Source organism: Mesorhizobium sp. M0145, assembly GCF_040322355.1.
Lineage (GTDB): Bacteria > Pseudomonadota > Alphaproteobacteria > Rhizobiales > Rhizobiaceae > Mesorhizobium.
This window is the reverse complement of the sequence record NZ_JAMYTK010000006.1, coordinates 171,241-255,743: the sequence shown is the minus strand read 5'-3', so window position 1 is coordinate 255,743 and position 84,503 is coordinate 171,241. Positions and strand designations below refer to the sequence as shown.

Annotated in this window: 74 protein-coding genes, 1 tRNA gene and 1 pseudogene (1 of these 76 running past the window's edge); 29 read left to right on the top strand and 47 right to left on the bottom strand. The window is 63.9% G+C overall.

Annotated elements, in window-relative coordinates; translation table 11 throughout:
* Positions 1 to 297: 297 nt before the first annotated feature.
* On the bottom strand, positions 298 to 2,577 hold the full coding sequence (locus NKJ28_RS13090; RefSeq protein WP_352448507.1) for an NADP-dependent malic enzyme: 2,280 nt from the start codon (positions 2,575 to 2,577) through the stop codon (positions 298 to 300).
* 203 nt (positions 2,578 to 2,780) lie between these two features.
* On the opposite strand from NKJ28_RS13090, the gene mutS reads away from it, so the two are divergent.
* A complete protein-coding gene (mutS, locus tag NKJ28_RS13085) occupies positions 2,781 to 5,432 on the top strand; it encodes a DNA mismatch repair protein MutS (protein ID WP_352635865.1) in 2,652 nt (883 codons plus the stop codon).
* 110 nt (positions 5,433 to 5,542) lie between these two features.
* Here the strand turns inward: mutS and NKJ28_RS13080 are convergent, their stop codons facing one another.
* The 3 genes from NKJ28_RS13080 to NKJ28_RS13070 all read right to left on the bottom strand — a co-directional run bounded on the left by NKJ28_RS13080 (position 5,543) and on the right by NKJ28_RS13070 (position 9,432).
* Positions 5,543 to 6,388, bottom strand: a complete 846-nt coding sequence (locus NKJ28_RS13080; protein WP_352635855.1) for an aldo/keto reductase — start codon at positions 6,386 to 6,388, stop codon at positions 5,543 to 5,545.
* Between the two features lie 109 nt (positions 6,389 to 6,497).
* The gene (gene copM / locus NKJ28_RS13075) at positions 6,498 to 6,884 is read right to left on the bottom strand and encodes a CopM family metallochaperone (RefSeq protein ID WP_352635853.1); all 387 of its coding nucleotides are present in this window, start codon (positions 6,882 to 6,884) and stop codon (positions 6,498 to 6,500) included.
* 43 nt (positions 6,885 to 6,927) lie between these two features.
* A complete protein-coding gene (locus NKJ28_RS13070; RefSeq protein ID WP_352635851.1) occupies positions 6,928 to 9,432 on the bottom strand; it encodes a heavy metal translocating P-type ATPase in 2,505 nt (834 codons plus the stop codon).
* A 227-nt stretch (positions 9,433 to 9,659) separates the two neighbouring features.
* On the opposite strand from NKJ28_RS13070, the gene NKJ28_RS13065 reads away from it, so the two are divergent.
* The gene (locus NKJ28_RS13065) at positions 9,660 to 12,458 is read left to right on the top strand and encodes a [protein-PII] uridylyltransferase (RefSeq protein ID WP_352591208.1); all 2,799 of its coding nucleotides are present in this window, start codon (positions 9,660 to 9,662) and stop codon (positions 12,456 to 12,458) included.
* 46 nt (positions 12,459 to 12,504) lie between these two features.
* A complete protein-coding gene (gene murJ, locus NKJ28_RS13060; RefSeq protein ID WP_352635849.1) occupies positions 12,505 to 14,103 on the top strand; it encodes a murein biosynthesis integral membrane protein MurJ in 1,599 nt (532 codons plus the stop codon).
* Here murJ and NKJ28_RS13055 read toward each other — a convergent pair.
* Both NKJ28_RS13055 and NKJ28_RS13050 read right to left on the bottom strand, forming a co-directional pair.
* Entirely contained in the window at positions 14,078 to 14,482 is a 405-nt protein-coding gene (locus tag NKJ28_RS13055; protein WP_352455043.1) for a type II toxin-antitoxin system VapC family toxin, read from the bottom strand. The two genes, murJ and NKJ28_RS13055, sit on opposite strands and share 26 nt — an antisense overlap.
* Positions 14,482 to 14,727, bottom strand: coding sequence for a type II toxin-antitoxin system VapB family antitoxin (locus tag NKJ28_RS13050; RefSeq protein ID WP_352635847.1), 246 nt, complete (start codon positions 14,725 to 14,727; stop codon positions 14,482 to 14,484). The genes NKJ28_RS13055 and NKJ28_RS13050 overlap by 1 nt, the downstream gene beginning before the upstream one ends.
* A 366-nt stretch (positions 14,728 to 15,093) precedes the next feature.
* On the opposite strand from NKJ28_RS13050, the gene trpS reads away from it, so the two are divergent.
* From trpS to NKJ28_RS13035, 3 genes are all read left to right on the top strand, one after another.
* Positions 15,094 to 16,176 (top strand): tryptophan--tRNA ligase, encoded by a 1,083-nt coding sequence (gene trpS / locus NKJ28_RS13045; RefSeq protein ID WP_352623212.1) that lies wholly within the window; start codon positions 15,094 to 15,096, stop codon positions 16,174 to 16,176.
* Between the two features lie 94 nt (positions 16,177 to 16,270).
* Entirely contained in the window at positions 16,271 to 16,762 is a 492-nt protein-coding gene (locus NKJ28_RS13040; RefSeq protein ID WP_023717912.1) for a universal stress protein, read from the top strand.
* 137 nt (positions 16,763 to 16,899) lie between these two features.
* Positions 16,900 to 17,469: a NifU family protein gene (locus NKJ28_RS13035; protein ID WP_023676386.1), complete on the top strand. Its 570-nt coding sequence runs from the start codon at positions 16,900 to 16,902 to the stop codon at positions 17,467 to 17,469.
* Positions 17,470 to 17,579: 110 nt separating this feature from the next.
* Here the strand turns inward: NKJ28_RS13035 and NKJ28_RS13030 are convergent, their stop codons facing one another.
* The 4 genes from NKJ28_RS13030 to NKJ28_RS13015 form a co-directional block, all read right to left on the bottom strand.
* Positions 17,580 to 18,197 (bottom strand): L,D-transpeptidase, encoded by a 618-nt coding sequence (locus NKJ28_RS13030; protein WP_352591300.1) that lies wholly within the window; start codon positions 18,195 to 18,197, stop codon positions 17,580 to 17,582.
* Between the two features lie 338 nt (positions 18,198 to 18,535).
* A complete protein-coding gene (locus tag NKJ28_RS13025) occupies positions 18,536 to 18,661 on the bottom strand; it encodes a hypothetical protein (protein WP_023676388.1) in 126 nt (41 codons plus the stop codon).
* The gene (locus NKJ28_RS13020) at positions 18,662 to 18,790 is read right to left on the bottom strand and encodes a hypothetical protein (RefSeq protein ID WP_023676389.1); all 129 of its coding nucleotides are present in this window, start codon (positions 18,788 to 18,790) and stop codon (positions 18,662 to 18,664) included.
* 159 nt (positions 18,791 to 18,949) lie between these two features.
* Positions 18,950 to 19,276, bottom strand: coding sequence for a GYD domain-containing protein (locus NKJ28_RS13015; protein ID WP_352476054.1), 327 nt, complete (start codon positions 19,274 to 19,276; stop codon positions 18,950 to 18,952).
* A 149-nt stretch (positions 19,277 to 19,425) separates the two neighbouring features.
* Between NKJ28_RS13015 and NKJ28_RS13010 the strand changes: the two genes are divergently transcribed.
* Positions 19,426 to 19,725 (top strand): DUF1330 domain-containing protein, encoded by a 300-nt coding sequence (locus NKJ28_RS13010; protein WP_352570234.1) that lies wholly within the window; start codon positions 19,426 to 19,428, stop codon positions 19,723 to 19,725.
* Between the two features lie 740 nt (positions 19,726 to 20,465).
* On the top strand, positions 20,466 to 20,966 hold the full coding sequence (locus NKJ28_RS13005) for an MmcB family DNA repair protein (RefSeq protein WP_023676393.1): 501 nt from the start codon (positions 20,466 to 20,468) through the stop codon (positions 20,964 to 20,966).
* A gap of 101 nt (positions 20,967 to 21,067) precedes the next feature.
* On the opposite strand, the gene NKJ28_RS13000 is transcribed toward NKJ28_RS13005, so the two are convergent.
* The 10 genes from NKJ28_RS13000 to NKJ28_RS12955 all read right to left on the bottom strand — a co-directional run bounded on the left by NKJ28_RS13000 (position 21,068) and on the right by NKJ28_RS12955 (position 31,403).
* Positions 21,068 to 21,256, bottom strand: coding sequence for a hypothetical protein (locus tag NKJ28_RS13000; protein ID WP_352570235.1), 189 nt, complete (start codon positions 21,254 to 21,256; stop codon positions 21,068 to 21,070).
* 135 nt (positions 21,257 to 21,391) lie between these two features.
* Positions 21,392 to 21,754 (bottom strand): nuclear transport factor 2 family protein, encoded by a 363-nt coding sequence (locus tag NKJ28_RS12995; RefSeq protein WP_023676394.1) that lies wholly within the window; start codon positions 21,752 to 21,754, stop codon positions 21,392 to 21,394.
* Between the two features lie 85 nt (positions 21,755 to 21,839).
* Positions 21,840 to 22,313 carry a carboxymuconolactone decarboxylase family protein gene (locus tag NKJ28_RS12990; RefSeq protein WP_352448517.1) on the bottom strand — a complete coding sequence of 158 codons (474 nt, stop codon included), beginning with the start codon at positions 22,311 to 22,313 and terminating at the stop codon, positions 21,840 to 21,842.
* A gap of 111 nt (positions 22,314 to 22,424) precedes the next feature.
* A complete protein-coding gene (locus NKJ28_RS12985) occupies positions 22,425 to 23,978 on the bottom strand; it encodes an alpha/beta fold hydrolase (RefSeq protein WP_352635844.1) in 1,554 nt (517 codons plus the stop codon).
* Positions 23,979 to 24,084: 106 nt separating this feature from the next.
* Complete coding sequence (locus NKJ28_RS12980) at positions 24,085 to 24,393, bottom strand: formate dehydrogenase subunit delta (protein WP_352570237.1); 309 nt, start codon at positions 24,391 to 24,393, stop codon at positions 24,085 to 24,087.
* The gene (gene fdhD / locus NKJ28_RS12975; protein ID WP_502902181.1) at positions 24,383 to 25,210 is read right to left on the bottom strand and encodes a formate dehydrogenase accessory sulfurtransferase FdhD; all 828 of its coding nucleotides are present in this window, start codon (positions 25,208 to 25,210) and stop codon (positions 24,383 to 24,385) included. Before fdhD ends, NKJ28_RS12980 begins: the two co-directional genes overlap by 11 nt.
* Before the next feature lie 202 nt (positions 25,211 to 25,412).
* Positions 25,413 to 28,325, bottom strand: a complete 2,913-nt coding sequence (gene fdhF, locus NKJ28_RS12970) for a formate dehydrogenase subunit alpha (RefSeq protein ID WP_023676803.1) — start codon at positions 28,323 to 28,325, stop codon at positions 25,413 to 25,415.
* Positions 28,326 to 28,337: 12 nt separating this feature from the next.
* Positions 28,338 to 29,894 carry a formate dehydrogenase beta subunit gene (locus NKJ28_RS12965; RefSeq protein WP_352635840.1) on the bottom strand — a complete coding sequence of 519 codons (1,557 nt, stop codon included), beginning with the start codon at positions 29,892 to 29,894 and terminating at the stop codon, positions 28,338 to 28,340.
* Entirely contained in the window at positions 29,891 to 30,370 is a 480-nt protein-coding gene (locus tag NKJ28_RS12960) for a formate dehydrogenase subunit gamma (RefSeq protein WP_352623217.1), read from the bottom strand. Before NKJ28_RS12960 ends, NKJ28_RS12965 begins: the two co-directional genes overlap by 4 nt.
* A 133-nt stretch (positions 30,371 to 30,503) precedes the next feature.
* Positions 30,504 to 31,403 carry a LysR family transcriptional regulator gene (locus tag NKJ28_RS12955; protein ID WP_352635838.1) on the bottom strand — a complete coding sequence of 300 codons (900 nt, stop codon included), beginning with the start codon at positions 31,401 to 31,403 and terminating at the stop codon, positions 30,504 to 30,506.
* 193 nt (positions 31,404 to 31,596) lie between these two features.
* Here NKJ28_RS12955 and NKJ28_RS12950 point away from each other — a divergent pair, with 193 nt between their 5' ends.
* Positions 31,597 to 32,238: a DUF47 domain-containing protein gene (locus NKJ28_RS12950; protein WP_023676807.1), complete on the top strand. Its 642-nt coding sequence runs from the start codon at positions 31,597 to 31,599 to the stop codon at positions 32,236 to 32,238.
* Positions 32,238 to 33,242, top strand: a complete 1,005-nt coding sequence (locus tag NKJ28_RS12945) for an inorganic phosphate transporter (RefSeq protein ID WP_352635836.1) — start codon at positions 32,238 to 32,240, stop codon at positions 33,240 to 33,242. The genes NKJ28_RS12950 and NKJ28_RS12945 overlap by 1 nt, the downstream gene beginning before the upstream one ends.
* Before the next feature lie 38 nt (positions 33,243 to 33,280).
* On the opposite strand, the gene NKJ28_RS12940 is transcribed toward NKJ28_RS12945, so the two are convergent.
* Positions 33,281 to 33,658 carry a VOC family protein gene (locus tag NKJ28_RS12940; protein ID WP_023676809.1) on the bottom strand — a complete coding sequence of 126 codons (378 nt, stop codon included), beginning with the start codon at positions 33,656 to 33,658 and terminating at the stop codon, positions 33,281 to 33,283.
* A gap of 194 nt (positions 33,659 to 33,852) precedes the next feature.
* On the opposite strand from NKJ28_RS12940, the gene NKJ28_RS12935 reads away from it, so the two are divergent.
* The 4 genes from NKJ28_RS12935 (at position 33,853) to chrA (ending at position 39,624) form a co-directional block, all read left to right on the top strand.
* On the top strand, positions 33,853 to 35,037 hold the full coding sequence (locus NKJ28_RS12935) for an Mrp/NBP35 family ATP-binding protein (protein ID WP_352577477.1): 1,185 nt from the start codon (positions 33,853 to 33,855) through the stop codon (positions 35,035 to 35,037).
* A gap of 238 nt (positions 35,038 to 35,275) precedes the next feature.
* Positions 35,276 to 37,081, top strand: a complete 1,806-nt coding sequence (locus NKJ28_RS12930) for an IlvD/Edd family dehydratase (protein ID WP_352614507.1) — start codon at positions 35,276 to 35,278, stop codon at positions 37,079 to 37,081.
* 318 nt (positions 37,082 to 37,399) lie between these two features.
* Positions 37,400 to 38,239 carry a chromate resistance protein ChrB domain-containing protein gene (locus NKJ28_RS12925; protein WP_352591232.1) on the top strand — a complete coding sequence of 280 codons (840 nt, stop codon included), beginning with the start codon at positions 37,400 to 37,402 and terminating at the stop codon, positions 38,237 to 38,239.
* Positions 38,236 to 39,624: a chromate efflux transporter gene (chrA, locus tag NKJ28_RS12920; protein WP_352635833.1), complete on the top strand. Its 1,389-nt coding sequence runs from the start codon at positions 38,236 to 38,238 to the stop codon at positions 39,622 to 39,624. Before NKJ28_RS12925 ends, chrA begins: the two co-directional genes overlap by 4 nt.
* Positions 39,625 to 39,627: 3 nt before the next feature.
* Here the strand turns inward: chrA and NKJ28_RS12915 are convergent, their stop codons facing one another.
* Positions 39,628 to 41,217, bottom strand: coding sequence for a trimethylamine methyltransferase family protein (locus NKJ28_RS12915; RefSeq protein ID WP_352455053.1), 1,590 nt, complete (start codon positions 41,215 to 41,217; stop codon positions 39,628 to 39,630).
* A gap of 194 nt (positions 41,218 to 41,411) precedes the next feature.
* Positions 41,412 to 42,905: a MocR-like pyridoxine biosynthesis transcription factor PdxR gene (gene pdxR, locus NKJ28_RS12910; protein ID WP_023676815.1), complete on the bottom strand. Its 1,494-nt coding sequence runs from the start codon at positions 42,903 to 42,905 to the stop codon at positions 41,412 to 41,414.
* Positions 42,906 to 43,160: 255 nt separating this feature from the next.
* Between pdxR and pgi the strand changes: the two genes are divergently transcribed.
* A complete protein-coding gene (gene pgi / locus NKJ28_RS12905; protein ID WP_352635831.1) occupies positions 43,161 to 44,804 on the top strand; it encodes a glucose-6-phosphate isomerase in 1,644 nt (547 codons plus the stop codon).
* A 5-nt stretch (positions 44,805 to 44,809) separates the two neighbouring features.
* Positions 44,810 to 45,532, top strand: a complete 723-nt coding sequence (locus NKJ28_RS12900; protein ID WP_352635830.1) for an HAD family hydrolase — start codon at positions 44,810 to 44,812, stop codon at positions 45,530 to 45,532.
* On the opposite strand, the gene NKJ28_RS12895 is transcribed toward NKJ28_RS12900, so the two are convergent.
* The 4 genes from NKJ28_RS12895 to NKJ28_RS12880 all read right to left on the bottom strand — a co-directional run bounded on the left by NKJ28_RS12895 (position 45,516) and on the right by NKJ28_RS12880 (position 48,679).
* Positions 45,516 to 46,172 carry a class I SAM-dependent methyltransferase gene (locus NKJ28_RS12895; RefSeq protein ID WP_352570250.1) on the bottom strand — a complete coding sequence of 219 codons (657 nt, stop codon included), beginning with the start codon at positions 46,170 to 46,172 and terminating at the stop codon, positions 45,516 to 45,518. The genes NKJ28_RS12900 and NKJ28_RS12895 overlap by 17 nt on opposite strands.
* 85 nt (positions 46,173 to 46,257) lie before the next feature.
* A complete protein-coding gene (locus NKJ28_RS12890) occupies positions 46,258 to 48,003 on the bottom strand; it encodes a long-chain fatty acid--CoA ligase (protein WP_352635827.1) in 1,746 nt (581 codons plus the stop codon).
* 61 nt (positions 48,004 to 48,064) lie between these two features.
* Complete coding sequence (locus NKJ28_RS12885) at positions 48,065 to 48,283, bottom strand: hypothetical protein (RefSeq protein ID WP_352635825.1); 219 nt, start codon at positions 48,281 to 48,283, stop codon at positions 48,065 to 48,067.
* A 126-nt stretch (positions 48,284 to 48,409) separates the two neighbouring features.
* A complete protein-coding gene (locus tag NKJ28_RS12880; RefSeq protein ID WP_352570256.1) occupies positions 48,410 to 48,679 on the bottom strand; it encodes a hypothetical protein in 270 nt (89 codons plus the stop codon).
* A gap of 13 nt (positions 48,680 to 48,692) precedes the next feature.
* On the opposite strand from NKJ28_RS12880, the gene NKJ28_RS12875 reads away from it, so the two are divergent.
* The 5 genes from NKJ28_RS12875 to NKJ28_RS12855 are packed head-to-tail and all read left to right on the top strand — an operon-like array spanning position 48,693 to position 53,977.
* Positions 48,693 to 50,285 (top strand): ABC transporter substrate-binding protein, encoded by a 1,593-nt coding sequence (locus NKJ28_RS12875; RefSeq protein ID WP_023676821.1) that lies wholly within the window; start codon positions 48,693 to 48,695, stop codon positions 50,283 to 50,285.
* 58 nt (positions 50,286 to 50,343) lie between these two features.
* On the top strand, positions 50,344 to 51,351 hold the full coding sequence (locus NKJ28_RS12870; RefSeq protein WP_023676822.1) for an ABC transporter permease subunit: 1,008 nt from the start codon (positions 50,344 to 50,346) through the stop codon (positions 51,349 to 51,351).
* Between the two features lies 1 nt (position 51,352).
* Positions 51,353 to 52,270 (top strand): ABC transporter permease subunit, encoded by a 918-nt coding sequence (locus NKJ28_RS12865; protein WP_023676823.1) that lies wholly within the window; start codon positions 51,353 to 51,355, stop codon positions 52,268 to 52,270.
* Between the two features lie 4 nt (positions 52,271 to 52,274).
* The gene (locus NKJ28_RS12860) at positions 52,275 to 53,150 is read left to right on the top strand and encodes an ABC transporter ATP-binding protein (protein WP_023676824.1); all 876 of its coding nucleotides are present in this window, start codon (positions 52,275 to 52,277) and stop codon (positions 53,148 to 53,150) included.
* Complete coding sequence (locus NKJ28_RS12855; RefSeq protein ID WP_023676825.1) at positions 53,147 to 53,977, top strand: dipeptide ABC transporter ATP-binding protein; 831 nt, start codon at positions 53,147 to 53,149, stop codon at positions 53,975 to 53,977. The genes NKJ28_RS12860 and NKJ28_RS12855 overlap by 4 nt, the downstream gene beginning before the upstream one ends.
* Positions 53,978 to 53,999: 22 nt before the next feature.
* Here NKJ28_RS12855 and NKJ28_RS12850 read toward each other — a convergent pair.
* Positions 54,000 to 54,918 (bottom strand): annotated as a pseudogene (locus NKJ28_RS12850) (LysR family transcriptional regulator).
* Positions 54,919 to 55,011: 93 nt separating this feature from the next.
* Between NKJ28_RS12850 and NKJ28_RS12845 the strand changes: the two are divergent.
* Entirely contained in the window at positions 55,012 to 55,884 is an 873-nt protein-coding gene (locus tag NKJ28_RS12845) for an NAD(P)H-dependent oxidoreductase (protein WP_352635823.1), read from the top strand.
* Here the strand turns inward: NKJ28_RS12845 and NKJ28_RS12840 are convergent.
* From NKJ28_RS12840 to NKJ28_RS12765, 16 genes are all read right to left on the bottom strand, one after another.
* Positions 55,815 to 57,107, bottom strand: a complete 1,293-nt coding sequence (locus NKJ28_RS12840) for a cysteine desulfurase-like protein (protein WP_352635821.1) — start codon at positions 57,105 to 57,107, stop codon at positions 55,815 to 55,817. The two genes, NKJ28_RS12845 and NKJ28_RS12840, sit on opposite strands and share 70 nt — an antisense overlap.
* Positions 57,108 to 57,137: 30 nt before the next feature.
* The gene (locus NKJ28_RS12835; protein WP_023676829.1) at positions 57,138 to 57,812 is read right to left on the bottom strand and encodes an amino acid ABC transporter permease; all 675 of its coding nucleotides are present in this window, start codon (positions 57,810 to 57,812) and stop codon (positions 57,138 to 57,140) included.
* Positions 57,813 to 57,921: 109 nt separating this feature from the next.
* Positions 57,922 to 58,713: an ABC transporter substrate-binding protein gene (locus NKJ28_RS12830; RefSeq protein WP_023676830.1), complete on the bottom strand. Its 792-nt coding sequence runs from the start codon at positions 58,711 to 58,713 to the stop codon at positions 57,922 to 57,924.
* A gap of 177 nt (positions 58,714 to 58,890) precedes the next feature.
* Positions 58,891 to 59,286, bottom strand: a complete 396-nt coding sequence (locus NKJ28_RS12825) for a RidA family protein (RefSeq protein ID WP_023676831.1) — start codon at positions 59,284 to 59,286, stop codon at positions 58,891 to 58,893.
* A 72-nt stretch (positions 59,287 to 59,358) separates the two neighbouring features.
* Positions 59,359 to 60,507 (bottom strand): acyl-CoA dehydrogenase family protein, encoded by a 1,149-nt coding sequence (locus NKJ28_RS12820; RefSeq protein ID WP_023676832.1) that lies wholly within the window; start codon positions 60,505 to 60,507, stop codon positions 59,359 to 59,361.
* Between the two features lie 224 nt (positions 60,508 to 60,731).
* Positions 60,732 to 61,544, bottom strand: coding sequence for an enoyl-CoA hydratase family protein (locus NKJ28_RS12815; RefSeq protein WP_023676833.1), 813 nt, complete (start codon positions 61,542 to 61,544; stop codon positions 60,732 to 60,734).
* Entirely contained in the window at positions 61,541 to 62,011 is a 471-nt protein-coding gene (locus tag NKJ28_RS12810; RefSeq protein ID WP_023676834.1) for a MarR family winged helix-turn-helix transcriptional regulator, read from the bottom strand. The genes NKJ28_RS12815 and NKJ28_RS12810 overlap by 4 nt, the downstream gene beginning before the upstream one ends.
* Positions 62,005 to 62,778, bottom strand: a complete 774-nt coding sequence (locus NKJ28_RS12805) for an SDR family NAD(P)-dependent oxidoreductase (protein ID WP_023676835.1) — start codon at positions 62,776 to 62,778, stop codon at positions 62,005 to 62,007. Before NKJ28_RS12805 ends, NKJ28_RS12810 begins: the two co-directional genes overlap by 7 nt.
* Complete coding sequence (locus tag NKJ28_RS12800) at positions 62,775 to 65,069, bottom strand: bifunctional salicylyl-CoA 5-hydroxylase/oxidoreductase (protein WP_023676836.1); 2,295 nt, start codon at positions 65,067 to 65,069, stop codon at positions 62,775 to 62,777. The genes NKJ28_RS12805 and NKJ28_RS12800 overlap by 4 nt, the downstream gene beginning before the upstream one ends.
* A 138-nt stretch (positions 65,070 to 65,207) precedes the next feature.
* Positions 65,208 to 65,807 (bottom strand): VOC family protein, encoded by a 600-nt coding sequence (locus NKJ28_RS12795; RefSeq protein ID WP_023676837.1) that lies wholly within the window; start codon positions 65,805 to 65,807, stop codon positions 65,208 to 65,210.
* Between the two features lie 80 nt (positions 65,808 to 65,887).
* Positions 65,888 to 66,718 carry an ATP-binding cassette domain-containing protein gene (locus NKJ28_RS12790; RefSeq protein ID WP_023676838.1) on the bottom strand — a complete coding sequence of 277 codons (831 nt, stop codon included), beginning with the start codon at positions 66,716 to 66,718 and terminating at the stop codon, positions 65,888 to 65,890.
* Positions 66,711 to 67,601, bottom strand: coding sequence for an ABC transporter ATP-binding protein (locus tag NKJ28_RS12785; RefSeq protein ID WP_031211797.1), 891 nt, complete (start codon positions 67,599 to 67,601; stop codon positions 66,711 to 66,713). Before NKJ28_RS12785 ends, NKJ28_RS12790 begins: the two co-directional genes overlap by 8 nt.
* Positions 67,598 to 68,446, bottom strand: a complete 849-nt coding sequence (locus tag NKJ28_RS12780; protein ID WP_023676840.1) for an ABC transporter permease — start codon at positions 68,444 to 68,446, stop codon at positions 67,598 to 67,600. Before NKJ28_RS12780 ends, NKJ28_RS12785 begins: the two co-directional genes overlap by 4 nt.
* Positions 68,439 to 69,446: an ABC transporter permease gene (locus tag NKJ28_RS12775; RefSeq protein ID WP_023676841.1), complete on the bottom strand. Its 1,008-nt coding sequence runs from the start codon at positions 69,444 to 69,446 to the stop codon at positions 68,439 to 68,441. Before NKJ28_RS12775 ends, NKJ28_RS12780 begins: the two co-directional genes overlap by 8 nt.
* A 64-nt stretch (positions 69,447 to 69,510) precedes the next feature.
* Positions 69,511 to 71,037: an ABC transporter substrate-binding protein gene (locus NKJ28_RS12770; RefSeq protein WP_023676842.1), complete on the bottom strand. Its 1,527-nt coding sequence runs from the start codon at positions 71,035 to 71,037 to the stop codon at positions 69,511 to 69,513.
* 107 nt (positions 71,038 to 71,144) lie between these two features.
* A complete protein-coding gene (locus tag NKJ28_RS12765; RefSeq protein WP_023676843.1) occupies positions 71,145 to 72,719 on the bottom strand; it encodes a phytoene desaturase family protein in 1,575 nt (524 codons plus the stop codon).
* A gap of 117 nt (positions 72,720 to 72,836) precedes the next feature.
* Between NKJ28_RS12765 and NKJ28_RS12760 the strand changes: the two genes are divergently transcribed.
* From NKJ28_RS12760 to NKJ28_RS12740, 5 genes are all read left to right on the top strand, one after another.
* Entirely contained in the window at positions 72,837 to 73,628 is a 792-nt protein-coding gene (locus tag NKJ28_RS12760; RefSeq protein WP_023676844.1) for a cyclase family protein, read from the top strand.
* Positions 73,629 to 73,777: 149 nt separating this feature from the next.
* Complete coding sequence (locus NKJ28_RS12755; RefSeq protein ID WP_352635815.1) at positions 73,778 to 75,349, top strand: phytoene desaturase family protein; 1,572 nt, start codon at positions 73,778 to 73,780, stop codon at positions 75,347 to 75,349.
* Entirely contained in the window at positions 75,349 to 75,828 is a 480-nt protein-coding gene (locus NKJ28_RS12750) for a MarR family winged helix-turn-helix transcriptional regulator (RefSeq protein WP_023676846.1), read from the top strand. The genes NKJ28_RS12755 and NKJ28_RS12750 overlap by 1 nt, the downstream gene beginning before the upstream one ends.
* Positions 75,829 to 75,870: 42 nt before the next feature.
* On the top strand, positions 75,871 to 78,024 hold the full coding sequence (locus NKJ28_RS12745) for a thiamine pyrophosphate-dependent enzyme (protein ID WP_352635813.1): 2,154 nt from the start codon (positions 75,871 to 75,873) through the stop codon (positions 78,022 to 78,024).
* Positions 78,017 to 79,612 (top strand): indolepyruvate oxidoreductase subunit beta family protein, encoded by a 1,596-nt coding sequence (locus tag NKJ28_RS12740; protein WP_352635811.1) that lies wholly within the window; start codon positions 78,017 to 78,019, stop codon positions 79,610 to 79,612. The genes NKJ28_RS12745 and NKJ28_RS12740 overlap by 8 nt, the downstream gene beginning before the upstream one ends.
* Before the next feature lie 36 nt (positions 79,613 to 79,648).
* On the opposite strand, the gene NKJ28_RS12735 is transcribed toward NKJ28_RS12740, so the two are convergent.
* Positions 79,649 to 79,724, bottom strand: a tRNA-Thr gene (locus NKJ28_RS12735).
* 354 nt (positions 79,725 to 80,078) lie between these two features.
* Here NKJ28_RS12735 and NKJ28_RS12730 point away from each other — a divergent pair.
* Entirely contained in the window at positions 80,079 to 81,242 is a 1,164-nt protein-coding gene (locus tag NKJ28_RS12730) for a hypothetical protein (protein ID WP_023676850.1), read from the top strand.
* A 102-nt stretch (positions 81,243 to 81,344) separates the two neighbouring features.
* Here NKJ28_RS12730 and NKJ28_RS12725 read toward each other — a convergent pair whose 3' ends face one another.
* Positions 81,345 to 82,946 carry a cisplatin damage response ATP-dependent DNA ligase gene (locus tag NKJ28_RS12725; RefSeq protein ID WP_352635863.1) on the bottom strand — a complete coding sequence of 534 codons (1,602 nt, stop codon included), beginning with the start codon at positions 82,944 to 82,946 and terminating at the stop codon, positions 81,345 to 81,347.
* Positions 82,947 to 83,184: 238 nt separating this feature from the next.
* Positions 83,185 to 84,195, bottom strand: a complete 1,011-nt coding sequence (locus tag NKJ28_RS12720) for a ligase-associated DNA damage response exonuclease (RefSeq protein WP_023676852.1) — start codon at positions 84,193 to 84,195, stop codon at positions 83,185 to 83,187.
* Positions 84,196 to 84,302: 107 nt separating this feature from the next.
* Here NKJ28_RS12720 and NKJ28_RS12715 point away from each other — a divergent pair, with 107 nt between their 5' ends.
* Positions 84,303 to 84,503: the start of a methyltransferase domain-containing protein gene (locus tag NKJ28_RS12715; RefSeq protein WP_352635808.1), read on the top strand. It continues 744 nt past the right edge of the window; the window shows 201 of its 945 coding nt (coding positions 1-201); it begins with the start codon at positions 84,303 to 84,305; the stop codon falls past the right edge of the window.

Here is an 84,503-nt window from a genome sequence, read left to right as displayed (position 1 = left end):
TCTGTCTAAAATCGGCGGATCGGCCGGTCATGCCGGTCGATGCCATACCAAGCCGTCGAAAACTGCTTTCCCGGCCTTCAAAAAAGCCCCATTAACTCACCAACCAGGATTTCGCTTCCCGTGCAAAGCCCTCCCTGTGGGAGAAGGTGGATCGGCGCGCAGCGCCAAGACGGTTGAGGGGTGCTGGACGGAGTGCCGTCCTTGCCAAGCTGGAGCACCCCTCATCCGACCGAGCTTCGCTCGGCCACCTTCTCCCACAGGGGGAGAAGGGAGAGGCGCTGCTGCTGCCCCCGCTCCTCAAGCCCCCGCGCTATACGCCGCGATCGCCGCCATATTCACGATGTCGCTGTCCTTGGCATTCAGCGAGACGATCTGAACCGGCTTGTTCAGGCCGACCAGCAGCGGGCCGATGACGGTCGAGCCGCCGAGCTCCTGCAGCATCTTGGTCGAGATGGAGGCCGAGTGGAAGGCCGGCATGATCAGCACATTGGCCGGGCCGGTCAGCCTGATGAACGGGTACTGCGCCATGGCGCGGGCGTTGAGCGCCACGTCGGCGGCCATCTCGCCGTCATACTCGAAATCGACGCGGCGCTTGTCGAGGATGCGCACCGCTTCCTGGACGCGCTCGGAGCGTTCGCCCTGCGGATGGCCGAAGGTCGAATAGGCGAGCATGGCGAGCCTCGGCTCGTAGCCCATGCGGCGGGCGAAGCCGGCGGCCTCCTCGGCGATGTCGGCGATCTCGACGGCATCAGGCATGTCGTGCACCGCGGTGTCGGCAACGAGGACGGTGCGACCGCGCGCGAGCACGATCGACACGCCGATGACGCAGTGGCCGGGCCTTGCGTCGATGACGCGGCGGATGTCGTCGAGCGCCGTCGAATAGTTACGGGTAACGCCGGTGACGATGCCGTCGGCATCGCCCAGCGCCACCATGCAGGCGGCGAAATGGTTGCGGTCGTTGTTGATCAGCCGCTGGCAGTCGCGGAACAGAAAGCCTTTGCGCTGCATGCGCTCGTAGAGATAGTCGGTGTAGACCGAGTTGCGCCGCGACAGCCGCGCATTGATGATCTCGATGCCTTGCTTGCCGAGATCGATGCCGGCATTCCTGGCGTTTTCCTTGATGATGTCGTCGCGGCCGAGCAGGATGGCGGTGCCGAGCCGCTGGTTCACATAGGAGACGGCGGCGCGCATCACCTGCTCCTCCTCGCCCTCGGCAAAGACGATGCGCTTGGGCTGGCGGCGGACGCGGTCGTAGATGCGCTGCAGCGTCGAGGCGATCGGGTCGCGGCGGGCGGAAAGCTCCTGCGCGTAGCGGTCGAGATCGAGGATCGGCTTGCGCGCGACGCCGGAGTCCATCGCCGCTTTGGCCACCGCGATCGGAATGGCCGAGATCAGGCGCGGGTCGAACGGCACCGGGATGATGTAGTTGGGGCCGAATTTCGGCCGCATGCCCTGATAGGCGGCGGCGACGTCGTCGGGCACGTCCTGGCGCGCCAGTTCGGCGAGCGCTTTGGCCGCGGCGATCTTCATGTCGTCATTGATGGTGGTCGCCCGCACATCGAGCGCGCCGCGGAAGATGTAGGGGAAGCCAAGCACGTTGTTGACCTGGTTGGGATAGTCGGACCGTCCCGTAGCCATGATGGCGTCGGTGCGGATCTCGGCGACCTCCTCAGGCGTGATCTCGGGGTCGGGATTGGCCATGGCGAAGATGATCGGGTTCTTGGCCATCGACTGCACCATTTTGGTGGTCAGCGTGCCTTTGGCCGAGAGGCCGAGGAACACGTCGGCGCCGTCCAGCGCCTCGGCCAGCGAGCGCGCGCCGGTTTTCACGGCATGCGCCGATTTCCACTGGTTCATGCCTTCGGTGCGGCCCTGGAAGACGACGCCCTTGGTGTCGCAAAGGATGATATTCTCAGGCGCAAAGCCCATCGCCTTCATCAATTCGATGCAGGCGATGCCGGCAGCACCGGCGCCGTTGCAGACCATTTTCGTGGTCTTCATGTCGCGGCCGGTGATTTCCAGCGCGTTGATCAGGCCGGCAGCCGAGATGATGGCGGTGCCGTGCTGGTCGTCATGGAAGACCGGTATGTCCATCAGCTCGCGCAGCCGCTGCTCGATGATGAAGCATTCCGGTGCCTTGATGTCCTCGAGGTTGATGCCGCCGAAGGAGGGTCCAAGGAAACGCACGCAGTTGATGAATTCGTCGGCATCCTCGGTGTCGACCTCGAGGTCGATGGAATCGACATCGGCGAAGCGCTTGAACAGCACCGCCTTGCCTTCCATCACCGGCTTCGATGCCAGCGCGCCGAGATTGCCGAGGCCGAGGATGGCGGTGCCGTTGGAGATGACGGCGACCATGTTGCCGCGAACCGTGTAGTCGAAGGCGCGGCTCGGGTCCTCGGCGATGGCGAGAACCGGAACCGCGACGCCCGGCGAATAGGCGAGGCTGAGATCGCGCTGCGTCGCCATCGGTTTTGTGGCGACGATCTCCAGCTTGCCCGGACGCCCCATGGCGTGGAATTCCAGCGCCTCCTGGGCGCTGACGGAGGGCCCGTTGCTCTCGGTTTTCTTGGCCATGGTACTTTTGGTTTCCTCGCCCGTACGGCACCGCTTGAGATGGGTGCGCATGCTTTCTTTTGTGGAAGGTTCGGGATTAAGGCTACACTTCGCCGCTGTAAACCGCCAAGCATGGCTTGGAAAATTTTGGAAGCAGCTTCTTGAACGACGAGACGCCCATTCGAAGCGACAACGCCACGCCGGCCTTCGCGCCGGCGACGCCGATGATGGAGCAGTATATCGAGATCAAGGCGGCGAACCCGGATTCGCTGCTGTTCTACCGCATGGGCGATTTCTACGAGCTGTTCTTCGACGATGCCGAAAAGGCAAGCCGGGCGCTCGGCATCGTGCTGACCAAGCGCGGCAAGCATCAGGGGCTCGACATCCCGATGTGCGGCGTGCCGGTGCATGCCGCCGACGATTATCTGCAGAAGCTGATCGGCCAGGGGTTCCGCGTCGCTGTCTGCGAGCAGATCGAGGATCCGGCGGAGGCCAGGAAGCGCGGCGGCAAATCGGTGGTGCGCCGCGACGTGGTTCGGCTGGTAACGCCCGGCACCATCACCGAGGACAAGTTGCTGGCGCCGTCGGAATCGAGTTTTCTGATGGCGCTGGGACGGGTCAAGGGCGGCAGCAGCGATCACGCTTTCGCCCTAGCCTGGATCGAGATCTCGACCGGTGTCTTCCGCGTCGCCGAGACAACCGCCGACCGGCTGCTCGCCGATGTCTTCCGCGTCGATCCGCGCGAGCTGATCGTCGCCGAGCCGGTGTTTTACGACCCGGAGCTGAAACCGGTGTTCGACGTGCTCGGCCGTGTCGCCAGCCCGCAGCCGCCGTCGCTGTTCGATTCGGCTTCGGCCGCCGGCCGCATCGCCCGCTTCTTCGAGGTGGCAACGCCGGATAGTTTCGGCACGTTTTCGCGCGCCGAGCTGTCGGCCATCTCAGGCGTCATCGCCTATGTCGAGAAGACGCAGAAGGCCGAACGGCCGCCGCTGTCGCGGCCGCAGCGCGAGGAGCAGGGTTCGACGCTGTTCATCGACCCGGCGACGCGCGCCAATCTGGAGCTGCTGCGCACGCTGTCCGGCAGCCGCGAGGGGTCGCTGTTCAAGGCGATCGACCGCACGGTGACGGGTGGCGGCGCAAGACTGCTCGCCGACCGGCTGATGGCGCCGCTGACCGACCCGGCGGCAATCGCTGCAAGGCTGGACTCGGTGTCGTTCTTCCGCTCCGAGACGCGTTTTTGCCAGGCGGTGCGGGCAAGCCTGAAGAGCGTTGCCGACATGCCGCGCGCGCTATCCAGGCTGGCGCTCAACCGCGGCGGCCCGCGCGACCTCGGCGCGTTGCGCGCCGGTTTCGAAGCGGCCGGCGCCATCGCCGAACTGTTCGGCCAAACCGCCTTGCCGGCCGAACTGACCGCGGCGTTGGGAGCTATCAAGGCACTGCCCAGTGATCTGGCGACGCATCTGGCACAGGCGCTCAGCGACGAGCTGCCGTTGCTCAGGCGCGACGGCGGCTTCGTCCGCGGCGGCTACCACGCCGAACTCGACGAGATGCGGGCACTGCGCGACGAGTCGCGAAAGGTGATCGCCGGGCTGGAGCGTTCGCTGATCGACGAGACCGGCATCCGCTCGCTGAAGATCAGGCACAACAATGTGCTGGGCTATTATATCGAAGTCACCGCTAACCACCATGCGCTGATGACCGGCAGCGACGGCGCCAAGGCGCGCTTCATCCATCGCCAGACCATGGCCAACGCCATGCGCTTCACCACCACGGAACTCGCCGAGCTGGAAACCAAGATCGCCAACGCCGCCGACCGGGCGCTGGCGATCGAGCTTGCCGCTTTCGAGGCGCTGACGGCGGAAGTGGTCGACCAGGCCGACACGATCCGTGCCGGCGCCGAAGCGCTCGCCGTGCTCGACGTTTCGGCCGCACTTGCCTTGCTTTCCGAGAGCGAGGCCTGGTGCCGGCCGCTGGTCGATGCGAGCCTTGCCTTCGAGATTTCGGGTGGACGTCATCCGGTGGTCGAACAGGCGCTGCGGCGTTCCGGCGAAGGCCCGTTCGTCGCCAATGATTGCGATCTGTCGCCGCAAGGCGATGCCAAGGCCGGCGCGATCTGGCTGCTGACCGGCCCCAATATGGGCGGCAAATCGACCTTCCTCAGGCAAAACGCGCTGATCGCCATCCTCGCCCAGACCGGCTCCTTCGTGCCGGCGGCATCAGCCCATATCGGCGTCGTCGACCGGCTGTTTTCGCGGGTCGGCGCCTCCGACGATCTGGCGCGCGGCCGCTCCACCTTCATGGTCGAGATGGTCGAGACGGCGGCGATCCTCAACCAGGCAGGCGAACGCGCACTGGTCATCCTCGACGAGATCGGCCGCGGCACCGCCACTTTCGACGGCCTGTCGATCGCATGGGCGGCGGTCGAATATTTGCACGAGAAGAACCGCTGCCGGGCGATCTTCGCCACGCATTTCCACGAAATGACGGCGCTGGCCGGAAAACTGCCGCGGCTCTCAAACGTCACCATGCGGGTCAAGGAATGGGAGGGCGACGTGGTCTTCCTGCACGAGGTCGGCAAGGGTGCGGCCGACCGTTCCTACGGCGTCCAGGTAGCGCGGCTGGCCGGCCTGCCAGAGGCCGTCGTCGGCCGGGCCAAGGAAGTGCTGCACCAGCTTGAAGCCGGCGAGGTCTCGGGCAAGGCCAACCGTCTGGTCGACGACCTGCCGCTGTTTTCGGTGGCGGCGCAGCGGGAAGCGTCGAAGCCGGCGAAGAGTGATGGGCTGGGTTTGGCGCTAGCGGAGATCAATCCCGACGAGATGACGCCAAGGGAGGCGCTGGAGGCGTTGTACCGGCTGAAGGGGCTGGCGGGGAAATAGTGCTCGTCCGATAGCGCTCTACGGCACCCCCCTCTGTCCTGCCGGACTGTCCGGCAGGACAGAGGGGGGTGTGACGGAACGCTGCTTTGGCTTGCCTTCCGCCCCACCCCTCAAATCATCGCCAGGCACGACTTCCGCCTCGGCGGTGGGAAGGCGCGGTCAATTTCGGCGAAATCTTCGCTCGTGAGCTCGATCTCCAACGCCGCGACATTCTGCCGGATATGCTCCGGGCGGCTGGCCTTCGGAATGGCAATCACGCCCTCCTGCGCCATCACCCGGGCAAGTGCGATCTGCGCCGGCGTCGCACCGTGGCGGGCGGCGATGGCATCTAACCTGGCGTTGCGCGCCAATACCCCCTGATCGACCGGCGAATAGGCCATCAGCGGCATGCCGCGTTGCCGGCTCCACGGGGCGAGGTCGAACTCGACGCCGCGCTGCGACAGATTGTAGAGCACCTGGTTGGTCTGGACGTTGCCGCCGGCCGGCAACCGAACCAGCTCTTCCATCTCATCGGTATCGAAATTGCTGACGCCCCAATGGCGGATCTTGCCGGCCGCCTTCAACGCTTCGAACGCCTCTACCGTTTCCATCAAAGGAACGCTGCCCGGCCAATGCAGCAGATAAAGATCGATGCGGTCGGTGGCGAGATGCCTCAGGCTGTTCTCGCATGCCCGTTTCACGCCGGCACGTGAGGCATTGGACGGCAGCACCTTGGAGACCAGGAAGACCTCGTCGCGGCGCCCGGCGATGGCCTCCGCCACCACCTCCTCGGCGCCGCCGCTGGCATACATTTCGGCGGTGTCGATCAGCGTCATGCCGAGATCCAGCCCGAGCTTCAGGGCATTGGCCTCGTCGCCACGGCGGCGGCCGTCTTCGCCCATCTTCCAGGTGCCCTGGCCGAGCACCGGCACGGCTTCGCCGCAGGGCAGGGAGGTCGTTCTTATCGTCGATGGCATGGCATGCTCCAGTCCGAGGCCCGGATAGCACCATAGCCGCCAAGGGAAATCCAGGCGAAGCAGAAATCCAGGTGAAGCCTCTCGCCTGGATTCCTCGATAGCGTGACGCCTACTTCGCCGGATGGGAGGCAAGCCAGTCCTGCATCTGCTTGATCTCGGCCTGCTGCGCGGCGATCACCGCTTCGGCCAGCTTGCGGATTTCCGGGTCCTTGCCATTGGCGAGCTCGATCTTGGCCATGTCGATGGCCGCCTGGTGATGCGGGATCATGCCGCGGGCGAAATCGACATCGGCATTGCCGGAATATTCGATTGCCATCATGTCGGTATGCATCTTGTCCATCGCCGCCTTGTAGCCCTCGGTCGAGGGGCTCTGCGCGCCCATTGCGCCCATGTCGTGCTTCATCTCCTCGGCTTGTGCCGGAACGCTTTCGAGGAAAACGGCAAGCAGCATTCCCGCCGCCATCATCAGCAGCACGATCTTCTTGGCCAAGGTCATTCATCGTCTCCTTTTTTGAACAGGGTCTATCTGGAAGTTTTACTCAGAGTTTCAACGTCCTGAGCCGCAATGCGTTGGCGATGACCGAAACCGAAGACAGGCTCATCGCCGCCGCCGCGATCATCGGCGACAGCAGCGTGCCGGTGAGCGGATAAAGCACGCCGGCAGCAACCGGCACGCCGAGCACATTGTAGAGGAAAGCGAAAAACAGGTTCTGGCGGATGTTGCGGATCGTCGCGCGGGCCAGCGTCCTCGCCCTGACGATGCCGTTGAGATCGCCCTTGACCAGCGTAATTCCCGCACTTTCGACCGCAACATCGGCGCCTGTGCCCATGGCGATGCCGACATCGGCGGCGGCAAGTGCGGGCGCATCGTTGACGCCGTCGCCGGCCATGGCGACGCCGGCACCGCCGGCACGCAATTCCTCGACCAGCGCGTTCTTCTGTTCGGGCAAGAGCCCGGCACGCACCGCGTCGATGCCGAGCTTGGCTGCGATGGCTTTCGCCGTGCGTTCGTTGTCGCCGGTCGCCATGACGATCTTCAGCCCGCTGTCATGCAGTGCCTTGATCGCCTCGGCGGTCGTCGCCTTGATCGGGTCGGCGACGGCGACGAGGCCGGCGAGCCGGGTGCCGACAGCAACGAACATCGCGGTCTTGCCGTCGGCCTGCAGCGCCCCGGCGCTGGCCAGGACCGACGCCGTGTCGATGCCGAGATCGGCCATCTTCGCGGCATTGCCGAGCGCCACCTTCTGTCCTGAGACCGTGCCGGAAACACCCTTGCCGGTGACGGCCTCGAAACCGCTCGCGTCGGGGACCTTCACGCCGCGTTCGCGGGCGCCGTCGACGATCGCCTCGGCCAGCGGATGCTCCGAGCCTTTTTCCAGCCCGGCGGCGAGCGCCAGCAGCTCGTCCTGTGCCATGCCCTCGACGGCGACGACGTCGGTCAGCCGCGGCCGGCCTTCGGTCAGCGTTCCCGTCTTGTCGACGATCAGCGTGTCGACCGAGGCAAAGCGCTCGAGCGCCGCCGCTTCCTTGATCAGCACGCCGGCATGCGCGCCGCGCCCGGTGGCGGTCATGATCGACATTGGCGTGGCAAGGCCGAGCGCACAGGGGCAGGCGATGATCAGCACCGAGACCGCCGAGACGATGGCAAACACCAGGCTGGGTTCCGGTCCGACGATCGCCCAGGCGACGAACGCTATGATGGCGACCAAAACCACGGCCGGGACGAAGTAGAACGAGACGCGGTCGGCCAGCCCCTGGATCGGCGCGCGTGAACGCTGCGCCTTGGCGACCAGCTCGACGATGCGCGCCAGCGTCGTCTCGGCGCCGATCTTTTCGGCGCGCATGATCAGCGAACCGTTCTTGTTCAGCGTGCCGCCGGTGAGGTTGTCGCCTTCGGTCTTCTCGACCGGCAGCGGCTCGCCTGTGATCATCGATTCATCGATGGAAGAGCGTCCTTCGAGCACAATGCCGTCGACCGGCACGGCGTCACCGGGGCGGATGCGCAGGCGGTCGCCGGCCTTGACCGTATCGAGCGGCACGTCGTTTTCGGAACCGTCCGCGCCGATCAGCCGCGCCGTCTTCGGCGCCAGGTCGAGCAGCGCACGGATCGCCGACCCGGTTTTCTCGCGGGCGCGCAATTCCAGCACCTGGCCGAGGAACACCAGCGCAACGATCACCGCCGCCGCCTCGAAATAGACCGGCACGGTGCCGTCATGGCCGCGGAACTGGTGCGGAAAGAGGCCTGGAAACAGCGTGGCGACGACGCTGTAGAGATAGGCCGCACCGACGCCGAGCGAAATCAGCGTCCACATATTGGGGCTGCGGTTGAGGACCGAGTTCCAGCCGCGATGGAAGAACGGGAATGCCGCCCACAGCACCACCGGGCTGGCCAGCGCCAGCTCCAGCCAGACCTTCGCGCGGTCGTCGATGAAGGCCTGAAACGTCAGGCCGAGCATCGGCGCCATGGCGATGAGCAGCAACGGCACGGACAGCACCGCGCTCACCCAAAAGCGCCTGGTGAAGTCGACCAGTTCGGGGTTAGGTCCCTCGTCGCCGGTCGGCACGCCCATCGGTTCGAGCGCCATGCCGCAGATCGGGCAGGAGCCGGGCTTGTCGCGGATGATTTCCGGATGCATCGGGCAGGTGTATTGCGTGCCCTTGGGCATCGGCTGCGGCGCCGGCCTGTCGCCGAGATATTTTGCCGGCCCGGCTTCGAACTTCGCCTTGCAGCCGGCCGAGCAGAAATAGAAGCCCCGGCCCTCGTGCCGCAAAAAGTGCTTGGCCGTGGCGCGATCGACGCTCATGCCGCAGACGGGATCGGTTGCGGTCAGGTATTTTTCCGGCTCGGCGACGAATTTCGCGCGGCAGCTCTCGCTGCAGAAATGATAGCGATGGCCGTCATGCTCGGCCGTTGGCTTGCCGGCAGCCGGATCGACGGTCATGCCGCAGACCGGATCGCGGACGACGGCGTCCGCAGCAGAGGAGACGCCTTTTGCCGAGCAGCAGCTGCCATGGGCGTGATGATGGTGATCGGAATGCGTCATGCCGAAAGCCCCTGTAGTTCGGTGTTGCGGCGGAGGTAGTGCTTCCAGTAACTGGAAGGTCAAGGGCTGATTTCGATTTTTCGTGGCCAGGCCCAAACTGCACCGGCCGCGGGCATGAGACGATCGTCCCGTTCCACGGCTGCGGAGAACGCGTCCGTCCGCCCCATACCCAGCGCCGCGAAAACGCGCTATAGACGCCGCCGAAACGGCGAGGCCGAACGGCATTTATGGCAAGAATATCCCTGAAGCTCGAGGAACTGATCGACGGCGAAGCCTTGCGCCGCGAGATGACCGAACTGACCGAGGCGACGGCAGGCGACGGCTCCGGCAAGGCCGCGCGCAGCGGCGTTCTCAAGCTTCTCAAAAGCCGGCTCGCCGACGGCCGCACGGTCGCCGAACGCATGCTGATGGACGATGGCAGCGGTACCGCCTGCGCCGCCCGGCTGTCGCATCTGATGGATGAGATCATCCGCGCGCTCTACGACTTCGCCGCCACCCATGTCTATCGCGTCAAAAACCCGTCATCGGCCGAGCGCATGGCGGTCGTGGCCGTCGGCGGCTATGGCCGTGGCACGCTGGCGCCCGGGTCTGACATCGACCTGCTGTTCCTGCTGCCCTACAAGCAGACGCCATGGGGCGAGCAGATCGTCGAATACATGCTCTACATGCTGTGGGACCTGGGGCTGAAGGTCGGCCACGCCACCCGCAACATCGACGAGTGCCTCAGGCTGTCGCGCACCGACATCACCATCCGCACCTCGATCCTGGAGGCGCGCTTCCTGTGGGGCGAGCAAAAACTCTACGACGAGCTTTTGCAGCGCTTCGACCACGAGGTGGTGCGCACCACCGGCCCCGAATATGTCCAGGCCAAGCTCGCCGAACGCGACGAGCGCCACGCCAAGGCCGGCGAGAGCCGTTACCTGGTCGAACCCAACGTCAAGGACGGCAAGGGCGGCCTGCGCGACCTGCAGACGCTGTTCTGGATCGCCAAATATTTCTACCGCGTGCGCACCGGCGAGGAACTGGTCGACAAGGGCGTCTTCACCGACGCCGAATACAGGGAATTCCAGAAGGCCGAGGATTTCCTATGGGCGGTGCGCTGCCACATGCATTTCCTCACCGGCAAGGCCGAGGAGCGGCTGCATTTCGACATCCAGCGCGACATTGCCGAGCGGCTGGGCTACACCACCCATCCCGGCCTGTCGGCGGTCGAACGCTTCATGAAGCACTACTTCCTCGTCGCCAAGGATGTCGGCGACCTAACCCGCATTTTCTGCGCCGCGCTCGAGGAGGAGCAAGCCAAGCATGTGCCGGGCTTCAACCGCATCTTCCTCACCTTCTCGCGGCGCAAGCGCAAGCTCGCCGGCACGGCCGATTTCATCGTCGACAACCACCGCATCAACATTGCCGACGACGAGGTGTTCGAGCGCGATCCGGTTAACCTGCTCAGGCTGTTCTGGTTTGCCGACAAGCATGGCCTGGAATTCCACCCCGATGCGCTGAAGCTTTTGACCCGTTCGCTCGGCCTCGTCGGCAAGGCGCTCAGGCGCGACGAGGAGGCCAACCGGCTGTTCCTCGATATCTTGACCTCGGACCGCAATGCCGAGCTCAATCTGCGGCGCATGAACGAGGCCGGACTGCTGGCAAAGCTGATCCCGGATTTCGGCAAGATCGTCGCCATGATGCAGTTCTCGATGTACCACCACTACACGGTGGACGAGCACCTCATCCGCTGCATCGGGGTGCTGGCCGAGATCGAGCGCGGCGACGGGGAAAAGATCCATCCACTCGCCCACTCGCTGATGCCGGGGCTGAAGAAGAGCCGCGAGGCGCTCTATGTCGCCGTGCTGCTGCACGACATCGCCAAGGGCAGGCCGGAGGACCATTCGCAAGCCGGCGCCAGGATCGCCCGGCGCATCTGCCCGCATATGGGGCTCTCGCCGGCCGACACCGAAACGGTCGCCTGGCTGGTCGAGAACCACCTCGTCATGTCGATGACGGCGCAGACCCGCGATCTCAACGACCGCAAGACGATCGAGGATTTTGCCGCCATCGTGCAGTCGGTCGAACGGCTGAAGATGCTGCTTGTGCTTACCGTCTGCGATATCCGCGGCGTCGGGCCTGGGGTCTGGAACGGCTGGAAGGGCCAGCTGCTGCGTACGCTCTATTACGAGACCGAGCTTTTGTTGACCGGCGGGTTTTCGGAGGTGTCGCGCGCCAAACGGACGGCGGCGGCGCGCGAACAACTGGCCGAGGCGCTTGCCGACTGGCCGGAAAAGGCCCGCAAGCGTTATGTCGGCCAGCACTACGAGAACTATCTGCTGGCGGTCGATCTTCCCGACCAGCTCCGCCATGCCGAATTCATCCGCGAGGCCGATCACGCCGGCAAGAAGCTCGCCACCATGGTGAAAACCCACCAGTTCGAGGCGGTGACCGAGATCACGGTGCTGGCGCAGGACCATCCGCGCCTGCTCTCGGTGATTGCCGGCGCCTGTGCCGCGGCCGGCGGCAACATCGTAGACGCGCAGATCTTCACCACCTCGGATGGTCGGGCGCTCGACACCATCCTGATCTCGAGGGAGTTCGACCTCGACGAGGACGAGCGCCGCCGTGCCGAGCGCGTCGGCCGGCTGATCGAGGACGTGCTGTCGGGCAAGAGCTGGCTGCCCGAAATGATCGAGAAGCGGACCAAGCCGCGGCGCGGCGCCAAGGTTTTCCGTATTCCGCCACGCGCCGAGATCCGCAACACGCTGTCGAACCGTTTCTCGGTGATCGAGGTCGAGGGGCTGGACAGGCCGGGCCTTCTGTCGGAGATCACCGGCATGTTGTCGGACCTGTCGCTCGACATCGCCTCGGCCCACATCACCACCTTCGGCGAAAAAGTCATCGACACGTTCTACGTCACCGATCTCACCGGCCAGAAGATCGACAGCCCGTCGCGTACGGCGACCATCCGCAACAGGCTGATCGCGGTGCTCGAGGGCACGGCGTCCGAGCGCGGCAAGACCAAAACGGCCGCCGAGTGACTGTTACCTTCCATTTGCCCCAATCGCACAGGCAGTCTTCAAGCGCATGAGCCTTGTCAAGAAATTCGCCACGGTCGCTTCCGGCACGCTGATGAGCCGCGCCCTCGGTTTCGGCCGCGAGATGCTGATGGCTGCCGCACTCGGCACCGGGCCGATCGCCGACGCCTTCAACGCCGCCTTCCAGTTTCCCAACACCTTTCGCCGGCTGTTCGCCGAAGGCGCCTTCAATGCCGCCTTCGTGCCGCTGTTCGCCAAGGAGATCGAGACACACGGCACCGACGGCGCCAAGCGCTTTTCCGAAGAGGTGTTCGGCGTCTTGTTCACGGCGCTTCTGGCGCTGACCATCGCCATGGAACTGGCGATGCCGCTGATCGTGCGCTACCTGGTGGCGCCGGGCTTTGCCGACACGCCGGGAAAATTCGAGACGACGGTGGCGCTGGCGACCGTCATGTTCCCCTACCTGATCTGCATGTCGCTCGGCGCCATGATGGCCGGGATGCTGAATTCGCTGCGCCGCTATTTCGCCGCTGCGGTGGCGCCGGTGTTCCTCAACGTCATCCTTATCGCCGTGCTTGCCTATGCCTGGTACAAGGGTTCGGACGCCGGCACCGTTGGTTTCGGCCTGGCCTGGGGCGTGCTGGCGGCCGGCCTGGTGCAGCTGGCGATCGTCTGGGCGGCGGTGCGCCATGCCGGCATTTCGATCGGCTTCCGGCGGCCGAAGATGACGCCGAACGTCAAGCGGCTGCTGATCCTGGCGCTGCCGGCGGCGATCACCGGCGGCATCACCCAGATCAACCAGCTGATCGGCACGGCGATCGCATCGGCGCAGGACAGCGCGGTGTCGTCGCTGGCCTATGCCGACCGCGTCTACCAGCTGCCGCTGGGCGTCGTCGGCGTCGCCGTCGCCATCGTGCTTTTGCCGGAACTGTCGCGGGCACTGAAATCAGGCAATCTGGTCGAGGCCGCCAATCTGCAGAACCGCTCGGTCGAGTTTACCCTTTTCATGACCTTGCCGGCGGCGGCCGCGCTGCTGGTTATGTCCGAGCCGATCGTGCGGCTGGTCTATGAGCGCGGCGCCTTTGCCGCCAACAATTCGACGCCGACGGTCGCGGCAATCCTGGCGATCTTCGGCCTCGGCCTGCCGGCCTTCGTGCTGATCAAGGCGTTCACCCCAGGCTATTTCGCCCGCGAGGACACGCGCACGCCAATGATTTTTGCCGCCATCTCGGTGGCGGTTAACATTACGACGGCGCTGACGCTGTTTCCGACGATGGGCGCGCCCGGCATTGCGGTTGCCTCGGCCGTCGCCGGCTGGGTCAATGCGGCGATGCTGCTCGCCGTGCTGATCCGGCGCGGCCATTGGGGCCGCGACGTGCCGCTCATGAAACGCATCCCGCGGCTGGTGCTGTCGGCGGCGGTGATGGCCGCGGCGCTCTATTTTGCCGAGCATTGGTTCGCCGCAAGGCTCGCCTCCGGCTCGCCGCTGGTGATCAAGGCGGTAACGCTGCTAGCGCTCGTCGCCGGCGGGGCGCTGCTCTACTTCATCACCGCCTTCGCCATCGGCGGCGCCGATTTCGGCATGATCCGCCGCAATATCGGGCGCAAGGGCTCCCAACCAGTCAAGCAACAGTCTCCAGATCCGTGAAACGGAATTCGTCCGCCGTCGAAAGCATCGGAACGGCGTAGTAGCGCGCGCAGGCGTAGTGGAAACAGTCGGCCATGTTGAGGCGGCCAGCGTTGTTGCGAAACCGCGACGCAGCCTCGACTGACAGAGATGCTGCGTCAGAGGGAGGCGGAAGTTCCCGCAAGGTGATTCCACGCTCTTCGAGAAAACGGCTGACTATCTTGAAGCTTGTGGCGACCGGTACGGCTAGCTTTTCCGATCGCGAAAGCGCCATCGCGGCTTCCCAAACCGCGATAGCCGACGTGAACGGAGCCGACGCCTTCATGACCGCCTGCGCGCAGCGCGGGGCTTCGGTCTCGTTGCTCAGTATTGCAACGATAGCGGCTGCATCGATGAACATCAGTCTTCGCCGGACAATTCGTCGTAGACCGCGCGCGGCAGCGGCTTGCGCGCCTGCTCGCTCAGCTCAATACCGAACTCGGCCCGGAGCCGTGCCGCCGTCTCCAGCGGCGTCTCGCGATTGCGCCGGCGCTCCAAGGCTTCGCGCATGGCGATCACGATTGCCTCGGTGATCCCGACACCCTCAAGCCTGGCAAAAGCCCGCGTCAGGCTGTCCGCTTCCTTGTTGTTGATGTTGATCGTCATTGTTTTGCTTCCGCTGTGTAGCAAATACTATGTAGCTATCTACATCAGTCCGTCAATGTGGCCCTAAGCCAAATCGAAGCGATTGCCGAGGCGAGCTATTTTGTTCTTGCTTTGTGCCGGCAGCTATGCTACTAATTTCCGTATGGTGCTGATTGGCGCCGAGGAACCCGCCGCAAGGCGGGTTTTTGTTTCTGGTCGGCGTCATCCCCTTCAAACAGCCTCCTGCGGCGTCTTGCTCGGCCGACGCCAAAGCCTGCGCGCCCAGTCAATACCCCTCTTGATCGCCTCCTCGCTCTCGTCCATAAGCGCGCCGTCGCAAGACTTTCGCCGCGCGCGAAACGGCCCTCCACAAGCCAGGGAAACACTATGACCGACCTCAACCAGCCCGCCCCCAAGCCGCTCGTCTTTTCCGGCGTCCAGCCGACCGGCAATCTGCATCTCGGCAATTATCTCGGCGCCATCAAGAAATTTGTCGCCCTGCAGGACACCTCCGACTGCATCTATTGCGTCGTCGACCTGCATTCGCTGACCGCGCAGCTCGTCTATGAGGATCTTCAGGACCAGACGCGTTCGATCACCGCGGCGTTTCTCGCCTCCGGCATCGACCCGACCAAGCACATCGTCTTCAACCAGTCGCGGGTGATGCAGCACGCCGAGCTTGCCTGGATCTTCAACTGCGTGGCGCGCATCGGTTGGATGAACCGCATGACGCAGTTCAAGGACAAGGCCGGCAAGGACCGCGAGAACGCCTCGCTCGGCCTGCTTGCCTATCCCTCCCTGATGGCCGCCGACATCCTTGTCTACCGCGCCACCCACGTGCCGGTCGGCGACGACCAGAAGCAGCATCTGGAACTGACCCGCGACATCGCGCAGAAATTCAACAACGACTTTTCGGACCGCATCGCGGCGCTTGGCGTCGGCGTCGAGATGCAGGTCGGCGAGGAGACGGTGAACGGCTATTTCCCGCTGACCGAGCCGGTCATTGGCGGCCCAGCGGCGCGCATCATGTCGCTGCGCGACGGTTCGAAAAAGATGTCGAAGTCGGACCCGTCGGACCTGTCGCGCATCAACCTGACCGACGACGCCGATGCCATCTCGAAGAAGATCCGTAAGGCCAAGACCGACCCGGAGGCTTTGCCCGGCGAACTGGACGGCCTTGCCGGCCGGCCGGAAGCGGAAAACCTCGTCGGCATCTATGCCGGCCTCGCCGAAATCTCGAAAGAGGCCGTGCTGAAGGAATTCGGCGGCCAGCAGTTTTCGGTGTTCAAGCCGGCGCTGGCCGATCTTGCCGTGGAAAAGCTGGCGCCGATCGCCGGCGAGATGCGCCGCATCTCCGGCGACCGCGCCTATATCGACGCGGTGCTGCGGGATGGCGGCGAGCGCGCCGGCACATTGGCCGAAGCGACCATGAAGACCGTGCGCGACATTATCGGCCTGCTGCAAGGCTGACCTTAGAGCGGCGCCTATCGCCACAGCCGCCGGTCGCTTGCGGGCGGGCTGTGGCGGTGGCAGATTGCGACCGAAACCATCGAACAGGGTGAATATGGTCTCCAAACGCCTCAGCCGCGAAGCCGGTCATCGTCGCAAGTTCCTGGCGATCATCGACGATACGCCCGAATGCGAGCGCGCCGTCGCCTACGCCTCGAAGCGGGCGCAAAGCACGGGCGGCGTACTGGTGCTGCTCTATGTCATCGAGCCGGATGATTTTCAGCACTGGCTGGGCGTCGAGAAGATCATGCGCGAGGAGGCGACCGCCACGGCGCGTGCCGCACTCGACAGCTACGCCAACAAGGTGCGCCAGAAGCTCGGCATCGAGCCGGAACTGGTGGTGCGCGAAGGCAAGCCGACCGAAGAGATCCACAAGCTGATCGAGGAAGACCAGGACATCGCCATCCTGGTGCTGGCGGCAGGCGCCGGCAAGGAAGGCCCAGGGCCGCTGGTCGGCGCGGTCGCCGGCAAGGGCGCCGCCTTTCCCATCCCGGTCACGGTGGTGCCGCAGAACCTGTCCGACGAGGAGATCGACAGCCTCGCCTGAGCGCGCCTCGCTCAAGGCAGGGGTAAAACATTCCGCCTGCCGCTACCGCCGGCGATGCCTTTCGCTTGAATGTCGGGCGGATAAAGCCTAATTAGAATTATTCCAAACTAGCTGCCCCAACGGGCACGGAGACGGCCATGTTCATCCAGACCGAGTCGACGCCAAACCCGGCGACGCTGAAATTTCTGCCCGGCAAGGAAGTGCTGCAAGAAGGCACCGCCGATTTCCGCGATGCCGATAGCGCCGCGACGGCTTCGCCGCTCGCCGGCCGGCTGTTCGAAATCCCCGGTGTCACCGGCGTCTTCTTCGGCTATGATTTCATCACCGTGACCAAGGACGGCCCCGACTGGCAGCATCTGAAGCCGGCTATCCTCGGCGCCATCATGGAGCATTTCATGTCCGGCGCGCCGGTGATGGCCAAGGCCGGCCCCGCCGCCGAGACCAGCCAGACCGGCGAATTCTACGACAAGGCCGACGAGGAGCTGGTCGTCACCATCAAGGAGCTGCTCGACACGCGGGTGCGCCCGGCGGTGGCCCAGGACGGCGGCGACATCACCTTCCGCGGCTTCGAGAACGGCACCGTGTTCCTGCACATGAAGGGCGCCTGCGCCGGCTGCCCGTCGTCGACGGCGACGCTGAAGCACGGCATCCAGAACCTGCTCCGGCACTTTGTGCCGGAAGTGCAGCACGTCGAACAGGTCTCCTGACGCACCGTTCCATCGTCAACATCGATAGACAACAAAAAACCGGGCCAAAGTGCCCGGTTTTCTGTTTGCGACGTCTGTGTTGTTGCCTAGACGGTCCGCGTATAAGGGTCTTATATCACGATGACCTTGGCGCCGACCGAGGTGCGGTCGTAGAGGTCGATAATGTCCTGGTTCATCAGCCGGATGCAGCCCGACGACATCGCCTTGCCGATCGAATTCCATTCCGGGCTGCCATGCAGGCGATAACCCATGTCGCCGCCCTTGTTGAACAGGTACATGGCGCGCGCGCCGAGCGGGTTCTTCAACCCCGGGTCCATGCCACCGGCAAACTTGGCCAACTCCGGCTGGCGCTTGATCATCTGCGAAGGCGGTGTCCAGGTCGGCCATTCGCGCTTCAGCGCGATATGGGCGGTGCCGTGCCATTCGAAACCCTCACGGCCGACGCCGATGCCGTAGCGCATCGCTTCGCCGTCGCCCATGACGAAATAGAGGAACTTGTTCTGCGTATCGACGATAATGGTGCCCGGCTTTTCCTTGGTGTCGTAGTCGACGATCTGCCGGCGGTATTTGAACGGCACCTTTTCGATCGGAACGCGCGGCAGGTGATAGCCGGCGTCGGTCACCGCGCCATAGTTGTTGGTGAAGATCTGCGAGCCGATGGTGCTGCAACCGGCGACAGCCGTCGACAGCGCCAGGGCCGCGACGATTGCAAGTGACTTCATGCGCATGAAAAGGTCCGATGCCTGCCCAAACAACAGCGGCTCGAGTCGGCCGCTTTTTTCATCTTCATTCATGCTGGCATTTGCTTTGCTTGCCAAGCGGGCGATGCCTATATCCTTGGACTTGTGTGCTGGTAAACCTGCGACTATGGCATTTCGGCAACAGCCCCCGCAGGATTATGTTGCAAAATCAATGGGCCAAGAACAAGAACCAGGAGACGAAGAAATCACCCATGAATGTCGGTGACGCTGCCCGGCGCTCTGGCCTGCGGCCAAGACCATCCGTTGCTGCGAGGAGATCGGACTGAGACGCGGCCGCTGCAGGAGAAAGTCCAGACGGGCCGGGTTTAATAAAGGACGCCGCGAAGCACGGTCCAAGCCAGAAGCCCGAACGTGCCGATCACCACCAATGCACCCAGGACCGTGCCGATCGTTTCAGGCAGTCCATCGGGGCGACCAGGACCGTCGGCCATTCAACTATCGATCATGACGTAGGCCGCACCAAACACGGCAACGATAATTGCCCCAAGCACCGCCCATCCTCTGATGGCCGGGCGGATTTCCTCCGGCGTCGCTGATTTCCGGTCGTCATCTTCCGTCATCTAATGCTCCTCGTAAAACACCGTAGCCGACATTGAAAGCGCAAGCTGCCGGCGCTGCCAAGAGCCGCAGTGGACTCTTTTGCGCAAAAGTTTAGGAACGTGCGCAGTTCGCGAGCAAGCGTTACCAGCCTTCGACACTCCGCAAAGCGCGGGCGGCGGTCACGATCCCGGTGGGCGATACCGGATCGACTTGGCTTTCCCAAGGGCTTCCATCGTCTCTTCGACACTTAGCAGCACGGTGGTCTCGTAAGAGCTGAGCGCGCCTCCCGCACCGATGGCGAGCATGACGGATGCCATCGACACGTTGTCCGGCGCCTCCCATAGGTTCCAGCCATCGTACTCTCCGAAGGCATACCAGAACCCGTGCAGCTTTCCGCCGACCGACTCGATGTAGGAACGGGCAGCCTCGCGTCTATCCTCGGGATTATCCATCAAGCGCGCCCAGGTTTCGGGCCTGTAGCTGAATCGCGTGAGATACATCGGCATGGTTCGTCTCTCCCAGAGCTGCCCCCACCAAGACAGTTAAGCGCCCCAATCCGGGAGAACGCGAGTCGTTTCCGAGGCGTAGTACCGCTGGCTTAGTTGCGGGGCCGCTAATAGACCTGTTTCAATGTTTTTTTCAGGGAGTAAGGTCAATGGCCGCATATCTCATTGCTGATGTAGACATAACCGACGCCGCCGTTTTCGAGGAATACCGCCGGGATGTGCCGGCAACCGAAGCCCGCTATGGGGGGAGGTACATCGCTCGCGGCGGAGCCACCAAAGTTCTGGAGGGCGATTGGGAACCTCATCGCCTCGTCATTGTCGAATTCCCGGACATGGCGTCCCTCCTGGCATGGTACGACTCTCCAGAATACAGCCGCCTCAAAGCCATCCGCGAACGCTGCGCAAAGACGAGAATTATTGCCCTGGAAGGGATGATGCCGATTAGCTGAGGGCCGGGTCGATGACAATGGCAAATCTGAGTTGCCATATCTGGTGCGGCCCGGCGACGGGACAGGAGCATTCTGATATGAATCAGCAAGCTTTAAACTTGCGGGCGGGAAATGACGGCCAATGATGGGAGGATGACGCCGGAAGCACTCATTGACGGGACCTACAAATCAATATGACCCAACACCAGATCGGCAGGCGGTGTTGCAGCGTGACCTAGGGTTGTGTCATGGCATTGAAAATGCCGGCGCCAACTATCGCACATAAGGCTGCGGCCCCAAGCCCTCCCACAATGATGCACCACCAGGCGCGGCCATTTCCCCGAAGCACGGGATTCATTTTTATCATCCGTCGCGCCAGAAGCCCCTGGTAGAGTGCATAAGAAGACCCGAAACCGGCGAGCCAAATGACGGAAAATACGACGCCCCGCGTGAGCATCCTATTGAGCCTAGTCTGCTCGACCGTCAAACTTGCATTCTCAGTAACCATGCTTCGCCACCTTTTTGATTATGCTGCGACCACTATCGGGCCTGCAGCGGTGAATATTAGATCAACCGCGACGCCTCGCGAAAACATAGCTCCCCTCACCAGTAGGAAACGCATTCATAACGCGAGCGGCCCGCCTTGTGGAAGGGCGGGCCTTGTAGCGCCCGCTCCACAGTATTTTGCAGATTAGGTTTGTCAGCCAGATAATCGCCGCGACCGGGTTCAAACCGTGAACAAAATCTGGCATGGTGCGGTAATGCCGATCATCTCACCTCTACCCCTCAATCCGCTCATCGACGGCCGCCAGTCGGAGCGCGCCATGCTGGTCAGGCGCGGCGTGCAGCGGCTGCTCAGGCAGATGGGCGCGCATGTCTTGCCCGAACTGTCGCTGGCCACCGGCCGGCGGGCCGACCTGGTTGCGCTGACCCGCCAGGGCGACATCTGGATCATCGAGATCAAATCCTCGATCGAGGATTTCAGGGTCGACCGCAAATGGCCGGACTACCGGCTGCATTCCGACCGGTTCTTCTTCGCCACCCATCCCGGCGTACCCCAGGAAATTTTTCCGCAGGAGTGCGGCTTCATTCTCTCCGACGGTTACGGCGCCGAGATTTTGCGCGATGCGCCCGAGCACCGCATGGCGGCGGCAACGCGCAAGGCGCTGATGCTGAGGATCGCACGCGCCGGTGCGTCGCGGCTGCTGGCGGCGGAGCTTGCCGGCGTGTCGGTGCCCGCGCTGGACGGCGAGAGCGAATAGAGGTTTGCGCTCTCCGTAATTATAGACGTCGCGCTGCCCCTCATCCGGCTGCCGCCACCTTCTCCCCGTAAGTGACGGGGAGAAGGGAGTAAGCCGGACTGCTATTCCACGATGCGGTAGATGTTCCACAGGCTGGTGCCCGACACGACATAGGGCTCCATCTCCTTGCCCCATTTGGCGTGCGCGTCGATCTTGGCGATCCTGGCGAAGAACGCCTCCAATTGGGCGAGGCTTTCGACCTGGTGATGTGACCCGACCGTCGCTTCCCGCGCGCCGTTCGATTCGGTCATGATCTGGAACTTGAGGTCGTCGAGGCCGACCTGCGAGCCGATCTCGCGTTCTCATTCTTTAATAGTTCGAGCACGGTCTGCTTGTGGCCGAACTTGGCGTCGATCTGCCACCTGGCACTGAACATCGCCGCCGCCTCACTCGTCCCATGCCTGCACGACGGTCTGCCGCACGATCAGGCCGTTCTTCAGCTCCAGCATCGCCGCGCAGAACACCTTGGTCCCGTCCGGATAGGCGCAGGCCTGGGTGAAGGCGAGATTGTTGCCGTCGGCGATGGTGGTGTCGACCTTGTGGGTCATCGCCCGGCTGCAGATGTCGTCCCAGAACGTGGTGATCGCAGCGCGCCCGCGGATTTCGCGCGGCTTGCTCGGCGGGTTGTTGCGGTCGATCACCCGCACCAATGCGTCGTCGGCATAGAAGCTCGCCAGCAATTTTCCATCACGGCCCTCAATCGCCTTCTTGATCGCAGCGCCGTCTATCGTCTGTGTCTTGGTCGGCAATTTTTCCTCCATAGGCCCGTCTTCTCGGATCGGGTGGTTGCTTGATCAGGCACTGCCCGGCGCTCGCCGCCGGGCAGTGGCTTCTTCACTGCGACTTCGCCTTGACGGCCGCGAACACCTCGTCGGACTGCTTCTTGAAAGTGGCGAGATCGACCTGGCTGCCGTTGAGCATCGTCGACCAGTGGCGCACGATCGCCGCCATCGCCACCGCCTCCTTGATCTCCTCGTCGCTGGCGCCATTGAGCTTGGCCGCCTGCGTGTGGAAATAGATGCAGTACTGGCAGGGGATCTGCGAGGCGACGGCGAGGCCCATCAATTCCTTGGTCTTGCCGTCGAGCGCGGTGTTTGGGTTGAGCTGCACGCCCTTGATCTCGGCCCAGGCGCCGGCAACGGCGACGTCCGGCAGCGTCTTGAACATGTCCGGTACCGAGCCGAGCGTTGCCTGGATGTCCTTGTAGGCAGCCGTCGCCGAGGCGTCTTCGGCCTTGGCAGGAACGATCGCCAACAGCGCGCCAACGCCTGCCGCCAGCACCAGTGATTTGAGTGTCGACTTCAGCATTTTATTCCTCCCTTCGCAGCGCCTTTCCCGGCGATATCCGCCTGGCCTGCATGGGACGAAGTGATAGCGCTTACGCATGCCCGGCCGCTTCGCCCGAAAGCGCCATGGCTCCTATGGCCCGTGCGGGCCAGCGTGCCGGGCCGAGAACGCCGCCGCCGCCGCCCGCGACGGCAGGTCCAGCTTGAGCAGAATATTGGCTACGTGGCGCTTGACGGTGTGTTCGCTCAGCCCGAGTTCGGCGGCGATCGCGGCATTGCTCTTGCCATCGGCGATGAGGTTCACCACCTCGCTTTCGCGTGCCGTCAGTGCGGCCGGCTCGGCAGCCTTGGCCTTCGGCCGGCAGGCCGGCTCCAGATGCTGTTCCGAGGTCGCCTGCACCAGCGCCAGCGGCTCATCCAGCTCGTCAAGCGCGATGCGCCCGGCGTCATTGAAATGAAGGCCTGAACCGGCGGCGAGGTCGGCGACCAGCCGCGAAGCGAGGATGTCGCCGCGCCCGGCATGCGCGGCAAGCTGCATCGTCACGCGCGCCGTCAACCCCGTCGGCGGCCCACGCAACTCGACCTCGCCGACATGCACGCCCTGCGCGCTGGCGACGCCGATCTCCTGCGCCGCATCGCGCAGCGCCGCCGCACAGCGTACGGCCCGCGCCGGGCCGTCGAAGCGCGCCATCATCAGCTCGCCATTCGTGCCGGCCGGGCGGCCGCCATGGCGCCCGACCAGCAGCCGCCATGTTTCCTGAAAACGCTGGCTGCGCTCGCTCCACATGCGGTCGCCAAGCCGCGCCGTGTCGTAGATCCGGGTGACCAGCAGTGCAGCCAGCACGCGCTCGGCCTCGGCAACGGCGCGCGCTCCGGTCAGGAACTCCTCGATCAGATCGGCCACCCGGTCGACATCGCCGGTCCAGATCGGGTGATCGCGCCCGGGCACCTCGACCAGCCGCGAATTCGGGATCTTCCTTGCCAGGAAGCGGCTGGCCTCCGGGTCGACGCGCGCATCGTTGCGGCGATGGACCAGCAGCGTCGGTGCGCTGATCGCCGCCAGCACGCCGCGCACGTCGATAGCTGCATTCATGCGGGCCAGGGCGATTGCCGCGGTCGGGCTCGCCGACAGCCGCTCGAAGCGCGCCCACCATGTGGCGAAACGCGGATCGTCGACGCGGCCGGGTGCGAAATGCGGCAGGGTGGCGCCGGTGCCCCATGCGGTCTCCGCCGTCGCGATGAACGCCTCCAGGCGTTCCGGCGGCATCACCCATTTGTGGAAATGCGAATAGCCGCCATAAAGCGCCAGCGCCCGCGTCCGCTCCGGGTAGGTGGCGGCGAACAGCATTGCCATCGGCGCGCCTTCCGAAGCGCCGAGCAAGGCGGCGCGGCCGCTGCCGGTCGCATCCATCACCGCGCGCACATCGTCCATGCGGGTTTCGAGGCTGGGCAGATGGTGGGCATCGACGCGATCGGACAGACCGGTGCCGCGCTTGTCGAACAGGATCAGCCGTGAGAACGCGGAAAGCCGCTTCAACAGCCGGGTGTAGCCCTCGTCTTCCCAGTGCAGGTCGAGATTGGAAATGAAACCCGGCACGAAGACGAGATCGAGCGATCCCTGGCCGACCACCTGATAGGCGATCCGCACGTCGCCACTGAGCGCGTATCGAGTTTCGATCGGCCTCACTAGGTTTGTCCGCCCGACCCGACGAATTCTTGTCGCCGATCATAGCAGAGGCGCGCAGCTTGCGGCAGATGAAACTTTAGAGAGCGTGAATGTGGGCCCGCGGCGCCTACTTCTGTGACGCGGCGGTCGTCTCGGTGTTCGCTCCGCCAGCGCTGAAACCTGCGCCCTCCGGCGCGCCAGGCCGCTTGATGTGTGGCGCGGCCGCGACGACAAGCTCGTTGAACCCTTCGCCGCCGCTGTCCAGCATCTCGAACAATTGCCGGCGCATCCTCGGCTCCCAGAACTTGTTGATGTGCTCGGCGACGCCGGCAATGCCTTGCTCGCGCGGCTTTGAGTGGAAAAAGGCGGCGATCTGGTTGGCCATGCGAACCAGCTTTTCGCTGGTGCTCATGAGGTGGCCCTCGTCATGCGACATGCTTGGCAACTCCGGAAACCACTCGGTCAGGATGGGTAAAAATATCGAAATCGTCGCCGCGCACCAGCGCCACCAGCGTCATGCCGGCATCGTCCGCGGTGCGGATGGCAAGTGCGGTCGGCGCCGAGACGGCAATGATGACGGCCGAGCCGATCGCCGCGGTCTTCTGCACCATCTCGACCGAAACGCGCGACGTGACGACGACGGCCCCCGACCTGCCGTCGATACCGGCTTTGGCCAGCGCGCCAGCCAGCTTGTCCAGCGCGTTGTGGCGGCCGACATCCTCACGCGCCATGACGATGCCCTTGCCGGGGAGGTAAAAACCGGCGGCGTGGACGGCACCGGTCTCGCCGTGCAGCGGCTGCAGCTTCGACAAAAGCTTGACCGAGCGGACGATGTCATTGGCCTGAAGTGTAAGTTGCGACGCACCGACCGGGTTTACCGAGCGCATCGCCTCCTCGATCGATTCGATGCCGCACAGCCCGCAGCCGACCGGCCCAGCCAGCCTGCGCCGCCGCGCTTCGAAGCGGGTGTTGGCCTGGTCCTTCAGCCGGATCTGCATGTCGATGCCGGCACCGTGATCCTCGACCTCGATCGCTTCGATTTCGTCCGGCGAGGCAATGATGCCTTCGGTCAGCGAGAAGCCGAGCGCGAAATCCTCGAAATCAGCCGGGCTTGCCATCATCACCGCATGCGTGGTGCCGGCAAAGGAGAACGCCACCGGCGTCTCTTCCGGCACCATGCGGTTGGCGGCCGCAGTGCCGCCGGCGCGGCGCGCGAGGCGCGAGATCTGTGTGACAGCACGACGTTTGGGCATCACGCGGCACCCCCCTCTGGCCTGCCCTCTTTGTCATCATTTGGCATCTCCCCCTCAAGGGGGGAGATCGGCAGTTCAGGCGTCGCGGCGCACCTTTCGACATTGGTGATTGGCGAAAGTCGAGATGACATCCAATCTCCCCCCCTGAGGGGGAGATGGCCGGCAGGCCAGAGGGGGGTACTCCGGCACGAAACCAAAACCGCTACTCCGCTGCTTGCAGCGGGGCGATGCGGCGGCTTTGCTTTGCCTGCTCGTCATAGTCGCGCTGCCATTCCGACGGGCCGTTGGATGCACCCACCTGCACCGCGGTCACCTTGTATTCCGGGCAGTTGGTCGCCCAGTCGGAGAAGTCGGTGGTGATGACGTTAGCCTGGGTGTCGGGATGGTGGAAGGTCGTATAGACGACGCCCGGCGACACCCGCTCGGTGATCAGCGCGCGCAGCGTCGTCTCGCCGGAGCGGCTGGTCAGCCGCACCCAGTCGCCGTCGCGCAGGCCGCGATTTTCGGCATCGTGCGGATGGATCTCCAGCCGGTCCTCGCTATGCCAGACCACATTGTCGGTGCGCCGGGTCTGCGCGCCGACATTGTATTGCGACAGGATGCGGCCGGTGGTCAGCAGCAGCGGGAAGCGCGGTCCGGTCCTTTCGTCGGTCGCGACGTATTCGGTGCGGATGAACTTGCCCTTGCCGCGCACGAAGCCGCCGATATGCATGATCGGCGTGCCTTCCGGCGACTTCTCGTTGCAGGGCCACTGCACCGAGCCCACCCGGTCGAGAAGGTCGAAGGAAACGCCGGCGAAACTTGGTGTTGTCTTGGCGATCTCGTCCATGATCTGGGACGGATGCGTGTAGTTCCAGCCGAGGCCGAGCGCCTTGGCGAGCTCCTGCGTCGTTTCCCAGTCGGCATAGCCGCATTTCGGCTCCATCACCTTGCGCACCATGTTGATGCGGCGCTCGGCATTGGTGAAGGTGCCGTCCTTCTCGAGGAACGTCGAGCCGGGCAGGAACACATGCGCGTAGTTGGCCGTCTCGTTGAGGAAGAGGTCGTGCACGACGACGCATTCCATCGCGGCGAGACCGGCGGCGACATGCTTGGTGTCGGGGTCCGACTGCAGGATGTCCTCGCCCTGCACATAGAGCCCCTTGAACGAGCCGTCGACGGCCGCATCCAGCATATTGGGGATGCGCAGGCCGGGCTCGTCGTCGAGCTTGACGCCCCACAGGCTCTCATAGATGGCGCGCACCGCGTCGCCTGAAATGTGGCGATAGCCGGGAAGCTCGTGCGGGAACGAGCCCATGTCGCAGGAGCCCTGCACATTGTTCTGGCCGCGCAGCGGGTTCACGCCGACGCCCGGCCGGCCGATATTGCCGGTCGCCATGGCGAGGTTGGCAATGGCGATGACGGTGGTCGAGCCCTGGCTGTGCTCGGTCACGCCGAGGCCGTAATAGATCGCGCCGTTACCGCCGCGGGCGTAGAGCCGCGCCGCGCCGCGTATGTCGTCGGGATCGACATTTGCAAGCTGGCCGACCACTTCCGGGCTATTTTCCGGCAGCGCCACGAACGATGCCCAGTCCTGGAACTCGTCCCAGTCGCAGCGCTCGCGGATGAACGCCTCGTCGAACAGGCCCTCGGTGACGATGACATGGGCAAGTGCGGTCAGCATGGCGACGTTGGTGCCCGGCTTCAGCGGCAGATGGAACTGCGCCTCGACGTGGGCCGAGCGCACGATGTCGGTGCGGCGCGGATCGAGCACGATCAGCTTGGCGCCCTCGCGCATGCGCTTTTTCATGCGCGAGGCGAACACCGGATGCGCATCGGTCGGATTGGCGCCGATCAGCAGGATCACGTCCGTCTGCTCGATCGAATCGAAGTCCTGCGTGCCGGCGGAGGTGCCGAAGGTCTGGCCGAGACCATAGCCGGTCGGCGAATGGCAGACGCGGGCGCAGGTATCGACATTGTTGTTGCGGAAGCCCTGCCGGACAAGCTTCTGGACGAGGTAGGTCTCCTCGTTGGTGCAGCGCGAGGAGGTGATGCCGCCGATCGAGGTGCGGCCGTACTGGTACTGGATGCGGCGGAATTCATTCGCCGTATGGGTGAGCGCCTCTTCCCACGACACTTCGCGCCACGGATCGCTGACCTTCTCGCGGATCATTGGTTTCAGGATACGGTCCTTGTGCGTCGCGTAGCCATAGGCGAAGCGGCCCTTGACGCAGGAGTGGCCGTGGTTGGCCTTGCCTGCCTTGTAGGGCATCATGCGGATGACCTCGTCGCCCTTGACCTCGGCCTTGAACGAACAGCCGACGCCGCAATAGGCGCAGGTGGTGACGGTCGAGCGCTCGGGCAGGCCTTTCGCCAGCACGGTCTTTTCCCTCAGCGCATCGGTCGGGCAGGCCTGCACGCAGGCCCCGCACGACACGCATTCGGAATCGACGAACGCCTCGTGCATGCCGGCCGAGACCCTAGATTCGAAGCCGCGGCCCTCGATGGTCAGCGCGAACGTGCCCTGCACCTCCTCACAGGCGCGCACGCAGCGCGAGCAGACGATGCACTGCGTCGGATCGTAGGTGAAATAGGGGTTCGATTCATCGCGGGCGATGTAATCGATGGTCAGCGAGCCATGGCCGGGCGCCACGCCGTTTTCCTGCTTGACGTGGTTGCGGCCGTCCACGCCATAGCGGTTCTCGGTCAGGCCGACCGTCCTGACGACCTTGTCGAACTCGCTGGCGCCAGTGCCGGCCTTCTCGCCCCACGCCGCCGGATGGTCGGAGACGTAGAGTTCCATCACGCCGCGGCGAATGGCGTCTAGCCGGTCGCTCTGCGTATGCACGACCATGCCTTCGCCGACCGGCGTCGTGCACGAGGCCGGCGTGCCGCCGCGCCCGTCGATCTCGACGAGGCAGACCCGGCAGGAGCCGAACGAGTCCAGCATGTCGGTGGCGCACAGTTTCGGGATTTCGACGCCGGCTTCCATCGAAGCGCGCATGATCGAGGTCCCCGCCGGCACCGTCACCGACTTGCCGTCGACCGTCAGCGTTACCTTTTGTTCCGCTTCAGAGGCGGGTGTGCCGTAGTCGATTTCCTGGACCAGCGATTTGATGTCGAATGCCGCGTTCATGCCTGTCCGCTCCTATTCCGCTGCTTCGGCGACCGGCGTCGGCCGAAAGTCGTCCGGGAAATGGTTGAGTGCACTCATCACTGGATATGGGGTGAAGCCGCCGAGAGCGCAAAGCGAGCCGAACTTCATCGTGTTGCAAAGGTCGGTGACCAGCGCGATCTGCTTTTCCGGTTCGACGTTCTGGGCGAGCCGGTCCAGCACCTCGACACCGCGCGTCGAGCCGATGCGGCACGGCGTGCATTTGCCGCAGCTCTCGATGGCGCAGAATTCCATGGCAAAGCGTGCCTGCTTCAGCATGTCGGCGCTGTCGTCGAAAACGACGATGCCGGCATGGCCGATCAGCCCGTCCTTGGCGGCAAACGCTTCGTAGTCGAACGGCGTGTCGAACAGGGCGCGCGGGAAATAGGCGCCGAGCGGGCCACCCACCTGCACCGCTTTGACCGGGCGTCCCGTCGCCGTGCCGCCGCCGATATCGTCGACGATCTCGCCCAGCGTCATGCCGAACGCCGCCTCGTAGAGACCGGGATACTTGACGTTGCCGGCAATCTGGATCGGGATGGTGCCGCGTGAACGGCCCATGCCGAAATCCTTGTAGAAGGCGGCGCCCTTGTCCATGATCACCGGCACCGAGGCCAGCGAGATGACGTTGTTGATCACTGTCGGCTTGCCGAACAGGCCCTTGTGCGCCGGCAGCGGCGGCTTGGCCCGCACCTGTCCGCGCTTGCCTTCGAGGCTGTCGAGCAGGGCGGTTTCCTCGCCGCAAACATAGGCGCCGGCGCCGACGCGCACTTCCATGTCGAATGAATTGGCCGAGCCGAGCACATTGACGCCGAGCACGCCGGCCTTGCGGGCGATCTCGACGGCCTTCTGCATAACCGCCACCGCGTGCGGATATTCGGAGCGGATATAGATAAAGCCCTTGGTCGCGCCGGTGGCGATGCCGGCGATCGCCATGCCTTCGATCAGCACGAAGGGGTCGCCTTCCATGATCATGCGGTCGGCGAACGTGCCGGAATCGCCTTCATCGGCATTGCAGACGATGTATTTGCGGTCGGCCGACGTATCGAGCACAGTTTTCCATTTGATGCCGGTCGGGAAGCCGGCGCCGCCACGACCGCGCAGCCCGGACTCGGTCACCTGCTTGACGACCTCGGCCGGCGTCATCGCCACTGCATTCTGCAGGCCCTTCAGCCCGCCATGCGCCTTGTAGTGATCGAGCGACAGCGGATCGGTGACGCCGCAGCGCGCAAAGGTCAGCCGCGTCTGCCTGGCAAGGAACGGGATCTTGTCCGGTGCGCCCAGCCAGCGCTTGTGGTGGCCGCCGGTGAGGAAGCCGCAGTCGAACAGGCTTTTGACGTCGGAGGGCTTCACCGGCCCATAGGCGACGCGGCCATTAGCTGTTGCCACTTCGACCATCGGCTCGAGGAAATAGGCGCCGCGCGAGCCGTTGCGCACGATCTTGGCCTCAATGCCGCGCTCGGCCAGTTCCGCCCGAATCGCCTTGGCGACCTTTTCCGCGCCGAGCGCCAGCGCGCCGGAATCGCCGGGAATATAGATACGCGGGATCATGAGCGCACCTCGGCAACGATCTCGTTGAGCTTTTCGTCGTCGAGCCGACCGATCACCTCCCCGTCCAGCATCGCCGACGGTGAGCAGGCGCAAAGGCCGAGGCAATAGACCGGCTCCAGCGTCACCGAACCGTCACGGGTTGTCTCGTGGAAGCCGATGCCCAGCAATGATTTGAGCTTGGCGGCGATCGCATCCGAACCCATCGATTGGCAGGCTTCCGCCTGGCAGAGCTTCAGCACATGGCGGCCAGCCGGCTGGCTGCGATAATCGTGATAGAAGGTCACGACGCCGTGCACCTCGGCCCTGGAGATGTTCAGCGCCTCGGCGATGACCGGAAGCGCGTCCTGCGGCACATAACCGAACTCTTCCTGGATGCCGTGCAGGATCGGCAGCAGCGGGCCTTCGAGGCCTTCCAGCTCGTGGATGATCGCCGCGGTGCGCGATGCGATCTCGGTACTTGCAGGCTGCATCGTCATGCAGCGCCCTCCCTGGTCGTGGCGGTCTTCCGCTAAGTGCTTAGGAAATCAGAGGAAACCCGCTAAATCAATAAAGCCGATCCGTTGCTCGATAGAAATCTTCTATCGATCGCGTTCACCAGCATTGTCTATCCTAACGGCGGCCGTGGAAATCGTCCGCCAGCGCCATTGCCTCGTCCAACAGCGCCGAGACCAGCGGCGTGTGCGGTTCGCGCCGCGCCGCCACCAGCCCGACCGTGTGGCTTGCGTCGGGCTCGACGATCGGGATCGCCCGGATCGGCTCGGAAAAACCGAAGGTTTCCGAGAGGTTAAGCGGCATGATCGACGACCATTTGCCGGTGCGGATATGCGAAAACAGCACGATCATCGAGTTGGATTCCAATGTCGGCCGCACCTGCACGCCGGCTTCGGCCAGATGCTGGTCGATGATGCGGCGGTTCTGCATGTCGGGCGTCAGCAGGCAGAGCGGCAGCTGACTGAGTTCCGCCCATGTCACTTTGTCGCGGTCGAAATAGGGGTTCCCGACAGCGGTGATCAGTTGGTAGCGCTCGTCGTAGAGCGGCACGCTGGTGACGCGTCCGAGCGGTTCGTTGTCGAGATAGGTGATACCGGCGTCGATGTCGAAATTGCCGAGCAGCGACAGCACCTCGATCGAGGTGCGCGACAGCACCGAGAAGGTGACGCCGGGATGCTTTGCCCGAAACGGCGTCGTCAGTCGCGCCACCATGGCCAGCGCCGTCGGGATCGCGGCGATGCGGATGCGCCCTGACAGGCCGTGGCGTGCCGCCCGCATCTCCTCGCGCATGGTCCTGCTGTCGCCGACGATGCGGCGCGCCCACACCAACACCTGCTTGCCTTCCGGCGTCAATCCCTGGAAGCGCGAGCCGCGCAGCACCAGCATCACGCCGAGCTGGCCTTCCAGCTGCTTGATGCCGGCCGAAAGCGTCGGTTGGGTGACGCCGCACACCTCCGCCGCCCGGCCGAAATGTTCTTCCCTGGCAAGTGCTATGAAGAATTCCAGCTTATCGATCATGCCGTCGGGAGCCTGTCACGGACGCTGTGTCCGATTGTAGCGCGCAACGTCGTGGAAATCGCCTTCGGCCGCAAGCCGCCTGTCTAAATCGTCCGCATCCACATCTTTCAGCCGGCTTACTGTTTCCCGCGATGGAATGCGGCGCTATGTGAATGAGACGGGGTCGTGGACTGGACACGACGGGAGACCGAACATGCTGGGCTGGTTCCGCAAGCTTTTGCCGCGCGAAGATCGCTTCTTCGACCTGTTCGAGCGGCATTCCCGCACCGTGGTCGGTGGCGCCGAGGCACTGCAGCAGCTTTTGCAGGGCAACGACATCGACCGCTGGTGTCAGACGATCATCGATCTCGAGGACGAAGCCGATCAGATCACCGCGGAAGTGCTGCTGGCCGTGCGCCGCTCCTTCATCACGCCCTTCGACCGCGGCGACATCAAGGACCTGATCCAGTCGATGGATGATGCCATCGACATGATGCACAAGACCGTCAAGACGGTAAAGCTGTTCGAAAAGAAGGAATTCGACCCGCTGATGCAGGAAATGGGGGGCGTCATCGTCGAGGCCGCCAAGTTGGTGGCCGAGGCGATCCCGCTTCTCGGCAAGGTCGGGGCGCATACGGTGCGCCTCAACGCCATCGCCGAGGAAGTCATGCGCGCCGAAGGCCGGGCCGACGACCTGCACGAACAGGGCCTGAAGGACCTGTTCAAGCGGCACGGCCGCAGCGATCCTATGGCCTATCTGATCGGCAGCGAGATCTACGGCCAGCTGGAAAAGGTGGTCGACCGCTTCGAGGACGTCGCCAACGAAATCAGCGGCATCGTCATCGAGAACGTATAGTGGAAGCCGCGATAGCCTTTCCGGTGCTGGTCGGCCTTGTCGTCGTCGCGCTGTTCTTCGATTTCCTCAACGGCCTGCACGATGCCGCCAACTCTATCGCCACCATCGTCTCCACCCGGGTGCTGCGGCCGCATTATGCGGTGTTCTGGGCGGCCTTCTTCAATTTCATCGCCTTCATGTTCTTCGGTCTCCACGTAGCGGAGACGCTCGGAACCGGCATCATCGACGCCAGCATCGTCACGCCGGCAGTGGTCTTCGCAGCACTTGTCGGCGCCATCGTCTGGAATATCGTCACCTGGCTCGTCGGAATTCCGTCCAGCAGCTCGCACGCTCTGATCGGCGGTTTGGTCGGCGCCGGCGTTGCCAAGGCAGGCACCGGTGCCATCGTCTGGACCGGGTTGGGCAAAACGACGGCGGCCATCGTGCTATCGCCGGCGGCAGGCTTTCTGCTGGCGCTTGTCTTGATCCTCGCGGTCTCCTGGCTGTTGGTGCGGCAGACGCCGTTCGCCGTCGACAGCACCTTCCGCGTCATGCAGTTCTTTTCCGCCTCGCTCTATTCGCTCGGCCATGGCGGCAACGACGCGCAGAAGACTATGGGCATCATCGCCGTGCTGCTCTATTCGCAAGGCATGCTCGGCGCGAATTTTTACGTGCCGCTTTGGGTCGTCATCACCTGTCAGTCGGCGCTGGCGCTGGGCACGTTGCTCGGCGGCTGGCGCATCGTCCACACGATGGGCTCGAAGATCACCCGGCTGAACCCGATGCAGGGTTTCTGCGCCGAGACCGGCGGAGCGATCACCCTGTTCGCCGCCACCTGGCTCGGTATTCCTGTATCGACCACGCACACGATCACCGGCGCCATCATCGGCGTCGGCGCCGCCCGCCGCGTCTCCGCCGTTCGCTGGGGCATTGCCGGTAACATCGTGGTGGCATGGATCGTCACCCTGCCGGCAACCGCGGCGATCGCGGCTCTCACCTACCTCGCGGTCGGCCTGGCATGGTGACAGCACCGTAGCACTGCGCGGCAGGCGATGCGCCGTATCTACCTATCCACAAGGTTCAGGATGTTGCCGTCCGGATCCTTGAACCATGCGACCTTCATGCCCTGACCGACATGAACATCGCCCTCCAGCGTCAGGCCTGGCATGTCGTAATGCTCGAAGGTCACGCCCTTCGATTTCAATGCCTCAACGATCTTGCCGAGTTCGTCGCCGACCGTCCATGTCACAGCCGTCGCCTTGTTGGTCCCAGCGAAGTTCGAACGGTAGACGTTGATGCTGGTGTCGCCGCTTTTATAGACGATCAGTTCGCCACCTTCATTGTGCACCTCTTTCAGGCCAAGGACCCCTTCGTAGAATGCCTTGGCCTTGGCCAGGTCCTTCACGGCGAGATTGGCCGTCGCGTTGCTGTTTGCGAGCATGATTCGTCTCCTTCCCTGGCTGTCATTCCATGCTCATGAAATAGGCTGCGTTGACGATTTGGCGACGGCTGCTCCCACTGGAAATGCCGTCATATGCTCGCTGCCTCCCCGATACGCCGCTGCAATTGGTGGTCCATCGCTTGGTTCTGTTCCGGAACTGCATTATCTGGAGCGGAAAAGTAGAGGAAAAACTCATGCCCGCCGCCAATGAAAACGTGACCAAGGAAATCGTTATCGAGCGCCTGAAGACGGTCAATGGGCCGGATTTCACCGGCAATATCGTCGACCTCGGCCTGGTTTCCGAGATTTTCATTGCCGATGCCAAGGTGTTCTTTTCGATCACCGTTCCCGCTGCCCGTGCCCAGGAGATGGAACCGCTGCGTGCGGCGGCCGAACGTGTCGTCAAGGCGATCCCCGGTGTTGCCGGCGCCGTGGTCGCGCTGACGGCGGAAAAGAAGGGTGGCGGCATGGAGGCGCCGGTTCCGCAAAGACCGGCTCAGAGGCCCGCTCCGCCGGCCGCACCTGCGCGTCCCGCGCCGCAGGCGCCCGCCTCGCACAGCCAGGGCAAGCGCGGCGTACCCGGCATCGAAGCGATCATCGCCGTCGCTTCCGGCAAGGGCGGCGTCGGCAAGTCGACCACCGCCGTCAATATCGCCCTTGGGCTTGCCGCCAACGGGCTGCGGGTCGGGGTGCTCGATGCCGACATTTATGGCCCTTCCATGCCGCGTCTGCTCAACATTCGTGGCAGGCCTCAGACCGTCGACGGCAAGATCCTGAAGCCGATGCAGAATTATGGCCTCAAGGTCATGTCGATGGGCTTCCTCGTCGATGAGGAGACGCCGATGATCTGGCGCGGGCCGATGGTGATGTCGGCATTGACGCAGATGCTGCGCGAGGTCGAATGGGGACCGCTTGATGTGCTCGTCGTCGACATGCCGCCCGGCACCGGCGATGCCCAGCTGACCATGGCCCAACAGGTGCCGCTGGCCGGCGCCGTCATCGTCTCGACGCCACAGGACCTGGCCCTGATCGATGCGCGCAAAGGCCTCAACATGTTCAGAAAGGTCGACGTGCCGCTATTGGGTATCGTCGAAAACATGAGCTATTTTCTCGCCCCCGATACGGGAAAACGCTACGACATCTTCGGCCATGGCGGCGCCCGCCGCGAGGCCGAGCGTCTCGGCGTCACCTTCCTTGGCGAAGTGCCGCTCGAGATGGGCATCCGCGAAAGCTCCGATGCCGGCACGCCAGTGGTGGTCTCCAAGCCGGATGGCGCTGAGGCGAAAATCTATCGCGACATCGCCGCCAAGGTCTGGGACCGCGTCAATGAAGAGCGCGGCGCGGCCGAGGCTGCAGTGCCGAGCATCGTGTTCGAGTGATGCGGATGTCCCTCCCCAAGTGGGCCCCTTGAGGGGGAGGGTGGCCGGAAGGGTCAGGTAGGGTCCGCGGCGACGCGCTCCAACTTTTCCGGGATAGCGGGCTGACAAACCACGATCCCGTCTAGCGCGGAGGCAGATGTATGTCTTTCGTACCAAAGAGCGGATTCGGATGGCGCGTGCCCCTTGCCTGCTCCCGCGCGTTGTCATATCGATTTGTCATACAAATACGGAGACCACGATGGCAGGCGCCCCCACCCACAAGAAAAAATTTCGCTCGCAGGAGTGGTTCGACAATCCCGACAATCCGGGCATGACGGCACTCTATCTGGAGCGCTACCTGAATTACGGGCTGACGCGGGCCGAACTGATGTCCGGCAAGCCGCTGATCGGCATCGCCCAGACCGGCTCCGACCTGTCGCCCTGCAACCGCCATCACATCGAACTGGCCAAGCGCGTGCGCGAAGGCATCGTCTCGATGGGTGGCATCCCTTTCGAGTTCCCTTGCCACCCGATCCAGGAGACCGGCAAGCGGCCGACTGCTGCACTTGACCGCAACCTTGCCTATCTCAGCCTGGTAGAGGTGCTCTACGGCTATCCGCTCGACGGCGTGGTGCTCACCATCGGCTGCGACAAGACGACGCCGGCCATGCTGATGGCCGCGGCCACCGTCAACATTCCGGCTATCGCGCTTTCGGTCGGCCCGATGCTCAACGGCTGGCACAAGGGCAAGCGCACCGGCTCCGGCACCATCGTCTGGGAATCGCGCCAGCGCCTGTCGGCCGGCGAGATTGGCTATGACGAGTTCATGGATATCGTTGCCTCCTCGGCGCCGTCGACCGGCTATTGCAACACGATGGGTACCGCCACCACGATGAATTCGCTGGCCGAGGCGCTCGGCATGCAATTGCCGGGCTCGGCCGCTATCCCCGCCCCCTATCGCGAGCGCGGCCAGATCGCCTACGAGACCGGAAAGCGCATCGTCGACATGGTGCATGAGGATCTGAAGCCCTCCGACATCATGACCCGTAAGGCCTTCGAGAACGCCATCGTCGTCAACTCGGCGATCGGCGGCTCGACCAATGCGCCGATCCACCTCAACGCCATCGCCCGCCATCTCGGCGTTTCGCTCGACAATGACGATTGGCAGAAGGTCGGCCTCAACATACCGCTCATCGTCAATCTGCAGCCGACGGGCGAATATCTCGGCGAGGACTATCACCATGCCGGCGGCGTGCCGGCCGTGGTCGCCGAACTGATGAAGGGCGGCCTGCTGCCCTATCCGGAAGCCATGACAGCTAACGGCAAGACCATCGGCGACAATTGCAGCGGCGCCGTCAACGAGAACCTCGACGTCATCCGCACGGTTGCCGAGCCGCTGAAAGCCAATGCCGGCTTCATCAATCTCAAGGGCAATCTGTTCGATTCGGCGATCATGAAGACCAGCGGCATCTCGCCCGAATTCCGCGAGCGCTATCTGTCGAACCCGAAGGACCCCGAAGCCTTCGAGGGCAACGCCATGGTCTTCGACGGCCCCGAGGACTATCACGCCCGCATCGACGACCCGGCACAGGGAATTGACGAGCACACCATCCTGTTCATGCGCGGCGCCGGCCCGATCGGCTATCCCGGCGGCGCCGAAGTCGTCAACATGCAGCCGCCTGCCTATCTGATCAAAAAGGGCATCCACGCGCTGGCCTGTATCGGCGACGGTCGCCAGTCGGGCACGTCGGGCTCGCCGTCGATCCTCAACGCCTCGCCGGAAGCCGCCATCGGCGGCGGCCTGGCGCTGCTGAAGACCGGCGACCGCGTCCGCATCGACCTGCGCAAGGGCACCGCCGACATCCTCGTTAGCGACGACGAGATCACGCGCCGCCGCGCCGAGCTGCAAAACAATGGCGGCTATCAGTATCCGAAGCACCAGACGCCCTGGCAGGAAATCCAGCGCGGCATGGTCGACCAGTTTTCCGAAGGCATGGTGCTGAAGCCGGCGGTGAAATACCAGGATGTGGCTCATACAAGCGGCGTGCCGAGGGACAATCATTGACCAGGGTCCGTCGCACGAGCCAGCCGCCGGTGCAGGCAATTTGCCGAGGTCAGCGCCAGGAGGGGTAGGGGTGGGGGTACATCGTAGAGCGAAAGCCTCGGCTTTCCACTTGCGATAGCCTGCCGTTAATGGGCAGAAATGCCCGGCACAGGGTTGGACGCGGTCATTTGTCAACAGCGATTGCTCCCGCGAGAACGGCAATGCTTGACAAGCGGGCGTGACAAATCCACGATCATCGCAAGGGGTGCATCGCGACGACCCCGTGAGGCGTCAGCCCAACGTTCGCGTCCAAGCTTCTCTTTCAAGGAGGTGGACGCCATGCCGTCAACAACCGCTATCACTGTATCGCAACTGTCCCGTCTGATTGGGCTGCCGGGTGCACCCGCAATCATCGACGTCCGCATCGATGATGACTACAACGCCGATCCGCGCCTGCTGCCGGGGTCGGATCGTCGTGATTTCAGGAGTGTCTCGAACTGGGCTGCCGACTTCGCCGGCAGGCAAGTGACAGTTGTCTGCCAACAGGGAAAAAAGCTCTCGCAAGGCGTGGCCGCATGGCTACGGCAGGAGGGCGTTGCCGCCGAATCGCTCGATGGCGGGTTTGAAGCGTGGCGCGATGCCAAGGGCCTTCTCGTTCACGCCGACAAGATACCGCCCGCCGATGCCAAGGGCCGCACCGTTTGGGTGACGCGTACGCGCCCGAAGGTCGACCGCATCGCCTGCCCCTGGCTGATCCGGCGCTTCATCGATCCTCACGCGGTCTTTCTCTTCGTCGAGCCGGCCGAAGTGGCGGCCGTCGCCGATCGTTTTCAGGCCATCCCTTTCGACATCGAGAACGTGTTCTGGAGCCACCGCGGCGAACGCTGCACCTTCGACACCATGATCGAGGAGTTCGGGCTCAAATCCGAAGCGCTCGATCGCCTGGCCACGATCATACGCGCTGCCGATACTGCGAGCCTCGATCTTGTTCCACAGGCGGCCGGGTTCCTGGCCGCCTCGCTTGGCCTGTCACGGATGTTTCGCGACGATCTGGAGCAGCTCGAGGCCGGCATGCTCCTTTACGATGCGTTTTTCCGCTGGTGCCGCGATGCCACCGAGGAGACGCATAACTGGCCGGTCGCCGGCGCAGTCAGTCTCGGCGCAGGCAAACCATCGTGAGCGCCGTCCTTTCGAAAAAGCCGGCGGAGATCCAGGAGCCCGCTGTGCCGAGCTTCCGGCAGGCCGTGAAGGTCTGGGCGAAAATCGGCGTGCTCAGCTTTGGCGGCCCGGCCGGGCAGATCGCGCTCATGCACAAGGAACTGGTCGAGGAACGGCGCTGGATCGGCGAACAGCGCTTTCTGCATGCGTTGAACTACTGCATGCTGCTCCCTGGCCCCGAGGCCCAGCAACTCGCCATCTATATCGGCTGGTTGCTGCACAAAACGGCCGGCGGCCTTGTTGCTGGCATTCTCTTCGTCGTGCCGGGCGCGCTTGTCATGCTCGTCCTGAGCAGCCTCTATGCGCTCTATGGCGATGTACCGCTCGTCGCGGCGCTGTTTTTCGGGGTCAAGGCGACCGTGCTCGCCATTGTCATCGAGGCGGTGATCCGGATCGGCAGACGCGCGCTGAAAAACCCGGTCATGGTGTCGATCGCACTCGCCGCCTTCATCGCCATCTACGCGTTGAACGTGCCGTTTCCGCTGATCGTGCTGCTTGCCGGGCTGGCAGGCTGGATCGGCAACCGTAGTGCGCCGGCAGTTTTTTCCGGCGCCTCGCATGGCAAGGGCGATGTTCCCGACATAAAGGGCGTGGTCGATCTGATGTTCGAGCGCGGTGAACTGACCCACGTCAGGCCGACACGATGGCACGCGCCGCGCACTTTGGCGATCTGGCTGCCGATCTGGCTGGGGCCTGTTCTGCTGGTCTGGGCTTTCGCCGGCCCTGCCAGCGTTTGGACTCAAATCGGTGGCTTCTTCAGTGTCATGGCGGTCGTCACCTTCGGCGGCGCCTACGCAGCCCTTGCCTATGTCGCGCAGGCAGCGGTCGAGTACTTCGGCTGGCTGGCACCCGGTGAAATGGTCGACGGCCTCGGACTTGCCGAAACCACGCCGGGTCCGCTCATCCTGGTCTTGCAGTTCGTCGGCTTCGTTGCCGCGTTCCGCCAGCCGGGCTTGCTGGCGCCGCTACTTGCCGGACTGTTTGGCGGGCTGTTCACGCTGTGGGCGACCTTTACCCCATGTTTCCTATGGATATTCCTTGGGGCGCCTTACATCGAAGCGCTGCGCGGCAACAAGGCGCTGTCGGCGGCGCTCGGTGCGATCACCGCCGCCGTCGTCGGCGTCATCATGAATCTCGCTCTATGGTTCGGCTTGCACGTCATCTTCGGCGAAGTGCGCAATGTCGGGCTTGGAATGGACGTGCCGGTGCTTTCATCGATAGACTGGCGCGCGGCGCTGCTTTCCTGTGCCTCGATGATCGCCATTCTGAAGCTGAAGATCGGTATGCTGCCGACGCTTGCCGGATCGGCGCTGGCCGGTGTCTTGTTGCTGGCGGCGAGCGGGTAACGCTCAGCCGCCCATTCTGCCGCGCGGCAGCTTGATCATATCGCCGAAGCGGGCGCGCAATTTGTCGTCGACCGGCTTTGGCACATGGCGCGGGAAGCGTTCGGCAAGCACGCGTTTCTTCTCGATGATCGCCCGCTGCAGGATATCGGGCCTGCCTTTCTCATTCCATTCCTTCGGCGAAAAGCGGTCGCCGACGGCCGGATAGAAATATTCGGTCTGCATCAGCCGCAGCGTCTGCTCGTTGCCGAGATAATGGCCCGGGCCCTTCAGGCAGACATCGGCAATCGTGTCGATCGACAGCGACTCGTCCGTCACTTCGATGCCGCGCACGCAGCGCAGGCAGTGGCCGAGCATGTCGTTGTCGATGATCAGGCTCTCAAGGCAAAAGCCGAGCAGCGAGGCGTGCATGCCGGCCGATTCGTAAACCAGGTTGAGGCCGGCAAGACCGGCCATCACGTCGGTTATGCCCTTTTCGTAGCCGGACTGAATATCAGGCAGTTTCGAATCTGTCATGCCGGCGGCCGAACCGCCCGGCAGGTCGTAAAATTGCGCCATCTGCGCGCAGGCCGCGGTCAGCACCGCCTGCTCGGCCGAACCGCCCGACATGGCGCCGGTCCGGAGATCCGAGACAAACGGCCAGGTACCGAAAATCGCCGGATGGCCTGGCTTGATGGCGTTGACGTAGATGAGGCCGACGAGGACTTCGGCGACCGCCTGCACCACGGCGCCGGCAATCGCCGCCGGTGCCGTCGCACCCGCCTGTCCTGCCGACAGCAGCAGGATCGGAATGCCGCCCTCGACGCAGGCTTCGAGAACGCCACAGGCGTCCTCGGCAAACTTCATCGGCGGCACGACGAAGCAGTTCGAATTGGAGACGAAAGGCCGCGCGCGAAAATTCTCTTCGCCGCCCGCGATCGCATAGAGCATGTCGAGCGCCGGCTTGACGTTCTCACGCACGGTAAACGAGGTGCCGACATGCTTCGACGTGCCCATGACGCAGGCGTAGAGCGTGTTGAAATCCATATCGAGCGGGTCGGGAATGTCGCGCGGCACCATCGGCCGCTGGAAGAAATGGATGTTGTCGAGCCCTTCGACCAGGCGCGCGGCATCGTAAATGTCCTGCAGCAGCGACTCGCGATACTCACGCTTTTCGACATCGACAAGATGCACCGCAGCACCGGCCGTGCCGTAGTGCACACGCTTGCCCTGGATCACCATGTCGTGCTTCGGATCCTGGCCGTGGAGGGTGAAATGCCGCGCCGCGTTCTTGATGGTGTCGAGCACAAGGCCGCGAGGAAAGCGCAGGCGGCCGTCCTCACTGAAGGTCGCGCCGGCTTTGGTCAGCGCCTCGATGCAGGAGGGGATGGCGTTGGCGAAGCCGACCGTCTCCAGAAGGGTAAGCACGGCCTCGTGGATACGTTCGCAATCGCTGCCGCTGAGCGGGCTGTAGCTTCCGCCTTCGAGGCCGGCACGCACCGGCTTGACGTCGTCGGCAAGCGGTGCCGCCCGCATGGCGCGGCGCGCCTCGCGCCCGCCGGACCGCCGCGAACGCTGGTCTGCGGACACGTCCTGCTTCTCATGGGCCATTGGCATGAAGGCACTCCAACTTTAGCTGCGGAGCGGGCGCGGCGGTTGGTCCACCATCGGCCTGCTTCGTCCCCTCTATACAGCGACTATGCCGCCGGCATTGGCACAGCCTATGTGCCAGCCGGTCCCGTCGCATATGCCAAGGAGCTAAAGAACCGGAGCCGCACTACATGCGCCAGGCTCCGGTCGGGGAAGGGAGATCAGGCCGCTGCCGGCCTGCGTCCAGCTGCCGTCGCCAGTTCGCGGATGCCGGGTTCGATGTGCTGCAACGCGATCGAGGAAATGCCCAAGCGCATGAAACGCGATGGCTTTTCGGTGCGGTCGAAGAAGCGGTCGCCAGGCTCGATGATGACGCTCCGTGAGGCCGCGGCCTCCGCCAGCCCGCGCGAATCGGTGCCGCGCGGCCCCTCGAGCCAGAGCGACGTGCCGCCGGCCGAATCGGTCGAGCGCCACTCCGGCAGGAAGGCGGAAATCGCATGGACCAGACGCTTGCGCCTCTCGTCGAAGGCGCTCGACAGCCGCCGCACCAGCGCCTCGTGATGGCCGAGCGACAGGAACAATGCGACGGCGCGCTGGTTGTTCGCCGGCGGATGGCGCAGCATGAAGCGGCGTAGCGCCCGAAGCTCGGAGATCAGCCCGGCCGAGGCGACGATGTAGCCGAGCCTGAGGCCGGGAGCCAGCGTCTTCGACATCGAGCCGACATAGACGACGCGGCCGGAGCGATCGAGGCTCTTCAGCGCCTGCTGCGGCGCCTCGTCCAGGAGCTGGCTGTCATATCCGTCCTCGATGATGATCTGGTTGTGCCGGTTGGCGCGCGCCAAAAGCTCCTGCCGCCGCTCTGCCGACAGCGGCACCATGGTCGGGCAATGGTGGCTGGGCGTGACGAAGACGAAGCCGGAATCATTGGGAATGGCCGAGGTTACGATGCCGGAGTGGTCGACCGGAACCGGCTGGATCTCGGCGCCGGCCAGCCGGAAGATCGAACGTGCATCGGGATAGCCCGGGTCCTCCATCGCCACCTTTGAGCCCTTGGTCATCAACAGCGTCGCCAGCATGTAAAGCGCGTTCTGCGCGCCCAACGTCACGATGATCTCGTCCGGATTGGCGAAGATGCCGCGTCGCGGCAGCAGCCGTGCCTGGATCTGCTCGATCAGGAGCGGATCGTCGCGGTCGACCATGTCGGATGCCCAGTTGCGGATTTCGAGCACCGCCAACGCCATGCGGTTGCACTCGCGCCATTCGGCGGTCGGGAACAGCGCCGGGTCGAATTGGCCATAGACGAAGGGGTATGACGACTTGATCCAGTTGTCGTGCTTGGCCGGCGGCGGCATGTCGCTCGCCGCGATCTGCCGACGCGCCTTCCAGTCGATCTCGTTGGCCTGGTCGGGCGCCTTCTGATGCGGCTTGGCCGGCGTCGCCAGCACTTCGGGATTGACGAAATGGCCGCGGCGCTCGCGCGCCACCAGGAAGCCCTGATCGACCAGCTGCTGGAAGGCCAGCACCACGGTGCCGCGCGCCACGCCGAGTTTTTCGGCAAGAATCCGGCAGGACGGAAGCGGCATGGAAGCCGCGATCTGCCGGTCGAGGATGGCGGCGACGATCGCCTGGCGGATCTGCGCCTGCAGGGTCTGACCGGATTCCGCCGAAATCCGGAACAGGCCGGACCATATGGCCGTGTCGTTTCGCTGTGGCATGGGAGATGTTCCTCGATGGCCAGCTTTTTTCACTTGGCTGGACCAGTCGAATGTACCGGTGGCACAAGGTGTTGCGCCAATCAATTTTTCTGATCGCTGGGATTTATGCCAGTGATCCTTTGAGCCGGCCCACGCTGCGCTGCGGCATCGCTGCGCATTGAAACAGATGGAATTCGACCCGATAGTTTGCCGCGACGACACGTGCCGGAAACATCCGGCCTGATAAGATGCATCTCAAGAGACCGGAGCGAAGCAGTGGATCAATCGTCCTTTCAAAAGCAGCTCGACGCATTGCGCGATCATCGTGCGGCCAAATCGGGCTCGATGCGCGAGGTTTTCGCTGCCGATCCGCAGCGCTTCGAGAGATTCTCCGCCAGTGACGGCGACCTGCTGCTCGACTGGTCGAAATGCGCGGTCGATGCGCGGACTATGGAGTTGCTGGAGAAGCTGGCTGAGGCCGCTGACCTCGAAGGCCGGCGCGACGCGATGTTTGCCGGCAAGAAGATCAACGTCACTGAAGGCCGTGCCGTGCTGCACACGGCGCTGCGCAACCTGACCGGCAAGGGCATCGTGCTCGACGGCCAGGACGTGAAGGCGGAAGTCCTTGCCGTACTCGACGCGATGGGTGCCTTCGCCGACGCGGTGCGTTCCGGCAAGGCGGCCGGCGCGACCGGCAAGAAAATCACCGACATCGTCAACATCGGCATCGGCGGCTCCGATCTCGGCCCGGCCATGGCGACGCTGGCGCTGGCGCCCTATCATGACGGGCCGCGCGCGCATTACGTATCCAATATCGACGGTGCCCATATCCACGACACGCTGAAGGGTCTTTCCGCCGAAACCACCCTGTTCATCATCGCCTCCAAGACCTTCACCACGGTCGAGACGATGACCAATGCCGAAACCGCGCGCAGATGGGTCGAGAAAGCGCTCGGCAAGGAAGCGGTCGGCAAGCATTTCGCCGCCGTCTCGACGGCGCTCGACCTGGTCGCCAAATTCGGCATCGCGCCCGATCGCGTCTTCGGCTTCTGGGACTGGGTCGGCGGCCGCTATTCCGTCTGGGGTGCGATCGGTCTGCCGGTGATGATCGCCATCGGCCCGAAGGATTTTCGCGCCTTTCTCGACGGCGCCCATGAGATGGACGAGCAGTTCCGCACCGCGCCGCTGGCGGAGAACCTGCCGGCGCTGATGGGGCTGATTGGCTGGTGGCACCGCGTGATCTGCAAATACCCCGCTCGCGCCGTCATCCCCTACGATCAGCGTCTGTCCAGGCTGCCGGCCTATCTGCAGCAGCTCGACATGGAATCGAACGGCAAGAGCGTCACCCTGGACGGCGGCGCTGTAACGACGCCGACCGGCCCGCTGGTCTGGGGCGAGCCCGGCACCAATGGCCAGCATGCCTTCTTCCAGTTGCTGCATCAGGGCACCGATTTCATTCCGGTCGAATTCCTCGCCGCTGCCGTCGGCCACGAACCGGAGCTGAAGCATCACCACGACCTTCTGCTTGCCAATTGCCTGGCGCAGTCGGAAGCCTTCATGAAGGGCCGCACGCTTGAGGAAGCCCGCGCGCAGATGCTGGCGAAAGGCATGAAGCCCGCCGATGTCGACAGGATTGCTCCGCACCGCGTCTTCTCCGGCGACCGCCCCTCGGTGACAATTCTCTACAGAAAGCTCGACCCGCATACATTCGGACGGCTGATTGCGCTTTACGAACACCGCGTCTTTGTCGAAGGCACGCTGTTCAACATCAACTCCTTCGACCAATGGGGCGTCGAACTCGGCAAGGAACTGGCGACCGGGCTGCTGCCCGTCGTTGAAGGCAAGGAGAACGCCGCAAAGCGGGATGCCTCGACTGCCGGACTGGTGGAATACATTCACCGCTTGCGCGGCCTGGAGTGAAAAGCTTGGCGGACATCAAGGGAATATTGTTCGACAAGGACGGCACGCTCGTAGATTTCAACGCGACATGGCTGGGCATCGCCGACTTCATGGCGATGGATGCGGCCGAAGGCGATCGCTGGAGGGCAGACAGGCTGCTTGCGGCGGCGGGCTTCGACTTCGCTACCAAGCGCTTCAAGCCGGATTCAATTTTTGCCTCCGGCACCAACATGGACGTCGTCGAGCTGTGGTTTCCGCGACTGTCCGACGAGGACCAGATGCTTGCCGTCGCCCGTTTCAATGCCATCACTTCGGCGCAAGGATCGGCGATGGCCGTGGCGCTGCCGGGTGTGGTCGAGACGCTTGGGCTGCTTCACAGAAAATCCTACCGGCTTGGCGTCGCCACCAACGACTCGACCAGCGGCGCGGAAAAAACCTTGGTCACGCTGGGCGTCGCGCAGCTTTTCGAAGCCGCCTATGGTTACGACGCGGTGGCCAATCCAAAACCGGCGCCGGATACGATCCTTGCCTTTTCGGATCTGACAGGGCTCAGGCCGGCGACGATCGCAATGGTCGGCGACAATCGTCACGATCTGGAGATGGCGCGCGCCGGCGGCTGCGGCCTGGCGATTGGCGTACTGTCCGGCACCGGCACACGTGAATCGCTGTCCCAGATCGCCGACGTCATCCTGGATTCGGTGGCCGATCTGCCCGATTTTCTTGCGGCGCGGGTCAGCGAGACAGTCTAGACTCGCAGCTAGCTGGTCCGAACGAGAACACGCCGCTCGGTTTCATCGCCGCATTCCTGCCTTCGCCGACATCCGGCACCTCGTATTCGGCCAGCAGGCGAAGCCGCGAGCGGGGCAGATAGGCGCGGCCCGGATCGCCGATCAGCACGGCGATGCCGGCTGCAAGGCAGCGGTCGAGGAAAGAAAGGGCCCGGCCGGCAAGATCATGGGCGTAAAACAGGTCGCCGACCACCACGACATCCACCGGTGGCGGCGGACCGCTGGTGATGTCTTCGCCAATGATCATGATAGCGACGCCGTTCGCAGTCGCGTTGAGGCCGAGCGCAACCACACCATTGCGATCGATCTCGGCCGCGACGACCGCGCTTGCCCCGGCTTTTGCCGCTGCAATGCCGACGAGACCCGAACCGGCGCCGAGGTCGAGTACGCGACGGCCGGCCACGGTCTCCGGCCGGTCGAATATGTAGCGGGCGAGCACCGCGCCGCCGGCCCAGACATAGGCCCAGTACGGTGGCTCCGGTTCAGGTCCGTCTTTTTCGGTCGCATGTTGGTTCCATTCGAGAAGCCGCCTGAGCCCGCTTCCCGGATGGGCGGTGTAAAGCCGAATTTCGGGAAGCGCGGGCACGGGGGCGATCCGCATGTTCGCCCGGATGAACTCTGCCGGGTCTGGGCGCGAACCTATACTCACGGCGTTGGCGCCGGCGATGCAATCGCTCAAGCTGCGCCTAGCCCCGCAACGCCCGTCGCAGGATCTTGCCGACCGGTGTCTTCGGCAGCTCGGTGCGGAACTCAATATACCTGGGACGCTTGTAGCCGGTCAGGTTCTCGCGGCAATAAGCCGTCAGCATGTCGGCGGTCAGTGCCGGGTCCTTCTTGACGACGAACAGCTTCGGCACTTCACCCGAATGCTCGTCCGGCACGCCGATCGCCGCCACTTCGAGTACGCCTGGATGCTGCGCCACCACTTCCTCGAGTTCGTTCGGATAGACGTTGAAGCCGGAAACCAGGATCATGTCCTTCTTGCGGTCGACGATCTTGGTGTAGCCAAGCTCGTCCATGAAGCCCATGTCGCCCGATTTGAAGAAGCCGTCCTCGGTCATCACCTTGGCGGTCTCGTCCGGCCGGTTCCAGTAGCCGGCCATCACCTGCGGTCCGCGGATGCAGATTTCGCCGACTTCGCCGAGCGGCAAATTGTTGCCGTCGTCGTCGCGGATGGCGATCTCGGTCGAGGGCAGCGGCAGGCCGATCGTGCCGGTGTAAACGCCGTCGCTGAATTTGTTGATGGTTGCCCCCGGCGAGGTCTCGGTGAGCCCGTAGGCCTCGCTGATCGGGCAGCCGGTCAGCGCCTTCCAGCGTTCGGCGATGGCCCTCTGCACCGGCATGCCGCCACCCAGCGTCAGGATCAGCGGCTTGAAATCGAGCTTGCGAAAATCCTCATTATTGAGCAGCGCATTGAACAGCGTGTTGAGGCCCGGAAAGATGTGGATCGGGTATTTCTGCAGCTCCTTGACAAAGCCGGGAATGTCGCGCGGATTGGGGATGAGGACATTCTGCGCGCCTTGCTGCATGCCTACCAGCACGTTCGCCGTCAGCGCAAAAATGTGATAGAGCGGCAGCGCGCAGAGGAAGTTCAGATGCGCTGGCTTCGGCTTGACGGTAAAAGCGTCTTCGGCCCACAGCGCGTTCTGCGCGACGTTCGCCAAAATGTTGCTGTGCAAAAGCATCGCGCCCTTGGAGATGCCGGTCGTGCCGCCAGTGTATTGCAGGAAGGCGATGTCGTCGGCCGCGACCTTTGCGGGCCTGAAGGCCATGCCGGTGCCGGCCTTCAGCGCGGCGTTGAACTTGACATGGCCGGGCAGCGACCATGCCGGCACCATCTTCTTGACGCGGCGTACAACGAAGTTGACGATCGTTCCCTTGAGCCCGCCGAGCATGTCGCCCATCGAGGCGACCACGACATGCTTGACCGCGGTCCTGGCGATCACCGCCTGCAGGGTACAGGCAAAATTTTCGAGGATGACAATGGCTTGAGCGCCGGAATCCTTGAGCTGGTGCTCCAGCTCGCGCGGCGTGTAGAGCGGATTGATGTTGACCACGACATAGCCGGCGCGAAGCACTGCCATAATCGCCACCGGATATTGCAGCACATTCGGCATCATCAGGGCGACGCGCGCGCCCTTCTGCAGCCCCGTTGATTGCAGATAGGCGCCGAAGGCGGCCGACTGTCGCTCGAGGTCGGCATAGGTGATCGATTTGCCCATGCAGACGAAGGCCGGCCGATTCGCAAACTGCTTGCACACGGCGACGAGAAAGTCGCCGATCGAGCTGGAGGGCAGGTCGCCAATCTCGGCCGGCACGATCTTTGGGTAACTCTGGAGCCACGGTTTTTCAGGCAGGCCAGCGGCCAGTGCGGTGATCGCCCTCGGTAATCTCTTGGCCGGACCTGCCGGCGGTCGTGGCGCTGTCGGCACTGCCTTCGCCGCCGGCTTGGCGGCAGAGTTTGCAGCAGGCGCAGTCTTGCCGGTTGCCGGTTTAGCAGCCGTTCCAGCCGTGGTCTTCGCCGCCGGCTTCGCGCTTGCCTTCGCGGTAGCCGTCGGCTTGGCGGCGGCCGCTTTTGACTTGACCGCTTTCGATGTTGCCTCGGCCTTTGCTTTCGCCGCGTTGGGTGTCTTTGCCGGTTTTGCCACCTGTCGCTCCCTCAATCGTTCTTATTGTTTCGGCATGCTTGCGCGCCACCACCACCCTGATCAACAAAGATATCCCACGCTTGCCGCAATGTCCGGAACCTGGGAAAATCCGGCACGCTGCCCATCTATCTATGTATTGCCACAAGCGGCCGTGCAAGCCTCGCTACCTGGAGTGCGGTAAGACTTGCCGTCAAACCTCTTGGCCGGGACCGGTTTTCGGACGCGCATCGCTTGAACCGGACGGCTCGATTCCCCGATTGGCGGCATTGCCGATCAACAAAAAATTGAAGTCGCTAATAATGTCGTGATCTGCGGATTCGGCTGGTTTTTTCCACAATTCGCCGCATGCCGGAATTTTTTTCTGCTTCCCGTGGGTTAGGCAAACAAGCAGTTCCAAAGCTAGAAAAACGGTGCTTATATGCGGCCTTCGCGAGCCTGACAGAGGGGCTTGGAAGAACATCAGGGAGTGCTCAATGAAAAAGAAACTGACTTTTGCAGCCGCGTTGCTGGCTGCAAGCGTCCTCGGCGGCGTGGCCAATGCAAAACAACTGGTCTATTGCTCGGAGGCATCGCCGGCCGGCTTCGACCCGTCGCCATGGAGCGGCGGCAACGACTTCGATGCCTCGTCGCGCACCATCTATTCGCGCCTGGTCGAGTTCGAGCATGGCAAGACCACCATCTCGCCCGGCCTGGCCGAGAGCTGGACGGTTTCCGATGACGGTCTCGAATACACCTTCAAGCTTCGCCCGGGTGTGAAATTCCAGACGACCGATTATTTCACGCCGACGCGCGACCTCAACGCCGACGACGTGATCTTTTCCTTCGAACGCCAGTGGAAGAAAGAAAGCCCGTGGTACAGCTATCTGGAAGGCACCGGCTGGGAATATTTCACCGGCATGGGCTTCCCCGATCTCCTGAAGGAAATCGTCAAGGTCGACGACCTGACGGTGAAATTCGTGCTGAACAAGCCTGAAGTCGCCTTCCTGCCGGACCTCGGCATGGATTTCGCCTCGATCGTTTCCAAGGAATATGCCGACCAGCTCGACAAGGCCGGCACCAGGCAGCAGTTCACCCAGAAGCCGGTCGGCACTGGTCCGTTCCAGTTCGTCGACTATCAGGTCGATGCGGTCGTGCGCTATGCAGCATGGGACGGCTACTATGGCGGCCGCCAGAAGATCGATGATCTGATCTTCGCCATCACGCCCGACCCCGCCGTGCGCGCACAGAAGCTGAAGGCGGGCGAATGCGATATCATGTCATACCCGGCGCCGGCCGACATTGCCGGACTGCAGGCCGACGCGAACCTCAAGGTCGACGAGCAGGAAGGCCTGAACATCGGCTACATGGCTTACAACACGACGCAGCCGCCCTTCGACAAGGTCGAGGTCCGCAAGGCCCTCAACATGGCGGTAAACAAGAAGGCGATCATCGACGCGGTCTATCAGGGCGCCGGTGCGCCGGCCATCAACCCGATCCCGCCGACCATGTGGTCCTATAACAAGGACATCAAGGACGATCCCTATGATCCGGAGGCGGCCAAGAAGATGCTGGCCGATGCAGGCGTCAAGGATCTGTCGATGAAGATCTGGGCTATGCCGGTCAGCCGCCCCTACAACCCGAACGCCCAGCGCGTCGCCGAGTTGATCCAGGCCGACTATGCCGCCGTCGGGGTCAAGGCGGAGATCGTCAGTTACGAATGGACCGAGTATCGCCAGCGCGGCAAGGCTAAGGATCGCGATGGCGCCTTCCAACTGGGGTGGACCGGTGACAATGGCGATCCGGACAACTTCTTTTTCCTGCTCGGTTGCGATGCCATCGGCCAGTCCAATTATGCGATCTGGTGCAACCAGGAATTCGAAGCCCTGCTGAAAAAAGGCAAGGCGACGACGGACGTCGCTGAGCGCACCAAGATCTACGAGGAAGCTCAGGTGGTGTTCAAGCGTGAGGCTCCGTGGCTGACCATCGCCCACTCCAAGGTCTTCATGCCGATGAACAAGAAGGTGTCGGGCTTCGTTATGGACCCGCTCGGCATTCATCGGTTTGACGGCGTCGACGTCACCGAATAAGTCCTGAGAAATTGAACGGCGGCGCTGGACTTCCCGCGCCGCCGTTCTATGAAGCAAGATGCTCCGTTATCTCCTCCACAAGCTCGCTTTGATCATCCCGACCGTGTTCGGCATATCGCTGGCGGCGTTCGCTTTCGTCCGGCTTCTGCCCGGCGATCCTATCCTGGCCCTGGCGGGCGAGCGCGGCGTCAGCCCCGAGCGCTACGCCCAGCTCATCGAGCAGTTTGGCTACAACCGGCCCTATGTCATCCAATACCTGGAATATATCGGCAGGGTTCTGACCGGCGATTTCGGCATATCCATTGCCACTAAGCGGCCAGTGCTCGGCGAATTCCAGGCGCTGTTTCCGGCCACGCTGGAACTGGCGACGGTGGCGTTGATCATCGCCGTCCTGCTTGGCATCCCCGCCGGCATTTTCGCCGCGGTCAAGCGCGGCTCCTGGTTCGACCAGGCGACGATGGGTGTCGCCCTGACCGGCTATTCGATGCCGATCTTCTGGTGGGGGCTGCTGCTCATTATCTTCTTCTCCGGCTATCTCGGCTGGACGCCGGTTTCCGGCCGTATCGGCCTGCAGTATTTCTTCAGGCCGACGACCGGGTTCATGCTCATCGACAGCCTGATCTCCGGCAGGAGCGGCGCTTTCAAATCTGCCGTCAGCCATTTGATCCTGCCGTCGATCGTGCTGGCGACGATCCCGCTTGCCGTCATAGCGCGCCAGACGCGCTCGGCGATGCTCGAGGTGCTGGGCGAGGACTATGTCCGCACCGCGCGCGCCAAGGGCCTGGCGCCGCGCCGCGTCATCGGTCTGCACGCTTTTCGCAACGCGCTGATCCCGGTAGTCACCACCATTGGACTGCAGGTCGGCACCTTGATGGCGGGCGCCATTCTGACCGAGACCATTTTTTCCTGGCCGGGCATCGGCAAATGGATGATCGATGCCATCGGCAAGCGCGACTATGTCGTCGTCCAGAGCGGATTGCTGATCATCGCGCTGATCGTCATGGCGGTGAACCTGATCGTCGACGTGCTCTACGCCGTCATCAATCCGCGCATCCGGGTGCAGTGAGATGACCGACGAATCCGCCGCCGAAGCTACCGCCGCCTCCATCCCGACAGGCGGCAGGCAACGGGCTTTCGCCGAGTTCTGGCACTACTTCTCGATGAACACCGGCGCGGTCATCGGCCTTGTCGTGTTTTCGGCGCTGGTGCTGGTGGCGATCTTTGCGCCGTTCGTCGCCCCACATTCGCCCGACGAGCAGTTTCGCGATGCGCTGCTGGCACCCCCTGCCTGGCAGGAAGGCGGCAAATCGATGTTCCTGCTCGGCACCGACGCGGTCGGCCGCGACATGCTTTCACGGTTGATCTTCGGGGCGCGTTTCTCGCTGTTCATCGGCCTGGTGGTCGTTGTCTTCTCGCTCACCAGCGGCATCGTGCTTGGCGTGCTCGCCGGCTATTTCCGCGGCTGGGTCGACACGCTGATCATGCGCATCATGGATATCATCCTGGCCTTCCCGTCGCTGCTTCTGGCGCTGGTGCTGGTGGCGATCCTTGGCCCCGGCCTTTTCAATGCCATGCTGGCGATCGCGCTGGTGCTGCAGCCGCATTTTGCGCGCCTCACCCGCGCCGCCGTGATGGCCGAAAAGAACCGCGAATATGTCATCTCCGCCAAGGTGGCTGGTGCCGGTCATCTTCGCTTGATGGTGAGGACGATCCTGCCGAACTGCCTGGCACCGCTGATCGTGCAGGCGACGTTGTCCTTCTCCAACGCTATTCTCGAGGCTGCGGCGCTCGGCTTCCTCGGTGTCGGTGCGCAGCCGCCGACGCCGGAATGGGGCACGATGCTCGCCTCGGCGCGCGAGTTCATCCTGCGCGCGCCTTGGGTGGTGACCTTCCCCGGCCTTGCTATTCTGATCACTGTGCTTGCCATCAATCTGATCGGCGATGGCTTGCGCGATGCTTTCGATCCCAAGCTGAAGAGGTCATAATCCAATGCCTCTTCTCGAGATCAAGAACCTGACCGTTTCCTTCGACACCGCCGCTGGACCATTCATGGCGGTACAAGGCATCGACCTGTCGGTCGAACCGCGCGAGGTGCTGGCGATCGTCGGCGAATCCGGTTCGGGCAAGTCGGTGGCGATGCTGGCGGTGATGGGGCTTTTGCCCAACACCGCGACGGTGAGGGCCGACCGCATGGCCTTCGACGGCATCGACCTGCTCAAGCTCGGCCCATCCGAGCGGCGCAAGATCGTCGGCAAGGACATTTCGATGATCTTCCAGGAGCCGGTCGCCAGCCTCAACCCGTGCTTCACCGTCGGCTTCCAGATCGAGGAGGTGCTGCGCTTCCATATGGGCATGGACCGCGCCCAGCGCCGGGCGCGTGCCATCGAATTGATGAAGTTGGTCGGCATCGCCGACCCCGAGGAACGGCTGGGCTCCTTCCCGCACCAGATGTCGGGTGGTCAGTGTCAGCGCGTCATGATCGCCATCGCCATCGCCTGCAATCCCAAGCTTTTGATCGCCGACGAGCCAACCACGGCGCTCGACGTCACCATCCAGAAGCAGATCCTCGATCTGCTGGTCGGCCTGCAGGCCAAATATGGCATGGGCCTGATCATGATCACCCACAATATGGGGGTGGTTGCCGAGACCGCCGACCGTGTCATCGTCCAGTACAAGGGCCGCAAGATGGAAGAGGCCGACGTGCTGTCGCTGTTCGAGTCCCCCAAGAGCAACTACACGCGCGCGCTCCTGTCGGCACTGCCCGAAAACGCCGTCGGCGACCGGTTGCCTACTGTTTCCGACATGCTGTTTGAGCCGGCCCCATCTGTAGTCGCAGCCCGGTCCGCAGGAGGAACCGCCTCATGAGCGTGACCGTAGTCGAAGGCAAGAACATCGTGCGCGACTATCATGTCGGTGGCGGGCTTTTCCGCCCCTCCCGTACGGTTCATGCGGTCAAGGGTGTTTCGTTCAGCGTCGACAAGGGCAAGACGCTGGCCATCGTCGGCGAGAGCGGCTGCGGCAAGTCAACACTCGCCCGCATCATCACCCTGATCGACCCGGCGACCTCCGGCGAGCTTTTCATCGACGGCAAGAAGGTAGACATCGGCAGGAACGGCCTGTCGAAGGAAATGCGCCGCAAGGTCCAGATCGTCTTCCAGAACCCTTATGGTTCGCTCAATCCACGCCAGAAGATCGGCGACGTGCTTGGCGAGCCGCTGCTCATCAATACCGACAGCACGGCCGACGAGCGGCGCGATCTTGCCATGAAGATGCTAAAGAAGGTCGGTCTCGGCCCCGAGCACTTTAATCGCTACCCGCATATGTTTTCGGGCGGCCAGCGCCAGCGGATCGCCATCGCCCGCGCGCTGATGCTCAACCCCAGCCTTCTGGTGCTGGACGAGCCGGTCTCGGCACTTGATCTTTCGGTGCAGGCGCAGGTGCTGAACCTGCTCGCCGACCTGCAGGACGAGTTTCAGCTAACCTATGTTTTCATCAGCCACGACCTGTCGGTGGTGCGCTACATCGCCGACGACGTGATGGTAATGTACTTCGGCGAAGCGGTCGAATACGGCTCGCGCGACGAGGTCTTCGCCGACCCCAAGCACAGCTACACCAGGACGCTGTTCGCGGCGACGCCGCGTGCCGACGTTGCCAGCATCAAGGCACGGTTGGCCAAGAAGAAGGCCGCCTGATCCGGCGAGGTTTGCCGGCCGGCTACCGCTTCTCGATCCCCGGAATGCCGGAGATCTGCTCGGCGAGAAAGTCGACCAGCAGCCGCACCCGGGCAATGCCCGCACGCTCCGGAACGATTAGCATGCTCAGCGGGACGGGAGGCGGAAAATAGCCCGGCAGGACCACTTCCAGCCGGTCGGCCGCCAGAAGATCGTCGACAAGCCAGTGGTGGGCGGGTGCGATGCCGCGTCCGGCGACAAGGGCTTCGCGCGCAGCAAGCCCATGGTCGACCAGAAATCTGCCGCCAAAGGGCACCGCAAAGGTCTCGTCGCCCGGCCCCTGCAAGGTGAGCGTGTCGCTTCCCGCGATGTTCGACATCCGGATGCCTTCATGGCCAGGCAGATCCTGCGGGACAGCCGGTCTGCCCCGCGCCGCCAGATAGGCCGGCGCCGCCACCAGCAGACGCCGGGATTGCCCGAGCGCCCGCAGTTTCATTGAGCTGTCGGTGAGCGGGCCGAGGCGAAGCGCGATGTCGACGCCCTCCCGCACAAGGTTGATGCGCTCGTCGGTAAGGCTGAGATCGATGCCGATGTAGGGATAGCGGTCCTGAAAGGCGAAGATCAGCCGGCTGACATGTAAGACCCCGAGCGCCGCCGTGCAGGATATCCGGATCGTGCCGGCCGACGCGCCGCGCGTGCCCGCGCCTCATCGCCGGCCTGCTCGACGAGGCGCAGGATCTGGACGCTGTCGGCATAGTAACGGCTGCCTTCATCGGTCATCGTGACGCGCCGGGTGGTCCTGCTGAGCAAGGGCACTCCGACGGCCTCCTCGAGTTCTCGCAAATGCCGTGTGACCGTCGACTGCCCAACTCCGAGCTCGCGCGCCACCGCCGAGAGGCTGCCGCGCTCGGCGACGCGAACGAAGGTGCGCATGCGCTCAAGGGTGAGTCCGATCTATCCATTATTCGGCATTATCTTATACATTTCCTACATATAGTGGACCAGCCCCCAGCTGGCTACCTTTGGTGTCTATCGTCCTTCTTCGGAGTAGACCCATGAAAGTCCTGCTTGTTTTTGCTCATCCTGAACCGCGTTCGCTCAACGGCGCACTGCGTGACGTCGCCATCAGGGAACTCGAGGCCCAGGGCCACGAGGTGCGGGTGTCTGACCTCTACGCCGATGGCTGGAAAGCCGAGGTAGACCGTGCCGACTTTCCGTCGTGGCCGCCTGAAGCACGCTTCCTGCCGGCCGGCGCCTCCAAAAAAGCTTTTGCGAGCGGCACTCTGACCGAAGACGTCAAAGTGGAGATCGACAAGCTGCTATGGGCCGATACCCTGATCCTCCAGTTCCCGCTGTGGTGGTACGCCATGCCGGCGATCCTCAAGGGCTGGGTCGATCGCGTGTACGCCTACGGCTTCGCCTATGGCGTTGGCGAGCACAGCGACAAGCGGTGGGGTGACCGCTTTGGTGAGGGAACGCTCGCCGGCAAGCGCGCAATGCTGATCGTGACCACCGGCGGCTGGGAGGAGCATTATTCCGCCCGCGGCGTCAACGGCCCGATCGACGACCTGCTGTTCCCGATCAATCACGGGATTCTATACTATTCGGGCTACGACGTGCTTCCGCCGTTCGTGGTTTACAGGGTGGACCGTTTCGGGGAGGCGGATTTCGAGCCTGTCGCGGAGCGACTGCGCGAAAGGATGCGAACGCTCGAGACAATCCGGCCCATTCGTTATCGGCAGCAGAATGGCGGCGATTACTTGATCCCAAGCATGCAATTGCGCCCCGGCTTGGAGAACCCGGGTGCGACCGCCTTTGCGCTTCACGAGGATCGCGCCGGCGCCGCCGCCCAGTCCGATCAGGACAGCCGGGCGATGATGGTGCGCAGCGCCTCGCCGAAGCGCCGGACTTCCTCGATCGTATTGTAATGCACCAGCGAGGCGCGCACGGCGCCGCTGTCCATGCTGAGGTTGAGCCGCTTCATCAGACGCGGCGCATACATGTGGCCGTCGCGAATGCCGATCTGCATCTCGGCCATTTCCTCGACGATCCTCTGCGGCGACAGCGTGCCGACATTGAAGCAGAAGGTCGGCACGCGCTCGCTGAGGCGTGCCTCGTCGGCCACGCCGTAGATCGTCGCGTCGCAATCTTTGAGCACCGCCAGCATTTCGCGCGCCAGCACCTGTTCGTAGTCGCGGATGGCATTCATGCCGGCGACGATGTTGTCGCGGCGCGACTGGTTATTCTCGGACAAGAAATTGCGGCCGATCGATTCGAGGTAGCGCACCGCGGCATCCATGCCGGAGACGTTCTCGTAGATGAACGTGCCGGCTTCGATTTTGTGGGGCGGCTCGTCGGGGATGAAATCCTCGCGGAAGGTCGGCAAGCGCTTCAGTGTTTCGAAGCGGCCCCAAAGGAAGCCCATATGCGGCGAGAAATTCTTGTAGCCGGAGCAGACCAGATAATCGCAATCCCAGGCCTGCACATCGATCAACCCGTGCGGCCCGTAATGCACGCAGTCGAGGAACACTTCGGCGCCTGCCGCATGCGCAATCCCAGCCACGGAGGCAACGTCGACAATCGACCCGATCGAATGCGCCGTTACCGTGCAGGCGACGAGCCGGGTGCGCTCTGAGACCAGCGGGCGCAAATCGTCGACATGCAGATTGCCGTCCTCGCGCATCCGCCACCATTTGAACTTGGCGCCGGCGGGCGCCAGCGCCAGCCAGGTCGCGATATTGGCGTCGTGATCCATGTCGGTGATGACGATCTCGTCACGCTCCCCGTTTGGGCGCTCGGAAAGCATCTGGCCGATGCCGAGGCTGACCAGGCGGATGAACGAAGTGGCGTTCATGCCGAAGCAGATCTCCGCCGGGTTGGTGGCGTTGATCAGCAAGGCCACGCTTTCGCGAGCGCCGGCGACGGCTTGGTCGACGGTGACGCTGCGGCCATAGCGGCCGCCGCGCTGCACATTATGCGCGACCAAATGGTTGGTGACCGCATCGAGCACGCTTTGCGGGATCTGCGCGCCGGCGGCATTGTCCATGAAGACGAAGTCCCCGGCTTGCTGCAAGGCGGGAAACATGGCGCGGATCGTCTCGACCGGGAAAGCTGCGGCATCGCCGGTTTTCGAAATCTGATGCTGGTTCAAGGTCGTCTCCTGCGAAGTGCGCTGACAGATTCAGCGGGTCTTTTCGGTTTGAAAGCGGCGTTCAAGGAGGCTGACGAGACGGACCATCGGCCAGAGAAAGATCAGATAGACCAGCGCCGCGCCGATCAGCGGTGAAGGATTGGCATAGAGCGATTGCGCGTTGGTCGCTTCCTTCAGCAGTTCGGGCAGCGCCACGGTGGAAGCGAGCGAAGTATCCTTGAACATCGAAACGCAATTGCTGGTCATTGGCGGAATGACGACGCGGATCGCCTGCGGCAGCACTACCTTGCGCAAGGTCAGCAAGAACGGCAGGCCGAGCGCCTGCGCCGCCTCGAACTGGCCGCGCGGAATGCTCTCTATACCGGAGCGGAACACCTCGGCCGAATAGGCCGCCATGATGATGGCGAAGGCCATCACCGCGGACGTCCACGATGACAGGCGAATGCCGAGGAACGGCAGCGCATAGTAGATCAGGATCAGCACGACCAGCACCGGCATCGCCCGGAAAACGTCAATGTAGCCGACAGCCAGCAGCCGAAGCGGCTTTGGCGCATAGAGCCGCACCAGGCTGATCGCGAGGCCGACGGGAATACCGATGCCGATGCTCATGATTCCGAGCAGCAGGGTGTTCAGGAAACCGCGCAGCAGCGCCGGCAGGCTGGAGACCATGACGTCGGCGTTGAAGAAGGTGTCCAGCAGCGACATCGCAGCATTTCCGAAACGTTTGGCGTCCCGCGACGCTCGAGCCCGAGCCCGAAATCCGAAATCGTGCCGGCATCGAAAGCCGGCACGACATTTAAGCGCGAACTGCCGCTCAGGCCTTCGGCATAGGCATTTCCTTGACGGTCGAGGAATCGGCAGGTGCGTCGCTGCCGAACCACTTCTTGTGGATCGCGGCCAGCGTGCCGTCCTTCTTCATCGCGGTCACCGCGTCGTTCAGCTTGCCGAGCAGCGGGTGGTCCTTGGTCATCATCAGACCGTACTGCTCGCCGGTCTTGATGCGCTCTTTTACGGCGAGATCCTTCATCCTGGTGAAAGAATATTCCAGGCCCGGAATATCGCTGACCGCCGCATCGACGCGGCCGGAGCTGAGATCGAGCAGCAAATTCTGCTGCGTGTCGTAGCCCTTGACGTCACTGAACCCGTCCGCTTCCTGGTGGGCCTTGACCCAGGCTTCGCCGGTCGAGCCGGACAGCACGCCGACAATCTTGCCCTTGAGGTCGGCCTCGGCCTTGATCGGGCTGTCGGCCTTCGCGGCGATGCCCATGTCGGAATCATAGTAGGGCTGCGTGAACGACTGAGACTTCAGCCGCTCCGGCGTGATGGTGATCGACGAGATGGCGACGTCGATGCGCTTCGAGGTGGTGGCGGCGAACAGCGCCTGGAAACCGAGATCGGCGATATCAGTGGTCATGCCGATACGCTTTGCCGCCTCATTGATGATGTCGACTTCGAAACCCTCGAACGTGCCGCTCTCGTTCTTGTATTCAAAAGGCGGATTGGTCGGATAGGCGCCGACATTCAGCGTGCCTTCGGCGTAGGCCGGGCCGCCGGCGATACCGATGGCAGCAGCAAGAAGCAGCAGGTTGCGACGGGTGAAGTTCATTTTCGTTCCCTCTGGTTGTGATGGACGGGTTTGGCCCCGCACGGTTTTGATGCGCCAAGTGACGGGACTGCCGGAAAGCCCTCCCGGCACGGCAGTCGCAAGACATTGGATGCTATCCAAAGTACCGCGCTTTTCAAGGCGAAAGTTTTAAGCTTAAAAAATTGCCACGTGTTGCCGTCACTCCGGAATAACCGCCGTGGCCTGGATCTCAACCTTGGCGCGATCCTCGACCAGCGCCATCACCTGCATGGCGGCCATCGCCGGAAAATGCCGGCCGATCACCTCGCGATAGACCTCTCCGATCCCCTTGAGATTGGCCAAATATTCCGCCTTGTCGGTAAAGTACCAGGTCATCGAGGTGATATGTTCCGGCTTGGCGTCGGCCTCGGCGAGCACAGCAACAATATTGGCCAGCGTCTGCCGCACCTGGCCGACAAGATCATCGGTCTCGAAGCGGCCCTGTCCGTTCCAGCCGACCTGCCCGCCGACGAAGACAAGCTGCCCACGCGCGGCGACGCCATTGGCGTAGCCGACGGGTTTCGCCCAGCCTTCCGGCTGCAGGATGGTGTGCATGTCAAAACCTCCCAATGCTCAAATCCGGTCGCTCAAAACTCGAAGACAATAATTTTCACGCAAACTCCTGTCTCAGGCCGCTCCCATCACTTGTCGTGCAATCACCACCTTCTGCACGTCGGACGCTCCCTCGTAGATGCGCAGCGCCCGGATCTCGCGATACAGGCTTTCGACGATATGGCCCTTGCGGACGCCGTCGCCGCCATGCAGCTGCACAGCCTTGTCGATCACCTCCTGCGCTTTGTCGGTAGCGAACAGCTTGGCCATGGCGGCTTCGCGGGTAACCCGAGCCGCGCCCATGTCCTTGGTCCAGGCGGCACGATAGACCAGCAACGCGGCGGCATCGACATCCAGCGCCATGTCGGCGATGTGGCCCTGCACCATCTGCAGCTCGGCCATCGGCGCACCGAACAGCCTGCGCTCGGCCACTCTTGTGATGCTTTCGTCCAGCGCGCGCCGGGCAAAGCCGAGCGCCGCTGCGCCGACGGTCGAACGGAACACGTCGAGCACGGACATGGCGATGCGAAAACCGTCACCGGGTTTGCCGATCAGCGCCGAGGCTGGAATGCGTGCATTGTCGAAGGACAGCCGGGCGAGCGGGTGCGGCGCGATCACCTCCAGCCGCTCGGCAACGATCAGCCCCTCGGTTTCGGAAGGCACGACAAAGGCGGATAGCCCCTTGGCGCCGGGCGCTTCGCCGGTGCGGGCAAAGACAGCATAAAAGTCAGCGATACCGCCGTTGGAGATCCAGGTCTTTTCGCCGGACAAGAGATAGCTGTCGCCGTCACGCGTGGCCGTCATTTCCATATTGGCGACGTCCGAGCCCGAGCGCGGCTCCGACAGCGCGAACGCCGAAATCGCCTTACCGGCCCGTGTCTTAGCCAGCCAATGCTGCTGCTCGGGCGAGCCGAACAGGCCGAGCGCACCGGTGCCGAGTCCTTGCATCGCGAAGGCGAAATCGGCCAGCCCGTCATGCCGGGCCAGCGTCTCGCGCGTGAGGCAGAGCGTGCGCACGTCGAGCGGTGAGGGGTTGTCGGTATCGAGCGCCGTCGGCTTCAGCCAGCCGTCCTTACCGAGCTTGGCCACCAGCTCGCGGCAGGCCGCGTCGACATCGTCATGCGCAACCGGCAGGTTCTTGGCGCACCATGCCTCCAGCCGCTCCGCCAGATCGCGGTGGCGATCCTCGAAGAACGGCCAGGAGAGGAAGGAACGGTCAGGCATTGCTGCCTCCACAATTCTCCGGCCCTGGCGCTCCACGGCGCCCCCCTCTGTCCTGCCGGACATCTCCCCCTCTAGGGGGGAGATTGGCGGCTTCGCTGCCACGGCTCTCCCTGCGATGTTGGAGATTGGCGAAAGCGGGCCTGATATCCAATCTCCCCCCTTGAGGGGGAGATGGCCGGCAGGCCAGAGGGGGGTGCTGTCCCGCCAGCGTGGAAGCGATCATCTCAATTTCCCTCGAACACCGGCTTCTCCTTAGCCACGAAAGCCGTGTACGCCCGCTCGAAATCGCGGGTCTGCATGCAGATCGCCTGCGCCTGCGCTTCCGCTTCGATCGCCTGGTCGAGACCCATCGACCATTCCTGGTTCAGCTGCGTCTTGGTCATGCCATGGGCGAAGGTCGGGCCGGAAACGATGCGCGCGGCCATGTCGAGCGCGTCGGCCTCAAGCGTTGCGGTATCGACCAGCCGGTTGTAGAAGCCCCAGCGCTCGCCTTCCTCGGCACTCATCGTGCGGCCGGTATAGAGCAGCTCGGCGGCGCGGCCCTGGCCAATGATGCGCGGCAGGATCGCGCAGGCCCCCATGTCGCAGCCGGCAAGGCCGACGCGGGTGAACAGGAATGCTGTCTTGGCCTGGGGCGTGGCGATGCGGATATCGGAGGCCATGGCGATAATCGCGCCGGCGCCGACCGCCACGCCATCGACCGCCGCAATAATCGGCTTGCCGCAATTCAGCATCGCCTTGACGAAATCGCCCGTCATGCGGGTGAAGGCGAGCAGCGCCTTCATGTCCATCTTGACCAGTGGGCCGATGATTTCGTGGACATCGCCGCCCGAGCAGAAATTGCCGCCATTGGGCAGGACCACCACAGCATCGACATCATCGGCGTAGACAAGGTCGCGAAATATGTCGCGCAATTCGGCATAGCTGTCGAAGGTCAGCGGGTTCTTGCGCTCCGGTCGATCGAGCCGGATCTTTGCGATCTTGCCTTCGACCTGCCAGAGGAAATGCTTCGGCTTGCGGCCGGCCAGCTTCGTCATTCCCGTCCCTCCCAATTGCTGCGGAAGGAGGTCAGCATGCCGGTCAGCCGGCGCGCCTCATCCTCGCTCACATTGCCCAGCAACTCGCCGACCCATTTCTCATGCGCGGCGGCGATCACGGCGAAAATCTTCGATCCCTCTTCCGTCAGCCGTACCATCGAGGTACGGCGGTCGCCATTGCGTCGGGCCCGCATCACCAACCCTTCCGAGACCAGCCGGTCGATGATGCCGGTGACATTACCGTTGGACACCAGCAGGAAGCGCGAAAGATCGCTCATCAGCATGCCCTCCGGCGCGCGGTAGAGCGCGGCCATCACGTCGAAGCGTGGCAGCGTTGTGTTGAACTCTTGCCGCAGTCGTTCGCGCAGCTCGGCCTCGATGGTGCGCGAGGCGCGCAGCAGGCGTATCCACAGCCGCAGGCGGTCCTTGCCGGGTCCGGACGGGGCGGGCAGGGGACCGGCTACCATGTCTCACCTCCGGAGATCGAAATCGTCTGCCCGGTAATCGACCGGGCGGCGTCGCCACACAGATAAAGTACCGCGGCCGCAATTTCTTCCGGCTGGATGAAGCGGCCTTGCGGGTTGGTCGCGGCTAGGCTTGTCCGTGCCTGCTCGGACGAGCGGCCGGTCGTTTGGACGATGCGCTGGACGGTGCTCTCCAGCATCTCGGTTTCGACAAACCCTGGGCACACGGCATTCACTGTTATGCCGGACTTGGCGGTCTCGACGGCGAGTGCCCGCATCAGGCCGACGACGCCATGCTTGGCGGCAACGTAAGCTGCGACATAGGGATAGCCTTTCAGTCCGGCGGTGGAAGCGACGAAGATGATACGGCCAGTCTTGCGCACTGCCATGCCGGCCAACGCCGGCTTCACCGTCAGGAACGTACCGGTCAAGTTGACGTCGAGCGTGCGCTGCCAGTCTGCCAGCGAGGTCCGCTGCGCCGGGGCACTGCCGGACATGCCGGCATTGGCAACGACGATGTCGAACGCTCCGCGTGCCGCTTCCGCGGCCTCGTAGAGCGACGCCATCGACGTCTCGTCGGTGACGTCGGCGGCAATGGCGAAGATGGACTTGTTCTCCGCGGCGACCTCGGCAAGCGGCTCCACGCGCCGGCCGCAGATGGTCACGTCAACGCCCGCGCCGGCCAGCGCCAGCGCGATCGCGCGGCCGACGCCGGAGCCGCCGCCGGTGACCAGCGCATGACGCCCCGAAATCGTCGCCGCGGCACTCATACTTTCAACCCCGCTGCCGCTTCGCGTTCGGCCAGCCGGTAGAGCTGGTCGCGGCCGGGCAGATAGGGATCCGGCCATTTGACGCCGCGATCGCCAAGCATGACGGCCGCGTGCAGCGTCCAATACGGATCGGCAAGATGCGGCCTAGCCAGTGCGACGAGATCGGCGCGGCCCGCCATCAGGATCGAGTTGACGTGGTCCGGCTCATAGATATTGCCGACCGCCATCGTCGCCATGCCGACCTCGTTGCGGATGCGATCGGAAAACGGCGTCTGGAACATGCGGCCATAGACCGGTCTTGCCACGGCCGAAGTCTGGCCGGCCGATACGTCGCAGATGTCTACGCCGGCCTCATGCAGCAGCCGCGCGATCTCTACGGCATCGGCCGGCGTCACGCCTTCGATGCCCAGCCAGTCATTGGCGGAGATGCGCATCGAGATCGGCTTCTCGGCCGGCCACGCGGCGCGCACCGCATGAAAGATTTCCAAGGGGTAGCGCATGCGGTTTTCCAGCGAGCCGCCATAGGAGTCGGTGCGCCGGTTGGTCAAGGGCGTGATGAAGGAGGACAGGAGATAGCCGTGCGCGGCGTGGATTTCGAGCATGTCGAAGCCGCAGCGCGCCGCCATCTCGGCCGAAGCGACAAACTGGTCGCGCACCATATCCATGTCGGCGCGGTCCATCGCCTTCGGCACCTGGTTTTCCCGCGACCACGGCACGGAAGACGCTGCCATGACGGGCCAATTGCCTGAGGGCAGCGGCACGTCGGTTCCCTGCCAGCCGAGCCTGGTCGACCCCTTGGCACCGGAATGGCCGATCTGGGCGCAGATCTTGGCCTCGGTTTCGGCATGGACGAACTCGACCAGCCGCTTCCAGGCGACCTCATGCTCGGGCGCATAGAAACCAGGGCAGCCAGGCGTGATGCGGCCCTCCGCGCTGACGCACGTCATCTCGATGTAGAGGAGACCGGCGCCGCCCTTGGCCCGTTCGGCGTAATGGGCGAAATGCCAATCGGTCGGACAGCCGTCGACCGCTTTGTACTGCGCCATCGGCGAGACGACGACGCGGTTCTGCAGCGCCATGCCGCGCAGCCGGAACGGCGCGAACATCGGCGCGCGACGCAGATTGTTGCCCCCGGCGCCGGCCTGGCGCTGGAACCACTCCTCGGCGCCGGCCAGCCATTCGGCATCGCGCAGGCGCAAATTCTCGTGACTGATGCGTTGCGAACGCGTCAGCAGCGAATAGTTGAACTGCACCGGATCGAGGCCGAGATAGCGCTCGACCTCCTCGAACCATTCGAGCGAATTGCGCGCCGCCGACTGCAGCTTCAGCACTTCGGTGCGGCGGGCGTCCTCATATTTGCTAAAGGCGGCCTCGAGGTCTGGCTCGGACTCGAGATAGTCGGCCAGCGCCACCGCGCTTTCCAGCGCCAGCTTGGTGCCGGAACCGATCGAGAAATGCGCGCTCGCCGCCGCGTCGCCCATCAGCGCCAGGTTCTTGTAGGACCAGCGTTCGCACAAGACGCGCGGGAAATTGATCCACGCCGAGCCGCGGATATGATTGGCGTTGGTCATCAGCGCGTGGCCGCCGAGATGACGGGCAAAGATGCGCTCGCAGACGGCAATCGATTCCTGCTGCGACATCGCGCCGAAGCCGAAGCGCTGCCAGGTCTGCTCGCTGCATTCGACGATGAAGGTCGCGGTATCGCTGTCGAACTGGTAGGCATGCGCCCACACCCAGCCATGCTCGGTCTTTTCGAAGACGAAGGTGAAGGCGTCGTCGAATTTCTGGTGGGTGCCGAGCCAGACGAACTTGCATCTACGAATGTCGATATCGGGCTTGAACACGTCGACGAAGGCGCTCCGCGCTTTCGAGTTCAACCCGTCGGCGGCGACAACCAGGTCGTGCCTCTCCATATATGGCTTGGGATCGGCGATGTCGGTTTCGAAGACCAGCTTGACGCCGAGTTCGCGCGCCCGCCGCTGCAGCAACGTGAGCAGCCGCTTGCGGCCAATGCCGCAAAAGCCGTGACCGGTCGAGACCGTGCGCACGCCGTCATGGATGACGGCGATATCGTCCCAATAGGCGAAATGCTTGCGGATCCAGACGGCGCTGACCGGGTCGTTTTTGGTCAGGTTCTCCAGCGTTTCCGCCGACAGCACGACGCCCCAGCCAAACGTATCATCGGCACGGTTGCGCTCGAACACCGTGACCTCATGCGCGGCATCCCTGAGCTTCAGCGAGATTGCAAAGTAGAGCCCGGCTGGTCCGCCGCCGAGAACCGCAACTTTCATCGTGCGATCTCCTCTTCGCTTCTGTTTGTCGAGTTTACGCCTGAGACAGATTAATTCAAGCTTGAAGTTTCAGGATTGAAACAATCCGCCCCAGAAACCCAGCTTGCCGGCAGTTGCGCAGGCCAGGGACGCCCCGGGCTATTTTTCCGGGTTCTTCGGGCTCCACAGCACCGTCTCCGCATCTTTTTCATAGGCCATGCCATTGGGATAGCTGATCGCTTCCAACTGCAAGCCCCAGGGCGCCTGGAAGTAGAGGATGGTCTGGCCGGCCGCCGGGCCTTCGGTAACCGGCAGCGGTCCCATCCGCGTCTTGACGCCCTTGCCGTCAAGATAGGCTTTTGCGGCGGCGATGTCGTCGACATAGAAGGCGATATGGAAGCCGCCTATGTCGCTGTTGCGAGGCGTCAGGTCCTTCTGGTCCGGCGCGGTGTATTTGAACAGCTCGATGTTCGACCCGTGTCCGCAGCGGACCAGGGTGATCTCCTCAATCACCGCCTTGGGATCGACGCCCAGCAGATCCTGCATGAATGTGCCCTTGTCGTCGGCGAACGGGCCGAACGACATCGCCTTCTTGCAGCCAACCACCTCGGTGAAGAAATCGACCGCCTGCTCCATGTCGGGGACGGTGACGCCGGTGTGGTCGTGGCCACGCATGCCGGGAATGGAACTGGCGTAAGCCGTGCCGATGCCTCCCAGCACGGTGGCGGTGAGCACTGCGTAGCGGATTGCATTCTTCATGTCAGTCATCCTCCATCGCGGGACATTTTGCCGGGTGCACGCCTGAGGCCCGCTCTTTAGCGTGCGAATAGGATTGTGTTTCATGCCGGCGCCTTTGCGGCGGGAAGCAGCCAGGCATCATCGATCTCGGGCAGCGGAATGGCGGCGAGGAGGTCGCGCGTGTAAGCCTGCTGCGGCTTCTCGAACAAAGTATCCGTCGCACTGGCTTCGACGATCGCGCCTTCGCGCATGACGATCACTTGCCGGCAGAGCCGCCGGATCACCGACAGGTCATGGCTGATGAAGGCGACGGTCAGGCCCATCTCCGCTGCAAGCTTTTCCAGCAGCGTCAGGATCTGTGCCTGCGTCGACACGTCGAGGCCTGAGACGATTTCGTCGGCCAGCACGAATTTCGGCGACAGCGCCAGCGCTCGGGCAATGCCGACGCGCTGGCGCTGGCCGCCCGACAATTCATGACGATAGCGGCTGGCGAAGCCTTGCGGCAGGCCGACGCGCTGAAGCGCTTCAGCAACTCGGGCTTTCAGATTGTCGCCGAGGCCATTCTGTTTGAGTGGTGCGGCGATGATGCTGGCGATGGTGCGGCGTGGGTTAAGCGACGACATCGGGTCCTGGAAGATCATCTGCAGATTGCGGCGCAGCGGCCGGAGTTCGGCCTCAGCCAGATGCGTGATGTCGCGGCCGTCGAAGATGACCTTGCCGGCGCTCGGCTCCAGAAGCCGCACTAAGGCGCGGCCAAGCGTCGATTTGCCGGAGCCGGATTCGCCGACGATGCCGGTCACCGATCCCTTTGGCAGGTCGAAATCCAGCCCTTTCAGGATCTCGGCCAAGGGCGCGCGGCCGATCAGCGGCTTGCGCGTCATGTCGGGCAGCGCGACCTTCAGCCCACGCACGGAAAACAGCGGCTCAGCCATGCGGGCGCCTCCAGGCCTGATCGGCGGCGGCGATCTCCGAAGCAAGCCCGGCCAGCACCGCCTCGTCCACCGGCTTCAGCGAGGCGAAGGGATCGGTGTAGCGTGGCGTCGCGGCCATCAGAGCTCGCGTGTAGGGGTGCTGCGGAGCGGCGAAGAGAGCGGCCGTTTCGGCCTCCTCGACCACCTTGCCAGCATAGAGCACCGAGACCTTCTGGCTGATCTTGGCGACGACGCCGAGATCATGGGTAACGAACAGGATCGCCGTGCCGTGCTCGCGCTGCAGTTGCGCGATCAGCCGCAGGATCTGCTTCTGCACAGTCACGTCGAGCGCCGTGGTTGGCTCGTCGGCGACGATCAGCCTTGGTTCGGCTGCGAACGCCGCGGCGATCAGCACGCGCTGGCGCATGCCGCCGGACAGCTCGTGCGGATAGCATTTGAGGACACGCTCGGGTTCGCGGATTTGCACCTCGTCCAGCAATTGGCGGATGCGTGCATCGGCCTTCTCGCCGCTCCAGCCGAGGATGCGCACCAGCCGGTCGGTCATCTGCGGGCCGATGCGGCGTGACGGGTTGAGCGCGGTCAGCGGGTCTTGCGGGATCAGCGCCGTGCGCGCGCCGATCAGCGTGCGCCTTGCCTTGGCCTGCAGTTTGCCGAGGTCCTCGCCCTCAAGCAGCATGTCGCCTTCGACGATGCGCACGCTCGAAGGCAGCACGCCAAGCACCGCCTTGCCGATCATCGTCTTGCCGGCGCCGCTCTCGCCGACCAGCGCGCGCACCTCGCCGGGCTCGACGGCGAGCGACACCGAGCGCAGCACGCGCAAGCCATTAGGCAGCACCGCGCTAAGGCTGCGTATGTCGAGGCAGGGTTTCGCCAGCGCGTTCATCGCAGCACCGGATCGAAACGTGCCCTGAGGCCCTCGCCAAACTGGCTGAACGACAGCACCGTCAGGATCAGCGTGACCAGCGGGAACACCAGCACCCACCAAGCCTGATGGATCGACAGGCGGCCCTCGGCGATGATGCCGCCCCAGGTTGGGTCGTCGGTCGAGATCGACAGATTGACGAAGGACAGGATCGCCTCGACGATGACGGCAATGCCCATCTCCAGCGACAGCAGCGCGACGATCGACGGCACCACATTGGGCAGCACTTCGCGCAGCATGATGCCGATGCGGCCGTAGCCGGCGATGCGGGCATTCTCGACATAGTCCATGCGCGACTGGCCCATCGTCTCGGCGCGGATCACCCGGCAGAAGCGCGTCCAGTCGATGACGGCAATGGCAATGATAACCGAGCTCAAGCCGGTGCCGAGCACGGCGACCAGAAGGATGGCAAACAGCACCGGCGGAAACGCCATCCAGACATCGACGATACGCGAGATGATGCGGTCGGCCCAGCCGCCGAAATAGCCGGCGATCAGCCCCAGCGTCGAGCCGACCAGGCAGGCGGCAAGGGCTGCCGCGAAGGCGACGATGAAGGCGATGCGGGCACCGAAGATCAGCCGTGACAGGAGATCGCGGCCGAGACTATCGGTGCCGAGCCAGTAGCCGGGCTCGGCTCCATCGAGCCAGAACGGCGGCAGGCGCTCCAGCATCAAATCCTGCGCCAGCGGGTCCTGCGGTGCGACCAGCGGCGCAAAAATTGCGGCCAGCAGCGCAATCAGCAGCCAGCCGCCGGCCAGCCACAGGCGTGCCCGCGAGCCATGTCTCGAAATGCGGGCCTCATCCATGGCGCAGCCTCGGATTGAGCAGGGCGTACATCATGTCGACGGCAAGGTTGATCAGCACAAACAGCAGCGCGAAGACCAGCACGATGCCCTGGATCAGCGGCAGGTCGCGGTTGATGACGGCATCGATCGCCATGTTGCCGAGACCTTCATAGGAAAACAGTCGTTCGACGATGACCGTGCCGCCGATCAGGAAGGTGAACTGCACGCCGACCAGCGTCAGCGTCGGCAGGGCCGCGTTCTTCAGCGCCTCGCGCAGGATGACCTGCGTTTCCGAAAAGCCCTTTACCCGCGCCAGCACGACGTAGTCGAGGTCGAGCACTTCCTTCAGCGACTGTTTCAGCAGCTGCGAGATGATCGCGGCCAGTGGCAGCGCCAGCGCAATCGCCGGCATCAGCATGTGTGCCAGCAGGTCCCTGGTCAGGTCGAAGCGCAGCCGTACGATGCTTTCGAACAGATAGAATTGCGTGGCGAAGGGCAGGTCGAGCTGCGGCGACACCCGGCCAGAAATGTCGAAGATAGGCACCAGCACGCCGAACAGAAGGATCAGCACCAGGCCCCACAGGAAATCGGGAATCGAGAGTGCCGCACCGCTGGCAATGTCGATGCCGGCTTCGACCGCGGTGCCGCGTTCGCGCGCGCCGAGGATCGCCGTCGTGCCGCCGATCGCCAGCGCCATCACAAGCGCGACGATGGCGAGTTCCAGCGTGGCCGGGAGGCGATTGAAGACCAGCCCAAGCACGTCCTGCCGCAGTGAGATCGACGTGCCGAAATCGCCCCTGACGACACCGGCCAGCCAGATGAAGAATTGCTGGACGATGGTCTTGTCCAGCCCGTAAAGCGCGCGCAGCCGAGCGATGTCGGCATCGGTCGCGCCGGGCGGCAGCATCATCGCGATCGGGTCGCCCGGCGCGACACGGATGACGATAAAGACGACGACGGCCACGCCGAACAGCGTGATCGCCATCGTCAGAAGACGGATCAGGAATCTTTGCAGCAGCATGGTCGCCCGTGGCGGAAAATGCGCGCCGTCATTCCGGACGGCGCGCGGCAAGCCGAAGACTGTCTCAGGCCGGGCTCATCAGCGCCGGCAGAAGTGCGCCCGACACATGCTGCACCACATTGACGCCCTTGGCATGCACGATCGGCTGCGCATACTGGATCAGCGGCAGCACATAGGCCTGTTCGGCGATGTATTTGTCGACGGCCTTCCAGCCGGCAATGCGCTTGGCCTCGTCCTTCTCGCCCCATAGTGGATTGATCATGTCGATCAGGTCCTGGCTGTCCCATACCGAATGCGGGCTTGGGCCATACATGGCAAAGCCGGTCGACGTGGTGGGATCGCCGATGGCATTGCCCCAATTGTAGAAGGCCGCCGGCGCCAGCTTGTCGGCGGCGCGCAGCTCGTAGTGCTTGGCGATCTCGTAGACCTCGATCGTTGCCTCGATGCCGACCTTGCGCCACATGCCGACGATCGCCTGGATCATCTCGTAGTCCTTGGGCTTGAAGCCCTTGGTCGTCTGTATCGTGAACTTGACCGGCTTTTCCGGCGAATAGCCGGAGGCGGCCAGCAGTTCCTTGGCCTTGTCCGGATTGTGCTCCACCTTGATCGACGCATCGTAGGCCTCGTATTCCGGCGTCTCCAGCGTATCGATGGGCTGGCCGTAACCGCGCAGCAGCCGGTCGACCAAAAGCTTTTTGTCGACCGCCATCACCGCCGCCTGGCGCACGTTCTTGTCCAGCATCACGTCGATGTCGTTGAAGAAGATCATGCCGATGTCGGAGACGTTCTTGCATGAGCCGGCAAGTCCATCCTTGGCGATCAGGCGGTCATATTCCTCATAGGGGATTTCCAGCGTCACCTGCGAGGAACCGGACTCGATCTCGGCGACGCGGCTCGCCGCATCGGTGACGAACTTGATGGTTACGTTTTCGAAGGCCGGCTTGCCGCCCCAGTAGTTCGGGTTGGCCTTGAGCCGCAGGAAGGCGTTGCGCTCGAATTTGTCGACCATATAGGGCCCGGTGCCGATCGGGGCTTTCTCAAAACCCTCGGCGCCGACCTTTTCGTAATAGGCCTTCGGCATGATGTAGCCGGTCAGGAACGACATCCACTTGAAATACACCGGGTCGAATTGCACGACGTCGCCGGTGATCTTGTTGCCGTCGATCTTGAAGTTGTTGACGTTCTTCCAGACGAACTGGATCGGGTTGCCGGTCTTTTCATCGCCCGCCCGCTGCAGCGACCAGACCACGTCTTCGGCCGTGAATGGCGAGCCGTCATGCCAGGTGACGCCCTCGCGCACCGTCATCATGATCTTGCTGCGATCCTCGTTCCAGCCCCATTCGGTGAGCAGGCCGGGCGCGAAAGAAAGATCCGGCTTCTGCGGGATGAACTGGTCGAACACCGACTGGTAGAGACCCTGGATGGTCGGGTTGACCGCCGAAGGCCCGGTGGTCGGGTCCCAGGACGGCAAATTGACATTGTAGGCGATGGTCAGTTCGCCGGCAGCCTTGGCGATTTGCGGCAGGCCGAGCGCCGTGGCGCCAAGTGCGGCCGCGCCATATCCGAGCAATTCTCGTCTGTTGATTGTCATGGTCGTTCCCCTGTTGCTTTTATGCGCGGTGTCGTTGTCAATCGGTGGGTTCAGGCTCCTTGGGCAACCGCGCCTTGTCCTCCTTCACCCTAGATGAAAAATGGAGCCTACCTCCCGCCAAGTTGTTGCGCGAGCATGTAGCCCGACGCCGCCCCGGTGCCGGCGCCGGGCCATGTTGCCGCCCCGGTCAGGTGCAGATTGCCGACCGGCGTGTTCCAGCCGGCGTAACCGCGCGCCGGCCGGAACAGGAAATTCTGCGCCAGATGATGGCTGCCGCAGATCTGGTCGCCGCCGACAAGGTTCGGGTTCTCGCGTTCGAGGTCGATGGGCGAGAACACGGCGCGGCCGAGGATCTTCCGACGAAGGCCGGGCGCATAGCGCTCGATAATGTCGAGGACGCGCTCGGCGTAGTGCTCCCTAGCCTCGTCCCAGTGAGCCGCCGCGATCGTGCCCGCTGCATCGCCTGCAATCTCGGCTGGCAGCATGCGCACCTGCACCCAAAGTACGTGCTTGCCGTCCGGCGCGCGCGAGGGATCGACGGCCGTCGGCTGGCCGACGACCAGCACCGGTTCATCCGGCAGCATGCCTGCCATCACCTGCTGGTAGGTCAGCGACATGGCGTCGAGCGACGGCGAAAGGTGCACATAGGCGAACTGCCGAAGCTCGGCGCCGGCGCGCCAGTCCGGCAGATCGTCGAGCGCCAGATGGATCATCAACGTCCCCGGCGCGTGGCGGAATTTTTTCACGGCCGTGTCGAAGCCGGTGTCGCCCGATCCGTTAGGCAACAGTTTCCCGGTCAGCGCCTTGGGCGCGACACCGGCGATGACGGCCTTGGTGGCTGTGTGGGTCTCGCCGGAAGCGAGCCGCACGCCGGTCGCTTTGCCGGCCGAAACCGTGATCTCGGCGACATCAGCCCCGGTGACGATCTTGCCGTCGGCGGCCGTGAGCATGCCCGACAGAGCGCGGATAATGGTGTCGGCGCCGCCTCTGCCGAGCACCATGCCGAAGCGCTGGTTGGCCATGGATTCGAGGTAAGGGAACACCGCGCCGCCGGCGATATCGGGGGCGAAGTCGAGATGCATGCCCCAGGTGGCGAGCGTCGCCCTGACATGCGGTGACTGGAAAGTCTCCTCGAGCCAGGCGCGGGGTGACGAAAGCAGCAACCGACCAGTATCGAGCGCGCCGGCAAAACCCTTCTTGCGCCAGAGGTTCCAGGCGGTGCCGGCGAGCGCACGGCCGCTCATCGGCGAGCCCAGCAGCCGGAACAGATGCTCGGCCTCCGCCGGGAATGCCGCAACCAGACGGCGCCATGTCTGTGCGTCGGCGTCGGAAAAAGCGGCCATGCGCGAGGCGGTCTTTTCCAGGTCGCTGCTGACGCCGAACCAGCGACCGTCGGGGAAGGCGCTGGCAAAACAGTCGGCCACCGGCACGAATTCCAGCCCGTGGGTTTTCAATTCATTTGCATATTTCTTGTGAAAGGCCGAGCCGGCGAACAGGCTGAGATTCATCGCGCCGAAATCGTGCCGGAAGCCCGGAAGCGTCAATTCGCGCGTCTGGACGGCGCCGCCGATCGTTGCATTACGCTCGAAAACTGCCGTTTTCCAGCCTTTGAGCGCCAGATGCGCGGCGCATGCCAGACTGTTGTGGCCTGCCCCGACAAATATGGCGTCGAACTCGCTCACGCCCCGTCCCATTTGCTTTATGCTTAAAGATAATTGCAGATGCATATGTTTTCGTCTAGTAGGATATTAAGGGCCGCGAGAGCCTTCAGCACCATCGAGAAAGAGGGAACAGAGACCATGGACACACAACAACTTCTAGGCGAAGTCGCCGGCCAGCTGCTTTCAGGCGCCATCCAGGTGGTCGACCTGACGGCGCCGCTCGGGCCCAACACGCCACTGATCAAGCTGCCGCCGGAACTGGCGGTCGACACGCCGAAGATCGAGATCCACGCCATCTCCGCCTATGACAAGAATGGCCCGTGGTGGGCGTGGAACTGGCTCAAGCTCGGCGAGCATTCGGGCACCCATTTCGACGCACCCAACCACTGGATCACCGGCAAGGATTATCCGGACGGCGCCACCGACACCATTCCGGCGCAGAACTTCGTCGGCCCGGTCAACGTCATCGACTGTTCGAAGCAAGCGGCAGCCGATCACGATTTCCTGCTCACCGTCGATCACATCAAGGCATGGGAAGCCGAACATGGCGCTATCAATCCCGGCGAGTGGGTGGTGATGCGCACCGACTGGTATAAGCGCAACGGCTCGGAAGCCGAGTTCCTCAACGCCAATGAGACCGGACCGCACACGCCTGGCCCGACCGCCGAAGCCATCCAGTATCTGATTAGCAAGGACATCAAGGGCTGGGGCAGCGAGACGATCGGCACGGATGCTGGAAAAGCAGGGGGAATGGAGCCGCCGTTTCCGGCGCACAGCCTGATGCACAAGGCTAACCGCTACGGCCTCGCCAGCCTTTGCAACCTCGACCGGCTGCCGCCGAAAGGCGCGATCCTCATCGCGGCGCCGCTCAAGATCGAGCACGGCACCGGCAGCCCGATCCGCGCGTTGGCGTTGGTGCCAAGGCAATAGGATAGCTGCGGTCTTCGGGAGAAGATCATGTGTGGAAGTGGCACTGTGGTGACGGAGTGGGAGGGGCAGCCTTGCAAAGCTGCGGCTCTACGGCGCCGTAGAGCGCCAATCTCTGCAATTGAACTCCTGCCGGCTAGGAGCACGCATCGATGAGCGCTCCCGATCACATCGTCGTCGGCAGCGGCATCAACGCGCTGGTCTGTTCGGCGATGCTTGGCGGCAAGGGGGCGAAGGTGCTGGTGCTCGAGCGCAACGACCGCATCGGGGGCTGCATGCGCACCGAAGAAATCACCGCGCCCGGCTTCATCCACGACGTGATGGCGACGACCTTTGTCCTGTTCATCACCTCGCCGGCCTATGCGGCGCTGGGCAAGGATCTCGCGCGGCACGGCCTGGAGTTTTGCAACACCTCCACGCCGACCGGTGTGCTGCGCCCGGACGGCAGCCATGCCGTCCTGCGCACAGATCGTATCGCCAATGTAGCGGCGATCAATGCGCTTGCCGCGGGCGACGGCGACCGGCACGCAAACGATGTCGGCGAGATCGAGCGCAACGCCGGTCTGCTGTTCGGACTGCTCGGTGGCAGCCTGTGGTCCTACCCGACGGCCAGGCTGCTGGCGGGTGAAGCCTGGCGGCGCGGCCCGCGTGGCCTTGCCGCCTTTCTCGGCAGCGCGCTGGTGCCGGCGCGCGGTTGGCTGGAAAGCACCTACCAGTCGGAAACCATGCGCGCGCTGTGGGCGCCCTGGGTGCTGCATGCCGGCCTCGGACCTGAGGACGCGTTCTCCGGCCAGATCGCCAAGGTCATCGCCTTCGCGCTTGAGGCGGCCGGCGCGCCGATCGTCAAGGGCGGTGCCAGGAATCTGCTGGCCGCCTTCGAAGCCCTGATCAGGGAACGTGGCGGCGAAATCCGCACCGGCGCCGACGTCGCGGCTATTGTCCAAAGCGGAGGCCGCGCCGCCGGCGTGCGGCTGGCTTCGGGCGAAACGATCAACGTGAACAAGAGCGTCATCTGCTCGGTCACGCCGACGCAGCTCTACGAGCGGCTCCTCGGCGACGCGGCGCCGAAAGCCGACGTCGAGGCAGCGCAAAAATACCGCTACGGCAAGGGCAATTTCCAGATCCACTATGCCTTGGACAAGCCGCCAGCATGGCGCGGCGAGGGCCTGGACAAGGTCGCGCTGCTGCATCTGACGCCGGGGCTCGACGGCGTCTCGAAGGCCTGCAACGAAGCCGTGCGCGGCATGCTGCCGGAGGTGCCGACCATGTGCGTCGGCCAGCCGCACGCGCTCGACCCATCGCGCTGCCCGGACGGCAAGGCGGTCCTGTGGCTGCAACTGCCCGAGGCGCCACGGCATATCAAGGGCGATGCCGCCGGCAAACTGCAAACACCGGCAGACGGTCGCTGGACCGAGGCGCTGCGCGAAGCCTATGCCGACCGTGCCGAAGCGATCCTCGCCAGCCATATCGATGGGTTCAAGGACAGCGTCATCGCACGCCGCGCCTGTTCGCCGGCCGACCTGGAAGCGATGAACATCAATCTGGTCGGCGGCGACCCCTATGGCGGTTCCTCGGCTATCGACCAGTCGTTTCTGTGGCGGCCGTTCAAGACGAGCCGCAATCACGCCACCGGGGTCAAGGGACTCTACCACATTGGCGCCTCGACCCATCCTGGCGCCGGGTTGGGCGGCGGCTCCGGCTTTCTCCTGGCGGGGAGGCTGTGATGGAACAGAAGGTTGAAAAGCGCCAGCGCATCTCGACTTTGGGCCAGATCGGCCTGCAGCAATTCGCGCCCTATCTGATGAACCGCATCATGGGCCGCTACAACGCCACCTTGCGCGACAATTTCCGCAGGCAGGGCCTGACCATTCCGCAGGTGCGCACGCTGGCCGTGCTGTCGGTCACCGATGGCGTCACCGTCAACGATCTCTCGGTCTATACCGTCATCGAGCAGTCGACCTTGAGCCGGACGCTCGACACGCTGGAGGGGCAAGGGTTTGTGCGGCGCGAGCAGGGGGTCACCGACAGCCGTATCCGCCATGTGTTCCTGACCGACGATGGCCGCGCCGAGTTCGCGCGCGCCTGGCCGGCCATGCACGACGCTTTCGAGGCAATGTTCGACGATGTCGACGATGCCGAATACGCGGCGCTGATCGCGACATTGCAGAAGATGCTGAAGAACATTCGCAAGCACGACATCTGATCTTACGCGCCGCCATCGGGGCGGTAACGGAAGGAGCCCAAAATGGCCGAACGGTCTTTTGCCAAGGAAGTCGAAAAGCTCAGGCTCGGCGCCGGCGAGGAGTTTTCCGGCGAAGGCATTCTCGCCATCACCAAGGCGCTGCTGCAATGCGGCGTCGGCTATGTCGGCGGCTATCAGGGCGCGCCGATCAGCCATTTGATGGACGTGCTGGCCGACGCGCAGGATATCCTGGGCGAGCTCGGCGTGCATTTCGAGGCGAGCGCCTCGGAAGCGACCGCCACCGCCATGCTGGCGGCATCGGTGCACTATCCGATCCGTGGCGCGGCCACCTTCAAGTCTACGGTCGGCACCAATGTCGCCTCCGACGCGCTCGCCAATCTCGCTTCCGGCGGCGTCACCGGCGGTGCATTGATCATCGTCGGCGAGGATTACGGCGAAGGCTCCTCGATCATGCAGGAGCGCAGCCACGCCTTTGCCATGAAGAGCCAGGTCTGGCTGCTCGACCCGCGACCGAACCTGCCGTCGATCGTCAAGGCGGTGGAGGACGGCTTCGAGCTGTCCGAGGTTTCCAACACGCCGGTCATGCTGCAGGTCCGTATTCGCTGCTGCCATGTCCACGGCCATTTCATCGCCAAGGACAACAAGCGCCCGGCAATGACTGTGGCCGATGCGCTCGAGGCGCCGCGCCGCGACACCGGCCGCATCGTGCTGCCGCCCGCGTCCTTCCTGCACGAGAAGGAAAAGGTGCAGAAACGCTGGCCGGCGGCGGTGGATTTCATCCGCACCAACAAGATCAACGAGTTTTTCGGCCCGGAGCACGGCTCGGTCGGCATCGTCATGCAGGGCGGCATGTACAATTCGGTCATCCGGGCGCTGCAGCGGCTTGGCCTCGCCGACACTTATGGCGACACCGACGTGCCGCTCTATGTGCTCAACGCCGTCTATCCCTTAGTCGACGACGAGTTCCTGTCTTTCTGCGAAGGCAAGGACGCCGTCCTCGTCGTCGAGGAAGGCCAGCCCAACTACATCGAACAGGCCTTTGCCGCGATGCTGCACAAGGCCGGCCGCGGCACCAGGCTCGTCGGCAAGGAACATCTGCCTATGGCCGGCGAATATACCGGCCAGGTGATGCTCGACGGCATCGGATCGTTCCTGCGCGCCACCATCCCGCATCTGCTGCCAAGCGAGGTCCGCGCGCCGAACAAGATCGGCGACGGGCTCGACACCGCCGACCTGATCAACGTCGTCCCGGGCCGGCCGCCCGGCTTCTGCGTCGGCTGCCCGGAGCGGCCGATCTTCGCCGCCACCAAGCTGGTCGAGCAGGAGCTGGGCAAGCACCACATCGCCTCCGACATTGGCTGCCATCTGTTCTCGATCATGCCGCCTTTCGAGCTAGGTGCCACTACCATGGGCTACGGGCTGGGGCCGGCCTCGGCTTCGGCGTTCAATTCGCCCGATGCCAAGCGCCGCTCGATCTCCTTCGTCGGCGACGGCGGCTTCTGGCACAACGGTCTGACCTCGTCGATCGGCAACGCGGTGTTCAACAAGAACGACGGCGTCATCGTCATCGTCGACAATTTCTATTCGGCCGCCACCGGCGGCCAGGACATCCTGTCGTCCCGCGCCGGCAACAAGACCAAGTCGACCAAGCACCCGATCACCGAGGCGGTGAAGGGCATGGGCGTCAAATGGCTGCGCCACATCGACCGCACCTACGACGTAACCAAGATGCAAGACACGCTGCGCGAGGCGCTGACGACGGACGAAAAGGGCCCGAAAGTCATTGTCGCCTCGTCCGAATGCATGCTCAACCGGCAGCGCCGCGAAAAGCCGCTGGTCGACAAGGCGATCAAGGGCGGGGCGCGCATAGTCAAGCCGAAATTCGGTGTCGACGAAGATATCTGCACCGGCGACCATGCCTGCATGCGGCTGTCCGGCTGTCCGTCGCTTTCGGTGAAGTCGCTCGACGATCCGTTGCGCGACGATCCGGTGGCGCATATCGACCAAAGCTGCGTCGGTTGCGGCAATTGCGGCGAGGTCGCCGATGCGGCGGTGCTCTGCCCGTCCTTCTACCGCGCCGATGTCGTGCACAATCCGAGCCGCTGGGACCGTTTCCTTGAAGCCGCGCGTCGCGCCACGATCAGTCTCTTGCAGCGGCGCCGTGAAAGCCGGCGCCTGACATTCGCCGATGCTTGACGCCGTGCCCTCATCGCGCTCGAAAGCCGGCGCCCCCGAAGACGAGCGCGTCATCAAGCTTGCCGTGCTGGCGGTCGGTGGCCAGGGCGGTGGCGTGCTGGCCGACTGGATCACCGACGTCGCCGAGCGCAACGGCTACGTCGCGCAATCGACCTCGGTCGCCGGCGTCGCCCAGCGCACCGGCGCCACCATCTATTATGTCGAAATGTGCCCCGACACCGGCCGCCTGCCGGTCTTCGCGCTGTCGCCGTCGCAGGGCGACGTCGACATCCTGATTGCCGCCGAACTGATGGAGGCCGGCCGCGCCATCATCCGCGGCTTCGTCACGCCCGAGCGCACGACGCTGATCGCCTCGTCGCACCGCATCGCCGCGGTCTCGGAGAAGATCGAGCCCGGCGACGGTCGCGCCTCGTCCGCCAAGGTGCATGCCACGGCGGAAGCCGCGGCCAAGCGCTTCATTGCCTTCGACATGGAGAAGATCGCCGCCGACAATGGCTCGATGATCTCGGCCAGCCTGCTCGGCGCGCTGGCCGGCTCCGACGCCTTGCCGTTCAGTCGCGAAAGCTATGAGCAGGCGGTCAGTGCCGGCGGCCGCGGTGTGAAGGCCAGCCTCGCCGCCTTCGGCGCCGCCTACGATCGGGCGCGCGGCATCGCGAGTGCGCCTTCGGGCGACAAGACTGCAGGGCCGGCGGCCGCTGAAACCGGCTCGGGCGCCGCGACAGAAGTCAGCGGCCCGGAAAGCCTGTTGAAGGGCTGGCAACAATTGGCGGCGCGCGTCGCTACGCTGCCTGTACCCGTGCGCGACATGGCGCTTCGCGGCCTGAAAAAAGTGGTCGACTATCAGGACGTTGCTTATGGCGGCGAGTATCTCGATAGGCTCGACCGGGCCGTCGCTCTGGACGATGCCGAACACGCCTACGCGCTGTCGATCGCCGCCGCCAAGCATCTGGCCAACGCCATGTGCTACGACGACATGATCCGCGTCGCCGACCTGAAGACGCGCTCTAGCCGCGACCGACGCGTACGCCGTGAGGTTGGCGTCAAGGACGGCTCGGTCCTGCAGGTGACCGAATATTTCCATCCGCGCATCGAGGAATTCTGCGGCACGCTGCCGGCCGGGCTCGGCAGCTACATCGAGGCGCGGCCGAAGCTCGCCGCCTTCCTCGACCGCCGCATCAACCGCGGCCGCCATATCCGCACCGACAGTTTTGCCGGCTTTGCCGCATTGTGGTTCATCGGCGGCCTGCGCCGCTGGCGCCGCCGGCTGCTGCGCCACAAGGTCGAGACCGCGCATCTCGAGCGCTGGTATGCGCTGGCGCTCGGCCATGTCGGCGAGGACTACGCGCTTGGCACGGAGATCCTCAACTGCCGCCGGCTGATCAAGGGCTACAGCGACACCCACGCCCGCGCGCAGTCGAAATTCGACCGCGTGCTGTCGGCGCTCGACCTGGTCAAGGGCCGCCCGGACGCCGCAGACTGGATCCGGCGCCTGCGCGAAGCCGCGCTGAAGGACGAAAAGGGCGACATGCTCGACGGCGCGCTGAAGACCGTGGCGTCGCTGGGCGACGGCGACGTTCCATCAAGTTGATCTGTGAAATGGTCCCGTTTAATTCATCGAGAATTTTGGTGCCGCTTAGGTGACTCGAACACCTGACCCCATCATTACGAATGATGTGCTCTACCAACTGAGCTAAAGCGGCCCGGGAAACCGAGCTTCCAAGATGGGCTGCGTGATAGACGCAACCGGCCGCGAATTCAAGATGGCAGTCGCGATTTCAGGACGAGGCATTTCGTGCCGCCTCCGGCCGGGCGCAAGGGCAGCCGCCGCGCGGATCTACCATTGGCCGCGTGATGCCGTATCGGCAGGCCGTCCCGTCCGCCACGTTGGCCGTGGCGGGAAAATCAGCGAAAAATGTTGATTCCTTTACCGAAAACCGCCGAAATGAGCTTTGTGCCCCTCGGCAAGGCAGAATGCGGCCGCTCGCTTGTTGATTGATTGGTCGCCTGCGGCTAACGATCATGGCAATGTGAGTGAAATTGCAGAGGGAATTCGCTTGGACGCGATCGAAAAAGCGATCCGCAATGCCTTCGAGAAAGGCAATGCCGACGACCGGGCGTTTCGCGAGCGGGTCTATCGATCGGCTTTCGCGGCACTCGACCGTGCCCTGCAGGCCAATCCAAACGTCACGGTGGAGGTCGCCATCAAGCGCCGCAAGGCGGTCCAGGCGAAGATCACCGAAATCGAATCGGAATTCCTGCCGGCGGTTGCCGACGTCGCCGCGCCGACCGACAGTTTGCAGGCAGCACCGGCGGTGGAGCCTCCGGCTGAAACTGAAACCGAAGCCGAGCCCGCGCCGTCGCCCGATGTCGTCGTTGACGGTCCAGCGCAGCCGCCCGAATCCGATGCGCCGCGGTCGCGCGTCCTGCCGGTCGTTCCCGACATCATGCCCGATGCGCCTGTTCCCGAGGCGCCGGTGATCGACATGGGGGCCTCGGTTCCGACCGAAGCCGACGTCGAAACCGACGATGCGGAAGTGACGCCCGACCGCGACGACCGGCGGGCGAGGCGGCGGCGCCTGCCCTTGACCGCGATCTTCTTCGGTGTGACGCTGCTCGCAGCCGCCGGCATCGGCCTTTATTTCGCCAACCAGACCGGCGTCTTCAAATCGGCGACCGAGCTCGACACAGCGCCACCGGAAGCGCCGCCAACGGTCGACGGCGAAGATTTCACGCCGGACGACACCGCTTCGCCGCCGAAGCAGGGCGAGCAGGACGAGGCGCGCGACTGGATCAACGTTTTTTCGCCGGGTGACCCGACGCAGGTCAATGCACCGTCGGACGCCAAGGCCGACGTCATCCAGGACGAAAGCGGTTCCTTCCTGCGCATCCGCTCGGGGGCATCCGGCTCGGCCATCAGCTTCGACGTCGGACAAGGCGTGTTGGAAAAACTAGCCGGCAAGCATGCCACATTCGACATCATCGCGCGCTCCGAGGAGGGGCAGGAGACGCAGATTTCCGTCGATTGCAATTTCGGCGAACTCGGCGACTGCGGCCGCAAGCGCTATGCGGTCGGTCGCGAGCGCAATGAATATCTGTTCGACGTGCGCTTTCCCGACAAGCGTCCGGGTGCTGCCGGCACCATCGCCATCAATTCCGACTTCGATAAGCAGGGCAAGTCGGTCGACATCTACGAGATCCGCGTTTCAGTCGTTCCCTAAAGCACGTCGCGTTCGGACCGGTCTTATGCGACGCACTTTAGGTTCTTGTTTTGATGCATGTCGTTACCGCAAAACCGCTGCACACTTTTTGCTCGACATGCATTAACTATCGAGCAGCGCCTGCAGCGTCTCGATGCGGTCGGCTTCGGCCGCCGGCTTGTCCCAGCGCAGCCGCGAAATGCGCGGAAAGCGCATGGCAACGCCGGATTTGTGCCGCGTCGAGCGGTTGAGCCCTTCGAAGGCTACCTCAAGCACCAGCCCGTTCCTGCGGTCGGCCCGTACCGAGCGCACCGGGCCGAAGCGCTCGATCGTGTTGTCGCGGACATATTTGTCGATCTGCCTCAGTTCCTCGTCGGTGAAGCCGAAATAGGCTTTTCCCACCGGCACCAGCTCCTCCGATCCTTCCGGCCCGGACCAGACGCCGAATGTGTAGTCGGAATAGAAGCTCGAACGCTTGCCGTGGCCGCGCTGGGCATACATCAGCACCGCGTCGACCGTGTGCGGATCGCGCTTCCATTTGAACCACGGGCCCTTCGGCCGCCCGGCCACATAGGGCGAATCCCAGCGCTTCAGCATGACGCCTTCGATGACCGGATGCAGCGGCTTGCGGCGCAATTCCTCGAGTGCCTGCCAGTTGGTGAATTCGACCAGCGGCGACAGATCGAAGCGGCTCGGATCGAGTGTCCTGACGAAGGCCTCGAGCCGGCCGCGCCGTTCGCGGAAGGGAAGTCCGCGCACATCCTCGTCACCAATCTGCAGCGCATCGTAGCAGCGCATGAAGGCCGGGTATTGCTGCTGGATCTTGGGTGACACGCTCTTGCGGTTCAGCCGCTGCTGCAGATCCGAGAAGGTGCCCGTCGCCTGCCTGGGGTCTCCGACCAGAAGCTCGCCGTCGAGGGCGCCGGAAAAATCCATCGCCTCCGCAAGGTCCGGAAAGGCACCCGAGACATCGTCACCGGTGCGCGAATAGAGCCGGCGAATGCCGCCTTCGCAAACCGCCTGGACGCGGATGCCGTCCCATTTCCATTCGGCCGCGTAGTCGGCCGGGTCGAGCTTTTCGAGGTCGCCGTCGCCGACGGCATTCGACAGCATCACTGGCCTGAACAGCGCCAGCGCCGTCTTCCTGGGTTTTTCCGCTTTACCCTCCAGCCAGGCGAACAGCGCGAGATAGGGCGGCGTCAGCCCGTGCCAGAGTTCCTCGATCTCGGCGATTTCGACCTTGCCGAAATCGGCCAGCGCCTGCTTGGCAAGCCGCGCCGAGACGCCGATGCGCAGGCCGCCGGTGACCAGCTTTATGATGGCAAAGCGCGCCGAAGTGCTGGCGCTGTCGAGCAGCCGGGCCAGCACTTGCGGCCCGTCGGAACGGCTCGCCGCCTGCAGCTTGGCCACCACCTCGGCCAGCGTCGGCTCGTGGTTCGCAATGTCGACCGGCGCCTGCGGCCAGACCAGCGATACGGTCTCGGCCAGGTCGCCGACATAGTCGTAGGAATACCCGAACAGCACCGGATCCATGCGCTCGATCACCAGTGTGCGCAGCATCGCCGGCTTGACCGCGGCGATGGACAGATCGCCGGTGATGGCCGCCAGCGCCAGCCCGCGGTCCGGATCCTCGACGCTGCGGAAATAATCGGTCAAAAGCGTCAGCTTGCCGTTGCGCGACGGCGTCAGGACGAGGCGGTCGAGAAGCTCGGCGAAGCGGTTCATGACGGTGAGAACCATGGGCGGGCGTCGCGTTCTATCGCGCCCCCCTCTGTCCTGCCGGACATCTCCCCCTCAAGGGGGGAGATTTGCTGTCGCGACTGCTTTCGCCAATTTCCAACGTTGCAGGATGAGCGGCAAAACCAAAGCTGCCGATCTCCCCCCTTGAGGGGGAGATGTCCGGCAGGACAGAGGGCGGCGCCGCAGAGCGCCGTACCGGCGATTGCTGGATCCAAAAACACCATCAATCGCCCTCGTCCTCGTAGCCGACGAGATGCAGCGGCCGAGCCGCAATGCCTTCGAGCTCGCACCAGCGCACCAGCGCCTCCTCGCGGCCATGCGTTACCCAGATTTCTTCGGCGCCGGTCTCCTTGATCGTGGCGGTCAACTCGCCCCAGTCGGAGTGGTCGGAAATGATCAGCGGCAGCTCGACGCCGCCCTGCTTGGCGCGCTGGCGGATGCGCATCCAGCCTGAGGCGAAGCACGACATCGGATCGGGAAAACGCCGCGCCCAGCGATCGGCGAAGGCGGATGGCGGGCCGACGACGATGGCGCCGGCAAAGTCGCTTTTTTGGCCGGTCTCGACGGTCGCCGGTTCCAATGTGCCGAGATCGATATTCTGGCTCTGGTAATACTCGCTGAGCTTGGCCAGCGCGCCGTGGATGTAGATCGGCTTTTCGTAGCCGGCATCGCGCAGCAGCCGCATGACGCGCTGCGCCTTGCCCAGCGCATAGGCGCCGACCAGATGCGTTCGCTCGGGAAACTGCTCGGTCGATTTCAGCAGCCGGGCGATCTCTTCGGTATCGGGCGGATGCCGAAACACCGGCAGACCGAACGTCGCCTCGGTGATGAAGACGTCACACTTGAGCGGCTCGAACGGCTCGCAGGTCGCGTCCTTCTGGCGTTTATAGTCGCCGGACGCGACGATGCACGTACCCTGATGCGCGACCTTGATCTGGGCCGAGCCAAGCACATGACCAGCCGGGTGAAAGCTGACGGCCACACCGCCAAGCGCAATCGTCTCGCCGAGCACGGCGGCTTGCGTCGTTCCGGCAAAACTGTCGCCGTAGCGCAGCCCCATGATGTCGAGCGTCTGCTGCGTCGCCATCACCGAGCGGTGGCCGGAGCGGGCATGGTCGGAATGGCCATGTGTGATCAGCGCCCGGTTGACCGGCCGCACCGGGTCGATGAAGAAATCGCCGGGCGGGCAATACAGCCCTTCCGGCCGGGGATGAAGCAGGTCGCTGGCGCGCATGGCCCCAAGATAGGCGCTAATTCCGGCGCGGGAAGCCTGTTGTATGTCACTGCTGACTCCAGCATAGAGCGCAAGCCGGCTGCAAACACCCGGCGGAACCCGATCGCATGAAACCGCTCCAGACCTCGTCCGGCGATTTGACCGCCGACCGCCGCGCCGACTATGCCGAAATGCTCTATGCATCCGGCGATCATGCGGCAGCGGCGGAATTGCTGCTCGGCGCGCTCGAACTGGCGCCGCAATGGCCAGCCGGCTGGTTCCGCCTCGGCGAGATGCAGGAAGCGGCGGGCGCGCGCGATCGTGCCGCG

Coding starts and splice junctions, on each gene's coding strand:
- NKJ28_RS13090 (WP_352448507.1), bottom strand. CDS start 2,577: ATGGCCAAGAAAACCGAGAGCAACGGGCCCTCCGTCAGCGCCCAGGAG.
- mutS (WP_352635865.1), top strand. CDS start 2,781: ATGATGGAGCAGTATATCGAGATCAAGGCGGCGAACCCGGATTCGCTG.
- NKJ28_RS13080 (WP_352635855.1), bottom strand. CDS start 6,388: ATGCCATCGACGATAAGAACGACCTCCCTGCCCTGCGGCGAAGCCGTG.
- copM (WP_352635853.1), bottom strand. CDS start 6,884: ATGACCTTGGCCAAGAAGATCGTGCTGCTGATGATGGCGGCGGGAATG.
- NKJ28_RS13070 (WP_352635851.1), bottom strand. CDS start 9,432: ATGACGCATTCCGATCACCATCATCACGCCCATGGCAGCTGCTGCTCG.
- NKJ28_RS13065 (WP_352591208.1), top strand. CDS start 9,660: ATGGCAAGAATATCCCTGAAGCTCGAGGAACTGATCGACGGCGAAGCC.
- murJ (WP_352635849.1), top strand. CDS start 12,505: ATGAGCCTTGTCAAGAAATTCGCCACGGTCGCTTCCGGCACGCTGATG.
- NKJ28_RS13055 (WP_352455043.1), bottom strand. CDS start 14,482: ATGTTCATCGATGCAGCCGCTATCGTTGCAATACTGAGCAACGAGACC.
- NKJ28_RS13050 (WP_352635847.1), bottom strand. CDS start 14,727: ATGACGATCAACATCAACAACAAGGAAGCGGACAGCCTGACGCGGGCT.
- trpS (WP_352623212.1), top strand. CDS start 15,094: ATGACCGACCTCAACCAGCCCGCCCCCAAGCCGCTCGTCTTTTCCGGC.
- NKJ28_RS13040 (WP_023717912.1), top strand. CDS start 16,271: ATGGTCTCCAAACGCCTCAGCCGCGAAGCCGGTCATCGTCGCAAGTTC.
- NKJ28_RS13035 (WP_023676386.1), top strand. CDS start 16,900: ATGTTCATCCAGACCGAGTCGACGCCAAACCCGGCGACGCTGAAATTT.
- NKJ28_RS13030 (WP_352591300.1), bottom strand. CDS start 18,197: ATGCGCATGAAGTCACTTGCAATCGTCGCGGCCCTGGCGCTGTCGACG.
- NKJ28_RS13025 (WP_023676388.1), bottom strand. CDS start 18,661: ATGGCCGACGGTCCTGGTCGCCCCGATGGACTGCCTGAAACGATCGGC.
- NKJ28_RS13020 (WP_023676389.1), bottom strand. CDS start 18,790: ATGACGGAAGATGACGACCGGAAATCAGCGACGCCGGAGGAAATCCGC.
- NKJ28_RS13015 (WP_352476054.1), bottom strand. CDS start 19,276: ATGCCGATGTATCTCACGCGATTCAGCTACAGGCCCGAAACCTGGGCG.
- NKJ28_RS13010 (WP_352570234.1), top strand. CDS start 19,426: ATGGCCGCATATCTCATTGCTGATGTAGACATAACCGACGCCGCCGTT.
- NKJ28_RS13005 (WP_023676393.1), top strand. CDS start 20,466: ATGCCGATCATCTCACCTCTACCCCTCAATCCGCTCATCGACGGCCGC.
- NKJ28_RS13000 (WP_352570235.1), bottom strand. CDS start 21,256: ATGACCGAATCGAACGGCGCGCGGGAAGCGACGGTCGGGTCACATCAC.
- NKJ28_RS12990 (WP_352448517.1), bottom strand. CDS start 22,313: ATGCTGAAGTCGACACTCAAATCACTGGTGCTGGCGGCAGGCGTTGGC.
- NKJ28_RS12980 (WP_352570237.1), bottom strand. CDS start 24,393: ATGTCGCATGACGAGGGCCACCTCATGAGCACCAGCGAAAAGCTGGTT.
- fdhD (WP_502902181.1), bottom strand. CDS start 25,210: ATGCCCAAACGTCGTGCTGTCACACAGATCTCGCGCCTCGCGCGCCGC.
- fdhF (WP_023676803.1), bottom strand. CDS start 28,325: ATGAACGCGGCATTCGACATCAAATCGCTGGTCCAGGAAATCGACTAC.
- NKJ28_RS12965 (WP_352635840.1), bottom strand. CDS start 29,894: ATGATCCCGCGTATCTATATTCCCGGCGATTCCGGCGCGCTGGCGCTC.
- NKJ28_RS12960 (WP_352623217.1), bottom strand. CDS start 30,370: ATGACGATGCAGCCTGCAAGTACCGAGATCGCATCGCGCACCGCGGCG.
- NKJ28_RS12955 (WP_352635838.1), bottom strand. CDS start 31,403: ATGATCGATAAGCTGGAATTCTTCATAGCACTTGCCAGGGAAGAACAT.
- NKJ28_RS12950 (WP_023676807.1), top strand. CDS start 31,597: ATGCTGGGCTGGTTCCGCAAGCTTTTGCCGCGCGAAGATCGCTTCTTC.
- NKJ28_RS12940 (WP_023676809.1), bottom strand. CDS start 33,658: ATGCTCGCAAACAGCAACGCGACGGCCAATCTCGCCGTGAAGGACCTG.
- NKJ28_RS12935 (WP_352577477.1), top strand. CDS start 33,853: ATGCCCGCCGCCAATGAAAACGTGACCAAGGAAATCGTTATCGAGCGC.
- NKJ28_RS12930 (WP_352614507.1), top strand. CDS start 35,276: ATGGCAGGCGCCCCCACCCACAAGAAAAAATTTCGCTCGCAGGAGTGG.
- NKJ28_RS12925 (WP_352591232.1), top strand. CDS start 37,400: ATGCCGTCAACAACCGCTATCACTGTATCGCAACTGTCCCGTCTGATT.
- NKJ28_RS12915 (WP_352455053.1), bottom strand. CDS start 41,217: ATGCCAATGGCCCATGAGAAGCAGGACGTGTCCGCAGACCAGCGTTCG.
- pdxR (WP_023676815.1), bottom strand. CDS start 42,905: ATGCCACAGCGAAACGACACGGCCATATGGTCCGGCCTGTTCCGGATT.
- NKJ28_RS12895 (WP_352570250.1), bottom strand. CDS start 46,172: ATGCGGATCGCCCCCGTGCCCGCGCTTCCCGAAATTCGGCTTTACACC.
- NKJ28_RS12880 (WP_352570256.1), bottom strand. CDS start 48,679: ATGTTCTTCCAAGCCCCTCTGTCAGGCTCGCGAAGGCCGCATATAAGC.
- NKJ28_RS12875 (WP_023676821.1), top strand. CDS start 48,693: ATGAAAAAGAAACTGACTTTTGCAGCCGCGTTGCTGGCTGCAAGCGTC.
- NKJ28_RS12870 (WP_023676822.1), top strand. CDS start 50,344: ATGCTCCGTTATCTCCTCCACAAGCTCGCTTTGATCATCCCGACCGTG.
- NKJ28_RS12865 (WP_023676823.1), top strand. CDS start 51,353: ATGACCGACGAATCCGCCGCCGAAGCTACCGCCGCCTCCATCCCGACA.
- NKJ28_RS12860 (WP_023676824.1), top strand. CDS start 52,275: ATGCCTCTTCTCGAGATCAAGAACCTGACCGTTTCCTTCGACACCGCC.
- NKJ28_RS12855 (WP_023676825.1), top strand. CDS start 53,147: ATGAGCGTGACCGTAGTCGAAGGCAAGAACATCGTGCGCGACTATCAT.
- NKJ28_RS12845 (WP_352635823.1), top strand. CDS start 55,012: ATGAAAGTCCTGCTTGTTTTTGCTCATCCTGAACCGCGTTCGCTCAAC.
- NKJ28_RS12835 (WP_023676829.1), bottom strand. CDS start 57,812: ATGTCGCTGCTGGACACCTTCTTCAACGCCGACGTCATGGTCTCCAGC.
- NKJ28_RS12830 (WP_023676830.1), bottom strand. CDS start 58,713: ATGAACTTCACCCGTCGCAACCTGCTGCTTCTTGCTGCTGCCATCGGT.
- NKJ28_RS12825 (WP_023676831.1), bottom strand. CDS start 59,286: ATGCACACCATCCTGCAGCCGGAAGGCTGGGCGAAACCCGTCGGCTAC.
- NKJ28_RS12820 (WP_023676832.1), bottom strand. CDS start 60,507: ATGCCTGACCGTTCCTTCCTCTCCTGGCCGTTCTTCGAGGATCGCCAC.
- NKJ28_RS12815 (WP_023676833.1), bottom strand. CDS start 61,544: ATGACGAAGCTGGCCGGCCGCAAGCCGAAGCATTTCCTCTGGCAGGTC.
- NKJ28_RS12810 (WP_023676834.1), bottom strand. CDS start 62,011: ATGGTAGCCGGTCCCCTGCCCGCCCCGTCCGGACCCGGCAAGGACCGC.
- NKJ28_RS12805 (WP_023676835.1), bottom strand. CDS start 62,778: ATGAGTGCCGCGGCGACGATTTCGGGGCGTCATGCGCTGGTCACCGGC.
- NKJ28_RS12800 (WP_023676836.1), bottom strand. CDS start 65,069: ATGAAAGTTGCGGTTCTCGGCGGCGGACCAGCCGGGCTCTACTTTGCA.
- NKJ28_RS12795 (WP_023676837.1), bottom strand. CDS start 65,807: ATGAAGAATGCAATCCGCTACGCAGTGCTCACCGCCACCGTGCTGGGA.
- NKJ28_RS12790 (WP_023676838.1), bottom strand. CDS start 66,718: ATGGCTGAGCCGCTGTTTTCCGTGCGTGGGCTGAAGGTCGCGCTGCCC.
- NKJ28_RS12785 (WP_031211797.1), bottom strand. CDS start 67,601: ATGAACGCGCTGGCGAAACCCTGCCTCGACATACGCAGCCTTAGCGCG.
- NKJ28_RS12780 (WP_023676840.1), bottom strand. CDS start 68,446: ATGGATGAGGCCCGCATTTCGAGACATGGCTCGCGGGCACGCCTGTGG.
- NKJ28_RS12775 (WP_023676841.1), bottom strand. CDS start 69,446: ATGCTGCTGCAAAGATTCCTGATCCGTCTTCTGACGATGGCGATCACG.
- NKJ28_RS12770 (WP_023676842.1), bottom strand. CDS start 71,037: ATGACAATCAACAGACGAGAATTGCTCGGATATGGCGCGGCCGCACTT.
- NKJ28_RS12760 (WP_023676844.1), top strand. CDS start 72,837: ATGGACACACAACAACTTCTAGGCGAAGTCGCCGGCCAGCTGCTTTCA.
- NKJ28_RS12755 (WP_352635815.1), top strand. CDS start 73,778: ATGAGCGCTCCCGATCACATCGTCGTCGGCAGCGGCATCAACGCGCTG.
- NKJ28_RS12750 (WP_023676846.1), top strand. CDS start 75,349: ATGGAACAGAAGGTTGAAAAGCGCCAGCGCATCTCGACTTTGGGCCAG.
- NKJ28_RS12745 (WP_352635813.1), top strand. CDS start 75,871: ATGGCCGAACGGTCTTTTGCCAAGGAAGTCGAAAAGCTCAGGCTCGGC.
- NKJ28_RS12740 (WP_352635811.1), top strand. CDS start 78,017: ATGCTTGACGCCGTGCCCTCATCGCGCTCGAAAGCCGGCGCCCCCGAA.
- NKJ28_RS12725 (WP_352635863.1), bottom strand. CDS start 82,946: ATGAACCGCTTCGCCGAGCTTCTCGACCGCCTCGTCCTGACGCCGTCG.
- NKJ28_RS12720 (WP_023676852.1), bottom strand. CDS start 84,195: ATGCGCGCCAGCGACCTGCTTCATCCCCGGCCGGAAGGGCTGTATTGC.